At 68.5% G+C, this 96,801-nt stretch carries 90 protein-coding genes, 13 pseudogenes and 3 riboswitches; of the genes and pseudogenes, 44 read left to right on the forward strand and 59 right to left on the reverse strand.

Translation table 11 applies throughout. The features are described 5' to 3' along the window. Positions 1–287 (forward strand): transposase family protein (locus tag T398_RS18295; protein ID WP_496448503.1); only part of this gene is annotated, 287 nt, incomplete at its 5' end. A gap of 310 nt (positions 288–597) precedes the next feature. On the opposite strand, the gene T398_RS18300 is transcribed toward T398_RS18295, so the two are convergent. Continuing rightward, on the reverse strand, positions 598–1,158 hold the full coding sequence (locus tag T398_RS18300; protein WP_496448626.1) for an SMI1/KNR4 family protein: 561 nt from the start codon (positions 1,156–1,158) through the stop codon (positions 598–600). 205 nt (positions 1,159–1,363) lie between these two features. On the opposite strand from T398_RS18300, the gene T398_RS18305 reads away from it, so the two are divergent. After that, positions 1,364–1,930 carry an NUDIX hydrolase gene (locus tag T398_RS18305; RefSeq protein WP_496448505.1) on the forward strand — a complete coding sequence of 189 codons (567 nt, stop codon included), beginning with the start codon at positions 1,364–1,366 and terminating at the stop codon, positions 1,928–1,930. 3 nt (positions 1,931–1,933) lie between these two features. Here T398_RS18305 and T398_RS18310 read toward each other — a convergent pair whose 3' ends face one another. Next, a complete protein-coding gene (locus tag T398_RS18310) occupies positions 1,934–3,355 on the reverse strand; it encodes a helix-turn-helix domain-containing protein (protein WP_496448507.1) in 1,422 nt (473 codons plus the stop codon). 147 nt (positions 3,356–3,502) lie between these two features. Here T398_RS18310 and T398_RS18315 point away from each other — a divergent pair, with 147 nt between their 5' ends. Next, a complete protein-coding gene (locus T398_RS18315; protein WP_496448508.1) occupies positions 3,503–3,847 on the forward strand; it encodes a hypothetical protein in 345 nt (114 codons plus the stop codon). A gap of 404 nt (positions 3,848–4,251) precedes the next feature. On the opposite strand, the pseudogene T398_RS18320 reads toward T398_RS18315, so the two are convergent. From T398_RS18320 to T398_RS18360, 9 genes and pseudogenes are all read right to left on the reverse strand, one after another. Beyond that, positions 4,252–4,416 (reverse strand): annotated as a pseudogene (locus T398_RS18320) (replication initiator); the annotation flags it as partial. Positions 4,417–4,904: 488 nt separating this feature from the next. Next, positions 4,905–5,609: an aspartyl/asparaginyl beta-hydroxylase domain-containing protein gene (locus T398_RS18325; protein ID WP_496448510.1), complete on the reverse strand. Its 705-nt coding sequence runs from the start codon at positions 5,607–5,609 to the stop codon at positions 4,905–4,907. 25 nt (positions 5,610–5,634) lie between these two features. Continuing rightward, a complete protein-coding gene (locus tag T398_RS18330) occupies positions 5,635–6,912 on the reverse strand; it encodes an ATP-grasp domain-containing protein (RefSeq protein ID WP_496448512.1) in 1,278 nt (425 codons plus the stop codon). Then, the gene (locus T398_RS18335; protein WP_496448513.1) at positions 6,909–8,180 is read right to left on the reverse strand and encodes an ATP-grasp domain-containing protein; all 1,272 of its coding nucleotides are present in this window, start codon (positions 8,178–8,180) and stop codon (positions 6,909–6,911) included. Before T398_RS18335 ends, T398_RS18330 begins: the two co-directional genes overlap by 4 nt. Before the next feature lie 47 nt (positions 8,181–8,227). Further along, positions 8,228–9,001, reverse strand: coding sequence for an SDR family NAD(P)-dependent oxidoreductase (locus T398_RS18340; protein WP_496448515.1), 774 nt, complete (start codon positions 8,999–9,001; stop codon positions 8,228–8,230). A gap of 41 nt (positions 9,002–9,042) precedes the next feature. Continuing rightward, positions 9,043–9,798 carry an SDR family oxidoreductase gene (locus tag T398_RS18345; RefSeq protein WP_496448517.1) on the reverse strand — a complete coding sequence of 252 codons (756 nt, stop codon included), beginning with the start codon at positions 9,796–9,798 and terminating at the stop codon, positions 9,043–9,045. Further along, on the reverse strand, positions 9,791–12,067 hold the full coding sequence (locus T398_RS18350; RefSeq protein WP_496448519.1) for a thioester reductase domain-containing protein: 2,277 nt from the start codon (positions 12,065–12,067) through the stop codon (positions 9,791–9,793). Before T398_RS18350 ends, T398_RS18345 begins: the two co-directional genes overlap by 8 nt. Before the next feature lie 74 nt (positions 12,068–12,141). After that, positions 12,142–12,522, reverse strand: a complete 381-nt coding sequence (locus T398_RS18355; protein ID WP_496448520.1) for a 2OG-Fe(II) oxygenase — start codon at positions 12,520–12,522, stop codon at positions 12,142–12,144. 106 nt (positions 12,523–12,628) lie between these two features. Further along, on the reverse strand, positions 12,629–12,955 hold the full coding sequence (locus tag T398_RS18360; protein WP_496448522.1) for a hypothetical protein: 327 nt from the start codon (positions 12,953–12,955) through the stop codon (positions 12,629–12,631). 530 nt (positions 12,956–13,485) lie between these two features. Here T398_RS18360 and T398_RS18365 point away from each other — a divergent pair. The 3 genes and pseudogenes from T398_RS18365 to T398_RS18375 all read left to right on the forward strand — a co-directional run. Next, positions 13,486–14,433, forward strand: a complete 948-nt coding sequence (locus T398_RS18365) for a GNAT family N-acetyltransferase (RefSeq protein WP_496448523.1) — start codon at positions 13,486–13,488, stop codon at positions 14,431–14,433. A 65-nt stretch (positions 14,434–14,498) separates the two neighbouring features. Beyond that, on the forward strand, positions 14,499–15,680 hold the full coding sequence (locus T398_RS18370) for an MFS transporter (RefSeq protein ID WP_496448525.1): 1,182 nt from the start codon (positions 14,499–14,501) through the stop codon (positions 15,678–15,680). A 46-nt stretch (positions 15,681–15,726) separates the two neighbouring features. Then, positions 15,727–15,960: pseudogene (locus T398_RS18375) on the forward strand (hypothetical protein); the annotation flags it as partial. A gap of 881 nt (positions 15,961–16,841) precedes the next feature. Here the strand turns inward: T398_RS18375 and T398_RS18380 are convergent. Further along, positions 16,842–17,099: a hypothetical protein gene (locus T398_RS18380; protein WP_496448527.1), complete on the reverse strand. Its 258-nt coding sequence runs from the start codon at positions 17,097–17,099 to the stop codon at positions 16,842–16,844. Positions 17,100–17,816: 717 nt separating this feature from the next. Between T398_RS18380 and T398_RS18385 the strand changes: the two genes are divergently transcribed. Beyond that, on the forward strand, positions 17,817–18,023 hold the full coding sequence (locus T398_RS18385; protein ID WP_496448529.1) for a hypothetical protein: 207 nt from the start codon (positions 17,817–17,819) through the stop codon (positions 18,021–18,023). Between the two features lie 47 nt (positions 18,024–18,070). Here T398_RS18385 and T398_RS18390 read toward each other — a convergent pair whose 3' ends face one another. Next, positions 18,071–18,547: a peroxiredoxin family protein gene (locus T398_RS18390; protein WP_496448530.1), complete on the reverse strand. Its 477-nt coding sequence runs from the start codon at positions 18,545–18,547 to the stop codon at positions 18,071–18,073. 112 nt (positions 18,548–18,659) lie between these two features. Here T398_RS18390 and T398_RS18395 point away from each other — a divergent pair, with 112 nt between their 5' ends. Beyond that, positions 18,660–19,298, forward strand: coding sequence for a TetR/AcrR family transcriptional regulator (locus T398_RS18395; RefSeq protein WP_496448531.1), 639 nt, complete (start codon positions 18,660–18,662; stop codon positions 19,296–19,298). Between the two features lie 89 nt (positions 19,299–19,387). Here T398_RS18395 and T398_RS18400 read toward each other — a convergent pair whose 3' ends face one another. The 4 genes from T398_RS18400 to T398_RS18415 form a co-directional block, all read right to left on the reverse strand. Continuing rightward, positions 19,388–20,401, reverse strand: coding sequence for a phosphatidylinositol-specific phospholipase C domain-containing protein (locus T398_RS18400; protein ID WP_496448627.1), 1,014 nt, complete (start codon positions 20,399–20,401; stop codon positions 19,388–19,390). A gap of 182 nt (positions 20,402–20,583) precedes the next feature. Next, the gene (locus T398_RS18405; protein ID WP_496448533.1) at positions 20,584–21,708 is read right to left on the reverse strand and encodes a hypothetical protein; all 1,125 of its coding nucleotides are present in this window, start codon (positions 21,706–21,708) and stop codon (positions 20,584–20,586) included. Next, positions 21,705–22,232 (reverse strand): SigE family RNA polymerase sigma factor, encoded by a 528-nt coding sequence (locus T398_RS18410; protein WP_496448535.1) that lies wholly within the window; start codon positions 22,230–22,232, stop codon positions 21,705–21,707. Before T398_RS18410 ends, T398_RS18405 begins: the two co-directional genes overlap by 4 nt. A gap of 106 nt (positions 22,233–22,338) precedes the next feature. Continuing rightward, positions 22,339–23,127 carry a TetR/AcrR family transcriptional regulator gene (locus tag T398_RS18415; RefSeq protein WP_496448537.1) on the reverse strand — a complete coding sequence of 263 codons (789 nt, stop codon included), beginning with the start codon at positions 23,125–23,127 and terminating at the stop codon, positions 22,339–22,341. Positions 23,128–23,301: 174 nt separating this feature from the next. Here T398_RS18415 and T398_RS18420 point away from each other — a divergent pair. From T398_RS18420 to T398_RS18440, 5 genes and pseudogenes are all read left to right on the forward strand, one after another. Continuing rightward, positions 23,302–23,764 (forward strand): annotated as a pseudogene (locus T398_RS18420) (P-loop NTPase family protein); the annotation flags it as partial. Then, complete coding sequence (locus tag T398_RS18425) at positions 23,761–24,210, forward strand: ABC transporter permease (RefSeq protein WP_496448539.1); 450 nt, start codon at positions 23,761–23,763, stop codon at positions 24,208–24,210. The pseudogene T398_RS18420 and the gene T398_RS18425, both read left to right, overlap by 4 nt. Next, positions 24,207–24,455, forward strand: coding sequence for a hypothetical protein (locus T398_RS18430; protein WP_496448540.1), 249 nt, complete (start codon positions 24,207–24,209; stop codon positions 24,453–24,455). The genes T398_RS18425 and T398_RS18430 overlap by 4 nt, the downstream gene beginning before the upstream one ends. Positions 24,456–24,709: 254 nt before the next feature. Further along, on the forward strand, positions 24,710–25,006 hold the full coding sequence (locus T398_RS18435; RefSeq protein ID WP_496448541.1) for a DUF1540 domain-containing protein: 297 nt from the start codon (positions 24,710–24,712) through the stop codon (positions 25,004–25,006). Positions 25,007–25,210: 204 nt separating this feature from the next. Then, positions 25,211–26,116: a DUF2470 domain-containing protein gene (locus T398_RS18440; protein ID WP_496448543.1), complete on the forward strand. Its 906-nt coding sequence runs from the start codon at positions 25,211–25,213 to the stop codon at positions 26,114–26,116. A gap of 95 nt (positions 26,117–26,211) precedes the next feature. Here T398_RS18440 and T398_RS18445 read toward each other — a convergent pair whose 3' ends face one another. Then, positions 26,212–26,922, reverse strand: coding sequence for a DUF2470 domain-containing protein (locus T398_RS18445; RefSeq protein ID WP_496448545.1), 711 nt, complete (start codon positions 26,920–26,922; stop codon positions 26,212–26,214). Between the two features lie 48 nt (positions 26,923–26,970). On the opposite strand from T398_RS18445, the gene rpsD reads away from it, so the two are divergent. Beyond that, entirely contained in the window at positions 26,971–27,579 is a 609-nt protein-coding gene (gene rpsD, locus T398_RS18450) for a 30S ribosomal protein S4 (RefSeq protein WP_496448547.1), read from the forward strand. 64 nt (positions 27,580–27,643) lie between these two features. On the opposite strand, the gene T398_RS18455 is transcribed toward rpsD, so the two are convergent. Next, positions 27,644–27,922 carry a hypothetical protein gene (locus T398_RS18455; RefSeq protein ID WP_496448628.1) on the reverse strand — a complete coding sequence of 93 codons (279 nt, stop codon included), beginning with the start codon at positions 27,920–27,922 and terminating at the stop codon, positions 27,644–27,646. 656 nt (positions 27,923–28,578) lie between these two features. On the opposite strand from T398_RS18455, the gene T398_RS18460 reads away from it, so the two are divergent. Further along, positions 28,579–29,271, forward strand: a complete 693-nt coding sequence (locus T398_RS18460; protein ID WP_496448630.1) for a DUF2975 domain-containing protein — start codon at positions 28,579–28,581, stop codon at positions 29,269–29,271. Positions 29,272–29,322: 51 nt separating this feature from the next. On the opposite strand, the pseudogene T398_RS18465 reads toward T398_RS18460, so the two are convergent. Beyond that, positions 29,323–29,559, reverse strand: a pseudogene (locus tag T398_RS18465) (hypothetical protein); the annotation flags it as partial. A 188-nt stretch (positions 29,560–29,747) separates the two neighbouring features. Between T398_RS18465 and gadC the strand changes: the two are divergent. Together gadC and T398_RS18475 are read left to right on the forward strand one after the other, a co-directional pair. After that, positions 29,748–31,292, forward strand: a complete 1,545-nt coding sequence (gene gadC / locus T398_RS18470) for a glutamine/gamma-aminobutyrate antiporter GadC (RefSeq protein ID WP_496448549.1) — start codon at positions 29,748–29,750, stop codon at positions 31,290–31,292. 315 nt (positions 31,293–31,607) lie between these two features. Then, entirely contained in the window at positions 31,608–32,663 is a 1,056-nt protein-coding gene (locus tag T398_RS18475; RefSeq protein ID WP_496448551.1) for a S1 family peptidase, read from the forward strand. Here the strand turns inward: T398_RS18475 and T398_RS18480 are convergent. Next, positions 32,657–33,406, reverse strand: a complete 750-nt coding sequence (locus tag T398_RS18480; protein WP_496448552.1) for a pentapeptide repeat-containing protein — start codon at positions 33,404–33,406, stop codon at positions 32,657–32,659. The two genes, T398_RS18475 and T398_RS18480, sit on opposite strands and share 7 nt — an antisense overlap. Before the next feature lie 103 nt (positions 33,407–33,509). On the opposite strand from T398_RS18480, the gene T398_RS18485 reads away from it, so the two are divergent. After that, complete coding sequence (locus T398_RS18485; RefSeq protein ID WP_496448632.1) at positions 33,510–33,707, forward strand: hypothetical protein; 198 nt, start codon at positions 33,510–33,512, stop codon at positions 33,705–33,707. 61 nt (positions 33,708–33,768) lie between these two features. Here T398_RS18485 and T398_RS18490 read toward each other — a convergent pair whose 3' ends face one another. After that, complete coding sequence (locus T398_RS18490) at positions 33,769–34,110, reverse strand: hypothetical protein (protein WP_496448554.1); 342 nt, start codon at positions 34,108–34,110, stop codon at positions 33,769–33,771. Between the two features lie 307 nt (positions 34,111–34,417). On the opposite strand from T398_RS18490, the gene T398_RS18495 reads away from it, so the two are divergent. Together T398_RS18495 and T398_RS18500 are read left to right on the forward strand one after the other, a co-directional pair. Further along, on the forward strand, positions 34,418–35,227 hold the full coding sequence (locus tag T398_RS18495; RefSeq protein WP_496448555.1) for a helix-turn-helix domain-containing protein: 810 nt from the start codon (positions 34,418–34,420) through the stop codon (positions 35,225–35,227). Beyond that, positions 35,224–35,406, forward strand: a complete 183-nt coding sequence (locus T398_RS18500) for a DUF397 domain-containing protein (protein ID WP_496448633.1) — start codon at positions 35,224–35,226, stop codon at positions 35,404–35,406. Before T398_RS18495 ends, T398_RS18500 begins: the two co-directional genes overlap by 4 nt. Positions 35,407–35,495: 89 nt before the next feature. On the opposite strand, the gene T398_RS18505 is transcribed toward T398_RS18500, so the two are convergent. The 12 genes and pseudogenes from T398_RS18505 to T398_RS18560 form a co-directional block, all read right to left on the reverse strand. Next, positions 35,496–36,014 (reverse strand): hypothetical protein, encoded by a 519-nt coding sequence (locus T398_RS18505; protein WP_496448556.1) that lies wholly within the window; start codon positions 36,012–36,014, stop codon positions 35,496–35,498. 1 nt (position 36,015) lies between these two features. Next, on the reverse strand, positions 36,016–37,683 hold the full coding sequence (locus tag T398_RS18510; protein WP_496448558.1) for an alpha/beta hydrolase: 1,668 nt from the start codon (positions 37,681–37,683) through the stop codon (positions 36,016–36,018). A gap of 175 nt (positions 37,684–37,858) precedes the next feature. After that, a complete protein-coding gene (locus T398_RS18515; RefSeq protein WP_496448635.1) occupies positions 37,859–38,629 on the reverse strand; it encodes a MerR family transcriptional regulator in 771 nt (256 codons plus the stop codon). 26 nt (positions 38,630–38,655) lie between these two features. Further along, the gene (locus T398_RS18520; protein ID WP_496448559.1) at positions 38,656–39,417 is read right to left on the reverse strand and encodes an ABC transporter permease; all 762 of its coding nucleotides are present in this window, start codon (positions 39,415–39,417) and stop codon (positions 38,656–38,658) included. Further along, positions 39,414–40,256 (reverse strand): ABC transporter ATP-binding protein, encoded by an 843-nt coding sequence (locus T398_RS18525; RefSeq protein WP_496448560.1) that lies wholly within the window; start codon positions 40,254–40,256, stop codon positions 39,414–39,416. Before T398_RS18525 ends, T398_RS18520 begins: the two co-directional genes overlap by 4 nt. A 101-nt stretch (positions 40,257–40,357) precedes the next feature. Then, complete coding sequence (locus T398_RS18530; RefSeq protein WP_496448562.1) at positions 40,358–40,879, reverse strand: hypothetical protein; 522 nt, start codon at positions 40,877–40,879, stop codon at positions 40,358–40,360. Positions 40,880–40,893: 14 nt separating this feature from the next. Then, a pseudogene (locus T398_RS18535) lies at positions 40,894–41,343 on the reverse strand (alpha/beta hydrolase); the annotation flags it as partial. 55 nt (positions 41,344–41,398) lie between these two features. Next, a complete protein-coding gene (locus T398_RS18540) occupies positions 41,399–41,713 on the reverse strand; it encodes a hypothetical protein (RefSeq protein WP_496448637.1) in 315 nt (104 codons plus the stop codon). 93 nt (positions 41,714–41,806) lie between these two features. Further along, entirely contained in the window at positions 41,807–42,880 is a 1,074-nt protein-coding gene (locus tag T398_RS18545; protein WP_496448638.1) for a ribonucleotide-diphosphate reductase subunit beta, read from the reverse strand. Continuing rightward, entirely contained in the window at positions 42,877–45,312 is a 2,436-nt protein-coding gene (locus tag T398_RS18550) for a ribonucleoside-diphosphate reductase subunit alpha (protein WP_496448563.1), read from the reverse strand. The genes T398_RS18545 and T398_RS18550 overlap by 4 nt, the downstream gene beginning before the upstream one ends. Positions 45,313–45,440: 128 nt before the next feature. Continuing rightward, positions 45,441–45,659: riboswitch (cobalamin riboswitch) on the reverse strand. 49 nt (positions 45,660–45,708) lie between these two features. Then, positions 45,709–46,503, reverse strand: coding sequence for an alpha/beta fold hydrolase (locus T398_RS18555; protein ID WP_496448640.1), 795 nt, complete (start codon positions 46,501–46,503; stop codon positions 45,709–45,711). A gap of 56 nt (positions 46,504–46,559) precedes the next feature. Next, positions 46,560–47,366: an inositol monophosphatase family protein gene (locus tag T398_RS18560; protein WP_496448564.1), complete on the reverse strand. Its 807-nt coding sequence runs from the start codon at positions 47,364–47,366 to the stop codon at positions 46,560–46,562. Positions 47,367–47,512: 146 nt separating this feature from the next. Between T398_RS18560 and T398_RS18565 the strand changes: the two genes are divergently transcribed. Next, the gene (locus T398_RS18565; RefSeq protein WP_496448566.1) at positions 47,513–48,400 is read left to right on the forward strand and encodes a polysaccharide deacetylase family protein; all 888 of its coding nucleotides are present in this window, start codon (positions 47,513–47,515) and stop codon (positions 48,398–48,400) included. A gap of 92 nt (positions 48,401–48,492) precedes the next feature. Here T398_RS18565 and T398_RS18570 read toward each other — a convergent pair whose 3' ends face one another. Together T398_RS18570 and T398_RS18575 are read right to left on the reverse strand one after the other, a co-directional pair. Beyond that, positions 48,493–48,921, reverse strand: coding sequence for a GNAT family N-acetyltransferase (locus T398_RS18570; RefSeq protein WP_496448567.1), 429 nt, complete (start codon positions 48,919–48,921; stop codon positions 48,493–48,495). A 38-nt stretch (positions 48,922–48,959) separates the two neighbouring features. After that, positions 48,960–50,135 carry a serine hydrolase domain-containing protein gene (locus T398_RS18575; RefSeq protein ID WP_496448569.1) on the reverse strand — a complete coding sequence of 392 codons (1,176 nt, stop codon included), beginning with the start codon at positions 50,133–50,135 and terminating at the stop codon, positions 48,960–48,962. A gap of 108 nt (positions 50,136–50,243) precedes the next feature. Here T398_RS18575 and T398_RS18580 point away from each other — a divergent pair, with 108 nt between their 5' ends. The 5 genes from T398_RS18580 (at position 50,244) to T398_RS18600 (ending at position 53,392) form a co-directional block, all read left to right on the forward strand. After that, positions 50,244–50,738, forward strand: coding sequence for a hypothetical protein (locus tag T398_RS18580; protein ID WP_496448570.1), 495 nt, complete (start codon positions 50,244–50,246; stop codon positions 50,736–50,738). Between the two features lie 37 nt (positions 50,739–50,775). Beyond that, positions 50,776–51,243, forward strand: a complete 468-nt coding sequence (locus T398_RS18585) for a hypothetical protein (protein WP_496448571.1) — start codon at positions 50,776–50,778, stop codon at positions 51,241–51,243. Positions 51,244–51,651: 408 nt separating this feature from the next. Beyond that, positions 51,652–51,837, forward strand: a complete 186-nt coding sequence (locus T398_RS18590; protein WP_496448572.1) for a CGNR zinc finger domain-containing protein — start codon at positions 51,652–51,654, stop codon at positions 51,835–51,837. Between the two features lie 2 nt (positions 51,838–51,839). After that, entirely contained in the window at positions 51,840–52,424 is a 585-nt protein-coding gene (locus T398_RS18595) for an RNA polymerase sigma factor (RefSeq protein ID WP_496448574.1), read from the forward strand. Further along, positions 52,421–53,392: a CU044_5270 family protein gene (locus T398_RS18600; RefSeq protein ID WP_496448576.1), complete on the forward strand. Its 972-nt coding sequence runs from the start codon at positions 52,421–52,423 to the stop codon at positions 53,390–53,392. Before T398_RS18595 ends, T398_RS18600 begins: the two co-directional genes overlap by 4 nt. 63 nt (positions 53,393–53,455) lie before the next feature. Here T398_RS18600 and T398_RS18605 read toward each other — a convergent pair whose 3' ends face one another. Continuing rightward, positions 53,456–53,848 (reverse strand): SCO5389 family protein, encoded by a 393-nt coding sequence (locus tag T398_RS18605; protein WP_496448578.1) that lies wholly within the window; start codon positions 53,846–53,848, stop codon positions 53,456–53,458. Positions 53,849–54,042: 194 nt separating this feature from the next. Then, positions 54,043–54,164: riboswitch (cobalamin riboswitch) on the forward strand. Positions 54,165–54,262: 98 nt separating this feature from the next. Between T398_RS18605 and T398_RS18610 the strand changes: the two genes are divergently transcribed. From T398_RS18610 to T398_RS18635, 6 genes and pseudogenes are all read left to right on the forward strand, one after another. Next, positions 54,263–54,754, forward strand: coding sequence for an SCO2322-related protein (locus T398_RS18610; RefSeq protein ID WP_496448580.1), 492 nt, complete (start codon positions 54,263–54,265; stop codon positions 54,752–54,754). 89 nt (positions 54,755–54,843) lie between these two features. Next, a riboswitch (cobalamin riboswitch) is annotated at positions 54,844–54,981 on the forward strand. A gap of 134 nt (positions 54,982–55,115) precedes the next feature. Next, positions 55,116–56,552 (forward strand): prenyltransferase/squalene oxidase repeat-containing protein, encoded by a 1,437-nt coding sequence (locus tag T398_RS18615; RefSeq protein WP_496448582.1) that lies wholly within the window; start codon positions 55,116–55,118, stop codon positions 56,550–56,552. Beyond that, complete coding sequence (locus T398_RS18620; RefSeq protein WP_496448584.1) at positions 56,549–57,427, forward strand: SCO2322-related protein; 879 nt, start codon at positions 56,549–56,551, stop codon at positions 57,425–57,427. Before T398_RS18615 ends, T398_RS18620 begins: the two co-directional genes overlap by 4 nt. A gap of 82 nt (positions 57,428–57,509) precedes the next feature. Continuing rightward, positions 57,510–58,658, forward strand: a complete 1,149-nt coding sequence (locus T398_RS18625; protein ID WP_496448641.1) for an energy-coupling factor transporter transmembrane protein EcfT — start codon at positions 57,510–57,512, stop codon at positions 58,656–58,658. Next, positions 58,655–60,301 (forward strand): ABC transporter ATP-binding protein, encoded by a 1,647-nt coding sequence (locus T398_RS18630; protein WP_496448585.1) that lies wholly within the window; start codon positions 58,655–58,657, stop codon positions 60,299–60,301. The genes T398_RS18625 and T398_RS18630 overlap by 4 nt, the downstream gene beginning before the upstream one ends. A 218-nt stretch (positions 60,302–60,519) precedes the next feature. After that, positions 60,520–60,858: pseudogene (locus T398_RS18635) on the forward strand (ECF transporter S component); the annotation flags it as partial. Positions 60,859–61,113: 255 nt separating this feature from the next. Here T398_RS18635 and T398_RS18640 read toward each other — a convergent pair. Genes T398_RS18640 through T398_RS18650 form a run of 3 tightly spaced genes read right to left on the reverse strand, consistent with a single transcriptional unit; the run spans position 61,114 to position 64,897 of the window. Continuing rightward, on the reverse strand, positions 61,114–63,561 hold the full coding sequence (locus tag T398_RS18640) for an FtsX-like permease family protein (protein ID WP_496448587.1): 2,448 nt from the start codon (positions 63,559–63,561) through the stop codon (positions 61,114–61,116). Beyond that, on the reverse strand, positions 63,558–64,280 hold the full coding sequence (locus T398_RS18645) for an ABC transporter ATP-binding protein (protein ID WP_496448589.1): 723 nt from the start codon (positions 64,278–64,280) through the stop codon (positions 63,558–63,560). The genes T398_RS18640 and T398_RS18645 overlap by 4 nt, the downstream gene beginning before the upstream one ends. Further along, a complete protein-coding gene (locus tag T398_RS18650) occupies positions 64,277–64,897 on the reverse strand; it encodes a PadR family transcriptional regulator (protein WP_496448590.1) in 621 nt (206 codons plus the stop codon). Before T398_RS18650 ends, T398_RS18645 begins: the two co-directional genes overlap by 4 nt. Before the next feature lie 179 nt (positions 64,898–65,076). Between T398_RS18650 and T398_RS18655 the strand changes: the two genes are divergently transcribed. Next, positions 65,077–65,484, forward strand: a complete 408-nt coding sequence (locus T398_RS18655) for a RidA family protein (RefSeq protein ID WP_496448591.1) — start codon at positions 65,077–65,079, stop codon at positions 65,482–65,484. Here T398_RS18655 and T398_RS18660 read toward each other — a convergent pair whose 3' ends face one another. After that, a complete protein-coding gene (locus tag T398_RS18660) occupies positions 65,485–65,877 on the reverse strand; it encodes a winged helix-turn-helix transcriptional regulator (protein ID WP_496448592.1) in 393 nt (130 codons plus the stop codon). Between the two features lie 363 nt (positions 65,878–66,240). Between T398_RS18660 and T398_RS18665 the strand changes: the two genes are divergently transcribed. Then, positions 66,241–67,074 carry an alpha/beta fold hydrolase gene (locus tag T398_RS18665; protein WP_496448593.1) on the forward strand — a complete coding sequence of 278 codons (834 nt, stop codon included), beginning with the start codon at positions 66,241–66,243 and terminating at the stop codon, positions 67,072–67,074. 257 nt (positions 67,075–67,331) lie between these two features. Here T398_RS18665 and T398_RS18670 read toward each other — a convergent pair. The 3 genes and pseudogenes from T398_RS18670 to T398_RS18680 all read right to left on the reverse strand — a co-directional run. Next, positions 67,332–67,517: pseudogene (locus tag T398_RS18670) on the reverse strand (YciI family protein); the annotation flags it as partial. A 211-nt stretch (positions 67,518–67,728) separates the two neighbouring features. After that, positions 67,729–68,475: pseudogene (locus T398_RS18675) on the reverse strand (alpha/beta hydrolase); the annotation flags it as partial. A gap of 23 nt (positions 68,476–68,498) precedes the next feature. Continuing rightward, positions 68,499–71,312, reverse strand: coding sequence for a penicillin acylase family protein (locus tag T398_RS18680; RefSeq protein ID WP_496448594.1), 2,814 nt, complete (start codon positions 71,310–71,312; stop codon positions 68,499–68,501). A gap of 106 nt (positions 71,313–71,418) precedes the next feature. Here T398_RS18680 and T398_RS18685 point away from each other — a divergent pair. Beyond that, a pseudogene (locus T398_RS18685) lies at positions 71,419–72,081 on the forward strand (hypothetical protein); the annotation flags it as partial. Between the two features lie 57 nt (positions 72,082–72,138). Here the strand turns inward: T398_RS18685 and T398_RS18690 are convergent. Both T398_RS18690 and T398_RS18695 read right to left on the reverse strand, forming a co-directional pair. Then, positions 72,139–72,549: pseudogene (locus T398_RS18690) on the reverse strand (3-carboxy-cis,cis-muconate cycloisomerase); the annotation flags it as partial. A gap of 115 nt (positions 72,550–72,664) precedes the next feature. Beyond that, positions 72,665–74,671 (reverse strand): ABC transporter ATP-binding protein, encoded by a 2,007-nt coding sequence (locus tag T398_RS18695; RefSeq protein WP_496448596.1) that lies wholly within the window; start codon positions 74,669–74,671, stop codon positions 72,665–72,667. Positions 74,672–74,847: 176 nt separating this feature from the next. On the opposite strand from T398_RS18695, the gene T398_RS18700 reads away from it, so the two are divergent. Further along, positions 74,848–75,351, forward strand: coding sequence for a helix-turn-helix domain-containing protein (locus T398_RS18700; protein ID WP_496448598.1), 504 nt, complete (start codon positions 74,848–74,850; stop codon positions 75,349–75,351). Here T398_RS18700 and T398_RS18705 read toward each other — a convergent pair. The 3 genes and pseudogenes from T398_RS18705 to T398_RS18715 all read right to left on the reverse strand — a co-directional run bounded on the left by T398_RS18705 (position 75,273) and on the right by T398_RS18715 (position 78,084). Further along, positions 75,273–77,021, reverse strand: a complete 1,749-nt coding sequence (locus tag T398_RS18705) for a galactose-binding domain-containing protein (RefSeq protein WP_496448600.1) — start codon at positions 77,019–77,021, stop codon at positions 75,273–75,275. The two genes, T398_RS18700 and T398_RS18705, sit on opposite strands and share 79 nt — an antisense overlap. 188 nt (positions 77,022–77,209) lie before the next feature. Further along, positions 77,210–77,488, reverse strand: a pseudogene (locus tag T398_RS18710) (AMP-binding protein); the annotation flags it as partial. A 386-nt stretch (positions 77,489–77,874) separates the two neighbouring features. Then, positions 77,875–78,084 carry an MbtH family protein gene (locus T398_RS18715; protein ID WP_496448602.1) on the reverse strand — a complete coding sequence of 70 codons (210 nt, stop codon included), beginning with the start codon at positions 78,082–78,084 and terminating at the stop codon, positions 77,875–77,877. Between the two features lie 391 nt (positions 78,085–78,475). On the opposite strand from T398_RS18715, the gene T398_RS18720 reads away from it, so the two are divergent. Beyond that, positions 78,476–79,717, forward strand: coding sequence for a phosphodiester glycosidase family protein (locus tag T398_RS18720; RefSeq protein ID WP_496448604.1), 1,242 nt, complete (start codon positions 78,476–78,478; stop codon positions 79,715–79,717). Positions 79,718–79,966: 249 nt separating this feature from the next. Here T398_RS18720 and T398_RS18725 read toward each other — a convergent pair whose 3' ends face one another. After that, entirely contained in the window at positions 79,967–81,499 is a 1,533-nt protein-coding gene (locus T398_RS18725) for a DUF6297 family protein (protein WP_496448606.1), read from the reverse strand. Continuing rightward, positions 81,496–82,131: an ABC transporter ATP-binding protein gene (locus T398_RS18730; protein ID WP_496448608.1), complete on the reverse strand. Its 636-nt coding sequence runs from the start codon at positions 82,129–82,131 to the stop codon at positions 81,496–81,498. The genes T398_RS18725 and T398_RS18730 overlap by 4 nt, the downstream gene beginning before the upstream one ends. A 239-nt stretch (positions 82,132–82,370) precedes the next feature. Here T398_RS18730 and T398_RS18735 point away from each other — a divergent pair, with 239 nt between their 5' ends. Further along, positions 82,371–84,512, forward strand: a complete 2,142-nt coding sequence (locus T398_RS18735) for a cellulase family glycosylhydrolase (protein ID WP_496448610.1) — start codon at positions 82,371–82,373, stop codon at positions 84,510–84,512. An 86-nt stretch (positions 84,513–84,598) separates the two neighbouring features. Here the strand turns inward: T398_RS18735 and T398_RS18740 are convergent, their stop codons facing one another. From T398_RS18740 to T398_RS18765, 6 genes are all read right to left on the reverse strand, one after another. Beyond that, positions 84,599–85,549, reverse strand: a complete 951-nt coding sequence (locus T398_RS18740; RefSeq protein ID WP_496448611.1) for an alpha/beta fold hydrolase — start codon at positions 85,547–85,549, stop codon at positions 84,599–84,601. A gap of 123 nt (positions 85,550–85,672) precedes the next feature. Further along, a complete protein-coding gene (locus T398_RS18745) occupies positions 85,673–86,518 on the reverse strand; it encodes a helix-turn-helix domain-containing protein (RefSeq protein WP_496448613.1) in 846 nt (281 codons plus the stop codon). 42 nt (positions 86,519–86,560) lie between these two features. Continuing rightward, positions 86,561–87,709 carry a cytochrome P450 family protein gene (locus T398_RS18750; protein WP_496448615.1) on the reverse strand — a complete coding sequence of 383 codons (1,149 nt, stop codon included), beginning with the start codon at positions 87,707–87,709 and terminating at the stop codon, positions 86,561–86,563. A 160-nt stretch (positions 87,710–87,869) separates the two neighbouring features. Then, the gene (locus T398_RS18755; RefSeq protein WP_496448617.1) at positions 87,870–88,301 is read right to left on the reverse strand and encodes an RNHCP domain-containing protein; all 432 of its coding nucleotides are present in this window, start codon (positions 88,299–88,301) and stop codon (positions 87,870–87,872) included. Between the two features lie 20 nt (positions 88,302–88,321). Then, entirely contained in the window at positions 88,322–88,705 is a 384-nt protein-coding gene (locus tag T398_RS18760) for an RNHCP domain-containing protein (RefSeq protein ID WP_496448618.1), read from the reverse strand. Positions 88,706–89,060: 355 nt separating this feature from the next. After that, positions 89,061–89,819 carry a DeoR/GlpR family DNA-binding transcription regulator gene (locus T398_RS18765; RefSeq protein WP_496448619.1) on the reverse strand — a complete coding sequence of 253 codons (759 nt, stop codon included), beginning with the start codon at positions 89,817–89,819 and terminating at the stop codon, positions 89,061–89,063. A 60-nt stretch (positions 89,820–89,879) separates the two neighbouring features. Here T398_RS18765 and T398_RS18770 point away from each other — a divergent pair, with 60 nt between their 5' ends. Continuing rightward, on the forward strand, positions 89,880–91,130 hold the full coding sequence (locus T398_RS18770) for an MFS transporter (RefSeq protein WP_496448620.1): 1,251 nt from the start codon (positions 89,880–89,882) through the stop codon (positions 91,128–91,130). Positions 91,131–91,276: 146 nt separating this feature from the next. Beyond that, positions 91,277–91,852, forward strand: a complete 576-nt coding sequence (locus T398_RS18775) for an ArsI/CadI family heavy metal resistance metalloenzyme (protein ID WP_496448621.1) — start codon at positions 91,277–91,279, stop codon at positions 91,850–91,852. Positions 91,853–91,941: 89 nt separating this feature from the next. Here the strand turns inward: T398_RS18775 and T398_RS18780 are convergent, their stop codons facing one another. Continuing rightward, on the reverse strand, positions 91,942–92,487 hold the full coding sequence (locus T398_RS18780) for a GNAT family N-acetyltransferase (RefSeq protein WP_496448643.1): 546 nt from the start codon (positions 92,485–92,487) through the stop codon (positions 91,942–91,944). 244 nt (positions 92,488–92,731) lie between these two features. Between T398_RS18780 and T398_RS18785 the strand changes: the two genes are divergently transcribed. Then, a complete protein-coding gene (locus T398_RS18785) occupies positions 92,732–94,114 on the forward strand; it encodes an autotransporter outer membrane beta-barrel domain-containing protein (RefSeq protein ID WP_496448622.1) in 1,383 nt (460 codons plus the stop codon). Between the two features lie 449 nt (positions 94,115–94,563). Here the strand turns inward: T398_RS18785 and T398_RS18790 are convergent. Further along, positions 94,564–94,782: pseudogene (locus tag T398_RS18790) on the reverse strand (hypothetical protein); the annotation flags it as partial. Between the two features lie 460 nt (positions 94,783–95,242). On the opposite strand from T398_RS18790, the pseudogene T398_RS18795 reads away from it, so the two are divergent. The 3 genes and pseudogenes from T398_RS18795 to T398_RS18805 form a co-directional block, all read left to right on the forward strand. After that, positions 95,243–95,368 (forward strand): annotated as a pseudogene (locus T398_RS18795) (helix-turn-helix domain-containing protein); the annotation flags it as partial. A gap of 108 nt (positions 95,369–95,476) precedes the next feature. Continuing rightward, positions 95,477–96,376, forward strand: coding sequence for an NsdA family TPR-like regulatory protein (locus T398_RS18800; protein ID WP_496448645.1), 900 nt, complete (start codon positions 95,477–95,479; stop codon positions 96,374–96,376). Between the two features lie 93 nt (positions 96,377–96,469). Further along, a complete protein-coding gene (locus tag T398_RS18805) occupies positions 96,470–96,652 on the forward strand; it encodes a hypothetical protein (RefSeq protein ID WP_496448624.1) in 183 nt (60 codons plus the stop codon). Positions 96,653–96,801: the final 149 nt, after the last annotated feature.

Here is a 96,801-nt window from a genome sequence, read left to right on the forward strand (position 1 = left end):
CCTGGACCGGCGACGACCTGCGCGTGCTCGGCGACCTCGGCTACGAAGGCGAAGCGACCATGATCACGGTCGCGTTCAAGAAGCCCAAGAACGGTGCCTGCACCGACGTCCAGCAGCAGTTCAACCGCGCCCACAACGGCATCCGCGCCATCGCCGAACGTGGAAACTCCCTGCTCAAGACCACCTTCAAAGCGCTGCGCAACGTCAGCCTCTGCCCATGGAACATCGGAAAGATCACCGCAGCCGCTCTGGTCCTCCTGCACATTGACCACGCCCGCACCACGTGATCACACACCGCCACGACCTGTTACGCGGAAAGGCTCAGTGGACAAGCACGAGCGATGGCGGGCCGCGTCCCCAGGTCAAGGGCCATGAAACAGCAGCTCAGGGGGCCGTGTTGGTTGCCTGGAGGTCAAGGAGTCGCCGGGGCACACGCGGGGCGCAAGACAGCGTCAAACCGGCAACCAGCCGTCAATGACGTGAGCCCAGGAGCGAGCGTGAGCAGCGCGTCGACCAGGCTGCCGCAGGTCGCGGGCGAGACGGTTTAAGTTCCGCTTCAACGTCTGACCGACTCGCTGTTCCGTCGCGGACTGGCGATCAGTCGTAGACGTCGTACTCGGATTCGTCGACCAGGCCCGTCACGAAGGTCTCGAAGTCGGGGGCGAGGACCGTGATCTGGTAGTTCCACTCTTGGTCGACGTGTACGACGGCGGGCTCACCAGGCGAGCGGTAGTCGAGGGCGACCATGTCGTGACCCGCCGACGGGCAGTCGGCGATGTAGATGCCGATGTCGGGGTAGCCCCATTCCGCTACCCAGAACGTGCTGCCGAAATCGCCGCAAAGGCTGAACCGAGCAGTTCGGCCGATCGCCGCCAGCGTGTACACGCCGACGCGGTCCTCAGCCCAGGAGGTTCGGCTCGGTGCAGGGTGGGCGTCCCGGGCGAACGAGCCGCCGTTGTGCCGACGGGCCAGGTCGACGTACGCCGTGGGTAGCTCGTACCCAAGCTGCGCTTCCACCACCCGCAGAATCTCGTCGGTGAGCGAGTTCTCGAGCGGGCCGGATCCGTCGAAGACAGTTGCGGGATCGAGCACGGGTCGACGGTAGTCGGTTGGCGTCAGTTCGAGGAGCGCCGGTAGCCCTGCTGCTGTCGACAGCAACGATGACAGCAACAGGGCCAGGCGGGGAGGGCCAAGGACGGAAAGTGGTGGATCAGTACCCGACGTCAGAGACGTGCGCGGACGCGCATGGACGGAGCGCCCAGGACTTACAAGCGAGGGGTCGGGCGGCTTGGCAGAACCGGGATGGTGCGGCCAGTAGGTGCCGCCTGCCGCGCAGGGTGTGGGGTTCGGTGCGGATACTGGCGTGGTGGAGAAGCAGGCGACGGAGTTGACCCGGTGGACCATCCACGGCGAGCGGGTCGTGGATGACACCCGGCGGGCGCGGTTGAGTATCGCCGAGGTCGAGTTGCCGGATGGAGCTCGCTTCGAGCAGTACGTGATCCGGGCTCCCCGGTCGGCCATGGTCGCCGTGCTCGATGATCGGGAGCGCCTGTTGTTGATGCGGCGGCATCGGTTCGTGTTCGACCGGTGGGTGTGGGAGCTGCCCGGCGGCTATGTTGACGACGACGAGCACCCGGCGCAATGCGCGGTGCGGGAGGTTGAGGAGGAGACCGGCTGGCGGCCCCAGGCGGTCGAGCCGTTGCTGTCCTTCCAGCCCTGGGTCGGGACCGCCGACGCCGAGAACCTGCTGTTCCTGGCCCAGCGGGCCGAGTACATCGGTGCGCCCGTGGACGTGAACGAGGCGGAGCAGGTCGCGTGGATTCCGCTCGACGAGGCGTACGAGCTGGTGTCCCAGGGTGAGATCGTCGGTGCCGGCACGGTGATCGCGGTGCTGGAGCTGGTCGCGCGTAAGGCCCGGGGGGAACTGTGATGGTCAGCGTCGCGGGCCGAGGGCGGCGTTGACGCGGCCGGTGAAGTGCCGGACGGCGGGTAGTCGCCGGTGCGGGGCGAGTGGGGTTTGCAGGTCGCGGAGGTAGCGGACGGCTCTGGCGGAGCGGAGTTGGGTGGTCAGGGTCAGGGCTTGCGCGCCGATGGCGCAGGCTCGTTCGGGTTGCCCCTGGTGGGCGTGGATGTTGGCGAGTAGGGCGAGGTTGAAGGCTTTGCCGCGTACGAAGCGATCGTTCATGCGTAGGGATCGGGCGGCGAAGCGTTCGGCGTGGGTGTTGCGGCCGAGGGCGTGAAAGCAGTGGCCGAACTTGGCGGACAGGTATGCCTCGTCGAAGTAGCTGAGCCATTGCGGGTCGGTGCTGCGGTCGGCTCGGTCGAGGGCTTGTTCTGCCTTGTGCAGGGCGGTGGCGCAGGCTCGTTCGTCGTTGGCTTTGGCCAGGGCGTGGGCTTGCATGACGTGGGCTTCGGCGGTCAGGGCGGGAAGTCCGGCGCGGTGGGCGGTCTGGCCGGCGGCGCGGGCGAGGTCGAGGCCGGCGGTGGTGTGGCCGAGGTAGGTGGCCTGGTGGCTCATCGCGGCGAGGATCTCCGCGCCGAGGCCGTCGTCTGCGGCGGCGTGGGCGAAGTCCAGGGCGAGGGTGAGGTACCGCTGGGCGATGCCGTGTTGGGCGGTGTCGTACGCCTGCCAGCCGGCGAGTTGGGCCAGTTCGGCGGCAGCGCTGAGTAGTTGTTGGCCAGTGGGGTGGTCGAAGCGGCCGTCGGTGAGTAGTGGGGTCACCTCCTGGTGGAGGTAGCGGGCGACAGTGTCGCGGGCATGTCCGCCGCCGTACTGGTTGTCCAACTGGCGGTATGTGCCGGTCATGGCGCGGATGGTGTCGATCTCCGGTTGACCGACCGCGTTGCGCCCGGGCTGGGTGATCGGAGCCGGGTCGGGTGCGGTGAACCAGCGCAGTGCGGGCAGGGTGTAGCCGGCGGAGTGGAAGGCCACCTGCCGGAGTACATCTCGACGGTTCACGTCACCTCGCCAAAGCTCTGCGGCACTGCGTACGTCGTCTTGCCAGGTCCGGTTGGCCGGCGGTTCGCTGGGCCGATCGGGGGTGAGCCGGCCGGGGACGGCCGGCGATGTGGCCTGTCGGGGTGCCAGCCCCATGTGGATTCGCGCATGGTTGGGCATCCGGCAGCCGTCGGCGATCCGCTCCAGGACGTCGATTGAGGTGACCTTGCGGCCGGCCATGATCCGACTGACGTAGCCCTGTTCCAGCCCGACGGCGGCCCCGATCTGGCTCTGACTCGCCCCGGTGAGACTGGCGATCAAACGGAACAGCGCGCCGATGTCGCGGGCGGCCAAGGCGGCCAGCACCTCGCCGTGCGACCACGCATCCTCCGGTATTCGCAGTGGATCGAGCAGCACGGCAGCTCCCAGCGTCGCGTTCCGACTACTCAAGGTGTTACGACCGAAAGCCTAGAGCGGCGATTCGTGCTGGTCGAGCCGTCCCATGTCACCGTGACATGACCGCTGGCCATGGAGCGGTCCGTCGCCGGGCGGGATGGTCGGCGCATGTTCTTCGATGTCGACAATCCGCCCGTTGAGCCGCCCGCAGAGTGCCGGCGCCGCTTGCTGTGGCGACTGGCCCGCGCCCTCTGGGAGGCCCATCGGCCAGACAGCGCCGGCTTCTGCGTGGTCGCCGGCTGCTGGCATGAGAACCAACGCAATCCCTGCCGGCTGGCCCAACTCGCCCAGGAGGGGATGCGAACCGCCTGTGGTGAAGCAACCCCCGCCTCGCCGCCCTGGATCGCCGTTACCCGCCAGCGTCTGGCGGCTGGGGACATCGACCCCGTGGACGCCGTCGCCGAACTCCTCTGGCGCCACCGCCACCGCCACATCCCCAGGGCGGGGCGGTGACCGGTGGGAGTCATCTTCACCTCGACGGCCTTTCGAGAGTACGCCCAGGCACAGGTGGCCTACGCGGATATCCTGCTGATCAAGCACTCCGAATCGGCTCTGAGCCTGTGCCGGTGCGGCCGACTCCACCCCTGCGACGACCGCCAGCACTGGCTACGCATGCGCGCCCACTTCGGGCGGTTTATCGCCAACGAGCAGTACAGCAGCGAAGTACAGCAACCCAGCCCACCGAACCCGACCCGAAGCGACCCCAGCAGGCCAGACGACCTTGCATGACACCCGATCCGGCCGGCCCGCCGAGAGTTCGGGACGAAGAGGTCGTCGGTTCGAATCCGGCCACCCCGACCAGGTTAGAGGGCACATCCGATCGACGGATGTGCCCTCTAATGCTTTGTACAGCCGGCGAAGGCCAGCGTGCCGACGGTGACCGCGCCGACGGTGTCGTTGCTGCCGGAGGTGCCGGCGTGCTCGGTGCGGCGGTAGGCGACGCGGATGTCGCGGAGCAGGCCGAAGGTGACCGAGTAGCGGCGGGCCTTGGTAAGGAAGTGGCCGCCGTAGCCGGGCGCGTGCCCGTCGCTCCGCTGGCGCTCCGACTTCGGTCACGCAGGATGCCCGGTGGCTGGCGCGGAGGTGGGTAGCCCGGTGGGCCGCCGCATGACGACAGGTAGTTGCCCAGTGGGGTTGGTGGGCCGGCAGCCGGCCGGGCCGCGCGGCGAGCACCGCGCGGCGTGAGGGAGTGCACGCCGGCCGCGTCGGCGAGCTGACGGCGGTCGCGGGGTTGCGGTTACTGCGCCTCGTTCCTAGCCCTAACTCGTTCGTCTGCAATCTCGACGGTTTGTTGTTGCCACTCCAGATCAGGGCTCCTGGCAGCTACCCTGACCGGACTCACACCGGCAAGCAACGAACGAGCTTCAGGCGTGCCCCGGCTCCCGCCAGGGCACGCCTCGCCAAAGGTCGACTGACGAGAAGCGGCGGGAGAGCGCTCGCACCGGGGTCAACCCAGATGCGTTGTTCGACGACCCGGCATCAGCGCTGGAGCGGTGGCCCGACCGATCGGTCAGGCAGCGTGCATGACGTCGTATCGGGACGCCTCGACGAACTGGGGTGCCCACTTCCGCTTCTGCCGGAGCATGTAGCGGTTGAGGCGGCGGGCGAAAAATCCGAGCGGACGGTGGAAGTCGATGATGACGATGACGCGATCCTGGGCGCTCTCGTTAATCACCTCGTGCTCGTGGTTGACGTCCAGCACCACACCCTCGCCTTCGCGCCAGGTGTAGTACACGTCCTCCAGCCGGATACGCGGTGGCTTGTCAGTGGGCACACGGATCGCAAGGTGGTATCGGAGCACGCCCGCGTACGGATCGCGGTGCGGCGGCAGCGGGACCCCCGGCTCGAGGATGGAGATGAAGGCGTTGACGACGGTCGGCGTAGACTCGGCGAACGTCAGGAGTGTGGGGCACTCGGTACGGGCGAGTTCGTTCGACTGCCCGAACATGTACGCGTAGTAGAGCTTCCAGTCTTGCGATACCTGGGCGGCCCGAACCGGATCGAAGGTGCCGTACCGGGGAATCTCCCGGCTGGCGAGCAGTTTCTCGACCTCGGCCTTGAGCTCGGAGAACTTGTCCTCAAGCGCGCGGACCTCGGGAAAGTACTGGTTCTGTGACAAGATTCGCGGCCGTTTCGCTCCGCCGGCGGCCCGCAGGAACATCCAGTTTGTGGCGGCCCGGATCCTCGGGTGGTTGACGCTGACCGAACCTTTCATCGTCGCTACCTCTCTGGTGGTGGGATCACAGGTCGTCGGGGACGGGGCGCAGGCCGTCTCGACCGGCCTGCCAGTACGTGAGGACGCCGTCGGCCCGCTCGATCCCGAACCGCAGGTGGGCCAGGCAGCGGTCGATGACGATGAGCATCGAGCGGTAGTCGGGAGCATGACCACGCAGCAGATCCATGAAGAAGGTCATCACTCCAGGGGTCAGGGTCACGCCCGGTGCGACCCGGTCGGCGTAGCCGACGATCCCGGACTCCTGCCGGACCCGCGCCGCTCCGGTGATGTCGCGCAGTGCCCCGCCACTTATCGGAGGGAGGTTCGAGTACTGGAAGTGAACGCCGTCGATCTCCGGCGCGGTGATCGGTGCGATCGGCATGCCGCAGCTCGCGGCCAGGCCGAGGGTGAGCAGGTCCAGCCCGGTCGCGCGCTGATAAAGGTCACCGAGGAACCCGCCGATCCGGCCGTTAACCTCGATGATTTTCGGTCCGTCTGGCGTCAGCTTCAGCTCGGTGTGGGTGATGCCTCGCTGTACGCCGAGTGCACGCACCGCCGCGGACGCCACGCGGGAGACCTCGGCGATCTCTTCCTCCGGCAGGTGGGCCGGTAGGAACTGGCCCTGTTCACGGAACGGGGACAGCAGCGGGAACTTCCCTGTGACGCCGAGCGTGACCGGTTCTCCGTCGACGACGAGGGACTCCACGGACACGTAATCACCGAAGTCCCCGGAGCTCCTGCCGGACAGGAACTCCTCGAACACGAAGGGTCGCTCTATGCTCGGCTGCACCGCATCAGGCAACTCGGGTGTACCCACGAGATAGGTATCGCTGCTGCTCTGGCTCCGTTTCGGTTTGACAACGACCGGGCCGGGCCGATCAGCCAGGATCGCCGATGCCTCCTCGCGGCTGGTCACCAGAGCCGACCACATCCTTTCGACCCCGTGTTCGGCCAGCCGTTGCCTCTGCACCCATTTGTCGGTCAACGCCCGGACGACGTCCCGGTCGTGATACGGCAGTCCCAGGCATTCGGCCAGGATGGCCGTGGTGGGGATCATCGCCTCGCTGAAGGTGAGGATGGCGGTCGGACTGTGAGCGCGCAGCCGGGAAATCGCCTCGGCCGGCCGGTTGACGTCGCACAGCAGCACCGGGCCGAACTCGGCGTACTCCTGCCGCTCCGCCGGATCCATCGAACTCGTCCAGGTGACGAAGACCGGGGTGCACCCGCATGCGGTGCAGGCTCTGGCGATGTCCGCTGGCCGGATCGCGGAGGCCGGGACGACGGCGACGACCACAAGGTTCATCGCGCATCCACCTCGGCCCGTAGCCGGTAGACCTGGTCTTTGAGCTGCTCGATGCGCCGATAGTCCCGATCGATGTCGCGAATGGTGGGCGCACCCATGAAGATTCGCATGGTACTCGAGTAGAGGTCGACGGTGGGCCGGATCCGTCCGCCGGGTTCGATCTTGACGTCGAACCGATAGACGCTGTCGAGGGCCGCGATCTCCGTGACGACCCGCTCGTCGATACGGTCGACGACGCCGTCGAGCGTCGTGGAGGTGGTGCAACAGACCGCCTCATACCTTTTGTCATAGTGGCGCCCGGCGTAGGAATCGAGGAAGTCTCGGGGTCGCAGCACCTCGAGGGCCGACAACGTGGCCTGGTTGGCACCGGCGCAGCGATCGTGGAAGCCGGGGTGCATGTTGCCGGCGATCCGGCAGCCGACCTCGACCAGCGCCGGGCCTTCCGGAGTCACGATGACCTCGGCGTGCGTCGGGCCGAAGCGGACGCCCAGTACCTCCAGTGCACGGTCCACATAAGCCGTCAATTCGGGTACGGGCGCCTCGTCGGGATCGAGGAGACGTTCCCGGTCATAGATGTTGCGGCCAGACGGCAGCAGTCGCTTGCGGTACTCCCAGACGCCGCAGACATAGCGCTGTCCTTCGTGCGTGACCATGTCCACCACGTATTCGGTGCCCGGCAGAAACGACTGGACCAGCACGTGCGGGTTGGCTTCGCCGTAGATGGTCTCCGAACCGAGGACCGCCTCTACCGCAGCCTGCATCTGCGCCTCGGTGGTACAGATGAACACGCTATCGCCGGCCGCGGAACGCCGGGGCTTCACCACCACCGGAAGGCCCCGCCCCCGCCGCAGCCAGTCGACGACGTCGTGAACGTCGCCGCTGCTGATCTGTTCGGCGCAGTGCAACCCGGCGTCCCGCAAAGCCTCGATCATCTCGTACTTGTCCCGGCGCGCCTCGGAGCGGCCGGGGTCGTTCAGCGGCAGCCCCAGTTCCCGGGAGAGCGCGTCGGCCAGCAGCACCCCCGGTTCCTGACCGGCCAGTACTCGCACGGGTGCGTACGCCTGCAACTGCTCCACCGTCTTGGTCAGGTCCTCGTGAACGATCAGGGCCGCGTACCCGCTCAGGTCCGGTTCGGGCATCGACGACATGAACTCGCTCGTGCTTTGGACATGCACGACGTCCGCTCCGAGCGCGGTGAACTCTGGCAACATGTACTTGCCCGAGGTGTAGGCGTCGACCAGGACGACTACCGGCCTGGGATGTGACATCGGACCCTCCAGTCCACGAACGTTCGGCTGACGGCAGCAGCTCCGGATCAGGTTGACGAGAAGCCGCCGTCGAGGAAGATCGTCTGACCGGTCAGAAAGGCGCAGGCGTCACTCGCCAGGAAGACGGCGATGCCCGTGAAGTCGGCCAGCTCACCGTTGCGGCCGATCATGGTGCGTCGGGCCATCGCTTCGACTCGTGCCGGATCCTGGAAGACCGGCTCGGTAAGCGGGGTGTGCACGAAGCCCGGCGCGATGGCGTTGACGCGGACCCCTCGCGCTGACCATGCCTCAGCCTGGGATCGAGTGAGTGCGGCGACGGCCGCTTTGGAGACTCCGTAAGCACCGCTGTTGCCGAAGGCGCGGACAGTCTGCTGGGAGGCGACGTGGATGATGCGGCCCCAACCCTTGGCGGCCATCGTCGGTCCGAAACGCTGCCCGAGCAAGAACGGCGCCTCGACGTTGACTGCCATGGTGCGGTCCCAGTCGTTCTCGGACAGCTCGTCCAGGTGCGGCCTGAGGTTTATGCCGGCGGAGTGGACGAGGATGTCCGGAGAGCCGTGCCGCGCGAGGATCTCGTCGGCGACACGATGGGTACCGGCGCGGTCGCCGAGGTCCCCGCTAAGCCAGTCGGCCGAGCCACCGGCGTTCCGCAGCTGCTCGGTGACCTCCCGCAGCTGCTCGGGCCGGCGAGCCACCACCAGTACGTCCGCACCGGCCCGGCAGAGCGCATCCGCGATCGCCCGGCCGATGCCCGAACTGCCGCCGGTGATGACGGCCCGCCGTCCCTTCAGCGAGAACAGGTGCTCGATTGCGGAATCCATCAAAGAAACTCTTTCGCTCGGCTCACGATGTCGTTCCGTACTCATACACGCTGGCGGGTAGGGCGAAGGCGGACATCGTCGAGGTGGACGTGGATGGGGCGATCGATCACGAAGCCGACCGTCTCCGCTACGTCCTCGGGCGTCAGCAGAGGCCCGTTCTCCCGGATGATCCCCTCGAACCAGGCCATGTCATACCCAGCTGCCTCCTGGAAGCCGGACTGCACGAAACCCGGTTCGACCAGAGTCACCCGGACGTTGTACGCGCAGACCTCCTGGCGGAGCGCCTCGACGAGCGAGTGCACGGCGAACTTCGACGATCCGTAGACCGGATTGCTCGCGGAGACCTGACGGCCGACCGTGGAGCCGATGACGACGATGTCGCGTACCTGACGGCCGCCGTCTCGCTCGGCCTGTGCCACGAAGTACCGACCCGCGGCGCGCAGCTGGCGTAGCACCGCGAGATAGTTGACCTTGAGTAGGTCTTCCCACCGGCTGGGGTCGGAACCCAACACGGTGCCCGGTAGACCGTTGCCGGCCGACACCACGAAGATGCTCGCCGGTTCCCACTGCTCGGCGCTGTCCAGCAACTGCCGAGGATGTGCCGGGTCGGTGACGTCACCCCTCACCGGACGGACCTCGCCGGGCTGCCGAGACATCTCAGTCGCGAGCTGCTCCAGGTGCTTGCTGTTGCGTCCGGCCGCCACCACCCGCAGGCCGCGCTGAGCGAAATGCGCGGCAATCGCTCGTCCGATGCCCGACGATGCGCCGGTAACGACCGCTACTCGTCGCTCAGTCACGCCCCGCCCCCGCCTGCTTCACCACAGGTATCTCTCCCTCGTCGATAAGCCCGGTCACGTACCCGTACAGCCAGTCAGGAGTCGGCGGCGGGAACGTCACGCCGAGCCGCGACAGCGTGTGCAGTGTCCGAGAGTGCTCGTACCGGACGTTGCGTTCCGGGCGCTGGGCCCAGAAGTACGCCAAGGCGGTCTGCTCGTCGCCATCCACCACATGTCGGCCGAACAGTGCTGCGAAGGTCGGCGACGGGTCTTCGTGCAGCTCGCACCCGCCCGCCCGCATGGCTTCGAACAGGTCCTGGTAGGACACGGGGTGCGGGCTTTCGACGTGGAAGGTTCCACCGTCGATCCCGACGTTGCGGGAAATCGCCAGAATTCCTTCAGCCACCACGTCCACCGGGCTGAACGTGAGCGTCTCCCCGTCGAGGCTCGGCACCCGTCCGAGGTACGCACAGCCACGAAGCAGCTGGACCAGGCGACTGGAGCCGGCGTTGCGCTGGAACCGGCCCGTACGGGAATGTCCACTCACGTTCCCAGAACGGTAGATAAACCCCCGGCCGCCACGTGCCACGAAGTCGTGGACAACTCGTTCCGCCTCGTACTTGCTGCGTTCGTAGTCGTTGAGGAACTTTTGACCGACGTCGAGGCTGTCCTCGGAGAATACGACCGGTGGGCCCTCCGGCCCCCTCCCGCTGACCGCCAGCGTAGAGACGTGATGCAGATCCTTGGCCCGGCCGGTCGTGGCGAACTGAACCATCGCATGCACCGCTGCGGTGTTCTGCCTGGTGAATGACTCACGGTCACCGAAGAGGCGGGTGTCAGCGGCGAGGTGGTAGACAGCCTCGGTCTCCCGAGCGAGCGCGTCGTACGTCCGCTCGTCGAGGCCCAGGCCCGGATCGGCGAGGTCGGCGGTGTGCACGACCAGCCGGCCGGCATACCGGTCCAGGCTTTCCCCCGGCAGGTGCCAGGCATACGCCTCGCGTAGCCGTTCGGTGCCCGAGGCGCCAGCGTGGGCACGGACCAGGCAGTGCACTCGGCTGGTGGTTCGGGTCAGCAGCAGGTGGAGCAGGTACACGCCGATGAACCCGGTGGCCCCGGTGAGTAGGACAGAGCCGTAGCGGCGCGTGGAGTGGGACGCTACCGAAGTCAGCTCGCGGAGCTCGGTGGGCACCTGCAGGAGCACACCCGTGCTGGAACCATGCTCCATGACAAGTTGTGCCGGGCCCGCGATGATCCCGCAGGTGCTCAGCAGATGCGTCCGGGTCGCCCGGCAAATTGCCCGTACCTGCTCCGGATCGTGTCGGCCGGCGGTGAACGACAGGTCGGCGATGAGCTGACCCTCGTGGACCCGGGCGCTCAGCTTAAGCGGATAGATTCGGTCGTTGTCCGCACCGCGTACCGGCCCCACGGCATACGGGGAGACGGTAGGGCGTAACTCACCCGAGGAGGGCAACGCGAGAGATCCGAGGTAGTTGTAACAGATCTCCGCCCGGCGAGGCTCTTCATGGAGACCGTACGCGATGCCGAGATGAGGTACGTCCCTCAGCGCCGCGGAGGTGGCCTCGACGGTCGCCGCGACATCGCCGGCTGCCACCCGCAGCCGGACCGGGTAGGTGGAGGTGAACCAACCCACCACGCGGGAGACGTCGACGGACTCGTCGAACGTCGTGCGGCCGTGGCTCTCCACGTCGACGACCAGGTCGTCCAGACCGTACACCTCGCGGTACGCCTGAGCGAACGCGGCGAGCAGCGCCTCGTTAGGACTGGTGGAGATCGCCAACGCAGCCGTCTCCCGCCGAGAGAACCCGAACCACACCGCCTGCGCGTGTGCTTCGAGGTTGTCCTCGCGAGACCGGGCCGGAGGCAGAGGCAAGTCGCCCAGACCAGCCCAGTGGTCGAGGTCCGCCCGCATCTGCCCGGCATGCTCGCGGAGATGCGCCGCCCATGCCCCGAAGTCGGAGGGCTGGTGTGGACGGGCCGGTTGCCGGCCGAGTCGCCGTTCTTCGTAACAGCGGCTGAGATCGTCCACTATGATGCGCCAGGAGACGGCGTCGACGGCGAGCACAGCTAGCATCGCCACGACGATCGCGGCCGTCCGATCAAGATGGATACCGACCAGATGCCCTTGACCGATGCCTTCGCCGCGCAGACGCCGACGGAGCTGGGACACCTTGTAGTCCAGCTCCGCGTAGGACAAGCGTTGTGCGCCGGCGACGACGGCGGGGCGGTCCGGGTCGGATTGTGCGTGCGCACGAATCAGCGCCGGGAACATTGCCGTAGTCCTTTGGGAGGGTTGAGTCAGGCGGCTGAGGATGACCGGCGGCCAGAGGCCGCCGGTGGAAGACATCAGCTCCAGTAGACGAGCGGCTCGTCCCTGCCCTTGGACGCGATGAACGCGGCGGCACCCACCCGGTGTTCACCGTGCCCGGGAGTCACGGCATGGAGCATTCGGGGGCTGAAGATGATCAGGTCACCGGCAGCCGGGTGAATCTCGTGAACCGGCGGCTCGACCGTCGCGGGGTCGAGGCCCTCCACATCGAGAATAATTTCCTTCTCCTCCGGAGTGGGCTCCCGGAGCCACAGCTGCAGATTGCCGCCCTCTTCAGGAACCTGCAGGTAAATGTTGGCCACCAACTGGTTGAGCACGCCTTGGATCTCCGGAGCGTCGGTCTCCTGGTCAATGGCATCGTTGTGCGGGTAAAACTCCGACGTGCTCGGCTGGAACACCCCGGAAAGCGCCGACGAAGCAGGCCCGCTTGCGCAGTCGCAGCAGGTTGGCACCAGAGGGCCACAGTTCCTGCAGTTCCAGCCGAATGCGGTCGACCGGGGAAAGCTAGGGGTGAAACATCTGCCGGACGTCGGCAATAGCCGGGAGTGCGGCGTCGTGATATTTCTTGGTCAGCTCCGCATCCCATTTGGTGTCGATGTGTGGCACGTAGACACGCCCGACACTACTGGTGTGCTGTTTGTGGTAATGCCCAAGAGATGGGTGATTGATTGCCTTCTGAGCGACCGTGGCGGCGACAGCGGTAGGGTAGTAGCCGCGTACGTGGATCGCGCCGATCTGGCGCTCCGCAAGCTGTTGCAGCGTTTCGGTGGTCAGTTCGGAAGCAATGACGTTGGTGAAGGTGCGCACTACCGGTGTGGTGGCAGCAGTCATGTAAGATCCATCCTCGCATGAAAATGTGGAAATCCGGCTGCCGCAACACAGCCGAATAATCGGTCACTGATCGGCGAGGCCCCCGTGAGGCTCACACTTCCGGGCTTAGCACGGCTTCGAGGTGCTGCCCGGACGACATGAACGTACCCAGCACACCAACGCCCGTCAACGCCTTTGCCATCAAATGTTGGGTGACCCACTGCCTACTGGCGAGTAGCTTACGTTCATGAAGGACTGCGGCTAGGTTGAAGCGGAGCTGCCCCCCAAACATCCCGGCGATCGATTACAGTTTGGCGCGCGACAAGCTGACGGTCCATTCGCAGTTTTTTTGCCACCATCAATATATGCACGTCACGGGGGCTCGACCAATGCAGACACCATGGAAACACGTTTCGCTACCTGCCGGGGTGCACGTGGCGCTCCGAGCCGCGGACCTTCCTCGGCGCGCATGGGATGACCTGGCCGGGCCGTCGGACATCTTCTTGACCTGTCGCTGGCTGGATGTTGTCGAGGCGACTGCCGGTGTCCCCATGGCGTATCTGTGGACCGGGCCTGCAGACCGACCGGTGGCCGCGTTGGCCACGGCCCTCGCCACGGATGCGGTGCCCTGGGCGCTTGGCCGGCCCGACGCCGTGCTGCGCAACAGTGCCGCAGCGGGGCTGGCTGGGGCGGCTGACCTGCTAGCCGGACTGGGCCATGACCCGACGAAAAGGCTTATGCCCACGCTGCTGGCAGGTGGCCGACAAGTCGGCGGCACGCGGGTACTGACCGGCTCGGATACCACCGCCGCCGACCTCGAATCGCTGGTCACCGCAGCGGAGGCACTCGGACGCGAGGGCGGGGCAGCTACCGTCTGCTTTCTCTACCTGGACGAACAGGAGTACTCGCTCACGCGGTTACTCGCCGAGCGCGGCTACACACGGTTCACCTCCGGCCACTACAGCTCGCTGTCGGTGCCGCAGGACGGCTACTCCGGCTACCTCGCCTCCCTGCCTCGCAAACAGCGGGTGTCGATCGGTGCGGAGCGACGGCGCGTCGAAGAGGCGGGAGCGAAGTTCACCGTAGAGTCGCTGGACAATGGCGACCTGCCCCGGTTCGCCGAACTCGAATCAGCCCTGCTCGCCAAGTACGACATCGACTTGCGGCCCGACCAGCTACTACCGTTGCTGTGCCAAGTACGTGACTGCTTCGGCCCTGACGCCTTCGCGATGGTCGCCCGGGCGGAAGGCGACATCCGCGCCTTCGCACTGATCCTGCGTCACGGCGACACCTGGTACGCCCGGCAAACCGGATACGACTACGCCTACCAGCGGCGCACCGGAGCCCCACTCTACTTCGAGCTGCTCTACTACCGTCTCATTGAGGAGGCCGCAGTGGCTGCCGTCAAGAAAATCTACTACGGACTGGGCAGTGCGGACACCAAGCGGTCCCGCGGCTGCGTAGCAAGCGAGCAGCACGCTCACCTGTTGTTCCTGTGACCAGCCGTCGAGCCGATAGCACGGCACCGCGACCCCCGGTCCTCCCGCGTGGCCCCGGTGCGGTCATGGTGGGATCTGCCGGCTTCGTTAACGCCCTCGGTATGGGGTTTTTCTATCCGTTCAGCTTGCTGTTTTACACCTCGGTGTCCAAACAATCGCTAACAGCCGTGGGTGGCGTGCTGACCCTTACCGCGCTAGTGGTGTTGCCCGCTTTGCACCTGGTGGGCAAGCTAGTGGACCGGATCGGACCCCGCCCGGTCCTCGTCGCATCGGCGGTCCTGAGAGGACTTTGCTTCGTCGGGTTCGTAGCGGTGCCGGGCCTAATCCCACTAGCAGTCATCAGCCTGTTGCTCGCGCTGGCCACCCGGGCAGACAACGTGGCGGCCCCTCTGCTGGCGTACCGGCTGGCACCTGAAGGTGAGACGAGTCAATGGCTGGCCTTGTCCCGGGTGGTCTTCAACGCGGGAATGGGACTGGGTGCGCTGATCGCGAGTGTGTTTATCGTGGACTCGGCCCAGGGGTTCATCGCCCTCGGGCTGATCTACGCGACGTGCTTGGCGGTTACCGCGGGGCTCTACTTCATGACCCGCAAGGTGCCGGACATCGGGCCGGCGTCGTCCGACCCGGGGCTCGCCCGGCCCAAGGGCCCCTGGCGAAACCGTGCGTTCATGCGGGTGGCAACCGCTAACGCGCTGTTACTCGCGGCGGCCTTGGCCGTGGAATCCGGCATGCCGGTGTTCATTCTCCGAAATCTCAGCCTGCCATCATGGATGGTCGGTGTGCTTTTCGCCACGAATACCGCGCTGCTCGCGGTGCTGCAGCTTCCGCTGAGCCGGAACCTCGACCGATATCGACCCGGAACCGTGCTCGCCGTTGGCGGAATGGCGTACGTCGGTCTCTACGCCGCTCTGCTGGTGGTTGCCGACGTGCCACAGTCGCTCCAGGTTGCCTTACTCGTCATCGGCATGATTGGATATACGATCGGTGAACTCGCCGTCTCCCAAGCCGCGCTGGTCATGCTCACCAGCCTGCCTCCGGAGACCGAAAAGGGTTCGTACCTGGCCTTCAACCAACTCTTCGTGGGCTCCGCTACGGCGCTGTCGCCTCTGCTGGTCACTTCCCTGCTCAGCCGGGCACCGGCCGCGCTGTGGTGGGTCCTGACCGGGTTGAGCGTCGTCGCCATGATGCTGATGCTGTCCATACCGCGGGAGCGGAACGAAAGTGTGCCTTCTGATCAGGGAGAATAGGGCTTGTCGAAGGTCCCACAGTCCCGTCACGGAAGGCACTTGCAGGGTGCAGGCTTCCGCAACGCGTCCGAAGGTCATCGTGACCGGGCATGGGCGGGGGCGTGGTCGGTCATCCCGGTGCCAAGCTGCTCGCTGATCTCGCCGATGCCACCGGGGCCAGCACGCTGAGGTCCGCGGTGGCCTGCCGCGACCGGCGGTTGCCGGCCAGTTGATCGACGGTCTAGTCCTGGAGATCGGCGCGACCACCGTTACCTGTCACTCCGAGGAGGAAGCGGCGAGTTCCAGTCACGGGTCCCTGTCTGCCAGGCTGAGATGAGGCAGCCTCCCCGGTCGAGCTGGGCTTGCCGGGAGACAGGAAGAGGATCATCGTGACACTATCCAACACCCCCGGTGAGTAGGGCGGACGGCCGAAGCGGCGAACGTTCACCGCGGAGTACAAACTACGCCGGCCGTTCCCGCGCCACGCACTACCGGCGCCGGCTACCACCCGTGGTGTCGCGTCCGCTGCGGCCGAAGACACCCCACCGTCGGCCTTGTCGACCGCTGAGCGCCGCGCGGTGCTGGAGGGGTCCCGTGAAATCCCGCCACAGATAGCCCCGACAGGCCACCGCACGGGATAGCCCACACAACGACACGCCCCGCCCGGCTCTCGGCCAAGCGGGGCGTTGTCTCAAGCACGAACCCCCGTCCAACTAGGCCACGGCCAGAACCCCGGGCTCTCGTCAGACGAAGGCGCAGCTTGGTCGGCACCGGCGGCACCGAATCGACCGGCCTATCGGGGTAGGCGCCGGGCACGTGTCTCAGGTCGTTCGTCCTGCGCACGCCGCTGCCTGTACGAATGGTAATGCTCTCGCCGAAGTCGCCTAACTATCCGACTCAGCACAGTAAGAACGAGCATCAATATCAGTAAGGGGAGAAAATCAGTTATCCGATCCATTTTACTCCATTCCACTGGCGCAAATGAAGCGAGTTGCTTTCTTCATGTCACCCCCTCGCCCGCGACCCTACCGAGGGTAGGTTGTCGCCGCGGTTCCCGCCACCATCGGTGCGCCGTTTGCGTGGCTGGCCACGGTGGGGGCGTGCTCGCCGGCCACTGTCAATGGCACCGGGATGCCTCCGTTTACCCCCGAAAACCCCCGCGAAGGGTCGACTACCCGCCGTTCACCTGCGGACCACACGGTGGTGAAGGAACGCAGTCACCAGGAACAGCACCGCGCCGACGCTGAGCCAGGGCGTCCACAACGCCAGCCGCCAGTGCACCACCGACCAGTCGAAACCAGGGCTGGGACGCAGGGCTCCGATTTTCAGCAGCACGTCCTGCACCCCCGCCAGTACCGCTCGCAGCGCGAGCACACACCCGCCGGCCCACAACACCGTACGCACCGACCAACCCGGCAGCCGCCCTCCCCATCCGGTCACCGCCGCCAAACACCCCGCCCCGCCCACCCAGTGCCCAGAACAGATGGGCCGCGGCGAAGAGCACGCACCACACCGCACCACGCCACCCATACCGCAGCTCCCGCCGCTCTCACGGCACCGCCTGCCCGAGAGAGTAAGGACGCGCCCGCACCTCCCGCTCGAGCGCCCGGTCCGCCATCTTGTGCACCCGCCTTTCCGGCGACCGGCCCTCGTTGGAGTCACCGTGTTGTCCGCTTGAACCGTAGAAGGCATGACATTGACGGACCCCCATATCACTGGGTCGTGTCTCGAATTACCTGAACTGCGGAGAAGCTCCAGTCAGCTGGACCAACCAACTGTGGTCCAGCCGATCACAAATGTCGTCCAACAGACGATAGGTGACGGTCGGAGTGACCGGCACCGTCGGCGTATCATCTCGCGAGGGCGAGGGCCTCCACACATGCGGAAAGCGCCAGGACCAGTGGCGCCGCAGCACCCCTGCGGATTACACCCGTAATCATGGACGCAACTATTCCACACCTGACCAACGCCACAGCGGGCTGCCACTGTCCAGTTCAGATAGCCTCGAAATCGTGACCTTGTGCCGCATCGTCCGCCACTGACCAGCACCACGCTTCGAGGTACGGCGTGGCCCCAAGGAATTAACCACGACAAGCCCGGTTCAAGTTCGGGTAGACCGGGTAGAGCAGCCGCCAGCCGACGTCGAGGGAGACGACCATGGCGAGTCCGATACCGGAGTTGGACACGGAGGACCTGCGACAGATGGCGGTACGAGGTGGCATCGAGGGCGCGGTCGACATGGACCGGGAGGAACTGCTGGACTCCCTGATCGCCCGCCCCGGCGAGGGGGCCTGGCAGGAGGACCCCAAGCCGGCGGCGGTCAACCCCAACACCTACCGCTACGAGGCTCCCGACGAACAGTAGGCTCCGCTCGATCCGGGTGTGCCGGCAGCTGAGGTGCCGGTGGGCGGTCAGCTGTGTTCGTTGATGTAGCGGACCAGGCCGGCGACGTCGTCGGGGACCAGGCGACCGATCGCTCCGCTCGAGTAGACGGCCGTCACCACGGTGCCGTCGGGCGCGAGGACAAACCCCGTCGACTGCAGGTGGTGCGGTTCGTCATTGACGTAGGCACCCGTCGCCTCGGCCACCGTGGCGATGTCGGCGCTGTGCCCGACGGGGAAGCTGAGCCGACGACTCGCCACGAGTTGGCGGGAGGTTTCCTCGTCGTCGGAGGAGAACGCGACGACACGTACGCCGAGTGCGGTGAGAGTGTCGCTGGCCCGCTGGAACGCCGCGAGCTGCGTGTTGCAGTACGGGCACCATGATCCACGGTAGATCAGCACGACACCGAACTGGCCGGCGAGGTCGTCGGGCAGGTTGAGCGTGCCACCACCGACCGCGGGGACCTGAAGGTTCGGAAAGCGTTGTCCGTTATTGAGACGAGCCACGTCGTTCTCCTTGTCGCGCCGGCGCTCCCAGGCGCCCGATACTGGACTGACTGGTCCAAAGTAGGAGGCAAAAACTGGACCAGCAAGTCCAATTTCTTGCTAAGCTTGTGCCATGCCCAGCGCGCAGCACGTCCCCAAGCTGACCGCCCGGGGGGCGGCGACCAGGACCCGCATCGTGGCGGCCACCGCCAACCTCGTACGCGAGCACGGGGCGGCGGGCACGAGCCTCGACGATGTGATGGCGGCCAGCAGGACCAGTAAGTCGCAGCTGTACCACTACTTCGCGAACAAGGAAGATCTACTCCGAGCGGTCGCATGGCAGCAGACCGACCGGATCGTGGAGGCGCAGCGCCCCGAGCTGGACCAGCTGGACTCCTTGGCCGGCCTGCGCCGCTGGCGCGACAAGTTCGTCGCAGCGCGCGACGAGGCCCAAAATGTGGGTGGCTGCCCGCTCGGTTCGCTGGCCAGCGAACTCGCCGACGGCGATCCAGAGAATCGCGTCGTGTTGCAGAAGTGCTTCACCGTGTGGTCAGCCCCACTGCTCATGGGGCTGACCACGATGCGCGACCAGGGACAGCTGAGGCCCGATGCCGATCCGGACGCACTGGCCGAAGCCATCATGGCTGCCCTACAGGGCGGGCTGCTGTTGAGCAACACCTACCGGTCCAGCCGGCCCCTCGCCCGCGCGCTGGACATGGCGATCGATCACGTGGCCAGCTTCGCCACCGGCCGGGGGGTCACGGTGGGATAGGTTCCGCCCGGTCCCGGCGTGCTGGCGGCGATACCTGCCGCCGGCACGCCGCAGACCAGAGCGAACCAGAGCGTGGGCGGTTACGGAATCTAGCCCTGCTCCCCGCGCGGCACCACCATCGACTGGATCTGCGGTAGCTGGGTCCAGTCACTGGTGATGATGCTGGCGTTGGCGCCGGCCAGGAGCAGCAGGCGGTCCCGGGCCTCGGCTTCGGTGGGGTTGGTGCTGCTGATGGCGGGCGCCACCGAGTGCGCACTGGTCATCACCAGCACGTAGTTGTTCTCCGCGAACCAGGTGGTGTCACGGTTGAACCACCCGGAGGCCCCACTGTCGAAGACGACGAACCAGGGGCGGATGTCGGCGTCGTACTGGTCCCGGGGGTCGCCGCTGGCCGCGCCCCTGGCGGCGGGGAAGATCTGCGCATCCTCGATCTCTCCTGCTGCCGCGAGATCATGAAGGTGCTCCGCGTACTGCTCGTTGGTGGGCGACCAGTCGAACGGATTGTTGTTCTCCACGGTGCCGGGGATGACCTGGAGCAGCACCCGTCCGGCGAGTTCCTCCCGGGTGGGCCAGTTTCCCATCCGGGCCGCCTCGTCGAGGGAGTCGTACCATCCGCCGTCGGGCTTGGCCAGCAGGTCGGCGGGGCGGAAGACCCGATCGCCGAGCCGGCTCCGGACCAGGCTGTCAACCTGATCCACACCCATGCCGAAGGCGGTGGCGAGGCCCAGCTTCGGCTCGATCTTGAGCATCAGGGGACCGCTGTCCGGGTGGGCGTCGAGCCAGACCCGGATGTTGTCCAGACAGTCGCCGAAGTGCTTGTTCCGGCTACCGGCGTAGAGGTCGGCGAGGTTTGACCCGGTCGTACAGTTGTTGTTGTTGCTCAGTGGCTCGTCGTGGCTGACCTTCCACTTCCTGGTGAAGATGTTCGGCCAGATGTCGATCTCGATCAGGCTGGTGCCGGTGTCCAGCGCCTCAGCCAGGTAGTCGAAGGCCCCCTGCTCGTAGGTGTTGTGGATTCCGACAGTGGTTGCGGATGTGAAGGGCATGTCGTTGGCCGGAGCGGCCACGGCTTGCTGGACCGGCACCGCCAGGCCTGCGATCATGATGGCGGCTACGGCCGCTGCGCGACGTGCTAGCACTCATCCTCCTCGATGTCAGGGCCCGCCAAGGCTAACAGAGGATCGATGAACATAAGATTGTTAATAGCCGCCACCCGAGTGCAGTCCAACCGAACTTCAGGGTGAGAGGGAACGACGCGGACTCGGCCGGGCCGTGGATGGAGAGATCAGCGGCCTCCCGGCGAGCCAGGCGAGCTGACAATCGAACCCAGGGGCAGTTGAATGATCTCCCGGAGCCGTCCGTCCGGCGCAACCGTAAAGACCGTCCTCTCCTGCTGGCCGGCCATGGTCCCCTGAACAGCAACCATGATGTTGGATCCGTCCGAGCCGAGCACGGACCAGAACCCGTAGCTGCGGGCGGTGTTGTCCTGGCGATCGGTCACCTGTCCAGCCCGGTTGGCCCGCAGCACAGCCGTGGGTTTGGGTGACTCGCCGGGAAACGTGCCGACAACCAGCGAATAGCCGCCGTCGGCGGCTGGGTATACGGCGGGCCACAGCAACGTCTCACTCGGCTCGACCCATCCGGTAGCGTCGATGACGGTTTCACGTGCGGTTGTCCCGGCGCCGACGGTGACCGTGACCCGGCTGCTCCGCTCCCGATCTGGCCCGAGCAGGTTCGACACGGTCAGGGGCGCTCCGGTTGGCAGCAGCCCGACGACGACGCTGCCGGCCGGCACCGGCGTTGGGGTGCGGGCACCGGTGTCCAGCCGCAACGTCGCGTACGTCGAGTCCGGCCCGTCCCGCTTTTCCTTGAGTAACAGCCGGGATGAGTCCGTCGCCCAGGCCTCCGCCCAAACCCGAGGGTCCTTCGGGCCGGGTTCCGCGATCGTCCAGACGCGGTCACCGGTCAGGTCGCGTACCCGAATACCGCGGCCCACCGGGAAGGCGACCCACCGGCCGTCGGGGGAGAGTGACGTCTGCACTGCGGTGGCCACGTCCGCATCCGATGCGGGCACCAGGTAGTGGGCTCCCGTCTCCGTCATGATCCGGGCTTGGCAGTCCCGGCACGGTGCGTACGCGAGTGTGGCCCTACCGACGGCGGTCGCGGGTAAGGGCTGCACGGCCGGCGAGGGGGCCGACGTGGTGGCACCGGGGAGAGGCACCGGGCTGGGTGAGTCCGGCCGTGTCGCGAGGAACGCACCAGCAACGAGGGCGACCGCGGTAACCGCCGACAGCACCAGGAGGCCGCCTCGTTGCCGGCGTCGTGCGCGGGCGATGGCCCGGTCCGGGTCCGCGTAGCTGCCGGCCTCCTCGGCGAGCTCGGTGTACGTACGGCGAAAGTGCTCGGTCATCGTTGCGCCTCCGGTACGGAGTGCGGTTCGCACAGCGACGAAGACCGCTGTCGAAGTCGAACGAGCGCGTCGTGCGCGTGTCGCTTGACCGTGCCCACCGAACACCGCAGTTGCCGCGCGGTCTCGATCTCCGACAGGTCTTCGTAGAACCGCAGGTACAGCACGGCCCGCTGACGGGGAGGAAGCCGGGCCAGCAGCCGAGCCAACGCGTCCCGTTCGGTCACCCGGCCGGCGAGGTCACCCTCACTCGACCCCTCCGGCGGATGGGCGCTGGGTAGCTCGACCAGGCGTCGCCGTCGGCGCCAGGACCGGAGTTGGTTCAGCATGACCTTTCGGACGTACGCCTCGGGGGAGCCGTCGCGCTCGACCCGCCGCCAGTGCCGCGCGGTCTTGGCCAGGGCCTCCTGCAGCAGATCCTCGGCTCCCTGGTGATCACCGGTTAGCAGGTAGGCGGCACGGGAGAGCGCCTGTCCCCGGGACAGAACGAACTCCCGGAACCCGGCGTACTGATCCTGACCTGCCATCTGAGGCTCCTGCCCACGTCCGCTACCTATAGAACGCCGGTTGACGGTGCGCGGGTTGAGTCGTCGACGTGGGAGCCGGCGCAGGCCGAGGGCTTCCGCCTGTCGCTCAACGCTTGGTGCGGGCGGCGACGTGGACCTCGATGCCCTCGATCAGCTGCCGTAGGCCGAACTTCAGGTTGGGCTCGGTGCTGGTGACCCCGCCGGCGGCCCCCGCCGGAATATCAAAGGCGCCCGCCGGGATGTCGAAGGTGCCGGCCGACCGCAGGGCGCTGAGGGTGGGGAAGCGGTCCGGCCGGGCCACCGCGGCCATCGCCTCCCCGAAGGAGATCAGGTCTTCTTCCCCGGCCGCCCGGGCCAGGTCGGTGGAGATCCGGGCCAGGCCCTGGGTGGCGCCGGTGAGGAAGAGGGCGAGCGACACCATCTCCTCGTACGTCAGGCCGATGTCTTTGATGACGGCGAGCAGCGCCTCGAACCAGGCCAGTTGGTTGGGGCCGACCGGTTGGCTGACCGGGGCCCGCAGCATCCACGGATGGGCCTGGTAGCGGTCCCAGAGCGCCGCGACCCAGGCCTCGACCCGCACCTGCCAGCCGCCGGGCACCGCATCGAGGCCGGGCGGCGCGCCGGAGGCCTCGTCGAACATGGCCTCGACCAGGTGCTTCTTGCTCGGCACGTAGCGGTAGAGGGACATCGGGGTCACCTCGAGCCGCTTGGCGACCTGTTGCATGGAGACGGCGTCGATTCCGTCGGCGTCGGCGATCGCGATCGCGGTCATGACGACCTGGGTGGTGCTCAGCCCGGGCCTCGGCCCGGGGCTGTTGCGCGGACGGTCACCCTCGCGCCAGAGGAACTCGAAGGTGCTTGACCCACCGCCCAGCGGAGTCTGCTCGGTACCCATCGCGCCACCCTTCCGTCGACACCCCACGCTAACCGTGTATAGCGTATAGCTATCAGCATAGCATATATATAGTCACCGCCCGGAAGTCGGTCCCGGCCCTTTGACGGCACTGGCACCGCCACCACCGGGAAGCAGCGACAGGAGAGGTGGGAGGGAAATGGAGCACGAGTACGTTCGCTCACCCAGCCATCGCGCGGGTCCGTCGTCGTCAACGCACGACGTGACACGGCGACGCAATGGAGTGCGGAGCTCCATCGGAATGGTCAGCCAGTTCGTCGCCCTGGACTGGCTGCACAGCGGCCGGGAAAACCTGGTGCTGCTGGGCCGGCTCCAGAAGCTCAGCAAGGCCAACGCCACCCGCCGGACGCAGCAGCTACTGGAGCGGTTCGAGCTGACCGAAGCCGGCGACCGGCCGACCAGCTGAAACAGGGCGTGGGCCGGGACCGGGGTGGCGGTCGTGCTGAGCGGCCCCGAAGACTTCCGCCGGGCCGGCGACCTGCTCGTCGGGCCGGGCCTCACCCCGCGACCCGGAGACCCGAACGATCAGCCCTCACCCGGCGGGCGAGCGACACCCCCGGGCCCCGACCCGATACCCGCCCGCCGCGAGCCCAACGACGAGCTGGGAGCCGCCCGGTGACCATCCAGACCCAGACCGGCGAGGGCGTCGCTCGGCCGGTCACCCGCGCGAAGCTGTACTGGGCGATCAACGACAACCTGATCCTGATCGGCCGACATCTGCGGCACCTGACCCGCAGCCCCGACCAGCTGTTCACCGCGATCATGCTGCCGGCGACCCTGCTGCTGCTGTTCCGTTTCATGTTCGGCGGGGCGATCGATGTCGGGACCACCGCCTACGTCAACTACCTCCTCCCCGGCATTCTGGTCGTCAGCGTCACGATGGTCTCCGTTTCCACCAGCGTGGCCGTCCAGTCCGACACGCAGGAAGGCGTGGTCGACCGGTACCGCACGATCGCCATGGCGGATTCCGCGGTCGTCATCGGTCCCGTCGTCGCCGGGCCTGGGTCGCCGCCGCGCTCGGCCTGGTCGCCACGTCGGCGGAGGGCGCCAGCGGACTCGGCATGATCCTCATGTTCAGCCCCTACGCCGGCAGCGCTTACGTCCAGCCGGACTCACTCCCCGACGGCCTGCGCGCCTTCGTCGAGCACCAACCAGTGACCCTGGTTGTCGACACCGTCCGCGCGCTCCTGCTCGGCCAGCCGGCCGGCAACACCGGTTGGTACGCGGTGATCTGGTGGGTCGGTCGGAGTTCTGCCGACATCCCGCCCAAAATCGCCGAAGTAAAACGCCGAAACAGGGGCTACAACTAGGTTTAGCGAGAAGGCAAAGCAAGACTTGCCTAACCTAGGTAAGGCTTACTTACTCCGCTCAGGCGCCGCGGAGAACGAAACATGATTATTCCTTACCGGGTGAGGTCTACTGCTACAGTGTCGACGTCGGAAAAACCCGCAGTCCGCACGGGATCAACGTTTACGTCTCGCCACTGCGGCAATGCTGACTGACACCTTGTTACGCCGCGCTGGCTCGTTCCGGCCTGCCGGCCCGCACGGCCTTGGAGGCATCAATGAAAACTCTGCTGCAGTCACCCCCGGTCCGCGAATGCGCCGCCACGGCGTGCAGTTTCAACGATGGCGGCTGCCACGCTCCCGCGATCACCGTGGCCTCGGCGGGTGACGCCGCCTCTTGCGCGACGTTCGTGGAGTCCGCCATCTCCGGCGGGGTCGCCGAGGTGACCGGCGCGGTGGGCGCCTGCGCCCGCTCCGAGTGCACCTTCAACACCAACCTCGCCTGTACCGCCGAGTCCATCACCGTCGGCCCCGGCGCCACCGCCAGCGACTGCCTCACCTACCGGCCCGCCTGACCGCCCGGCGCACCGGTCCACCCAAAGCCCTCGGCTGAACAGCCGGGGGCTTTGGCGTGCCGAAGCCACCCGCCGCCAACTCTCGGTGACCTGCCTCACCGGCGACATCGGCAACCAAGCATCGCACTTGGCAAGGTTAGGCTTACCTATTAGAGTCGAGTCCCGAGGCCGAGCTCACTTCACTTCCATGGCCGAGGGGACTACATGTTGTTCCATCCAGGCGACTGGCCAGCGAATCTGACCGGTTCAGCACTTGCCCGCGGGGCGACGTCGGAGACAGCGCTCGCGGGCACCCGCGTCCCGCCGACCGACCACCACGCGGTGGTCGCGCGCTCCGCCCTCTCCACCGCCACGTCCCTGCGGCTGCGTCTCGGCGACGCCGCCATCGACCTGATCGAGTCACACGCCGTACTGCCCGACGGCACGGTGATCCTGGCGGTTGACGCGATGAGCCCGACCGGCGGCCTGCTGGTGGCGGCCCGCGGGCGACGAGGAGAAGTGCAGCTCGACCTCACCCAGCTTGTCCCGGTCGCCGTACGCTCCCGGGTGCGGGCCCGAGTGCGGGTCACCGGCACCGCGCACCGATTCGACCCGGCGAGCCTGGAGTCCTGCGACGCCGACACGGTGATGTCCCTGCTTGACCTGCCCCCCGTCGCGCTCTGGACGGTCGAACCGGCCGAGGTCGCGGTCACCAGCGGCGATGACGAAGCCCTAGTGGGCGCCAGCACCTACCGGGCGACCCGCCCGGATCCCCTCGCCGCGGTCGAAGCCACGCACCTGGATCATCTGATCCGGCACCATCGGGACGCGGTGGACCAGCTCACGACCCTAGTCAACCCGGAATTGACGGAGAAGGCGACGCGAGTCGTGCCGGTTGCGGTTGACGCCGATGGCATGGTGCTCCGCGCCGAGGCACCAGACGGCCACCTCGATGTCCGGCTGCCGTTCGCCCGCCGGGTCACCTCCAGCGCCGACCTCCCGGCGGGGCTGCGGGACCTGCTGGCCAAGACCGCACCGCACCGGTCCGGCGCCTCGCCCCACGGCACGGCCGCCGCGACTGCCGCCCCCTGCGGCCGGTCAGCGGCGGAGTGCGCGATTCCGTCCGTCTGATCGTCAATCGAGCCGGGGCCTTCTGATCGTCAACTCGGCCAGGCCCGCCCGCTTGCTTCCCCACTCAGCAGCTGGCGGGGGACGGAGACTGCCGATCACCAAATCCGGGAACGCCGACCGCAGGCGGCACCTCGCTCCACCAGCGCGGCCATGCGCTCGCGGAGCTCGTCCGGGTGACGCAACGCCGGGGTGAACCCGAGCCGGACGTCGCGGTGGCCGCTCGCCCGCTCCAGCCGGAGCACCAGTCCGTGCCGGTCCAGGCGAAGCGGAACCACCCGCCGTACGGCGTACCGGTGCCGTGGTGCGACCAGACGGCAGAGCGATTCGACCGTACGCGGGTGGTGGCGGTCGAGGTGACAGAGGAGTTCCGCCTCTTCGGCAGCGAGCGGGTCCGGTTCGGCGGCGGCGAAGTCTGCCGGATCCACCGTCGTGGTGGCCCCGTCAACGCTGAGTTCGACGGCGGCGAGGTCGAACTCGACAGTCAGGTCCTCGCTGTCGCCGGTGTCGCCGGGACCGGCCGGGGTGAGCCAACCACTGAACGTGCCCCGACCGCGGACGCGCTCCCGGACCGGCGTCGGGGCCACGTCGGTGATCTCAACGACCGCCGCGACCTCGCGCTGGCGGGTGATGTCGGTGGCTAACCGGCTGTCGACCGGGAGGTCCATCCGGATCCGGCCGCTCGGATCGAGCGTGTGCCGGTTGATCAGGTCGGCTCGGTGCCCGGGTGTCCGCAGCTCCAGCGAGGTGGCCGTAGCCACGATCGTCCGCAGCTGCTGCGCGGAAGCCGCGGGGTAGGTGTTGCTCAACCTGGCACCTCCTATTAGGTTAGGCTTACCTTACTAGAGAGGTGCAGAATGAACCAGTCCCGCCCCAAGGTCAAGCGCTCCCGCGCCCTCGGCATCCCCCTGACCCCGAAGTGCGTGCGCTACTTCGAGCGCCGCCCCTTCCCGCCCGGCCAGCACGGCCGATCCCGCAAGAGCACCAGCGACTACAAGATCCGGCTCCTGGAAAAGCAGCGACTCAAGGCGCAGTACCACGTCAACGAAGGACAGCTACGGCAGGCGTTCACCCGGGCCGCCCGGCTCGAGAGCAAGACCGGCGAGGCCCTCATCGTGGACCTGGAGACCAGGTTGGACGCGCTGGTGCTGCGGTCCGGGCTGGCACGGACGATCTACCAAGCCCGGCAGGAAGTCACCCACCGGCACATCACGGTGAACGGACGCCGGGTGGACCGCCCTTCGGCCCGAGTGCGCCCCGGTGACGTCATCGCCGTCGCGGCCGGCAGCCGCACCAAGGCGCCCTTCGTCGTCGCGGCGGCCGGGGCGCACGCCGGGGAAAAGTCCGCACCCTACCTGGAGGTCAACCTCGCCGACCTGACCGTACGACTGCTCCGGCTACCACTGCGGTCCGAGGTGCCGGTGACCTGCCAGGAGCAACTCGTCGTCGAGTACTACTCACGCTGAGCGTCTTCCGTACCGGTGCATCGCTCCGGACGTCGCCGGCCACCAACGGCATGAAGCGAAAGACCTAGGGGCATTTGACCGACTTCGTCTTAGCTTTTTCCCCATCAGGCAGGAGGATATTGCTCCACATTGTGGTGAAGTCACCACAATCGGTTGTCCATGACGCGCTACCTGACTGGATGCCTCCGGCGTGAACAAGCTCATCGGTCGGCTCACCCCCGTCACCCGCCGCGCCCGTGCTGTACACCCACGTTCCCCCAAGCGCGCGTGGTGAATTGATTGAGGTCTCCAGCCTGAACGGCCCCGACCCAACGACGCGAGAGCACAGTCGGACCTCTTGCACGGTGGTGCATTGCTTGGTGGTGCTGGGTTTGGCCGGTGATGACGGTGCCGACACGGTTCGTGTCGGCACCTTGGAGGGGGCGGTCTCGTCGGTCGCGGCCCCACCTGCCGGCGCCCGGGACGGGGATGCGGATTCGGACGGGGACAGTGAGGGGGACGGCGCGAGTGCGGCGGTGGTCGGCGTGGGTTCGGCGCCGGGGGTCGTAACGCCGGTCGGCGGCGGCGCCACCGGTGCGTCCGGTAGCACGCTAAAAGCGACCGCGGACAGTGTGATCGCCAGGGACACCCCAACGACCAGGTGTTGACGCCGCAGTCGGGTCGGGAGTAATTGGCTGGTGCGCTCACGCCACCCGGCGTGACGCTGGGCCCAGAAGGCGTTGACCGGCTGTCCGTCGCCGTCGCCATCCGGTGGCAGCGAGGGTGTGCGGGCAGCACGCCCTTCCGCAGGAGTGTCGTCGGACTTGGGCGAGTCAGTCATGGGCTCCGATCCCGGGTGCTCGATGATCGCCGGTGGACGACGCGAGACCGATTGTGGGCCGAAGGCAAGATCCGGTCAATTCACGACCGATCGATGCTTTAGGGGGCACCACAGACCGCGCCAAGTAGCTATCGTGACTGGCTCTTGGAGATCTGAGTCGGGGGGTACGCGTGAACGCGATGACGGCGGCGATCGTGCGCCTGCTGACCGGCCTACTCTGCGTAGCCGCTGCGGCCGTGCTGGCGTTCGGCGTGTGGCCGACCGCGCTCGGCCCATCCGGCCTGGAGCTTGGGCGCGGCATGGCCTGGATGCCCGAGCCGCAGCCGGCGCCGTCGGTGGAGGTGCAGCCGGGAGATGGGTTCATCGAACGCTGGGAGGCTTCCGGGTTCGAGCACCTCACGTTGTTTTCCTTTACCCAAACGTCCGACGGCACTCGGGATGCGGCGACCGGGCTACCACCGGTGGAACTGTTCACCCCGTCGATGGGACTCTCGATCATGGCGCCCACCTGGGCCGAACGGGTCGCTTTGGCCGGACCTCGGCTCGCATCGCAGGCACTGATCTTGTGGGTGCTCTGGCTGCTGTGGCGCATCGTGCGAACGGTTCCTCAGGTGTTCACCGCCGCCAACAGCCACCGCATTGTCCATATCGGCCTTATCGTGGCGCTTGGTGGCAGCAGTGTCCAGCTACTCAGCTTCGCCGCTCATCAGGCCGTCGTCGCCCGCTCCGCGGCAGCCGGCATCCTGGACGTCGTCTTCTCGTTCTCCTTCACGCCGCTGACGGTTGGCGCGATCGCGCTTCTACTCGCCGTCGTCTTTCGGCACGGAGTACGGCTACGCGCGGAACTTGATGCGATTGCGGTGACCGGGTAAGCGCCGCGCGCTGGTTGCCGAGCGCGGCGGGCGGGGAGGCGGGGACAACGAGCCCCCGTCGCGTGGGTCACCGGACCGCGCCCGATACCACCTGCGCAGCACGAACGAGCAGAGAAACAGCCCACCCGCGGCGAGCAACAACCAGCCAGACCCGAGCCGACCCACCGAATGAGGCTCATCGACAATCTCACTGACGAGGACGATCAGGCCACTGACTGCGGCGATGCTGGCGAGAAAGGCGGAGAGCACGCCCACGAAGGTGCCGACACCATCCAGCCAGCCACGCATGCCCCACCTCCCGAAACAGCGATGGTACGCCGGTCGCGCATGGGCGGCAGTCCTCGTCCACAAGGCTCATAGCTGGCGGTGCGGCGGTGGACGTACCGCGGCTTCAGCTTTGGCGAAACCTGGGCGTCGAATTACGGGTACCGCATAGGGTGATCCGAGACGGAGCTTGGTTATCGCCGGGGGTCGTGATGGCTTCCTCAGACGTGATGCCATCGGCCAAGAGCCCAGCGAAAATCACTGTCGTTGGGCTGGCGATGCTCAACATCGTCGCGGTGCTCAGCCTGGACGGTCCGCCGACCGAGGCCGAATATGGTCTGAGCGCAGCTTTCTTCTACCTTTTTGCGGCAGTCTTCTTCCTCATTCCGGTCTCGTTGGTCGCCGCCGAACTCACCACCGCGTGGCCCGAGAAGGGCGGCGTGTTCAGGTGGGCCGGAGAGGCGTTCGGACCCCGCTGGGGATTCCTCGCCATATTCCTGCTCATCGCGCAGGTGACAATCTGGTTTCCCCTGGTCCTCACGTTCGCCGCGATCTCGCTGGCATACACCGGCCCGCAGGCCACGGTCGACGAGAAGCTCTCCGGCAACCAGCTCTACGTACTGCTCTCCGTGCTTGCGGTCTACTGGCTTGCGACCGCCATCGCCGCCCGTGGGGTAGCCGCCTTCACCCGCATCGCGAAGTGGGGTGGAATTGTCGGAACGATCATCCCCGCTGCCACCCTCATCACACTCGGCTTCGCCTACCTGATCTCCGGTGGGACGCCGCAGATCCGACTGCACTGGGGTGACGCGATTCCCGACCTGAGCAACCTCAGCAACCTGGCGCTGGCCGCGAGCATTTTTCTCTTCTATTCCGGCATGGAGATGAATGCGGTCCACGTACAAGATGTGAAAAATCCGGATCGAGGCTACCCGCTGGCGATCCTGATCGCAGCACTCGGAACGGCAGCCATTCTCATCCTGGGAACACTCACGATCGCCTTTGTCGTACCAAGAAACCAGACCGGCAGCACCCAGTCCCTACTCATCACATTTATCGACGTGTTCAGTTGGTTTGGCCTGTCCTGGGCGACGCCGATTCTGGCCTGCGCGCTCGCGATCGGCGTCCTAGCCGGCATCGTCACCTGGGTGGCCGGCCCATCGACCGCGCTGCACGCGGTGGCGAAAGCTGGCTACCTTCCCCCTTTCTACCAGGCCACCAACAAGAACGGGATGCCCATCCGGATCATGCTGGTTCAGGCTGCGGCGGTCAGCGCCGTGGCGGTGGTGTTCGTCTTCATGCCGTCGGTGGAGGCGGCCTTCCAGATCCTCAGCCAGCTCGCCGCGCTCCTCTACCTGGTCGTTTACCTGATCATGTTCGCCTCGGCGATCTATCTCCGCTATCGCCAGCCCGACCAACCACGGCCGTACCGGGCGCCGGGCGGACCGGCCGGCATGTGGATCATCGGGGGAGCCGGCTTCGTCGCCTCGGCGCTTGCCCTCGCTTCCAGCCTCGTACCGCCCAGCCAGATCGGCATCGGTAACCCCACCCTCTTCCTCGGCCTGCTGATCGGGCTGGCTGCCCTGATCATCGCAACCCCACTGCTGCTGTACGCGCGTCGAAAGCCGCACTGGCGCGACCCCGCCAGCGAAGTCGCACCGTTTACCGATCAGCCCCGCGACGACCGCCACAGCGGAACTCCCACGCGGAGACAGCACCCCGCCGACACAGAAGCAGCAGCCGACGCCGACGAGTGACCATGTCGCGCAGCAGGTTCCTGAGTCCAGCGCCGCACCGACGAAACACGCGTGACCTGAAAACGGTTCTGAAACGACGCCTCAGTCACGTTCAACGAACGCGATCAACACCGGGAAAGTCACGATCTCCAGGCGCATCGCACTCAAGGTCGTCCGTTGCCAGTCACCGAGATCGGCCCCCACTCGTCCTCAATATCGACATTGCCAAACATCAAAGGTAATGATAAATTAAGTTAACTAATTGTTCAGGCCGAATAATCTTCATGGGCCAAGGCCCATGAGGATAACGGCCGCTGCCCCGCTGGGGAGGTTCAAATGAAATCCACCCTGTCCTCATTCCGTCGGGCTGGTGCCGTCGCCGCAGCCGGCACGCTGGTCGCCAGCGGACTCCTGGGAGCACCCACCCAGGCCGCACCCGCCGAATCCGCCTCCCCCGAAGCCGCCACCAGCCTCGCCGAACGCCTCGGCGACCGCACCGCCGGCGTCTACGCCGACCACAACGGCACCATGATCATCACGGTCACCGACGAAACCACCGCCCGCCAGGTACGCGCCGAAGGCGCCACCCCCAAACTCGTCACCCGCAGCGCCGCCCAACTCCGAGCCGCCACCGCCGAACTAGAACAGTCCGCAAAAATCCCCGGCACCGCCTGGTGGACCGACCCCACCACCAACCAGGTCGTCCTCTCCATCGACAGCACCATCACCGGCGACAAACGCACCCAGGTCCAGAAAGCCGCCGCCCGCACCAATGGCGCCGTCCGCATCGAAGCCCACACCGGCACCCTCAGCACCGACGTCATCGGCGGCGAAGGTGTCTGGAACTACCGGTACCGCTGCAGCCTGGGCTTCAATGTGAAGACCGCCCCCAACAGCTACTACTTCCTCACCGCCGGGCACTGCATCACCGGGACCGAAAGCTGGTACGCGAACTCCAGCAGGACAAACCTGATCGGGCCCGCGCTCCACAAGAGCTTCCCGGGCAACGACTACGGCATCGTCTACTCGCAAAACGGGAAGCAGGATTACGGCCACGTCAAGGTCGGCAACAGTTGGCGGGACATCACCGGCAGCGCCGATGCCTATGTCGGTCAGAACGTCACACGCACCGGCTCCACCACCGGCACGCAGAATGGCGCGGTGGTCGCCATCAACGCCACGGCCAACTACACGGCGGGGCCGGTCTACGGCCTGGTCGTCACCAACGTCTGCTCGGCTGGCGGTGACAGTGGCGGCCCGATCTTCGCCGGCAACACCGCGCTCGCCATCCACTCCGGCAGCCAGGGCGGCGGCTGCCCCAATAGCAACGCCCGCGGCTTCCACCAACCGGTCGGGGAAGCCCTGGCCGCGTACGGCGTCTACGCCTACTGATCAACCGCGGGACGGCGGGCCGCCCGATCTCCTGGCGGCCCGCCGTCCACGCCTGCCACCCGAATTCCGGCCGCCTGGGCGAGCCCGTACGACAGGCTGATCAGATCCTCGTGGTCCACGACGGCGCCGCGCCAGCTGGAGAGGTCGCCGACACCAGCCAGGTTGCAGCCCCGAAACCGGGTGCCCTCCATCGATGCGTGGTGGAACACCGCGCCGGTCAGGTCACAGCCCTGGAAGGTCGCCCCCCGCAGGTCCGCGTTGGTGAAGTCGGCGCCCTGAAGGTTGCAGTCCTCGAACCGCACCGCGTCGAAGGTCGTCATCCGCCAGGCCGACAGGTCCACCCGGCATCCGGCGACGACGACATCCCGCAGCACGCCGTCGGCCCAGGTCACGCCCGTCATCCTGCACCGCGCCAGCCGTACCCGGGACAGCTGTCCACCGTCGGCGCGCAGATTGGCCCAACTGGAATCCGTCACCAGGCAGTCACTCAACGCCACCTGATCCAGCCGACACTCCGCCAGGTCGGCCCCGCGAAACCGGCACTGCCGGAAGGTCACCGACGAGGCGTCCTGACCGGTCAGCCGCACGCTGTAGAGAGCCTGGCACGTCAGCGTCGACTCCGACTCCAACCCGGTGGCCTCCCACCGGTCGACCTCGGCCGGCGGTACGGGGCTACGCGGCTCCCGCCGCTTCCGTGGGTCGGCGGCACGTCGAGGCCCCGAGGATCGGGCAGGCATGCCCACACCCTAAGACCCGCCGGTGACCGTACGGCTGTCGTGTCGTGCACCGCCGCCAGGCGCTGGCACGACTAAACTCGACGCTCGAACAAGCGTGCCAACCCGGGGGGTGCTGGTGTCGAACAATCCCGTGAGCCTGAGCTGGGTCTTCCGGCCGGACCGAGCCGACCAGGGCCGAATCACCGAACATGCCGGTAAGCCAATCCACGCCGTGCGGCGACGAGCCGACGACGCGAGCCGGGTGGAGGTCGTCCTCATGGACGGGGTACGGGTGCAGGCGTACCGACATGAGGTCGTGCTCGCCTGATCAGCGGGGCGCCATGCTCGGCTGACCTGTGCGGAGGTCGCGGGGTCGGTTGCGGGGTGCCTCACTCTCGCGCCGTCCCGGCTGGCCGCCGGAACGGGCCCCACGCGACGAAGCGGTCGAACAGGGCGCGGGGGCTCGGTCCGTCGTGGGGGTTCAGGTGATAGAGGTCGTGCATGGCCTCATACAACAGCCCGGCGAGGTAGATGGAGAGGCTGAGGTGTCGACGTTCGTACTCGGTTTTGAGCAGGAGGCGGGCCTCGGCGCAGGGCCACGGTTGACCACACGCTCGGCAGGCCCACAGGGGGCGGAACGGGGTGTGGGGTGGTCGGTTTCCACTGCGGTGGCGGGGGTGTTCTGGGTGCGGACCGAGTCGGGGCTGGGGTAGCTGGCGCCTGCTCACCATCGACCTCCGTTGGCACGCCACTGCGGGGTGTTCCTCCGGCGACGACTGAACCAGCGGATCTTCACGACTACCTCCTGGACGGCGTTGGACAGGGCCCACCCACGTCCGGTGGGTGCGGGCGGGCCCTGGGCAGGACCCATCCCCACTACGCTCGGCGAAGAACAGGTCCGCATGGGTGACAGTCTCGATAGGACCGCAGTGGTTTCGATACCTGCTCACGCCGTTCGAGCTGATCATGGGCCGTATCGAGCAGCGCTGAGCAGACCTGAGGAGACGCGGAAAAAAACCGAGCAGAAAGTGGGGAGCGATGAGCAGTGTCATGGACTACGTGTTGATGGAGCTTCGCCTGCTACGCCAGACCCTGGGCCTCAGCCAGGAGGAGTTCGGGCGCAGCATCGGCTACTCGGCATCACACGTCAGCTCGGTGGAGACCAGCGGGCGACCACTCACGCCGGACTACGCGGTGGCCCTCGACCGGGCACACGACCCCGCGTTCCGGGAGGGGCAGGACGGCCGCTTCAGCCGGATGCTCCGCCAGCTCGCCAAGGCCGACCCGGACTGGCTGCGCGAGTGGATCCAGTGCGAGCAGGAGGCGACCCTACTCCGCTGGTACGAGCCGGCTTTCGTACCCGGACTGCTACAGACGGAGGCGTATGCACGCGCCATGTTCACAACGGACCTCGTCCAACCTGCCGACATCGAGCAACGAGTGCACTCCCGGCTCGGACGGCAAGCGATTCTCACCGGCGAGAAGCCAACTCAACTCGTGGCGGTCATCGACGTGATGGTGCTCCGCCGGCCGATTGCCGGTCAGCCGGGGGTGCTGGCCGACCAGGTCGCCCACCTGGTGCAGATGGCGGAGCTACCGCACGTGCAGATCCTCGTGGTGCCCGAGGAGGCCGGGATCTACCCTGGACTGCAGGGCGGGTTCATTCTGGCCACCCTAGGGGACGGCTCGATGGTGACCCACCTCGATCACCAGGTGCGCGCGCAGGTGGTAGATGGGGCCGATGACCTTGCTACCCTCCAGCGAACGTGGGAGGTGGTCCGGGGTGAGGCTCTCTCTCGTAGGCAGTCCCTCGACCTGATCAAGAAGGAGGCGCAGACATGGACATGACTGGTGCCCGATGGCACAAATCAACGCGGTCCGGCACCAACGGCGGGTCGTGCGTCGAGGTGGCCGACAACCTGCCCAGCGTCGTGCTCGTGCGCGACACCAAGGACCGGGACGGCGGCACCCTCCAGTTCAACCCGACCGTGTGGCAGACGTTCGTCGACTTCGCCAAGCGACACTGACCAGCACCACGGAAGGCCCGGCTCCCCACGGAGACCGGGCCTTCTTCCTGCGGCTGCACGCGGGCGTACCCGCTGCTCGGCCACAGCCACTACTGCGGGTCAGGCGTCCCGAACTCCCACACGCAAGGCGAGTTAATTCCGACATAGATGTCATGGCGGTCATCGCGATCGTAGACCCTAATCATCAACTGATAGCCGTCGTCGGTCTGGACGGTGTGGCGGTACTCATTAACGATGTGGTCATCAGTGATGATCTTGTACCCCTTTCGCTCCCAGAATGCCGAGAGCGTAGGCAAAACCTCGGCTACCGACCAGGAAGTGGAGGCAGGTGCGACAACCTGAGCTCGTCGTTCCACGAATATCCTGCCTTCTGGACCGCCATCGGTAGGGGCATCGCATGAGAGAGAGTCCAGGCTGAGGTTTCTCTCGGCAGTAACGCCGGAGGGCAATTGCGCGAACGCCTCGTCCCAGAGCATGTCTACTCGTTGGGCGGCTTGTGAACTCGTCTCGGTGAATTGCAAAGCCTTGTCCTTTCCCAGACAGCCAGCCACCGCCATCACGATCCCCACGGCTAAGCCAAACACGGCACCTACTCGGCGACATGCCATGTCACTGCACCTCAAAAGATTGGCCGGTAGCGATCAACGCAATGTTCTTACGCGCAAGGTTGTTCGGATTCCAGTAGGCGGAGTGGGTGGCCGCCTCGTCGTCGGGGTTGCCGGGGTCACTGGCGAAGACCCGTGCCCCGAAGTCGAGCTCACTGGGATCGTTGCCGTGCACCCAGTCGGGCACCCGACCGATGATGTCGTGCTTCGCCGTGGTGGCCCAGACCTGATCGGGGCGCACACCAGTCAGCTCGGAGGCATGGTCGACGCCAACTCCAGGCGAACCGACGAACACCACGGTGTCGGCGTCCAAAAAATCGGGGCCCCGCGCGGCGTGACCGATAACCGTGGAGCCGTAGCTGTGGCCAAGCACAGTGTTATGTGACGGAATTCCGCCGTCATGGGTGGCACGTAGCCCACTCTGGAATCTGTCAAGGACCGGACCACCGCCCTCGGCGTAGGAGTCCAGACCCGCATCAGGAAGAATTTTGTCTGGGGCATCGTAGCCATACCAGTAGACCACGGATGTCTGCTTGCCCGGGGCCTCCAAAGCGGTGTCTGCGGCCATGTCGTCGATGCGCTGCAGGCCGGCCCTGACCTTCGAGAGGTGCTCGCCGGTGCCGGGCACGTAGGTGAGCACGTTGTCGGCGGTATCCGGGTCACCGACCGAGACGATCGCCCGACCGTCACCATCGCTGGAAAACCCGACCAGGTACGCCGCCGGTAGGTCCGGGTCATGCAGCCGGTCGGTAATCGCGTCGACGCCCCGCAGCCTGCCGGCCAGCTCATCACGCTGAGAGGCAAGCTTCATCATTTCCATTTCCATGTCGGTCTTCGGGTCCATCGGATCCGGATATACCTCCCAGATCCGCCCCTGGTCAAACATGCTATCCAGGTACCGCATCCGAGCCTCGGTCGCGCCGAGATCCTGCCGAAGCGGCCCGGTCACGCGCTCCAACACCGTACGGTTGGCCACGTCCCGATCCGAGACCGGAACACCATCCAGCTGCCCGACCAGGTCCGGGAACTCCCGCAACACCTGCTCCTGCTGCAACGGAGTCAACGACTCCCACCACGCATTAATCTCCGCCGGACTCCGCCCCGCCTGCGCCTCCAACACCCCACGAGAAACCCCACCAAGCCGACCAACCCCAAAACCCACCCGCGGCGACGGCACATTAACCGCAATGGCATTAGCAGTCGCATCATCCTGCGCCCGCGCATACCCCACCACACTCGGCAAATACTGAAGCACCGACTCGACAGCCCGACTGGAACGATCCAAACCGCCAGCCATATCCGCCGACGGCGGCGGCGCCGTCGCCCCAGTCACCATGTCCACCTGATAACCAGCCGCCCGCGCCGACGCGACAATCTCCTCCGCCTGCCGCCGCAACCCCACCATCGCGTACGCATGATGCTCCAACACATCCGCGACCCGCCTCGCCGGGTTGTACGCGTTACTCACCTCAGCCCGCAACGTCTCACCCCTGCCCACCGCAGCCGCCGAAGCCCGACCATCCGGCCACACATGAACAAGATCCCGACTACCACGAATCAACTGCTCCGCAGCATCATCAACCCCCCGCGCAAGCCGACCCCACACCCGCGCCGACTCATGCCACGGACCCGGCCGAAAACCGAGCACATCCCCCAACGTCAAATCACTCACCGCGGTAACAACCCCATCCGCCGCAACCCAGCAAAACCACGAACCCCGGATGCGTCAGCACCTCCCCCTCGTGCGACCCCGCACAATACCGGAGGAGCACCACCATGAATGTGACAGCTACCGGGACAACCGATCACCCAGAGCGACCGTGCCGAAGGTGCGCACGCACCCGGGCTCAGGGCCGACGCTTCTCCACCCGAGTCCACCCGGTCCAGCCACGCTCGGCGAGCAGTTCCCCCAGCCGGGCAACGACCGGGTGGACGTCGTAGGAGAACGAGTCCAACAGCCGCCAAAACCCCCTGTCCGGCATGACCTCGTCCTGCCAGTCCAGGTCCCCGCTCGCCGCCGCCTCCTCGTACAGGTCGCTCATCAGGTCGGCGATCTCGCGCAGCAGATCGTCGTTCTCCGACTCCTCCGCGAGCCGGCCGATTAGCTGGTAGAAGCGGAGGATCGCCGGGTCAGCGAGCTGGGCAACCTTGTCGGCGATGATCGCCGGGATCGTCTCCGGATAACGCGCCGCCACGAGAATCCACGCGTCCCGCTCCGCCTCGACAAGGACCGTCGGCGCTCCGATGGCCCGGAGGCGACCCAGGTAGTCGGCCACCTCCGCGGGGACCGCCAGCGACTCGACGGAGCCGAGCCGGGCGACCCGCCGCCGGTGCTCCTGAAGGGTGCGGATCCGTGCCCGCAACTCCCGGTCGATCTCGACCCTCGCGGCGGCGAACGTCTCGGAATCGGCCTCCAACAGCTCCCGGACCCGGGCCAGCGGAACCCCGGCCTCGGCAAGGGTCCGGATCCGGATCAGGCGCAGCACCGCGGCGGCGTCGTAGCTCCGGTAGCCGGACGCGTCGCGTTCCGGCTCCGGCAGGAGCCCGATCTGGTGATAGTGCCGCACGGCGCGGATGGAAGCCCCGGCGTAGGAGGCCAGGCGACCGATGGTCAGCATCGCTACCTCCACGCCGGTGGCCAACGTCATCTGACCTTGCGATGGTAGACGGCCCTGGCTACGACGTACGCGACCGCGAACAGGCCGACGCACCAGGCGAGGGCGACCCACAGGTCGGCGCCGACCTGCTGCTGCGCCAACAGACCGCGGACCGTGTCGATGATGGAGGTGACCGGCTGGTTCTCGGCGAAGGCGCGTACCGGGCCGGGCATGCTCTCCGTGGGCACGAACGCCGAACTGATGAACGGCAGGAAGATGAGCGGATAGGAGAAGGCGCTCGCCCCCTCCACGGACGTCGCGGCCAGCCCGGGGATAACGGCCAGCCAGGTCAGAGCCAGGGTGAACAACAGCATGATCCCCGCGACCGCCAACCAGGCCAGCACGCCCGCCCCGGAGCGGAACCCCATCGCGAGGGCGACCAGCACCACCACCACGAGCGAGATCAGGTTGGCGACCAGCGAGGTCAGCACGTGCGCCCACAGTACGGCCGAGCGCGCGATCGGCATGGACTGGAAACGTTCGAAGATGCCGCCCTTCATGTCCAGGAAGAGCCGGTACGCGGTGTAGGAGACGCCGGAGGCCACGGTGATGAGCAGGATGCCGGGGAGCAGGTAGTTCACGTAGTTATCCGACCCGGCGTCAACCGCACCGCCGAAGACGTAGACGAAGAGCAGCATCAGGACGATCGGCGTGATCGCGGTCGTGATGATGGTATCCAGGCTGCGAGCGATGTGGCGCAGGGAACGCTGGGTCAGGGCGGTGGTGTCGCTGAGGAAGTTGCCGGTCATCGGGGGTCCTTAGCTGCTCGTACCGGTGCGGTGGAGGCGGTCGGCACGGCGGGGTCCCCGCCGCCGACGATGGCTAGGAAGATGTCCTCCAGGGACGGCTGCTTCTCGACGTACTCCACGGTCGCGGGCGGGAACAGCCGCCGCAGTTCGGCGAGCGTGCCGTTGGCGATGATCCGCCCCTCGTGCAGGACCGCAATCCGGTCCGCAAGCTGCTCGGCCTCGTCCAGATACTGGGTGGTGAGCAGCACCGTCGTACCCTGGCCGGCGAGTTCCCGGACGGCCTGCCACACCTCCAGCCGCGCCTGCGGGTCCAGCCCGGTCGTCGGCTCATCGAGGAAAATCACCGGCGGTTTCCCCACCAGACTCATCGCGAGGTCGAGGCGACGACGCATCCCACCCGAGTACGTCGCCACCCGGCGGTTCGCCGCGTCGGTGAGGGCGAAGCGGGCCAGCAGGTCATCCGCGACCCGACCCGGCTCCCGCTGCTGCCGCAACCGGGCGACCAGCACCAGATTCTCCCGCCCGCTGAGAACCTCGTCGACCGCGGCGAACTGCCCGGTCAGGCTGATCGACGCACGCACCTTTCCCGCCTGCGCGCCCACGTCGAAGCCGTTCACGGTGGCTGCACCGGCATCCGAGCGCAACAGCGTGGACAGGATCCGTACCACCGTGGTCTTGCCCGCCCCGTTGGAGCCGAGCAGCGCGAAGACACTGCCCGGCGCGACGTCGAAGTCGACGCCGCGTAGCACCTGCAGCTCCTGGAAGGACTTGTGCAGGCCGCGTACCTGGATCGCCGGCTCCCGGATCTGCCCCGGCGTCCGCTGAAGATCTATCGACATGACCCCAGCGTGCAACGTTGACCCAGCGTCAAGGTCAAGCCCGAGTCTGCGCGCTGTTGGCCAGGCAGGGACTGCGAAGCTGCCAGCCCAGCCAGCAGCCACTACTGCGGACCAGGCGTCCCAAACTCCCACACACAAGGCGAACTGGCCGCAAGATAGACATCATAGCGATCACCTCGGTCATGGGTTTGCAGAAAGACCCGATAGCCATCGGCAGCCTGCACATGGTATCGATGCAGATCGTCAAAACGCTTATTGTCAGTAATAACCTCGTAGCCCTTCTGCTCCCAGAACATGGAAAGGATCGGCAAGGACTGGGTCACCGACCAGTCACCCGAGGCCGGGGCCAGGATCTGAAATTCCCGTTCCACGAACGTCCGACCATCGGGGCCACCGTCGGTAGGAGCATCACACGGAACAGCATCCAGCGTGGAATCCCCTTCAGTCGTAGCCTCGGCGGGCAACTGGGCTAACGCCTCCCGCAAAAGCTCGTCGACTCGTTGCACTGCTTGTACTCGCGTCTCGGTGGGCTGCACAGCCCTCTCCTCTCCCAGACAACCAGCTATCGCCGCCATGATCACCATTGCTTTAAGCAGCACTACAGCTACTCGCCGATAGGTCATGTCAACGCACCTGTTCAGGCCGGTCGACGGGGACTGTCCGTGGCGATCCGCGCGATATTGTCACGCGCGATGTTGTCCTGGTCCCAGTAGGCGGAGTGGGCGGCCGCCTCGTCGTCCGCGTCGCCGGGGTCGCTGGCGAAGACTCGCGCCCCGAAACCGGGCTCACTGGGGTCGTTGCCGTGCACGACATCCCAGTCGGGCACCCGACGGATGATGTCGTGTTCCGCTGTGGTGGCCCAGACCTGGTCGGGGCGCACGCCGGTTAGTTCGGAGGCGTGGTTGACGTCAACGCCGGGCGAACCGACGAACACCACGGCATCAGCGTGGAAGCCAGGGCCCCGGGCGGCGTGACCGATAAGCGTGGAGCCGTAGCTGTGACCAAGCACAGTGTTATGCGATGGAATGCCCCCATCGTGAGTGGCACGCAGCCCGGCCTGGAACGTGTCGAGAACCACACCCGCGCCGACTCATGCCACGGACCCGGCCGAAAACCGAGCACATCCCCCAACGTCAGATCACTCACCGCGGTAACACCCCCATCCGCCGCAACCCATCAGCATTGGCCTCATCCGCAGCGAGATAACCCTGCGCCGACGCACTCAGATCCGCGCCGAACCCATCCAACTCCTCCACCAGCCGACGCAACTCCGCCAGCCACGCCTCCTCCGCCGCCTTCGCCGCAACCGCCGCAGCCGAACCCGACTGCGGCGGCGGCGCCAACCCCGCACCGGCCGCCGGCACCGCCTCCCGCAACGTCCCGGCCGCCGCCACCACCTTCGCCCCAATGCTCTGTAGGGCTTCCACATCAACCGCGAACCCCGGATGCATCAGCACCTCCCCCTCGTGCGACCCCGCACAATACCGGAGGAGCACCACCACGAATGTGACAGTCGCCGGGACAGCCGATCACCTAGAGCAACTATTCGTTCAGAAGTCGTCGTCGAAGGTGACGCTCCCGCTGACCCCCATCTGGTACGCCGACACCCGCCGCTCGAAGAAGTTCGACAACTCCTGTACGTCCTGCAACTCCATGAAGGCGAACGGGTTCGCGCTGCCGTACATCGGGGCGATTCCCAGCGTGACCAGCCGCCGGTCCGCGACGTGCTGGAGGTACTCCCGCATGTCGGCCAGGGACAGCCCGGACACCCCCTGTTCGAGCAGGTCCTCGGCGAACTGGACCTCGCAGTCGACCGCCTCCACCATCATCTCCCTGACCTGCTGCTCTAGGTCGGCATCGAAGAGGTCCGGTTCCTCGGCGCGGACGGTGTCCACCACGTCGAAGGCGAAGGCCATGTGCATGGACTCGTCGCGGAACACCCAGTTGGTGCCGGACGCGAGGCCGTTGAGCAGGCCCCGGGAGCGGAGGAAGTAGACGTAGGCGAAGGCGCCGTAGAAGAACAGGCCCTCGATGCAGGCGGCGAAGCAGATCAGGTTGAGCAGGAACGCCCGGCGGTCCGCCTGGGTCCGCAGCTCCCGCAGCTCGAAAATGGAGTCGATCCACCGGAAGCAGAACTCGGCCTTGCGGGCGATCGAGGGGATGTTCTCCACCGCCGCGAACGCCGCGAAGCGCTCCTTCTCCTCCGGCACGTAGGTGTCGAGCAGGTTCAGGTAGAACTGGACGTGTACCGCCTCCTCGAAGAGCTGCCGGGACAGGTAGAGCCGGCCCTCCGGGGAGTTGACGTGCTGGTAGAGGTTGAGCACCAGGTTGTTGGCGACGATCGTGTCGCCGGTGGCGAAGAACGCGACCAGCCGGGACACCAGGTGCCGCTCGGCCGGGGAGAGTTTCGCCAGGTCGGCGAGGTCGGAGTGCAGGTCCACCTCCTCGACTGTCCAGGTGTTCTTGATCGCCTCCTTGAACCGGTCGAAGAAGTGCGGGTACCGCATCGGGCGCAGGGTCAGGTCCATCCCGGGGTCGAGCAGCAACTGCCGCTCGCCGACGGTCTCGGCGGTCGCGGTACGGGTCTGGGCGGTCGCGGTACGGGTCTGGGCGTCGGTGGTCATTGGCATGCCTCGCAGCTTTCGGGGTTTTCCAGGGAGCAGGCCAGCGCCTCGGCGTCGGCCCCGGCGGAGCTCGACGGGGTCGGGGTGACGGCGACGGTGGCCTGCTGGATCCGCGTCGCGGGACGGGACCGCAGGTAGTAGGTGGTCTTCAACCCGGACTTCCAGGCGTACAGGTACATCGAGGAGAGCTTGCCGATCGTCGGCGCGGCCAGGAACAGGTTCAGCGACTGCGACTGGTCGATGTACGGGGCGCGGGCCGCGGCCAGGTCGATCAATGCCCGCTGCGGCAGCTCCCACGCCGTCCGGAACAGCTCCCGCACCTCGGCGGGGAGCTCGGCGAGGCCCTGCACCGACCCCTCCGCGCGCTTGATCTCGTCCCGGATCGGGGCCGTCCACAGCCCGCGCGCCTTCAGCTCACCGACCAGGTAGGTGTTGACCTGAAGGAACTCGCCGGACATGGTCTCGCGCTTGAACAGGTTGGACACCTGCGGCTCGATGCACTCGTAGCAGCCGGCGATCGAGGCGATCGTCGCCGTCGGGGCGATCGCCACCAGCAGCGAGTTCCGCAGACCGTGCCCCGCGACCCGTGCCTTCAGCTCGGCCCAGCGCTTCGGCTGCGCCGGCTCGGCCCCCCACAGCTCCGGGTGCAGCTCGCCCCTGGCGGCGCGGGTCTGCGCGTACGCGGGATGCGGGCCGAACCGCTCGGCGAGCCCGGCGGAGGTCTCCAACGCGGTCAGGAAGATCTCCTCCTGCACCCGGGTGGAGAGCTCCCGCGCCTCGGCCGAGTCGAACGGCAGCCGGAGCGTGAAGAAGGCGTCCTGCAGGCCCATCAGCCCGAGCCCGACCGGCCGCCAACGCGGGTTGGAGGCCGCCGCCTGCTCGGCCGGGTAGTAGTTGATGTCGATCACGCGGTCGAGGAAGACCACCGCGGTACGGACGGTGGCCCGCAGCTTCGCCCAGTCCACCCCGTCGGTGGTGACGTGGGCGCCCAGGTTGACCGAGCCCAGGTTGCACACCGCCGTCTCGGCGTCGTTGTTGACCTCAAGGATCTCGGTGCAGAGGTTCGACAGGTGAATCGTGTTGCCGGGCTCCCCGGTCTGGTTGGAGAGCGCGTTCGCGCGGTCCTTGAAGGTCATCCACCCGTTGCCGGTCTGCGCCAGGGTGCGCATCATCCGCCCGTACAGGTCCCGCGCCTTGACCGTACGGACCGCCTTCTTCTCCGCGACCCGGTAGGCGGCGTCGAACTCCGCGCCGTACAGGTCGGGCAGCTCCGGGGCGTCGGACGGGTCAACCAGCGACCAGTCCCCGTCCGCCTCGACCCGGCGCATGAACTCGTCCGGGAGCCAGTTGGCCAGGTTCAGGTTGTGCGTACGCCGGGCGTCCTCGCCCGTGTTGTCCCGCAACTCCAGGAACTCCTCGATGTCGGGGTGCCACGGCTCCAGGTAGACGCAGGCCGCACCCTTACGCCGGCCGCCCTGGTTGACCGCGGCGACGCCGGCGTCGAGGGTCTTCAGGAACGGCACGATGCCGTTCGACCGGCCGTTCGTTCCCCGGATCAGCGCGCCCCGGCCCCGGACCCGCGACCAGGCGATGCCGATGCCGCCGGAGAACTTCGACAGCTTCGCGACCTGGTGGTACCGCTGGTAGATGGAGTCCAGCTCGTCGCGGGGCGAGTCGACCAGGAAACACGAGGACATCTGGGTGTGCCGGGTGCCGGAGTTGAACAACGTGGGCGAGCTGGGCAGGTACGCCAGCGACGACATCAGCCGGTAGAACCCGATCGCCTCGGCCGGGGTCTGGGACAGCCCGCAGGCCACCCGCAGCAGCCAGTACTGCGGGGTCTCCACCACCAGCCGCGACTGCGGGTGCCGCAGCAGGTAGCGGTCCGCGACGGTACGCAGCCCGAAGTACTCGAACCGCAGGTCGCCGGCCGGGTCCACCGCGTCGTCCAGCTTGCGGGCGTTGCGGGACACGAAGGCGGCGGTGTCGTCGCTGATCAGCCCGAGGCCGTGGGCGTACCGGATGGACTGGCTGAAGCTCGCGACCTGCTGCCCCCGGACCTCCTTGTCCACGTACGCGGCCAGCAGTCGCGCCGCCAGCTTCGAATACTGCGGCTCCTCGCCGATCAGCTCCGCCGCCGTCTGGATCGACAGCCGGTCCAGCTCGGCCGTGGTCGCCCCGTCGTACAGGCCGCTGATCGTCTTGGTCGCCACCCGCAGCGGGTCCACCTCGTTCAGGTCGCCGACCCACCGCTCCACCGCGCGGACAATCTTGTTGACGTCCACCGGCTCGGTGTCGCCGTTGCGCTTGCGGACCTCCATCACCTGCCGCCGCTGCTGCTCCGCACCGGCCGGACCGTTCGTGGTGCCGTCCCGCGTCGCCGTCGTCTCCCCGGCCGAGCCGTTCGTGGCGCGTTCCCGCGTTGTCGTCATCTCCCCCTCCTCCGCCGACGAGGTCGACGAACACACGGGGGGACGCCACGATCATTCGCCCGGTGGGGTAACCACGCCGGACGGCTGCGGGCGTCGGCCGTCCCGCGCGGCCGCCGACCGCCGCACGCGTCGCGTGCGGCGCGCTGGCAGGTCTTCGGACTCGCGGGCACGCCCGGGGGACCCGGGTCGCCTACTGGCCGTCGCTTCCCAGGCTTCGATCAGCCCAGTGCGTGATGACGGCGGTCGTTCCCACTCACCGCTGCGGGGCAGTCCCGGATTTTCACCGGGTTCCCTCTTGCCTCGGCCACTCCCCGGGGGAGCGCCGAACCAGCTGCGGGAGACACCATATATGCCGCCCCCACCCGACATGCAACACCAGATGTCGTGCCGGGCGTGTCAGCGGCTGAGGAACTGCCGCAGGGCGCGAATCCAGGCGTCCCGGTCTTCGAGGTGGACGTCGTGCCCGGCGTCGGCAACGACGACCTGCTCGACGTCCGGACGCAGGGACACCATGCGCCGCACCTCGGCGGCGGGGATGATCCCGTGCTCGCCCAGCACCAGCAGGGTGGGTGCCGTGACCTGCTGCCACTCGTCCCAGCAGGCCCGGGCCGCGACGGCCGCGATGGCGTCCCGCATCACCGCCGGCTCGAACCGTGGCCAGAGCCCGTCCGGGCGCCGGTCCAGGTCCCGCAGCCAGGCCTGGGCCACCGGGGTGTCGCCCAGAAACTCGCCGGCCTGGCGAACATCGGCGAACGGCACCGGCCACGAGGCGAAGAAGGCACCCAGCTCGGCCGGGTAGTCCCCCCGCTCCTCGCGGCCCCCGACCCCGCCCTCCAGCAGCACCAGCCGGCGCACCAGCTCGGGATGCCTTGCGGCGAACAACAGCGCCGTGTGCCCACCCATAGACTGACCCACGACCGTCACCGGTGCACCACCGGCGAGTTCCGCGACGACGACGGCCACATCGTCAACGTAGGCCTGGCGAGAAAGGTCCTCCGGCCGCCGGGTCGAATGACCGTGACCGCGCTGATCCACCATGATCACTCGGTGCTCCGGCAGCGCCTCCGCCGTGGGCACCAGCTCCGCCGCGCTGCCGGCCAGCCCGTGCAACAGCACGACCACATCGTCGCCCGAGCCACCCACGAGGCAGGACAGTGCCACCCCGTCCCGACTGATCGTCACCCGCTGCACGTAGGAGTCCTCCTCGCCCTCGCGACTGTCCAACAGCCGGGCGACCCTACCCTTGCTCAGCTCTGCCGCGCCCGCTGGTTTTCGATGGACGCCAGCAGGGCGCTGTGCGTCTGCTCGTCGGCAGCCACGACAAGACCGCCCAGCCCGGTGTGCGGCGGCCGTCCGTCGATCCCGGAGACCACGCAACCCGCCGCCTCGCAGAGGGCGATCCCGGCCGCGAAGTGCACGCTGTCCCGCAACTGGTTGCCGTCGGTGACGTAGCCGGCGCGGCGGCCGGCGGCGACCCACGTCACCGCCAGGGTGCTGGCGACCACGCGCGGGTGGAACCGTGCGACGAAACTCGTGTCGGTGAGCATCCGCGCGACTTGGAAGTCGCCCCCGTTGGGAAACGGCGGATAGAGGTTGAGGTCCACCAGCTTCGAGTCAGCCGACGGGATGAGCCGCTCGTCCGTACCGCCCTGGCGGACGTAGGCGGCGGTGCCGTCGGTCCAGAACACCTCGTCGCTGAACGGGTCTGCGGCGGCGGCGACGGTGGGCTGCGTATCGCTCCGCAGCGCCACGTTGACCGCGACCAGCATGGTGCGCGCGGCGAAGTTCAACGTCCCGCACAACGGGTCGACCAGCCACATCCGCCCGCTGTCGCCGGTGCCCGTGCGCCCGCTCTCCTCCCCGACCAGGGCGTCATCGGGACGCGCCGCGCGCAGGGTGTCCAGGATGGCCTTCTCTGCCGCGAGGTCCGCTGTGGTGGCGAAGTCGTCCCCGCCCTTCGAAAACTGGGTCAGCGGGGATCCGTAGTGGGAGCGAACGACCGTCGCCCCCGCCTCCGCCGCCTCGATCGCCAACGCCTGATCTGTGATCGACATACCAGACACCATAGTTCGCCACTTCCACCGACCACCCGCTCAGCGTGGCATGCCGCCAAAGCCCCTGCCAGCTGCCGAAAACCCGTGAAGAATCGAGCTCATCCTCGGCTGCCATCACCGAGGCGGGACGAAAAAGGACATACGGGATGCCGAAGGAAGTTCTGTGCGCGTTTGGCGTCGACGTGGACGCAGTCGCGGGCTGGTTGGGATCGTACGGCGGCGAAAAATCGCCCGTCGACATTTCCCGTGGCATTTTCGCTGGGGAAGTCGGCACGCCACGCCTTCTAAATCTGTTTGAAAAATACAATATTCCGAGCACCTGGTTCGTGCCTGGGCACTCCATCGAGACGTTTCCCAACCAGTTCCGGCAGATCGTGGATGCCGGTCACGAAATAGGCCTACACGGGTACAGCCATGAAAACCCGCTCGCGATGAGTCAAACGCAGGAGGCCGCCGTCCTGGACCGGTGCATAGACCTGATCGAGTCGGTAGCCGAACATCCCAGGGGCTACGCCGCGCCGTGGTGGGAGTTCTCTCCGGTCACGCACAAGCTGCTACTTGAGCGGGGCATCCGCTACGACCACTCGCTGATGCGCAACGACTTCACCGTCCACCGGGTTTGCGTGGGTGAAACCTGGACCAAAGTCGACTACTCCGCGAAGGCCGAGGACTGGATGAAGCCATTGGTCCACGGCGAGGAGACCGATCTCATCGAAATTCCGGCGAACTGGTATCTCGATGACGTGCCACCGATGATGTTCATCAAGGCCAGCCCGAACAGCCACGGTTACGTCAGCCCGCGACAGCTCGAGGAGATGTGGCGCGACCAGTTCGACTGGGTCTATCGGGAGCTGGACTACGGCGTATTCCCCCTTACCATCCATCCAGATGTGTCGGGACGACCGCAGGTGCTTCTGATGCTCGAACGAATTATCGAGCACATCAACCAGCATGCGGGCATCAGGTGGACCACCTTCGACGACATCGCCACCGATTTCGCACTTCGCCACCCACGCACCGGAGGCAGCGAATAAGCACGCGACGCCCTGCGCCCGAAACGTTCGCCAGGAGGCGCTACCACACGCCCGCTTACGGTGTGCGTCTTCAGGACCTGACACCCATCTCGCTAATCGAGCTGCATCCACCGGTCCGGCCGCCGGAGCGGACCGAAGCCCACCTTGGCGTAGACGCCGTGCGCGTCATCCGTGTCCAGCAGAATCTTGTGGATGCCGAGGTCCGTGAGATGGTCGCGGACCTGGCCCGCGAGCCAGGTGCCCAGTCCACGACCGCGCTCGGCCCGGTCGACATACACGTCGCAGACCCAGGCGAAGGTGGCCCGGTCGGTGACCACCCGGGCCACCGCCACCTGGTGTCCGTCCCCGGGGCGATAGACACCGAAGCCGATGGAGTTCGCAAAGGCACGCACCACCGTCGCCCGGGCCCATCCACGGGCCCAGTACGTGTCAGTGGCAAGCCAATGGTGCACCAGGTCGAGGTCGAGACGCTCGCGTTCGGTGCTGACCAGGTAGCCGTCGTGGTGCGTTCGGGTGAACACCCCACGACAGTTCCCGCGACCGTATCCGGGAAACCCGTTCAGACCGGCTGGTGGGAGAGCACCGACTGGAGGGCCTCGATCAGGGCCACCGTCCGCGGGTCCGGGGCCATCGTGACGCGCAGCCCGTTCGTCACGTATCCGAAGGCGATCCCACTGGCCGGGTCGGCGTAGCCGAGCGAGCCGCCGTGCCCGGGGAAGCCGAAGGCGGTCGACGACCACCAGGGCTGCTCCGGCAGGGGCAGGCCGAAGCCGAGCGCCGGCCGGGTCGGCACCCGCAGCACCTGGTCGACGCCGTTGGCCTGTTCCCGGGTGGCGGCGGCGAGGGTGGCCGGATCGAGGATCCGGACACCGTCAACCGCACCGATCAGGCCCGCGTAGAAGCGGGCCAGGGACGAGGCGGTGCAGATGCCGTTCACCGCGGGGATCTCCGCCGCCCAGGTGCGGGGGTCGGCGAGGTCGAGCGGCGGGTCGGTCACCATCGTCGACCTGACCGCCAGCGAGGTGGGGTCGGTGAACGCGGCCAGCGCCTCCCGTAGCGCCGCCGGCATCGCCTCGGGGGAGGCGGGCGGGGGGACCGGCTGCTCGGTGATCCGGGCGACCCGGTGCGCCTCGGCGGCCGGTAGGCCGATCCAGAAGTCCAGGCCGAGTGGGGTGGCGATCTCATCGGCGAAGTATCGGCCGAGGCTGCGACCGGAGACGCGACGTACCACCTCGCCGACCAGCCAGCCGTAGGTGAGGCTGTGGTAGCCGTGCGCCGTTCCCGGCGGCCAGGCGGGTGCCTGGGCGGCCAGCGCGACGACGATCGGTTCCCCGGTGAGCGCCGCCGTCAGCGGGACCGGACGGTCGAGCACCGGCAGCCCCGCCTGGTGGGACAGGAGCCAGCGAACCGGGATGTCGCCCTTGCCGGCGGCGGCGAACTCCGGCCAGTACGCGGCCACGGGGGCGCCCAGGTCGAGCTGACCGCGCTGGGCCAGCAGGTGCACGCACGCCGCGGACGCGCTCTTGGTCGCCGAGTAGACCAGTTGGAGGGTGTCCTCCCGCCAGGCGTGGTCGGTGGCAGGATCGGCGACCCCGCCCCAGAGCCGGACCACCTCCCGGCCGTGCCGGTAGACGCTGAGGGCAGCGCCGATCTCGGAGCGTGCGTCGAAGTTCGCCTGGAACGCCGTCTGGACCGGCTCGTATCCCGGCGCGACGGTGCCATGTGCCACGGGCATGGATTCCCCTTCGGAGTGCCGGCTCCGGATGCCAGCCACCCGAAGCAACGCCGTCAAGGTATCCTTACCGCATACGTCAGGCAACCCTGACGGGCATATGCTGATTGGATGACGGAGGAGATGGTTCCGGGGCATGCCGAGCTCGTCGGATTCCGGCTGCCGGACGGGGCGCTGCAGACCACTGGGGCGCTGCAGACCGATGCCGCAGCGCCGGCTGACGCCGTCGGCTACCGGGCCGGATGCAGCTGCGGCTGGGCCGGCAGCCGGGACTACCCGGCCGCCGATGAGGGGCGCTGGATGGCCACCTCCGAGTGGGGCGGGCACATCCGACCCCTCCTGGCCGCCACTCCACCCGGCTGGCTGCTCAACCGCTCCGACACGCTGCGGGACGGCGTCGCCGAACTGACCACCACCTGGCCACTACAGGCGCTCGGCATCCTCGCCCAGGTGGAACGCTGGCAACGGCCCCTCATCGAACAGGCCGTGACCCAGGCGCGGGCGACCGGACTCTCCTGGGCCGAGATCGGCAACGCGCTCGGCATCAGCCGCCAGTCCGCGCACGAGCGCTTCCGCAGGATCGCCCCACCGAAACCCTCCAGCTAGCCGGCATCTCCACTACTACTGAAGTAGTGTTGAGGTCATGTCGATGCCGTTAGAGTCGGTTCCGTTCTCGGAGCTGCTGCGCCAACCGACGGAAACCGCCGAGCGGCTGTCCCGCGCTCGCGCGGTGCGACTACGGCGCCGGGACGCCACCGACCTGGTGCTCATGTCGGCGGAACGGGCGGTAGCTGAAGGTGAGGTGGTCGACCTGACCGCTCGGCTGCTGGCCAGCCTGGCACGCCAGGAACCCGACCTGGTCCGAGAGACGCTGCCCACTGTGTTGCCATGGGTGCGGTTCCTGCCTCCTGGAGAGGCCGAGCAGATGGCCGGTGAATTTGTCACCACGGCAGAAGCCGCTGCGGCGGTGGGCAACACCACGGCGTTGTCACAGCTACTCGCCGAGTGGCGGCACACGGCCGAAGTCCACGCCGACCCCGACCTTCACCGAATCCTCGCCACCCCGAGTTCCGACGACTTCGGGCCGGTCGATCTCCCGGACAGCGAGTGAACGCCAAACGCGGCGATCGGGTCGCACCACCTCCACGTCCCGGCGCCTACACCCTACGTTTCGCTACAGCTGACGCAGCAAAGGGCTGGGAAGAACTCTGTCGCCAGGCAGCCGCCAACACCCGGGCCGCGTTCGACAAACTTGAATCAAACCCCTGCCCCTCCCCACCGACCAGCCGCCAGCACCCCCTCAAGGGATCCCTCGCCACCTGTAAGCACAACGGGAAGACGCTGCCGCAGTGGCAATACGAGGTCACCGCGGGGGGGCCGCGTCTGGTACGTGGTTGACCACGACACCCGCACCTGCTGGCTCAGACACGCCGGCACCGGACACCCCAAGGCCACCGACTAACGCATAGGACGCCCTGATCCTGGAGTCGGCTGGTGTGGCCGGCTGCCGGTCCGGCCCATGCTGAACTGGCCGGACGAGTCGACACCGACAGTCGCCTGGCGCTGCGTGCGCTACTTCGTCAAGGAACATCCGCGCCAGGCGTGGTGCAAGCCGTCCTGCGGCAACCGCGCTCACGTGTCCCGGCACTACGAGAAGTATGTCCGCGACCGGTGGGAACTTTGGGCTGCCTGCGGACAGGTGTAGATGTGACAGCTGAGATGCGGGTCCGGATCCGGGCCGGAGACACCGACGCGTTCGGTGAGCTATTCGATGAGCATGCCGAAGCGGTTCGTCGACACGCGTTGTGGAGTGAGGGCAATCCGACGCACGCCGAGGACGTGGTCTCGCTGACCTTTCTTGAGGCGTGGCGGGTCCGCGAGTCCCTGTGCCCGGAGGGAGAGGGCCTGCGGCCGTGGTTGCTCGGCATCGCCACCAATGTGCTGCGCAACCGGCGGCGGACCGCGCGCCGGCACCGGCAGGCGTTGCGGCGGCTGCCATCCGGTGACTCGGTCCCGGACTTCGCCGACGAGGTGGTCGGCCGAATGCACGACGCCGACCAGGTTGCCACAGCCCTGGCTGCGCTGCGGACACTCCGCCGAGCAGACCGGGAGGTCTTCCTGCTCTGCGTCTGGTCGCAACTGGACTATTCAGCTGCCGCCGAGGCCCTGGGCGTACCTATTGGAACCGTGCGCTCGCGGCTGTCCCGGGCTCGGACCCGGCTGCGAGCACTGACCCACCAAGAGCTGGTGCGTACCCGAATGATCCCCGTCGAGCAGGGAGAGTACCGATGAGCGAGCCCACCGCTCCCCGTGTGCCGGCCATGCCGGCGACGCGCCGGCAGACACTGCGGCGGCACCTGATAAACGAGATCGAACGGCCGGTCCAGCGGTCACGGCGGAGGTTGTTGCTGGCGCCGGCAGCGGGTGTGCTGGCGGTCGCGGTCGGGGTTGCCGCCCAGCCGTGGCAGCTGGACCACCCGCCGTTGACCGTGGCGGTCCAGCAGGGGAGTCACAGCGGCGCGACCCTGCTCCTGAATGAGATGGCTGCAACGGCCGCCTGCAAGCGGGGCCCATCGGCTGGCGAGGGCGAGTACGTCTACGTCAAGAGTCGGGGGGCGTACGCCGAGTTGGGCAATGGTCCGGCCCAGCTGCAACCGATACACGAGCGGGAGATCTGGATCCCACGGTACGAACGAGGTGACGGACTGCTTCGCGAGCCACTCGTCAACTTGCCGATCATCGGCGTGATTCCGGAACGGACGACGCTCACGAACATGACGCCGAACGCGACGGCTGTCGATCTACCCACTGATCCCGATGAACTGCTGGCGAAGCTCTACCGGGAGCGGGATGAGCGGGGCCAGGGAAGCAGCCGCGATGGCGCGGCGTTCACCGCGATCGGTGACATTCTGCACGAGTCGTTGGTGCCGCCGCGGACGAGCGCCGCGCTCTATCTGGCTGCGGCGAAGATTCCGGGGGTTGAGGTGGTCCGTGGGGTCACCGACGCAGCCGGCCGACCGGGGATAGCCGTCGCGCGCACCGAAAGAAGCCGACGAGACGAGTGGATTTTCGATAGACACACGTATGATTATCTCGGCCAACGCAGCTACCTCGTGGCGGACACCGCCGACGGACCAGCCGGGACGGTGTTCAGCACGACCGCAGTGCTGCAGCGGGCCGTGGTGCCGAAGCTCGGAGAGCGCCCGGCGCCACAGCCGACACCGGTATGCGGCTGGGAGCAGGAGCGCGGCGGCGGCTGATCGGGGGTGCCCGGCGGGCCGGCGGAGGTGGATCACCCCGCCGGCCACCGAGCGCTAGCCGGATCAACAGTTGCGCAGCTCGGGAGACTGGTTGAGCAGCTGACCGCGGACGGAGATGAAGCGGCGGTAGGTTTCCGAGTCGACCGCGGAGTGCCGGAACGCCGCGACCCGGTGACAGTTCTGGAAGGCCAGCTTGACGCCGAAGTGGCGTTCAAGGCTGGACCGGATGGCGTCGCTGGCCAGCGCGCGCAGGAGCTGACCCCGCTCCTCCTCGGTCGGCGGCGGGACGACGTTGTCGGCGAACTCGGCGTCGGAGGACGCCAGCTCCGCCGCCACCCGGCTGACGGTCTGCCAGGCGTACGGCAGCGAGTCGCGGACGCAGGAGACGAAGGCGTCGTCGGCAACGGGGCCCGACTCGGCGGCCCGCAACAGGTCCGGTGGCACGGTGAGAGACATGATCCTCCTCAGTTGATAATGATCGCGGTTTTCATTACTGTTGCGTGCTGAGCACACCACGCAACGTCCACCGCGTCAATGACGCCACGTGGTGTGGCTCCGTCGGATTCACCCGATGCGCGGTCCTCAGGACATGCGCCCACCTCAGGGCCGTTTGACAGCGCCGCTCGCAGCAGCCCAGACTGTCGCGACAACTCAACCAACGCGTGCGTGCGGGGGAAGTCCGGTCAAAATCCGGCGCTGGCCCGCAACGGTAGGCCGTCGAGGTTCATCTGCGACGGCAAGCCCGAATACCCGCCACGCTCGCGCACCCCTACCCACCCGTCGTGGCCCACGGGTCGGAGGCCCCGACCCGACGCTGACCAACAGCGCTCGGCTGGGTTCTGACGACCGCAGGGCGGAAAGGCACTCCTGATGGTCGTGTCCCACCTTCGATCCACACTCCGCACCCGCGCCGCCGGCCTGTTGGCCGCCGCCGTCGCCGGGATCGCCCTGACCGCTGTCGAGCCCGCCCCCCAAGCCGCGCGAGCCGACGCCTGTGCCGGCACCTCGGGCGTCACCGTGGTGATCGACTTCACCGCTTTCGGCGGCGAGGTCGAGGTCGCCTGCGCCCCCGGCGACCCGGACACCGGGCTGACCGCCATCCAGGACGCCGGCTTCGCCGTCGAGGGCACCGCCCGCTGGGGTCTTGCCTTCGTCTGCCGACTCGGCGGCCTGCCCACCCCGGACGTCGAGCCCTGCATCGACACCCCGCAGGCCAGCGGGTACTGGTCGTACTGGCACGCGTCCAGCGGCGGTGACTGGGAGTACAGCGACAAGGGCGTGCTCAACTACGACCCGGCCCCGGGCAGCGTCGAGGGTTGGTCCTACGGTGCCAGCGAGCCGCCGAGCATCCCCGCCCCCTGATTCACCCGCGCCGCTGGTGTGACCAGTGGCGCACCCCGGGTGCCCGGAACTGTCCTGGCGTCGTCACACGCCCTAGCGGTACGGTGACGGGCACCCGGTACACACTGGGCACAACTGCATAAGTCCCGCGTGGGGGGAAGCCGGTGCGATGCCGGCGCTGACCCGCAGCCGTGAGCGAGAGAACCCTTTCGCGAGCCGGAATGCCCCGCCCGGGACGAGCGGCTTCCACTGTCGAGGTCTACAGGGTGAAGTCCGGTCCGCCGAGGTCTGTCCACCCCGCTCACCGCAGTACGCGGAGCGGGGTTTTCGTATCCCGGGTGCTTGCCGGAGCTCACCGACTGCTCTAGAAAGGCACCCCCTCATGGCCCTGTCCCGGCGCCTCGCCACCGGTCTCGGCGCGGCCGCGGCAACCACCCTCGCCGCGGTAGCCGCCGCCCCACTGACCGTGGTGGCGGCCCCCGACCCGGACCACGCCGCCGCAGCCCGCGCAGCGGCGTCCTGGCTCGCCGACGAATTCACCGATGGCGTCCTGCCCGGCCCGATCAACCCGGAGGACTGGGGGCTGACCATCGACGGTCTCCTCGCGCTCGCCGCCACCGGGGTCGACCCGTCGACCCGGCAGGCGGCGACCGCCCAGGTCGCGGCGAACGTGCGCGCCTACAACAGCTACGACCACTGGGGCATCGAGGGCTTCACCGACGGCGGGGCGACCGCGAAGCTGCTCTACGCCGCCTCCGCCTCCAGCGCCGACCCCACCGACTTCGGCGGCTACGACCTGCGGGCCGAGACCCTGTCGCTGATCGCCGGAGCGGACATCGACCACCAGCGGGGACGGATCACCAGCGCTACCACCCCACAGACCGGCGCAGACCCCAGTAACACCTTCGACCAGTCCTTCGCCGTGCTGGGCCTGACCCGCAGCGGCGGCGTACCGCAGGACGCGGTGGACTTCCTCATCCGGCAGCAGTGCGCGGCGGGCGGCTTCCGCCTCTACCCGGACACGGCCGACGGGCCCTCGCCGTCCTGCGACGACCAACCCGACGCCACCCTCGACGTCGACTCGACCGCGATGGCCGTGCAGGCGCTGCTGAGCGCCGCCGAGGACGGTGCCACAAGCGCCGCCGACGCGGCCGCCGCCGGCGCGGACTGGCTGGTGTCCCAGCAGCACACCGACGGGTCGTTCGGCGGCTCCGGGCCGACCACCGGAAAGAATTCCAACAGCACCGGCCTGGCCGGGCAGGCCCTCGCCGCCGCCGGACGCGACCCGGCAGCCACCGAGGCGGCGGTGGCGCTGGCCGCGCTCCAGCTGACCGCGGCGAGCGGCGGGGCGGCCGCCGCGGAGGCGGGCGCCATCGCCTACAACGCCGACGGGCTCGCCGCCGCCGTCGCGGACGGGCTCGGCGACAACAGCCGGGACCAGTGGCGTCGGGCCACCGCCCAGGCGCTGCTCGGGCTCGCCCAGGTGCCGCTGGGTCGGATCGGCCTCGACCCGCCGCCGACCGGGCAGCCCACCCCGACCGGCACCGCCTCGCCCACCGGATCGCCGACCGGCACCGGATCGCCGACGCCGACCGCCACCGCCAGCCCGACACCGAGCGCCACCGGGACCGCCCCGCCGGAGCCGCCCGCCGCGTCACCGACCGGCAGCGCTCCGGTGACTCCCACACCGACCACCTCCAGCCCCGGTGGTGGGCTGCCGACCACCGGCGCGGCGATCACCAGCTACGTGCTGCTCGCGGTACTGCTGCTCGGTGGCGGCGTCGGGCTGCTCATCCTCGGCCGTCGGCGGGCGAATTGAGCCGCAGGACGCTCCGCGGCTCAGTGGCCGTCGCCCTGGTCGCCGCCGGCTCGGTGATCGGGCCGGGGAGCCCGGCGGTAGCCGCCGGGCTCCCCGGCTACTGCCCGGACGCCTCCGGCGTCACCGTCGTGGTCGACTTCAACGAGCTCGGGGGCGGAACGGTTGTCCGCTGCGCCCCGGGCAGCCAGGCCACCGGGCTGGCCGCACTGAAGGGCGCCGGCTTCCCGATCACCGGCACGCTGCGCTGGGGCGAGGGATTCATCTGCCGGATCGAGGGCAAACCGTCGGCGGACGCGGAGAAGTGCGTCGACACGCCGCCGGCCAGCGCCTACTGGTCGTACTGGCACGCCCCGAACGGTGGCAGCTGGACCTACAGCGACAAGGGGGTGCTGAACCGTACGCCCCCGGCGGGCAGCTTCGAGGGCTGGTCGTTCTCCCTCAACCGCGACCCCAACGACGCGCCCCGCCCCGGGGTCACCCCGCGCCGCCCCGCACCGCCGCCCGCCTCGCCACCGCCGGCAGCACCGCCGACGAGCGACGTACCGGTGGCACCGCCACCGGCGGGCGGAGACGTAGCGCCGCCGCCCGCCGACGGCGGTCAGCCCGGGGCAACCGGCGAGCCGACCACCGTTGATCCGTCGACTTCGGCCACCGCCGCGCCGTCCGCCAGCGCGGCAGGCCACCCGTACCCGGAGACTGCCACCGCCTCGACGCAGCCGGGCTCCGCCGACGAGCCCGTGCGGACCGACGCCGTTGCCCGCGAGGAGGGGGGCGTACCGCTGGGCACGCTGGCCGGGGTGCTGCTGCTGGCCGCCCTCACCGCCGGGGGCCTGGTCGCCGCCCGACGACGACGGGTCGCCGACCCGGATGACTGACGCCACGGCGGACCGCCACGCGACCGCCAATCGCCGGATGACTGACGCCACGGCGGACCGCCACGCGACCGCCAATCGCCGGATGACTGACGCCGCGGTGGACAGCCCCGCGACCGCCGATCGGTGGTCGGCCCGCTGGTCCGCCTGGCGACTGCCGCGCGGGCTGCACCCGGGCGCCTGGTGGCTCTGGGCGCTCGGGCTGGCGACCGCGGCCAGCCACACCACCAACCCGCTGGGGCTCACCCTGCTGGTCGCGGTCGCCGCGCTGGTGGTCGTAGCGCGACGCGGGCACGCCCCCTGGGCGCTGGCGTTCCGCATGTACGTCTGGCTCGGCGTGGTGATCGTCGCGATGCGGGTGGTGTTCCGGATCGTCTTCGGTGGCGGGCAGGGCGAGCACGTGCTGGTCCGGTTGCCGGAGATCCCGCTGCCGGAGTGGGCGGCGGGTATCCGCCTGCTCGGGCCGGTCGCCGCCGAGCAGGTCCTCGGCGGGTTCTACGACGGGCTCCGGTTGGCGACGATGCTGATCTGCCTGGGGGCGGCGAACGCCCTCGCCAACCCGAAGCGGCTCCTCAAGGCCGTACCGGGAGCGTTGTACGCGGTGGGCACGGCGGTGGTGGTCGCCCTGTCGGTCGCCCCGCAGCTGGTGGAGAGTGTGCTGCGGGTCCGGCGGGCCCGCCGGCTGCGGGGTGCCTCCGGGCGGGGGATGCGGGCGTTTCGGGGCATCGCGCTGCCGGTGTTGGCCGACGCGTTGGACCGGTCGCTGGCCCTCGCCGCGGCGATGGACTCGCGCGGCTACGGCCGGACCGCGGCGGTACCCGCCGGGCAGCGGGCGGTCACCGGCACGCTGGTCCTCGGCGGCCTGCTCGGCGTCTGCGCCGGCACCTACGGGCTGCTCGACACCGCCGGGCCCGGCTACCTGGGGCTGCCGCTGCTCCTCGCCGGGCTGGTCGCCGCCGTGGGCGGCATGCTGCTGGCCGGCCGCCGGGTCCGCCGCAGCCGCTACCGGCCGGACCGCTGGCGGCTGGCCGAGCTACTCGTCGCCGGTTGCGGAATCGCCGCGGCCGGCCTGACCGTGCTGGCCGGCACGGCCGCCCCGGAGCTGCTCTACCCCCCGGTCAGCCCGCTCACCTGGCCCGAGCTGACCCCCCTGCTGCTGCTCGCCGTCGCCGTCGCGGCCGTACCGGCCTGGCTCGCGCCGCCGCCGACACCAGTCCCGAAAGATCACGCATGATCACATTTGACCGGGTGACCGTCCGCTACACCGAGGACGGACCGCCGCCGCTGCGGGGCGTGACGCTGACCGTCGAGGAGGGCGAGCTGTGCCTGGTCGCCGGGCGTACCGGGGCCGGCAAGTCGACCCTACTGCGGGCGATCAACGGGCTGGTGCCGCACTTCACCGGCGGCACCCTGCACGGTTCGGTCACCGTGGACGGCCGGGACACCCGCCGGCACCCGCCCCGCGACCTCGCCGACGTCGTCGGCGCGGTCGGCCAGGACCCGCTCTCCGGGTTCGTCACCGACACCGTCGAGGAGGAACTCGCGTACGGCATGGAGCAGCTCTCGCTGCCACCGGCGGTGATGCGCAAGCGGGTGGAGGAGACGCTGGACCTCCTCGGCATCGTCGGGCTGCGTGACCGGCCACTGCGGACCCTCTCCGGTGGGCAACAGCAACGGGTCGCCATCGGCGCTGTCCTCACCAGCCACCCCCGCGTCCTGGTGCTCGACGAGCCCACCTCCGCGCTGGACCCCACGGCCGCCGAGGAGGTCCTCGCCGCGGTCACCCGGCTGGTCCACGATCTCGGCGTCACCGTGGTGCTGGCCGAACACCGACTCGAACGGGTGATGCAGTACGCCGACCGCCTGCTCTACCTGCCCGGCGACGGGCGCGTGGTCAACGGGCCACCGGCGACGGTGCTGGCCGGCGTGGAGCTGGCCCCACCCCTGGTCGAGCTGGGCCGGCTGGCCGGCTGGGACCCGCTGCCGCTGTCGGTGCGCGACGCCCGCCGCCGCGCCGCCGAGTTGCGTGGGCGGCTCCCCGAAGAGGCGCCGCTCGCGCCGGATCCCGCCCCGGCGCCGACGACGGCGCTGAGCGCGCGGAAAATCGTCGTCCGGTATCCGGGCACTGTCGCCGTGGCCGGCGTTGACCTCGACCTCCAGGTTGGCCAGGTCGTCGCCTTGATGGGCCGCAACGGCTCCGGGAAGTCCAGCCTGCTCTGGGCCGTGCAGGGCAGCGGCCCCCGGCAGGGTGGTGCGGTGACCGTGACCGGCGCGGCGGGGGCCGGCGCGGCGGGGGCGGTCGACCCCAAGAGCCTGCCGGCGCACCAGGCTCGCCGGCAGGTCGGGCTGGTGCCGCAGACCCCGGGCGACCTGCTCTACCTGGAGACGGTCGACGGCGAGTGCCACCAGGCCGACCAGGAGACCGAGGCGGCGGCGGGCACCTGTCGCGCCCTGCTGGACCAGCTCACCCCCGGCCTGCCCGGTGACCGACACCCGCGGGACCTCTCCGAGGGGCAGCGGCTGGCGCTCGCACTCGCGGTGCAGCTCACCGCCGCGCCGCCGGTGGTGCTGCTGGACGAACCGACCCGCGGCCTGGACTACCTCGCCAAGCGGCAGTTCGTCTCGCTGGTGCGCGGGCTGGCCGCCGCCGGGCGCAGCGTGGTGGTGGCGACGCACGATGTGGAGCTGGTCGCGGCGCTGGCCGACCGGGTGATCGTGCTGGCCGACGGTGAGATCGTGGCCGACGGCAGCACCGCGGAGGTCATGCTCGCCTCGCCCGCGTTCGCCCCGCAGGTCGCCAAGGTACTGGCCCCGGCAGCGTGGCTGACGGTGGATCAGGTCGCTGCCGCGCTGGTCGCCCAGCGGGAGCCGGCGTGAGTGTCCTGCGGGTCGCTCCGCGCTCCGCCGTGGTGCTGGTGCTCGCGTCGGTCGCCGCGCTGGCCACCTTCACCTGGCCGCTCTTCGTCCCGGTGCAGCCGGAGAGCACCGCCCGTGCCGGGGAGGCGCCGCTGGTCTTCGTCGTCATGTTGCCGGTGCTGGTGGCGCTGGTGCTGGCGGAACTCACCTCCGGTGGGATCGACAGCAAGGCCCTGGCGATGCTCGGGGTGCTCGCCGCGGTCAACGCCGCGCTGCGCCCGCTCGGTGCCGGTACCGCCGGGATCGAGACGGTGTTCTTCCTGCTCGTCCTCGCCGGCCGGGTCTTCGGACCGGGGTTCGGCTTCCTGCTCGGCTCCACGTCGCTGTTCGCCTCCGCGTTGCTCACCGCCGGCGTCGGCCCCTGGCTGCCGTTCCAGATGCTCGCCGCCTCCTGGGTGGGGCTCGGCGCCGGCCTGCTTCCCCGCCGGCCCCGCGGTCGCGCCGAGGTAGCTCTGCTGGCCGGGTACGGCGCGGTCGCCGCCTACGGCTACGGGCTGCTGATGAACCTCTGGTTCTGGCCGTTCAGCGCCGGCGCGGAAACCCAGCTCTCCTACGTGGCCGGTGCGCCGGTCCTGGAGAACCTGCACCGCTTCGTCATCTTCACCGGGGTGACCTCCACCTTCGGCTGGGACACCGGACGGGCGATCACCACCGCTGTGATGATCGCCCTCGCCGGCCCGGCGGTGCTCGCCGCGCTGCGCCGCGCCGCCCGCAAGGCCGCCTTCGGTGCTCCGGTGACCTTCGCCGCACCCGAGCCGGGGATGCCGGCGTCGCTACCGACCTCGCTCCTGCCCGCGCAGGCGGGGAAGCCCGCCGCGGGCCAACCCGCGGGCCGCGACGATCGCCAGCACGGGTGGGACCAGCACGACCGCCAGCAGGGCGAGCCAGGGTACGTGCCAGCGCAGCTCGACGTGGAAGCCGACGTAGGCCGCCGCCGGCCCGATGCCGGAGACCAGGCCGAGCAGGGGTCCGGCGCCGACGATGAACCCGGCCTGGGCCGCGGCGATGCGCCGTCGGGTACGCCCGGTGGCGCCGACCGCCGCCATGGTGGCTAGGTCGGGACGGAGTTCGGTTGCCGCCAGGCCGACCGCCACGGTGCTGGCGACCAGGGTGACCAGGACGCTTACCGCGGCCAGCAGGTAGTACACGGTGGTGCTGTCCCCGGTGTCCCGGTCTGGCTCGACGGCCGCGACGGTGGCCGGCGAACGGGACTTACCGGCGGCGAGCTGCGCCTGCAGCAGCACCGCGTTCGCCTGGCCCAGCTCCGCGTTGTCGGGTGTGCGGGTTGGGTCGATGACCACCTGCCGGGGCTGGACGTCCAGCCCGAGGCGCTGCGCGGTCACGGGTGAGACCACCATGCCGGGCAGCTTGACGAAGTAGTCCTGCTGGGCGGCCACGACGGCCGGCAGCGAGGTGGCCGCCGCCGAGCTGGGCTCCGGCCCGCCGGGCAACAGGGTCACGTGACCGCTCGCGGCCAGGGCGTCGTTGAAGACCACCGCCTCTCCCCGGTCCAGGGCAGCCACTTCGGCGGTGGTGGCGGCCCGACCGGTGACCAGCCGCACGACCTCCGCCCCGCCGACGGCGATGTCGCGCTGCTCGTGGGCGCCAAAGACGGTGGGATCGGTGGTGCTGTCGGAGAGGTCCCGGAACACGGTGGGATAGAAGTTATCGGCTGTCCGCAGTGGCACGACGGCGCGGGCCGGCAGGGGCGCGGCCAGCCGCGCCAACCCGGCTGGCCCCAGCAGGTCGGCGAGCTCCGCTGGCACCAGGACCTGGCCGGGCCGCGCCGCCAACTGGCTGGGGGTGGCGACAGCACGGGCCCCGCCGGCCAGAGCCAGCGCGACGCTACCGGCGACGGCGGCGAGCACCGCGGCCATCGCCGCGGCGGTGCGGAGCCGATGCCGTACGGCGTGGCGCAGCGCCAACCGGGCCGGCATGGGCAGTACCCGGGCCAGGGGCGCGCTCGCCCGTACCAGTGCGGGCGTGCACATGACGACACCGAGCAGCAGGGCGACGCCGCCAGCGGCGAGCACGGCCGGTTGCCCCTCCGGGTTGCCGGAGACCAGCAACGCGACCGTGGCGACCGCGATCAGCCCCACGCCGACCACCAGCGCGACCCGGTCCAGCCGGGACTGGTCCCGCTGGCCGCCCAGGGCGCCGCGCAGGGGCCGCCCCCGGAGGGCGCGCGCCGGTAACACCGCCGCCAGGACCGCCAGGAGCAGGGTGACCCCGGCGACCCCCGCCACCTGACCGGCGGGGATCGACACCTCAGTCAACGGGTGGTCGGCGATGCGTTCGATGAGCGGGCCGGCCAGGGCGAAGGTCGCCAGGCCCAGGAGCGCACCGGCGGTCGCGGCGATGGCGCCGAGCAGCATCCCACCGGCGACGACCACCTTGCGGACCTGCGCGGCGGTGGCACCGGCGGCTGCCACCAACGCCAGCTCCCGACGTTGCCGGGCGGCGCCGACGGTGAATGCCGCGCCGACCAGAAGCACCACCTGGGTGCCGGCGAAGCTGACCACGAGCACCGTCGCCGCTGCCTCGATCCGCCGCTCCGCGGCGCTCGGGGCACCCCGTTCCTGATAGGAGCCATTGTGTTGCGGCGCCCACCCGCTGCCCGGCGGCACCTGCACCATCAGCTTGCCGCCCGCCGCGGAGAGCGGCGCGTCGTGCGACACGAGCAGCCCGGCGGCGCGCAACGACCGGCTCCAGTCGATCACCCCCACCACGGTGAGCTCCCGCTGCGGCATCCCGGCGGTCAGCCGGCTGCCCAACTCCAGCCCCAGCTCGTCGGCCATCGCCCGGGTCACCGCCACCTCGGCCGGCCCGTCGGGGGCCCGCCCGGACCGGAGCACATACCGGCCCTGGTTCAGCGGGTGCTCCGGGTCGGTCGCCTCGTAGTCCGACGCGCGCAGGTCCTCCGGGCCGCGGACCACCGTGCGGGCCTGTGTCAACCCGAGGGTGCGGCTGCCCGACGGCAGGGTGGCCACGATCGGGCTGTCGGCGTCAACGATCAGATCGGCCTGGCCCATCGTGAAGGTGGCGTTCTGCGCCGAGGTGCCGCTGAGGTTGCTCCAACTCACCAGCAGGACAGTGCCGGCGTACGCGGGGACGAAGAGCATCAGCAGGATCAGCGCGCTGCGGGCCCGATGGCGCAGCGCGGAGCGCCGGGTGATGCGCAGCGCGACCCGCCACGAACCGAACCGGCCGGCGGCGCTCACGACGGCTCCGCCAGCAGCCGCCGGGCATCGCCGCGCTCCGGGGTGGCGTCTACCAGTCGCCCGTCTCGGAGGAAGACCGTGCGGTCCGCCCAGCCGGCGTACCGCGCCTCGTGGGTGACCAGCACACCGGCCGCCCCGGCGTCGATCCGCGCCCGCAGGACCTGCAACACCGCGAGGCTGGTCTGCGAGTCGAGGGCACCGGTCGGCTCGTCCGCCAGCACCAACCGGCGCTCGCCGACCAGGGCGCGGGCGATCGCCACCCGCTGCTGCTGCCCACCGGAGAGCTGATCGGGAAACCGGTCGGCAACGTCGGGCAGGCCCACTTCCTCCAGGGCGGTGCCAGCCGCCGCGCGGGCCGCCCGCGCACTGCTGCCGCCGAGCTCCAACGGCAGGGCGACGTTCTCCGCCGCGGTCAGGTCGGTCACCAGGTTGAAGTCCTGGAACACATAGCCGATCCGGTCGCGGCGCAGGTGGGCCACCGCCGTCGGGTCGAGGCCGCCGATCCTGACCCCCGCCACCTCCACCGACCCGGAGGTGGGCACCTCCAGACCACCGGCGATGGAGAGCAGGGTGGACTTCCCCGAACCGGACGGCCCCATCACCGCGACCAGTTCACCGGCCCGGACGGTCAGGCTGACCCCGGCCAACGCCCGTACCGAGATATCGCCGGCCCGGTAGACCCGTTCCACCTCGGCCAGCCGCAACACCATGTCGCTCACCGCCGGGCCCGCCCCGACTCCGCGGTCTCGGCAGCCTCGGCCGGGAGCGACGTCGACGTGGGCGCGGAAGCGGAGGCGGAGGTGGGCCGGGGGTACCGCCACCGCAGCGCCGTCGCCTCCACATGGTCCAGCCACCGGAGCTCGCCCTCCAGGGCGAAGATCAAGTGATCGAGGAAGAGCGACCAGGTGAGGTCGACGTCCTCGTTGGCCTGTCGGCGCAGGTCGGTGTAGTCCCGCAGCTGCCGCATCGACTCGGTGCGCTGTTGCTGCACCACGATCGTGATGTCCACACTCGGATCCCGCGCGGCCATCGCGAACTTGATCGCCAGCTCGTTGCGGGGGCGCTCTGTCTCGGTGACCGGGGTGAGGTACCAGTCGGCGAGTGCCGCCCGCCCCGGCCCGGTGAGCACGTACAGCTCTCGCCCCTCGGCGTCCGTGCCCTCGGTGGCGACGAGGCCGTCCCGGACCAGGCGGTCCAGGGTGGTGTAGATCTGGCCGACGTTCACCGCCCAGCTGCCACCGGTACGTGTGTCCAGCTCCGTTCGGAGCTGGTACCCGTATTTCGGACCGTCCACGAAGAGGGCCAGCAGCCCCCACCGCACCGCGTTTCGCTGCATGACCGGGAACTTACCAGGTAACTAATTACTTAGTGACTACCCTCCTGGAGCTGGACGCGGCTGGGCCTAGCTGGTTACCGAAAGGTTCTTGGGGTTCGGAAAAGTGCCTCCTTCCCTGCATACGATCGGTTTCCTATGGTGTTCTAGTAACTGAAAGAGAGCGAAAGGAGGCGGTCATCATGGCCGTAACCCTGGTCAACCCGAGTGGACTTCCCGTGGTCGACGTGTACCGGCAGGTGTCGGTGGCGACCGGTTCCAAGCTGATTCACGTCGCTGGGCAGGTCGCCTGGGACGCGGACGGAAATACGATCGGCGAAGGCGACCTGGCCGCCCAGGTCGAGCAGTGCTACCTCAACGTCGGCACCGCACTGGCTGGCGTCGGGGCGTCCTTCGCCGATGTGGTGAAGTTGACCGTGCATGTCGTCGACTGGACCCCGGACCGGATGCCGGAGCTGCTCGAGGGCATCGGGCGGGCGTCAGCCAAGCTGGGCACCACACCCATAGCTCCGGCCTCACTGTTCGGGGCCGCGGCGTTGGACGCTCCCGAACACCTGGTCGAGGTTGAGGCGACCGCCGTCCTCGACTGATCACACCGGCGAGGTGTCGAACCGACGCCGCGACGACTCGATGTGGCTGAAGTAGCGCTGAGTCCAGCCACACATGCCGTCGACGACGCTACGCAGTGCCTTCCCCGCCCCGGTAAGGGTGTACTCGACCCGGGGCGGGATGGTGGGATACACGGTGCGCTCGACCAGGCCGTTGCGTTCCAGCATCCGCAGGTTCTGGGTGAGCATCTTGTGGCTGATGCCGCCAACCTCGTCGCGTAGTTCCCCGAAGCGCATGGTGCGTTGCCCGAGGAACTCGATGATCAGGAACGCCCACTTGTTGGCCACGTCGGAGAAGATCTCTCGTGCCAGCGAGTCGGCCCGCGCCAGATCGGCGTCTGGCAGCAGTTCGCTCGCCTCGTGTCGGTTACCCATCTGAACACTCTCTATCAGATCCTCAGTAACCACAAGAGAGTAATGATCAAACGGGGCCAGGAGTTGTCGACGCAGGCGCCCCGGCTGCGATGACGACGACATGACCACGGCGTGGATGCCGCGGCTACGGCAGAGCCGGTCGGCGGCGATCAACACGTACCCGTGGATCGCCTCGTCGGTCGACGGCGGCGAGGCGGATCAACCTCAAGCCCTCGCCAGCAGGCGGAACTCCCGGCGATTTGGTCGTATGACGAGGGTCACCGCGGGTAATTCAGCAACGACTAGCGTCGAGAACGTTCGTTCTCTACGCTAGTAACCAACGCGAAACGAGAACGACCGTTCTCCTGAACTGAGAGGTCTACCGTGCCGTACATCACTGTGGGAACCGAGAACAGCACCAGCATCGACGTGTACTACGAGGACCACGGTCAGGGGCAGCCGGTGGTACTCATCCACGGCTACCCGCTGGACGGGCACTCGTGGGAGAAGCAGTCCGCGGCCCTGCTCAAGGCCGGCTACCGGGTGATCACCTACGACCGGCGGGGGTTCGGGCAGTCCAGCCAGCCCACCGTCGGCTACGACTACGACACCTTCGCCGCCGATTTGAACACCGTCCTGGAGACCCTCGACCTCACCGACGTGGTGCTGGTCGGCTTCAGCATGGGCAGCGGTGAGGTCGCCCGCTACCTCGGCCGCTACGGCTCCGCCCGCGTCGCCAAGGCCGGGTTCCTGGCCTCACTGCAACCGTTCCTGCTGCAGACCGACGACAACCCCACCGGGGTGCCGCAGGAGGTCTTCGACGGCATCCTCACCGCGGTCACCGCGGACCGCTACGCCTACTTCACCGACTTCTACCGCAACTTCTACAACACCGACGACACCCTCGGCACCCGCCTGTCCGAAGAAGCCCTGCGCAACAGCTGGAACATCGCCACCGGCGCGTCCTGGTACGCCTCCAGCGCCGCCGTGCCCACCTGGATCACCGACTTCCGCGCCGACATCCCCAAGATCGACGTACCCAGCCTGATCCTGCACGGCACCGCCGACAACATCCTGCCCATCGACGCCACCGCCCGCGAACTCCGCAAGCAGCTACCCAACGCCGACTACGTCGAGATCGACGGCGCACCCCACGGCCTGCTCTGGACCCACGCCGACGACGTCAACCAGGCCCTACTGACCTTCCTCGCCAAGTAACCCCACCGACACCCCTGCCCGCTCCCCGGACCGCCGTGACAAAGGAACAACCCGCATGAACCCCGAAACCACCCTCACCCCCGCAGCCGAGACCGGCTCCGGCCGTCGCCCCGGTGGGCCGCGCTGCTAAGCGATCAGACCGCAACGAAGGCTTCGTCACTACCGCATCATCGCCCACGACCGCCGAGGCCACGGCCGCTCTTCCCGAAACCTGGGAGGGCAACGACGAAGACCAATCCTGGCTCCTGCGCTCCCAGCGCGCCATCGGGCGACAGCGCCTGGGCGTCAACGAGTTCGCCCGTCTCTTCCAGCCGCGCCCCGAACTCCTGCATGAACCGCATGTGCGCGTCGACCTCGTCCGGTGTCCACTGTTCCATCGGCGCCCAGTCCACGGCGGGCGCCGGGCCACCCCGGTAGTGCTTGAGCAGCAGGTACTTGGCCATCAACTTCTCCTGACGAGGCGACATCTCCGGCGGTAGCTCCACGCGGGAGCGTGCAGGACGCCACGCCCCCGCGCGGACACTACTGCTGACTGATCGATCAGGTTTGCTGCCGCACGGAAGAGGTGGCGACTTCTTGCCAGCTGGCCGACCGAGGGCTCAGGCTGCCGCGCACCGGGGGCGGGCAACGTCAGGTCGACGAGGTAGCGGTCCATCCGGCGTCCATATCGCGCACGGCGGCGGCCAGGTCCGACCAGCGCGGACCGGCAAGCAGCCCGAGGGCCACGGCGGTGACGTCGAAGGCGGTACGCGGCGCGTACTCGCCCCGATCCGCCCGGGCCAGCACCTCGGCCCAGACCGCCCGCACGTCCCGACCGTGCAGCACACACCCGGTTGACCTGTCGCACCAGGAGACGAACTCGTCGAACGAGTCCTGCAACGTGGCTGCCTGAGTCCGAACGAAGGCTGGTAGCCCGAGGCTGTGGTCGAAGACGCCCTCCAGCACCACGGCTCGCACCCGGTGCGGGTACCGCTCGGCGTACTGCTGGCCCGGCAGCGTGCCGTAGGAGCTGCCGTGGAAGGAGATCTGCCGCTCGCCCAGTGCACGCCGCAGCGCCTCCAGGTCGCGCACCGTACTGAGCGTGTCGGCGTGGTCGAAGACCGGAGTGGTCGGCCGGCACCGCTCCCAGAGCGCCTGGTTGTAGGCCACCATGGCATCGAAGTCGGCCTGGCTGGTCAGTGGGACCGACGGCTTTCGCAACGTCGGATCCGGGGTACAGACCGCTTCGGCGCTGCGGGCCACCGTCCGCGGGTCGAAGCTGACCAGGTCGAACCGGTCGAGCAACTCTTCGCTGAACCGGTCTCCCTTACGCATCCGCTCCACTCCGGAGTCCCCCGGGCCGCCTGGCCCGAACACCAGCGTGCCCACCCGTTGCTCCGGCTCCCGTGCGGGCCGGCCCGCGCTCCACCCAGGCCGGTAGGCCGCTACGGCTCCAGGGTGAGCGTCCGGGCCGCCTCGGCCTCGATCGTGGCGCGCTCCCAACGCATCGGCAGGGTCTCCCCGGTGCGCCACAGCTCCAGCTGGTCGTCGTAGTTGCGGTGGAAGGCGTGCCCGGAGTTGCCGGTCAGCTGGATCCACCGGGAGGCGTCCAGGTCTGCCAGGTCAACGATCATCCGCATGGACGGGACGGCACTGACCTCGTACCCGTCGGCGGCGTCCCAGCCGGTGGCGTTGACGATCCCGCTGCCGCCGGAGACGCCGACCGGGTCCGCGTTGAAAAGCCACTCGACGATCCCCACACCCGAGGTACCGAAGGACTGGTTCCGCACGGTCAACGTGTGCATCCGGCCCCAGCGCCAGTCGGCCGGCTCGTCGCCCTGCTCGCGGGAGAGTTCACTCGCCGCCGCTTCGGCCGCCGCGCGCAGCAGGTCGTCCCGGCCCTCGACGGCCTCGGTCTCCGGCCGGTCCCACCACGGCGAGTCCGGTTGGCGGAGCAGACCCCGCACCACCTCGTACGACTGGTCGTTGCCATCGAGCCGGTGGTCCGCGGGCAGTTCGTCGAAGGTCGCCAGGAGCAGGTGTCGCCAGACCGCGTTGTAGTACGCCGCCGCGGCGGAGCGGCGCCCGTCCCCGGTGCCCGGCTCCCCTTCCGCCGGCTGCTGGTAGTCCCACTCCGTCCACAGCTCGGTGGCGGACCGGACCAGATCCGAGGCATCGGCGGCAACAGCCGCCTGGACCGCCGGGACGAGCGTCGACGCGAAACCGTTGCGGTTGTCGAACTGCATAGCCTGTACGTCCGCGACGGTGATCGCCCCGGCCTCCCGGGCGGAGCTGATCAACTCGTGGATGCGCTGGCTGCGGTAGCCGTAGTGCCAGTCGGTGGTGAGCAGGTGCGGGTACGCGGGGCCGATAACGGCCTCGTTGGCGGTGACCAGGTAGCCGGTGGGCGGGTTGAGGACACTCGGCAACTCCGCGAAGGGAAGGAAACTCTGCCAGTCGTACGCCGAGTCCCACCCGGGTGCCATCCATCGCCCGTCTCCCGTGCCCCGCACCGGGATCCGGCCGGGAGCCTGGTAGCCGATGTTGCCGTCGGTGTCGGCGTAGACGAGGTTCTGCGCGGGCACCTCGAACAGCGCCGCCGCGGCGCGGAAGTCGGTCCAGTTCGCGGCGGTGTTCAACTTGAAGATGGCGTCGGCGGTCCGGCCCGGCGCAAGCGCGGTCCAGCTCAGTGCGATGGCGTAGCCGTCGCGCTGCGCGTCGTCGGCGGGCGCCGGCTCGTCGGGGCGCAGCTGCGGGGTGGCGGCGACCGACGCCGGCGAACCCGCCGGGTCGACCGGCGGGGCAAGACCGATCTCGCGTAGTTCGGCCGAGGCGTCGGAGAGCAGGGGGCCGTGCCCGGAGGCCCGTACGGTGATCGACACATCCTCGCCGCCGGCGACCTTGATGGTTTCGGTGCGGGTCGTCAACGGCTGCCACCCTCCGTCGACCTGCACCCGGTCGCCGTCCACCCGCTCCAGGTAGAGGTCGGTGACGTCGGGGCTCAGGTTGGTGAAGCCCCACGCGATCCGAGCGTTGTGCCCGATGACCACACCCGGTGTGCCGGAGAAGCTGAAGCCGGAGACGTTGATGTCGCACGCGCAGTGCAGACCGATCTGGTACCAGATGCCGGGCATGCTGGGGCCGAGGTGCGGGTCGTTGGCGAGGATCGGCTTGCCGGTGTCGGTCAGGTCGCCGGCGACAACCCACGAGTTGGAGCCGATGCCCCGACCGGTGCCCAACATGGTCGGCAGCCGGGAGAGCCCGCCGGCCAGCGCGGTAGCCAGCCCGGCGGCAGCCGTGCCAGCGGTGGGGTCAGTCGGCTCCGCGGCAGCGGTTGGTCGGGCAGTGGCTGGTTCGACCGGGTCCCCGGGGAGCACGCCCCCGCCCGTTCCGGCAGTCTCGGTCCCGGCGGGAGCCGAGCGGTCCGCCGGGTCCGGGGAGGCCGGGTCCGGGGAGGCCGGGTCCGGGGAGGCCGGGTCCGGGGAGGCCGGGTCCGGGGAGGCCGGGTCGGCTTCCTGGTCGAAGGCGCCGTCCACGATGCCGCCCGTGGTGACGATCGGCTCGTGCCGGTCGAAGGGGTACCCCGGATACAGCTCCTCGACCTGCTGGCGGGTCAGGCCCGCAGCCAGAAGTGCCGCCCGGGCGAGCTCGTCTCTCATGTTGCCACGCAGGTCCCACGCCATCGCCTTCAGCCAGGCGATGCTGTCCACCGGGTGCCACGCCTCGATCTCATAGCCCGAGTTCTGCAGGCCGAGTACGGCGTACTCCAGACTCGCCCGGCCCCCGTCATTCTCGTCGAGCCAGGCGTTCACCCCGTCGGCGTACACCTGCAGGTAGCGCTTGGTTTCCGCCCCGAGGAGATCCCACTCCTGCTCGGCGACCCGACGCCACCCCATCGTCCGGAGGTAGACGTCGGTCTCCACCTGGCTCTCGCCGAAGAGCTCGGCGAGCCGGCCCGCGGTGAGATGGCGGCGGAAGTCCATCTCCCAGAACCGATCCTGCGCGTGGAGGTAGCCCTGCGCACGAAACAGGTCCTCGGCGGTCTCCGCGTACACCTGCGGAATGCCGTGCTCGTCGCGGTGCACGGTGACCGGGGCGGTGAGGCCGGGCAGCCGAAGCGCGCCATCATGCTGCGGGAACGCTCGACGCACCGTCCACACGGCGGCGAGAGTGAGCACGAGGGCAAGCGCGGTGAGGACCGCCACGGTCCAGATCGCGATCTTACGTATCCGGGGCGAAAGAACACGTGCAGGATTCACATCGAAAATCCTAGAGGTTCGATGGGCCATTAGGTGATCTTGAAGCTCGGGTAACGTATGCCCGGCAGCGGCAGCCATTGACGCGAACGAGTAGCGGGAGAGGCTGATGAAACCGACAATCGCCCTTCTCCCCAGCGCACTGCTCGGACCCGCCGTCTGGCAGCCGGTGCGGGAACAACTCCGCGCCGCCGGCCGGGACGCCATCGTCGCTGGCGAGCAGGGAGCAAGCGGAACCTCGGTGGACGCCGTCCTGCGGTGGTACCTGGAGAGCCTGCCCACCGGCAACGACTACGTGCTCGTGCCGCACAGCAACGCTGGCCTGTACGTGCCGGCCCTCACCGCGCGGCGCTCGGTGACCGGGCTCGTCTTCGTGGACGCGATCCTCCCGCCCCGGCAGGGAACCGTCCCGGTGGCACCTCCGGGCCTACCGGAACTGCTGCACGCCCTCGCCCGGCCGGACGGCGTACTGCCGGTCTGGACCTCCTGGTGGCCGCCGGAGGAGATCGCCTCCCTCTTCCCGTCCGAGCGGGTCAGAACGGAGGTGTCCGCGCAGCAACAGCGCTTCCCGCTCGCCTACTTCGCGCAGCAGGTAGCCATCGCCCCCGGCTGGTCCGACCGTCCCGCCGGCTATCTCGCCTTCGGCGACACGTACGAACCGGAACGGGTCACGGCGGAGGGTTGGGGCTGGCGCTCGTCCCGGATCGACGGCGGACACCTGCACATGCTGCACGCGCCGGGCCGGGTCGCCACCGCGATCGACCGGTTGCTGCTGGAGGTTGGAGCGACCCACCATCGGCAGGTCACGATGCTCGCGCGCCAGCGCGGCGGTGGCGTCGATGGCCCGACCGAGCAGCTCCTCGATCACATCGAGTGAAGCCTTGATCTGCAGAATGGTGGCGCTGTCGGTGATGTCCTGCGTCGTCGCACCCCAGTGGCACCAGTTTCCACCCTCGCCGGCCAGCTCCTGGAGCTGATGCACCAGCGGCAGAACGGGATAGCCGATGGCGACCGTCTCCTGGGCGAGCTTGTCCATGTCGATGTTCTCGATCCGGCAGGCGTCGAATATCGCCGCCGCGGCGTCCCGCGGAATCACCCCGATCGTGCCCTGCACCCGGGACAGCGCGGCTTCCACCTCCAGGTAGCGGCGGGTGCGGCCCTCGTCCGACCAGATCGCCCGCACCCGGGGCTCACCGAAGATGTCCCGGAATACCAGGCTGTCGATCGCGCTCGTAGGCATTGTTTCCTCTGTCCCTCAGCCCGCCACCTGATTACCTACAGTTGTCCGAATCTAACAGCAGGTCACGCCGGTCGAAGGTGGTCGAACGTTTCCACGACCAGGCCCATCGACGGCGTCACGGCGTGCTCTTCCCGGCGGCAGCGGTCTGCCTCGGTAGCGACACGGGGGTGTCGTAGCCGGCGGCTTGCAGGGTGAACAACTCGGCGTACCGACCGCCGGCCGCGAGCAGGTCGTCGTGGGTACCGGCTTCGACGAGCCGGCCGTGGTGCAGGACGTAGATGCGGTCCGCGTGGCGGACGTTGGCGAGCCGGTGGGTGATGAGAACGGTGATTCCGTGGCCCTGCCGGTCGCGGATCGCCTGAAACAGGGCGTCCTCCGCGCGCGGGTCGAGCGCCGAGGAGGGCTCGTCCATGATGAGCAGGTCGGCGTCCCGCAGGAAGCCCCGGGCCGCCGTGATGCGTTGCCACTGCCCACCGGAGAGGTCCTGACCGCCGGCGAAGGTCCGGTCGAGCAGGGTCTCGTAGCCGTGCGGCAGCTCATTGATCATGTTGTGGGCGACGGCACGGCTGGCGGCGGCCTCGATCCGGTCGGACTGCGGGGTGGTGGTGAGGTCGCCGATGGCGATGTTCGTGGCGGCGGTGAACGGCCACTTGTGGTATTCCTGCGTCACCACCGCGATCCGGGCCCGAAGCGCGTCGGTGTCCCAGTCGTCGGTGGGCCGTCCGTTGTAGCGGATGGTCCCGCCGGTGGGCGTCCGCAGGGTGGCGATCATCGTGGCGAGGGTGGACTTGCCGGAGCCGTTCTCCCCCACGAACGCCACCGTCTGCCCCGCCGCGATGCTCAGGCTGACCTGGTCAACGGCGGCGGCGTCCCGGTCGGGGTAGCGCAGGCTGACCGCGTCCACCGCGACCGCCCGCAACCGCTGCGGCACCGAGCGGTCAGCGTCGCCGGTACGCGGCTCGGGCAGGTAGTCGGCGGCGCGGGTCATGAAGCCGGTGTAGTCGCGGAAGTGCTGGCCCTCGGTGTAGGCACGGTCCATCTGGAAGGTGACCACCGCCAGGGATCGCTGTGCGGACTGCACGGCGATGACGCCGGTGGCCGCGGCGGCGAGGGGAATGTGCCCTTCGACCAGCAGGAAGCCGAGCAGCACGTAGACCACGGTGGTGGCGATCCCACCGATCATCGCACCGACGGTGGTGGTCGTGGTGACCCGACGGGCCAGGGCGAGCTGGATCCCGGTCTCGACCCCCATCACCCGGTCGTACTGGTCGAGCAGGAAGGACCGCAGCCCGTAGCTGCGCAACTCGGGGGCGGAGTCACGTTCGGCCATCAACCGGTGCAGCAGCCACAACCGCCGCCGCCGCACCGACCCCGCCGCGTACGTCTGATAGCGCAGGTGCCCGGCGCGCAGCGACGCCCACCCGTTCGGCACCGTGGCCACCAGCAGCGCGACCAGTAGCAGCGGGTGGATCACCACGACGGCGACCGCGACGGCGAGCACACCGGTGAGGCCGGCGAGCAGGTTCATCGACGCCTGCACCAGGCCGGTCGTGGAGTCCGCGCCCCGGGAGGCCCGCTCCATGTCGTCGGCGAAGGCGTCCGCGTCGAACGCCTCCAGCCGGACGGCCGTGGTCACCTCGAACAGGCCCCGCTCCACCTCCCGGTCCACCTTCGGGCTCAGGCCGTTCTGGGCGTACCCCATCGCGGTGGCCATGCCGGCGCGCAGCGCGGTCACCGCCGCCAGGGCGACCAGGGCGGGCAGCGCGGCGATAACCTTGTCGGCGGTCGGTCCGCCGGCGAACAACTCCACCAGCACCCGCTGCGCGGCGAGGAGCCCGAAGGCGGCCAGCACCCCGGCACCCACCGTGGTCGCCGCCACGACCGAGGTGCGGAGCCGATCGGCCCGCCAGCTGACGGCCAGCGCCGCGCCCACCAGTCGGGGCAGTTCGGAGAAGACCGCCAAGAGACCGGCCTGCGCCCGCGCTCGCACCCCGGTCTCCCACCACATCTGGCGCAACTCCGGTAACGCCGAGTCCCGCACCCCCTCGGCATCGGGGCGCGGGTCTCGCTGGGTCGGCTTCGGCTGATCGGACGGGGGGTCGGGCGGGCTGGTTGTCGACATGCCGGAAACGTAGGACTGGCCGGGGGAACACGCCCGCAGCACCGCGCGCCGACAATGTCGGTAGCCGCGACACCGATTCCGACATCACCCGAACGCGTCGGCGGCGGCGGGCGGAAGTGTCACCACCGACAGCTACGGTGTTCGCTCATCGTGACCGCGACCCGGGGGTGGCAGCGATGCGCGACACCGACGACACCAGGACCGCCCGCCGCGCCCTCGGCCGTCGCCTCGCCGAGCTACGCCGGGCCGCCGGGCAGACCCAGCACAGCCTCGCTCGGCTCGTCCAGTACGGACGCAGCTCCGTGGCGAACACCGAAACCGGCCGCCAGCATCCGGAACGGCCCTTCTGGGCCCGCTGCGACGAGGTGCTGCGCACCGGCGGGGTGCTCACCGCCGAATATGACCGCATCGCGCACCGGGAGCACCGCCACCGCGCGGTCCCGGCGCGCGGTGGCGGCGCCGCCCCGACCAGCGGCCCCCCAGCCACGTGGTGGGAGGCCGTGGACGACGCCGAAGGCTGCTCACCGGCCGCTCTGGTGGACCGGCTCTGTCTCCTGCGCCACGATGTGGACCGCGCGATCGTCGCGCTGACCTGGCTCGGCTACCACCCCACCGCGACGATCAGCCACTCCGGGTCGCCCGCGGAGATGAACGAGGACTGGTCCGCGACATCGTCGTAGGGGAAGCCGTAGGAGAGGCCGTCGATGGACTGCTCGTGCCAGAACTTCGCGTAGTAGTTCGCCGGTGCCTGCTGGTAGAAGAGGTTCGGGTCCTCCCACTGCGACCGGGGCAGGTGGGCGACGTGCCGGTTCAGCGCGGCACAACCGTCCGGGTTGCTCGCCAGCGGTCCGGAGCACCCGAAGATCTGGGCGGTGGTGGCGGGGATCCCGACCGACGACGCGTACCCGCTCAGGTAGTCGGCGTACTGCCCGCCCGAGCGGAACTGGGGCGTGTTGCCGGGGGACGGCACGCGATACGGCGCCTCGATCGTGGCGAGGTGCTTGAACTCGGCCGGCATCGCGTCGGAGAACCGCTGAAACGTCGTGTCGCGGCCCTCGGCGAAGATCGCCTCGGTCTCCCCGACCGCGTTGTCGTATCCGCCACCGGCGCGCAGCCGCATCGCCAGCGGGAGCCCGAACGCGTCCACCCGGGTGGTGTTGCCGTTGAAGCGGTCCGCGGCGACGGTGAACTCGACAAAGTCCCGATACTGGCTGGTCGGTGAGCCGAGGTAGAAGTACATCCGGCCGGCCGAGTTCGCCGGCATGTCGAGGTACTGCTGTTCGGCGATGGAGCGGGTCTGGCCGCCGAAGCTCCAATACACCTGGCTGTCGGGGTAGCGTCCGTTGGTGCGGTTCAGGATCTTGACCGTGAGGACGTTCTGGGCGGGCGGGATCGTGCTGGTGTCACCCCAGAAGTCGTCGTCCGGCGGTGGTTCCGACTCCGCCGTCCGCACGACGAACTCCCAGAGCGAGTAGCCGTACGGGGTGTTGCGGGCGGTACCGTACATCCGCACGTACCGTCCCGTGCCGGAGACATCGAGCGTCTGCACACCACCGGCGCCGGTCGTGGTGGCGTAGCGGGTGGTCCACGGTCCGGCCGGGCTGTCGGCGGTCTGCAGCTCGAACGCCCGCCCGGAGGCCGCCTCCCAGGACAGGACGACCTGGCAGATGGTGTGGACCGCACCGAGGTCGACCCGAAGCCACTGTGGGTCGGCGAAGGCACTCGACCAGCGGGTGGCGGCGTTGCCGTCCACGGCCGCCGTGGCCGGGGTGGTGGCGGTCTCGACCGAGGAGGCCGTCACGTCCCGACCGAGTGCGGCATTACCCGTGCAGGTGGAGCCGCTGGTGCCGTAGACCTCGAACTCCCACAGGGAGTAGCCCCACGCGGTGCCCCGGTCGGTGCCGTAGAGCCGGATGTAACGCCCGGTGCCGCTGACCGTGAGGTTCTGGGTGCCGCCTGTCGCGGCGGCCGTCTGATAGATCGCCTGCCAGGGGCCGGCGGGGTTTGCCGAAACCTGGATCTGGAAGGCACTCCCGTAGGCGGCCTCCCACCGCAGGGTTACCTGACTGATCGTGGCGGTGCCGCCCAGGTCAACCTGGAGCCACTGCGGATCGCTGAACTCGCTCGACCAGCGGGTGTCCGGGTCGCCGTCGGTGGCGGCGGCGGCCGGCGTGTCGTCGAGTTCGACTGAGGAGGCGGAGGTCGGCTTTCCCTGGGAGAGCAGGGCGGCCGCGGCCTGGGCCCGCTCGGCGGGAAGCGTCAGGACGGTGGCGAGCAGGATGAGCGGGACCACGAACGCCAGCACGCGGCGGTAACGCGGACGGTGGGAGATCAGGCGAGCTGTCGGCATGACGGGCTCCCGGAATGGTGGCGGTAACATGAGAGAGCGCTCTCAGCGTATCGACAGACTCGAATTAGTCAAGCGATCTGAGCTGCGCGGTCAGCAGGCAAGGAGCACCATCGCCACCCCGCCGCGTGCAGCGCGAGCGCCACGCCCCCGAGCGCGAGTCCACCGCAGACAGCGGTGACCCCGGCGGTCAGGGCCGTCCGGTCGACCTTGCCGTTGTCGTTGAGCGGCAGGGCGGTCATCGGTGCCAGGGCCGCGGGAAGCATGTACTCCGACAGCCGGTCGGGGACGGACCGATCAGCAGTCAGGCCGGGCCGGCCGTGGTATCCGCGCACCACACCGGAACCGCCGATGTGGAGCTGTCCCACCACGCCCACCGGCACCGGCTGGTACGCCTCGTCGAACAGGTAGATCCGGGTGTTGGCGATCGGTGAACCGAGGTCCACCGCGGCCGGGGCCGGCCGCGGTGGGGCCGGGCGACCGCGTGCCACGGCCAGGCCGATCGCGGCGGCGGCTGGTGTCGCAACACCGAAAGACAGCTACAGAACAGTGGAACGGAGGACTAAAATTTCGCCGGCCCCGCGTCGAGCGGCGCTCATGGAACCGGAGACAAAAAGAAGCTACGAGCAAATATCCAAGACCTGTCAACCAACCGACAAGCCTGACCTGAGCCGCCTAACGGCTAGCCGACAACTGCCGAACAGTCCGTTTATTCGGGACAATGCAAAACCATCTCCCGGCCCTGCCACTTGGGAGTATCCGCCGGCGAAGAAAGTGAACCGCGGGCCGAAGAAAATGGCCGCGGGCGCCCCCGGTTGCCCGGTGCGCCCGCGGCGGTAGCCCCGTGCGGCGCGGGTCAACCCTGGGCCTTCAGCCACTCCCGTAGCCCGCGCGGGCGCAGGTCGGTCCAGACCTCGTCGATGTACGCCAGACAGCTGGCGCGATCGCCGCTGAAGCCCACCCTGCGCCATCCGGCCGGAAGCTCCGACCCGTCCGGCCAGATCGAGTACTGCTCTTCGTCGTTCATCACGACGTCGTAGGGGCGCGGATCCTCGGATTCCTCCATCGACACTCTCCACGGGAGACAGCCACAGGTTAACCGGAGACTATACCGTCCAATTCCGCTGGCCCGGGTTGACCGATCGTCGCCTATTCGGTCATCCGATCGCCCACGGAAATCAGACCGAGATGCGAACGCCATCCATTAAGCGGCAAGACTCGGATAAGCAACCATACACCCGATTCAGGTAATTCCAGAAATTTCACAGTCGGTAGGCATTTGTCAGGCCACGTGCGTGGGGCCGCAACGACCCTTCTGAACCCGCCCATCTGCCGCTAACCCACCATTTGCTTACCTTTCGCACCCTTGCCCTTGCAATTTTCCCGAAGCCGTACAGCATGTAGGGATGACAGCCGATAGAAACAGCTTTAAATACCCAGGCCGCGGTGCGGCCACTGTGGCCACAGCCCTGCTGGGAGCGGCCCTGCTTGGGCTCACCGCCACCCCCACGCCGGTTTCGGCGAACGAGGCCACCCTGCCCCTCGGCGACGCCGACCTGGCGGAAAGCCGCAGCAGCGAGACGCTCGCCAAGGGCGTCACGCTGACCCGGATCGTCCGTGGCACCGAGCCGGCACCGATCGACCAGATCGGCGACACCCCCCGAGGCCCGTGGGTGGTCAATGTGCTGACGATCGACCCCAAGCAGAGCCGGGGGCACCTCGCCGCCACCTACGGAACCGACTTGGCCGGAGTCGAAAAGACCACCGACCTCGTCCGCGAGGCTGACGCGCTGGCCGGAGTCAACGCCTCCTTCTTCACCTTCACCGCCAGCGCCGAGTATCCCGGCGACCCTGTCGGCCTGGGGGTATACGGCGGGCGGCTGCTCAGCGAGCCCACCGGTGACGAGGCGGAGGCAGATCTGGTCCTCGACGCCAAGAACCACAAGATGATCATGGGCCAGCTGCAGTGGACCGGCAGCATCAGCAACACCCGGACCAAGACCAGCCTTCCGCTGGAGTACATCAACCACCCCCCGGTTGTCCCGGACGCCTGCACCGAGCTTCCAGACCCGACCCAGTGCGCCGACTCCGGCGACACGGTGCGATTCACGCCGGAGTTCGCCGCCAGCACGCCGTCCGGGCCGGGCGTCGAGGTCGTCCTCGACCGCAAGGGCTGCGTGGTCCGGACCACGACCACGCGCGGCACGACCCTCGACCCGGACCAGACCTCCCTCCAGGCGACCGGGCGGGAGACGGCGGATCTGCTCGCCGTGGCGCAGGGCTGCGTGAAGCACTCCAGTTCCCTGCAGGACGAGGCCGGCAAGAAGGTTCAGCTGCGCCCCGGGACGTTCGCGGTGAACGGCCGCTACCGGCTGATGGAGGACGGGCAGGTCGTCGCGCCCACCGACTCGGACGGCTTCTTCGCGCGCCACCCGCGCACCATCGCCGGAACCACCCTCGACGGCAAAATCATGCTCGTAACCGTCGATGGCCGACAGACCACCAGCGTGGGCACCACCATGACCGAGACCGCCACGGTCGCCGCCGCGCTCGGCATGCACAACGCGGTCAACCTGGACGGTGGCGGATCAACCACGATGTCTGTCGAGGGCAATTTGGTCAATCAGCCCAGCGGTAGCGAGGAGCGCCCGGTCGGCGACGCACTCGTCTACATCGACCGCAAGTTCAGCCACCGCTGACCCGTCCCGCTCTCCCTGAGCCCGGCGGGCACCCCGGCACGGAGTCCGGCTGATCGGATCAGAAGTAATACCGACTCAGCCGGACTCCCTCCGCTCCAGCCCGCCCCAGTCGGGCACCAGCCGATCGGGTTGCCTGCCGGCGAGACAGCGGCGACCGCCAGCACGACCGGCACGGTCAGAGTGAACCCGCGCGGTCAGCGCGACCGGCACGGTCAGAGTGAACCCGCGCGGTCAGCGCGACCGGCACGGTCAGAGTGAACCGGTGGCGCGGTCGGACAGCCGCACCAGCAGGGCGCACCCCAGCACCGAACTGACCGCCTGCGCGAGCAGCCACGGCCAACCGAGCACCGCCGGCGCCGGCAGCAGCACCAGGCCGATCGAGACCGGCAGGGTCAGCACAGCGAGAACGTCAACCCCGTTGAGCAGCCAGAGCAGCATTCCGGCCGGAAAAGCCCCGAGCGGCGTATCGATCAGGATGGTGCCGATCGAGGCGGCACTCGCCTTCGCCCGCCAGAAGGCACCCGCCGCCACGGCCGGTCCCGCCAGCAGACCGAGCGCCCACCACGGCCCGGTGACCGCCCCGAGGACCTGCAACACGCCCAGGGCGATCGCGAGCCAGCCACCGGCGATGACGGCGGGGACCACGAGTCGCGCGGCGGTCACCCGGCGACCCGTGAGACCGAGCAGCCGCAGCAGCGCCGGGTTCGCGGCGTCACTGTGCGTGGACTCCCCGGTGAAGCCGGCGACATTCAACGCGCCGATCAGGACCACGCCGAGCAGGAGCCAGGCCGGACCCTCGGCAAGGTAGACCGGGACGGCCACCGCGGCAACCGGCCACCAGAGCCGCGGTGCCTTCCGGCGCAGAATGATCAGATCCTGGGCGATGAGCGGAGAGAGCCGGCGGGTCGACAGCAGCCGTGTCGTCCGGACCCGGGTCCGGCTACGCCAGAACCGACGGGCACTCAGCTCGGCCAGGTAGGAGGGTTCAACCGCGTAAACGACATCGGCGTACGCGCCCGCGTTGATCGACGCCTCGGCGATCGGTGCGGCGGGCCAGTTCTCCAGCCCCCGCCAGGTCAACCCGACCAGGAACAGCCCCGTGACCAGGGCGGCGACACCGCCGGCGAGCACCACCACGGGTGATATCGGCACGGCGGGCAGGCCGTGCCCGCCGGTGGCGCTCAGCGCGGCGGCCACGACGAGGCTGCCCGCGCCGATCGCGACGCCGCCGCCGTCCGCGAAGCGGGCCGCGGCGGGCCGGGGCTGGCCGGCGATGGCGAGCAACGCCACGAAGACGGCGGCAGCCGCGCCGGTGGCGGCGCCGGCCCACAGCGCCAGGAGCTCGGTCGGGCGGGCGGATATGCGCCCGGTCACCGCGATCCCGATGGCAGCGCCGACGACGAGCGCGGCGATGGTGGTGAGGGCGAGTGCCGGCGTGAGCAGGGTACGCCGGGGGATCGGCGCGAGCAGCAGCCAGGTGGCGTCGCTGCGGCTGACCGAGAGCGGGCCGAGCTGGCGGAGCACGACGAAGAAGGCGGCGAGGGCAGCCACCGCTCCGACGAACGGGGTCACCGCCGGGGCACCGAGCGACTCCGGTGGCCAGATCACCCGCGCCACCGGCTGCCCGACCAGCGCGGCGGCCATCAGCAACGTGAGGGTCACGACGTAGACGGTGCTGATGTCGACGCGGCCCTCGGCGGCGATCCGGCGGCGGCGCACCCAGCGGCGGGCATCAACCGTGGCCGGGGCCGCTGGCCGGACCGGGGCCGCGACCGGGGTCACTCCGCCTCCGGACGGATGAGTACGACCTCGCCGGCACCGACGCCGACCCGGAACCCGTCGTCGTGGCTGGCCATGACGAGCGTGCCGCCGGCCGCCACGTACGAGCGCAGGTGGGCGGCGACCGCACCCTTGATCCGGGTGTCGAGGCGTTGCTCGGGCTCGTCCAGGACGAGAAGCCGGCTGGGCCGCACGAGGGTCGCGGCGAGCAGGAAGCGCTGCCGCTGCCCGGAGGAGAGGGTGCTGGGCAGGCTGTCGGAGAGCCCGGCCAGGCCGAGGGTGACGCAGAGCTCGGCGATGTGTCCGTCGTCGGGGTCCCCGCCGTTGACCACTCGGACCAGGTCGAGATGTTCCCGCACGGTCAGGCCCTGGTACCAGCTCGGCGACTCCACTGTGGTGGCGACCTGACGCCAGAAGTCCGCCCCGCGGCCCGGAGCCGTCGCGAAGACGGAGATCTCACCGGCGGTTGGCTCCTGTAGGCCGGTGACGCATCGCAGCAGAGTGGACTTTCCGGCCCCGTTCTCGCCGACCAGTGCGACGGCGCCGCCCTCGGGGATCTGAAGGTCGATGTGGTCCAGAACCAGCGTCGAGCCGTACCGGACCGTCACCTGCCGAACGTCAACCACCGTGGTCATCGGCGCATTCTCACCGTCGTGCCTCCGCCCCCCGTCGCGCGAGTTCGCGCGCTTCGCCCGGACATCATGGCACAGTCCGGCGACCGGAACAGATCAGCGTTGATGACGGCCAGACCCGCACGACACACGCCTGAAACAACTTTTCATCAGCCCTTCTCGATGTCGAAGCGGCATGGTTACATCGGTATGTGCCGTTGCTTGGAGCGCTCCCAAGGGCACCCGAGACAAGGAGGTAAGGCATGAGACGCCTGTTCCAGGCGCTGACCGTACTCGCGGTCGCTGCCACCGCCGCGCTGGTCGCCGCAGCGCCGGCCCAAGCCGCAACGATCTGCGAGCAGTACGGCACCACCACCATCCAGGACAAGTACATCGTCCAGAACAACCGCTGGGGCAGCGCCGCCGAGCAGTGCATCGACACCACCAACAGCGGCTTCCGGATCACCTCCCAGCAGGGGTCAACCTCCACCTCCGGGCCGCCGCTGTCCTTCCCGTCGGTGGTGCTCGGCTGTCACTACCAGAACTGCTCACCCGGGACCAACCTGCCAGCGCAGCTCAGCCAGGTCAGCAACGTCCCGTCCACGATCAGTTACGGGTACGCGGGCGGCACCTACAACGCTACGTACGACATCTGGATGGACCCGACCCCGAAGACTGACGGGGTGAGCCAGATGGAGATCATGATCTGGTTCCACCGACAGGGCTCGATCCAACCGATTGGCGGTCCGGTCGGCAACGCCTCGGTAGGGGGTCGTAACTGGGAGGTCTGGCAGGGGAACAACGGCGGCAACGACGTCGTCTCCTACCTCGCACCGGCGACCATCAACAGCTGGTCGTTCAACGTCAAGGACTTCATCGACGACGTCGTCGCGCGGACCCAGGTCACCAACGACTGGTACCTGACCAGCCTGCAGGCGGGCTTCGAACCGTGGAACGGCGGCGTCGGGCTGGCCGTCAACAACTTCTCCGCCGACGTGAACATCGGAACGAGCCCCCCGCCCCCACCGCCGCCGGGTGACGGCGGCACGATCGTCGGCCAGGCCAGCGGACGATGCCTGGACATCCTGGACCTCGGCACCGCGGACAGCACCCCGATCCAGCTCTGGGACTGCACCGCGAACTGGAACCAACTGTGGAACCGCACCGGCAACACCTTCGTCAACCCACAGACCGGCAAGTGCCTCGACGTCTCCGGCGGGTCCACCGCCAACGGCGCCCGCGTGCAGCTCTACACCTGCAACGGCACCGGAGCCCAAAGCTGGCAGGTCAACGGCGACGGCACCGTCACCAACCCGCAGTCCGGCAAGTGCCTTGACGCGGTGGAGCAGGGCACCGGTAACGGCACCCGGATCCAGATCTGGGACTGCTTCGGCGGTGGCGGCACCCAGCCCAACCAGGTCTGGACCGTCGGCGGCGGCAGCACGCCCCCGCCCCCGGGCGACGACCAGACCCCGTTGGCGATCAACGGCCAGCTGTACGTCTGTGGGGTGAACCTGTGCAACCAGTACAACCAGCCGATCCAGCTGCGCGGCATGAGCACCCACGGCCTGCAGTGGTTCAACAACTGCTACAACGACGCCTCGCTCGACGTGCTTGCCGACGAGTGGCGGGCTGACCTGTTCCGGATCGCCATGTATGTGCAGGAGGGCGGCTACGAGACCAACCCGCCGTGGTTCACCAACCGGGTCAACGAGCTCGTGGACGAGGCCGAGGAGCGCGGCCTCTACGCGATGATCGACTTTCACACGCTGACGCCGGGCGACCCGATGTACAACCTCGATCGGGCGAAAACCTTCTTCGCCGCCGTCGCTTCTCGCAACGCCGACAAGAAGAACGTCATCTACGAGATCGCCAACGAGCCCAACGGGGTCGGCTGGGGCACCATCAAGAGCTACGCCGAGCAGGTCATCCCGGTGATCCGGGCCAACGATCCGGACGCCGTGATCATCGTCGGCACCCGAGGCTGGTCGTCCCTCGGCGTCTCCGAGGGCGCCAACGCCGACGAGGTCATCAACAATCCGGTCAACGCCAGCAACATCATGTACGCGTTCCACTTCTACGCCGCGTCCCACCAGGACTTCTACCGCGCCGAGGTGCAGCGTGCGGCGGCGACACTCCCGCTGTTCGTCACCGAGTTCGGCACCGTCGACTACACCGGTGACGGTGGGGTCGACGTGGGCAGTACCAACGCCTGGATCAACCTGCTCGACCAGCTGAAGATCGGCTACGCAAACTGGACCTACTCCGACGCCAACGAGGGCAGCGGAGCGTTCCACCCCGGGACCTGCAACAGCGGCAACTTCTCCGGGACAGCGAACCTGACCGCCTCCGGCAATCTCCTTCGCAGCCGGATCAGCACCCCGGACAACTTCCCGACGAGCTGACCTCGGCCGGGCTCCGGTTGACTCGTGGCCGACGGCGGGAGGTTTTCCCCAGCCTCCCCGCCGCCGGCCACGGCCACCGCCGCTGGCTACCCGCGCGTGGTCCGATCCGGGCTGGCTCCTCCTGAGCCATGGCCGCGGTTGGCCCGGACCGGGGGGCGGGGCGCGGCCAGCGTGGGCGTCAGCGCGGCGGCGACCTCTTCGGCGAACTCCTCGTGGACGAAGAGCTTGCCGCGTCGCACTTCGTGCAGGCGAACGTCGCCCCGGAACCCGGACATCATCGCGCGGGTCCAGGCCACCGGGAAGTAGGGGTCGTCGGCACCCCAGACCAGCTGGACGGGAACGGTGATACGGGAGTGCAGGCCAGCTAGAGCGCCGAAAGCCGAGAAGTCGAAGTTCCGGGGGAACTGGCCGAAGGCCCAACGCAGATCAGCGCTCTCCTTGAGGGGCCGCAGAAAGAACGCCGCGAAGTCTCCGTCCAGCAGGTTTCGGTCCTGGAAGGCGTCGCCGAGAACGAACCGGTTTCGCCTCAGCAGCCTATTGTTCGACGCTACCGTCAGCAGACGCTCAAATCCGGGTAAGTGACGGGTGGCGAATAGCAGCGAGAGCCGCCAGTGAGCCCCCTGCGGCTGCTCGGTGTCGATCAGCCCCCAGGAGCGGACGCGAGGGTCTCCCGCCAGGGCACATCGCGCGATGAGTCCACCGCTGTCATGGCCGACCACCGCCACGTCATCCAGGGCAAGGGTGTCCACGACGCGCCGTACCGCCGCGGCGTGCGCGGCGACATCGATGCGAGCGGTCCGGTCGAAGCGGCTGTCACCTGCCCCAACAAGGTCAATAATGTGACATCGAAGGTGCGGCACGAAAAAGGGTAGAAGACTGCGGAACGTTGCCCCGCTGACCGGCCATCCGTGCACGAACAGCACGTCTGGCCCTTCCCCGACACTGCGGACCGCAACCTGACCTTGCTCCACCTCAATGAAGCGGTCCGGCCGGGCGCGGAAGAGATTGGCGGCCTGCGCGACGGTAAAATCAGGCATCGATTCACTCCTGTCGACATCACGTGGCATGGCGGAGCCACCGGAGGAGAGCACGCACCGGCACTCTCGCCGGCAGTACGCTCTGCATGGCTCGACAGTGCCAGCCCAATAACACCCTGTCGATTACCTGTAAGGTAGCGAGCCCTTTTCGACACGCCGGTTCCGCAGTTCTCGCGCGGTCTCCTCGTCGGCGGGATAGAACGACTCGATCGACAGCTCGGAGAGGGTTACGTCCAATGGCGTACCGAAGGTTGCCACCGTGGTGAAGAGATTGAGCACTCGGCCGTCTCGGCGCAGCCGCACCGGCACCACGATGTCGTTGACCATCGGGTCGCCGACGTGGGCTTCACCGCCGGGGTAGCCACGCAGCTCCTCCTCAAGGTTCGCAAGATCCGGGTCGCCACTGAACTCCACCTGCCGGCTCAGCCGATGCAGCAGGTGCCACCGCCATTCACCAAAGTTCACGATGTGTGGAGCCAGCCCGTCCGGATGCAGACTCGCCCGGAGGACATTCGCCGGCGGTACGAGCAGCTGGGGTGCCACCAAGTCGGTGAGCACCGACAGGCTCTCGTTGGCCGCTACCAGGTTCCAGCCCCGGTCGACGACGACAGCAGGGTACGGTTCGTGCCCGTCGAGCACCTGTCGAATAGCGGCGCGGATGGCGGTCATGGACGGAGCGTCCAGCGCGTTCTCCGAATAGACCGGTGCGAACCCCGCGGCCAACAAAAGCCGGTTCCGCTCCCGCAACGCCAGGTCCAGCCGATCCGCCAGCTGCAACACCATCTCCCGGCTCGGCGACGAGCGGCCGGTCTCCAGGAAGCTGAGGTGTCGGGTGGAGATGTCGGCCCGGATGGAGAGCTCCAGCTGGCTGAGTCGGCGCCGGCGGCGCCAGTCCCGCAGCATCACCCCAACGGCCGGTCTCGTCACGGTCATCCCAGCATCGTCCGTCGCCGACGTCTCGCTGTCCATTACCTGCGAGGTAGGGCCGGCACCGAGCCAGCCCGCGCCCGACTACCAGGCAACCAGGAGTTCGGCGGGGCCGTGCGTGCGGAACGACGGCCGCCACCGGACCGGCGCCCCGGGTACGGCGAGTGCCAGACTTGGCAGCCGCCGGGCCAGTACGGTGATCGCCTCCTCGGCCTCGACCCGGGCCAGGCCCGCACCGAGGCAGAAGTGGGGGCCGTTGCCGAAGGCGAGCCGCGCGGGGTTTGCGTCCGCCCCCCGGGTGGCGGCGACGATGCTCAGCAGCACCGTGTCGCCGGCCGGAATCGTGGCGCCCCCGATGGTCATCTCCTCGGTGGGGAAGCGACGGATGGCGGCGGGTGCGGGCGGTTCGAGGCGCAGCGTCTCCTCGATCGCCTCGGAAGCCCGCACCCCACGGAGGCTGCCATCGTCAAGTAGGCGCAGCACGGTCGAGGCGATCAGGTTGGCGGTGTTCTCGTACCCGGCGAACAGGATCAGGAAGGCCAGTGAGGTCAGTTCGTCCCGGGTTAGCCGGTCCCCCTCCTGCTCGGTGGCGACCAAGGCGCTGAGCAGGTCGTCGCCGGGTCGCTGTTGTTTCGCCTCGATCAGGTTGACGACGTAGCCGTGCAGTTCGACGACCGCCTGCCGGATGGCGTCCCGGTCCGGCGGGTAGCTGGTGAGCATCGTGTCGGTCCAGGCCCGCAAGTCGGCACGCCCAGCTTCCGGTACGCCCAGCAGGTCGGCGATGACCTGGACAGAGAGCGGCGTGCAGTAGCCGGTGACCAGGTCGACGGGGCTGCCCGTGGCGACCACCGTATCCGCGAGCTCTTCGGCGGTTCGTTGGATCCGGGGACGCAGTGCGGCGACCCGCTGTGGGCTGAAGGCCGGGCCGACCAGGCGGCGCAGCCGGGTGTGATCGGGGGCGTCCAGGTTAAGCAGGTTAGCGTCGAGGGCCGGCGGCAGCGCGAATCCGGACCAGCCGCCCCGGCTGTGCTTTCGGTTGAGGGCCAGGCGGGGGTCGGCCAGCGCCCGGGAGACCAGTTCCGGGCTGGTGACCAGCCAGGCCAGGGAGGAGTCCGGCAGCAGCACCTGATGCACGTCGCCGGCCTTTCGAAGCTGGTCGTACTCCGGCCCGATTCGCGCGCCGGAACGGGGAATCGGGGCCAGCTCCGCCCGCGTCGGTTGGTCTTGGGACATCACGCCAGAGTAGCGGCGATCCGCCGACAGTCCGAAGTGGCAGAAGGTCGGCCGGCGAGTCGACGTGGCGGTGGGCAGCTCGGCGAGCCGAACTGGTCAGGATCAGCTCGCCGAGCCCACGCCGCCGACCGACCTCAACGGCCGGGTGACGATCGGTCGATCACGGTACGAGAAACATGCGCCGGGCGATGCCGGGATCCCGTAACGGCTTGATCGCCAACCGTACGAGGATCAGTGCGTTGTCGTCGCCGGCGATCCGATTGGCGCTGAGCTCACCGCAGGAGCGGCACTGGTGAATGATCATCCATTCGCCGTCGGGCCGCACCGACATGCTCAACGCTTCCATCCGACCGTGGCAGTTCGCGGCTCGGTCGCCGGGGATTCGCCGGTCCACGTGCAGACTGTCCAGGCAGTTCGGGCAGTGATTGCGGTGCGTGGTGCCGGGTGCCTCGACCGACACGTCCAGCCGACAGCCCACGCATCGGAAGTCGTTCGCCCGATGCCCACCCGGACGGTGCAGCACATCCTTGTGCCGCTGTGGCCGCCGGTTGGCTCGCGCCCGCTCGTGCGGGCTTCTGCTACGCCTTGGCATCGTCGATACCTCCAATCGATTCAGAGGTCGCCGAAGGTTTCGAGCGGAAACGGGGGCTGCGCCAGTGGGCGCACGGCAATCCGCATCAAAATGAGCTGGTTGTCGTCGGCACAGATGGCGTTGGAGGTCAGCTCATCGCAGCGTACGCAGCGGTGGATGACCATCCAGTCGCCAGTGCGGAGCACGGCGATGGCGATCGGCGACATCCGGCCCTGACAGTCACTGGGACCGCCCTCGACATGATCGGAAACGTGCTGGGAGTGTAGGCAGGACGGGCAGTGATTGCGCCGGACGCCGTCCCCGGCGGCGGCGGACACGGTGAGGCCGCACCGAATGCAGGAGAACGTACCGATCTTCAGGATGTTCTGCGGCGTACGCGAGAGAGTCTTCTTGGTGTTGGACACCCGGGGTGCTCCTTGCTGAGATGTCGGAAATGACAGCAAGAGCAGGCCGAGCAAGCCTCGCCTCGACCCGTCGTGGCATACGCACGCCGGGCATGGGTGGCGGAGTCAGGCACCGGAAGATAACGTCCGGTCACGTACCGCTCGGAAGGAGCGGCATCGGGAAGCGGACTACTGAACGGTGCAGCGAGGCGCACTCGGCGCGGGCTGGATCATAAAATCTCTCTCCCAGGGCAGCGGCCCAGAGCAGGGTACGGAACCTCCGTCAGGGTAGGCAGCCCACACCGCCGCTGTCACCCGGATTATCGAGCACCAGCCCATCCCCACGAGCTGGGCCCGCAGGAGAGCGGCTCACGGATCACACCTGGCGTACGGCGACGCCGAGGGCCTTCAGGGCGTCCACCTCCTCGTCGGGGGCGTCGTCGGTGGTCACGACGGCGTGCAGCGCAGTGGCGGGAGCGACCAGGGCGAGGGCGGTACGGGAGAGTTTGGCCGCCTCGGCTACCACGATGACGCGGTGGGCCGATGCAATCGCGGCGCGCTTGATCGCGGCGTCAGCCAGGTCGTACGCGGTCAGCCCGTTCGCGGCGGTCAGGCCGCAGCAGCCGATGACCGCGGTGTCGAAGCGCAGCGCGGCGAGGGACGCCTCCGCCAGGGGGCCGGTCAGCGCCAGCTCGCCGGGGCGGGGCTCCCCACCAGGCAGGAGCAGCCTCAGTTGGGGTGCGCCGACGAGGGCGTTGGTCGCGTGCAGGGACAGCGGCATGACGGTCAGGCGGCGACGCGCCAGTGCGCGGGCCACCGCAAGGCAGGTGGTGCCAGCGTCGATGACGATCGCCTCGCCGTCCGCGATCATCTCGGCTACCGCCGCGGCGATTCGTTGTTTGACCTCCGCACCCTCGCTCGCCCGAAGCGCGAACGGGGGCTCGTCGCCGCGCAGCAGCACGCTTCTGGCCCCACCCCGGTAGCGCTCAAGCAGGCCCTGCTCGGCCAGGAGCTCCAGGTCTCGGCGGACGGTCATCTCCGAGGTGCCGGTTCGCTCCGCCAGCTCCGCGACGCTGAGCCGCCCGGCGCGGCGTACGGCATCGGTGATCTGTCGGTGTCGGTCCACGCTCGCCATCCCCCCATTGAACACCAGTTGCGTTCAAATTTCGAGGTTAGAACAAAAAACATGTTTGCTATGTTCGCTTGCATGTTTGAATCGCTCCGGGCGGCTCGGCTGGCCACCTTCGCCTACTTCACCCTCAACGGCTTCATCCTGGGGATCTGGGTCGTCCACATCCCTGTCATCGAGCACCGGGCCGCCATCAGCCACGCCACACTCGGCTGGCTCCTGCTCCTCCTCGGTGCCGGCGCCTTCGTCGGGATGCAGGTCGTGGGACCCCTCACCGACCGCTTCGGCGCGCGTCGGGTCGTCCCGCTGAGCGCGGCCCTGTGCAGCGCGACGCTGATCCCGCCCGCCTTCGCGGGGAACGCCGGGACACTGGGCCTGGCCCTACTGGTGCTGGGCATCGGCAACGGCTGCCTGGACGTCAGCATGAACGCCCACGCGGTGCAGGTCGAGGCTGGATACAAGCGCCCGATCATGTCCGCGTTCCATGCCATGTTCTCCGTCGGCGGCGTCCTCGCCGCACTGGCCGGCGCGCGGACCCTCAGCTGGGGCTGGGGCCCCACAACCACGCTGACCACGGTCAGCCTCCTCGGCCTGGCAGCCACCGCGGCCGCCGCGCCCGCATTGCTGTCGTCGCCGGCGAACACCGGCGCGCGGACCCCAGCCCGCACCACCAGGAGCCGCCGGACCAAAGCTCCGCTGCGCATCTGGGCGCTCGCCGGGCTCGCACTGATCCTGATGCTCACCGAAGGCGTCGCCAACGACTGGAGCACGTTGTCCATGCGCGACGCGTTCGACACACCCGCCGCCACCGCCGCGCTCGCCTACGGAGCCTTCACCGCCGCCATGACGATTGGACGCTTCCTCACCGACACCATCGTCGCCCGTTTCGGCCCGGTGGCCATCGTCCGGTACGGCTGCGCGCTGGCCGCGCTCGCCCTCACCACCATCGCGCTCGCGCCGTCGATCCCACTCGCTCTCGCCGGGTGGACGCTGCTCGGAATCGGTCTCTCCGGCGCCGTCCCGCAGCTCTTCAGCGCGGCCGGTCACACCGACCCGGATGCTGCCGGCACCAACGTCTCCCGCGTCGCGGGCCTCGGCTACCTCGGCATGCTTGGCGGACCCGCCGTCATCGGGCCGCTCACCCAGCTGATGCCCCTGAACTACACGTTCGTCCTGCCCGCGATCCTCTGCCTGGTCGCCGCGCTCGTGGCCCACGTCCTTCACCCCCAGGAGGAGGAGACCCGGCTCGACGTCGAGGCTCCGCAGCCGGCCACCGCCCGATCAACAGCAAACGGGCCCGGGGCGCAGCGGAGCTGAAGAGCTGTTTAGATAACTCTCTAGGTTGACAGTCTTCAAATCAGGGAGCAGACTGGAGTTTGCTTCGAGAAACATCGAGACAGCGAAGCCGGCGTCGCTCCATCCACGCCGACAACCAGATGATCGAACCCAGCAGGAGGAAAACCATGTCCCGGGTACAGCTCGCGCTCCGCGTCTCCGACCTCGAAGGCTCGATCGCCTTCTACTCGAAGCTGTTCGACACCGAGCCGGCCAAGCGCCGCCCCGGGTACGCCAACTTCGCCGTGGCGAACCCGCCACTGAAGCTCGTGCTCCTGGAAGGCGAGCCGGACCAGCGCACCGCGCTGGACCACCTGGGGGTCGAGGTGCCCAGCGCCGACGAGGTGAACGCCGCGACCACGCGCCTCGCCGAGTCTGGCCTGACCACCTCGGAGGAGAAGGACACCGAGTGCTGCTATGCGCTGCAGGACAAGGTCTGGGTACACGGCCCCGGCAAGGAGCCGTGGGAGGTCTACACCGTCAAGGCCGACTCCGACCAACTCCAGAAGGCGACCGAGACCGAGTGCTGCACCCCGACCGGGACGAAGGCGACCGAAGACGAGTGCTGCACGTCGACCGCAGTGACGGCGACCGAAGACGAGTGCTGCACGTCGACCGCAGTGACGGCGACCGACAGCGCGTGCTGCACGCCAACCGCGGCGAAGGAAACGGCGGGCAGTGGCAGTCAGGCGAGCTGCTGCTGACTGCCAGCGCACATCCCGGCAGTGACCGCCGGCGCCTCGCTCAATGGGCGCGCCGGCGGTCACTGCCGGGATGAGTTGGGGCCGGTGACTCAGTGAGTCGACTGCCGCATGATCCAGGTGGGTAGGGGCTCCTCGAAGGTGCTCACCACCTCCCAGCCCGCACGCCGGTACATCTCGACGTTGTCGCGGTTGCTGGTTTCCAGGATCGCCGGAAGGCCCGCTGCGGCGGCGTGCCGCAGCCCCATCGCCATGACCGCGTGGCCCCACCGACGACCCATACTTTCGGGATGGGTGCCCAGGACACTGAGGTACCAGAAAGGTTCTGTCGGCAGCGCCGCGTCCATCGCCTTATGGAAGGCATCGAAGCGGCTCAGCGCGTCGGCGGGGAGGTGAGTGGCGAGAACGCCGTCCAACTCCTCGTCCCCCGTCCCAGGTGCCTGCCAGATCGCGACCGACGCTCCGCGCTCGATCGTCCAGATCGTTTGCTGATGCACCTGCTTGTCAAAAAGGTACCCGAAGAAGACGGTGGCGTACTCAGGGTAGGTCGCATCGTCGGGGAAATAGCATCGCAGAAGGGGGTCCTTCTCGAAGGCGGTGACAAGTGAGCTGACGACGCGCTCACGGTCTCCCGGCATGGCAACGGTGATCTCAGGTGCTGTCACGGGATGCAAAACTACCGCAGCTCAACGCGACTACCCGGTACGTGTAAGCAGTCTCGCATCTCGTTTGGGGGCTTTTATTAGCATATCCACCCCTTAAGTACCCTATGACGGATTTTACTCGTGTTGGTTGCCAGCTACCTGGTAGCCCGAGGAGCGCCACACCGCACCGCCCTGGGGTGGCTCCTCGTCCGTAAACGGGGAAGGACACCGGAGCGCGATGAACCATCAGCACCGCCAACACGAACCGAGCGGGCCACGTCAACGCCGCCCAAAGCCACGATGGTGGGCGCTCGGACTAGCCGGGGTGACGGCCCTCACCACCGTCGGGGTTGCCGCCGCCCCCGCGGACGCTGCCCGACCCTTCCCGACCAGCGCCGAGGACCGCCGCGGCAAGACCGCGGACCATCCCGGGACGCCGGAGACACCCGCCACCGGTGGCCATCGCGACAAATCCGACGAGCAGGGCAAGGGCAAGAAGGAACCCAAGGGCACTCCCGTCCCCTGCGACACGGACAAGTTGATCGCCGCGATCACCCTCGCCAACGCCCGCGGCGGCGCCACCCTCAACCTCGCCAAGGGCTGCACCTACCTGCTCACCGCCGACCTCGACGGCGCCGGCCTGCCCACCATCACCACTCCCATCACCCTCAACGGCAACAAACACACCACCATCGAACGCGCCGCCGCCGCCGACCAGTTCCGCATCCTCACCGTCAACGTCGGCGGCGACCTCGCCCTCAACAACCTCAAACTCACCGGCGGACACACCATCGGCGACGGCGGCGCAATCCTCGTCAACCCCGGCGGCAGACTCACCGCCAACGACAGCGCCATCACCCGAAACATCGCCGACGGTAGCGGCGGGGGAATCGCCAACAACGGCACCACCCACATAAACCACTCGTCCGTTGATGACAATAGTGCTGCCACTTTCGGTGGAGGGGTCATCAGCTTTGGCGTACTCAAGATCCGCAAGACTCACGTACGCGCCAACACCGCTTTCATCGGGGCTGGGGTCTTCGGTGCGGGCGAAGTCCAGATCGACAGCAGTACCATCAACGCCAATCACGCTTCATCCGGCGCCGGCGGCCTTGTCATGTTTATCGGAATCGGCACCGTGACGGATACCAACCTCACGAACAACACCGCGATAGAGGTCGGCGGCATCCTCGTGAACGTCGACACACAACTCACCCTCACATCTGCCACCATTGCCGAGAATGTCGCCACCGCAAGCCTCGTTGGCGGGCTGGGCATAAACCCGGGCTCCTCCGTTGTGGTCGAGAACAGCAACATCGAAAACAATACAGCCGCCACCGACGCTGGCGGCATATACAACACCGGCTCGCTGGTGTTGCGGCGAACAAAGGTCACCGGAAACCAGGCAGGCAACGAGGGCGGCGGCATATACAACACGTTCGGCGGTGCCGTCCGTCTCTTCGACACGAAGGTGGTCAAGAATATCGCCACCACCGACGGCGGGGGCATCTTCAACGTACTCAATGGAACGGTCGAGTTGAACACCGCCACCGGCACCGTCGTGGTCAAGAATCGGCCGAACAACTGCTCCGGCGACGACGTACCTGGTTGCGCCGGTTAGCAATCGGTGCGGTTCGCGAGGGAGGCTGCCGGGCCGACGGACGGCGGCCTCCCGGTGCGCGGGCCAGGGCGGAAGAACCGGCCCGGCACCGGCCGGACGGGTGACCGTCGACACGCGGAGCCCATAAAGCAAGATCCCCACCGACGTTTCCGCTGGTGGGGACCGCAATAGCCCGGCGAAAGGCTATGTGGCCAGGGACGGGGTCGAACCGTCGACCTTCCCATTGTCAGATGCCCGAAACGGGGTGCCGGCATGTGCCCTACGCAGCTCAGAGGCACTGTCGCTCATGCCGGCACACCCCGTCAATCGCTGCTACTGCGGCCATCTGGTGCGGCCACATCCGAGGCAAGATGATCGCCTCGGAGATCAATGAGGCAATCCAGGTACCCCTGCCACCGAGCAGCCCTAGCAACTATGCACATCTCCTGCACCCGTCGACCCTCACCCTCCTCCATGTCGCGGCCCATTACGTCGATGGCGTTGCGGCAGCGCCGAACCTCGTCCCGAAGGCGCTGATTCTCCTGTCGGAGCCCCTGATTCTCCTGCTGATACAGACGCTCGCGCTTACTGGTCATAGCCCGCTGGTGGGCGGCCGTAGCGGCGTTCGCCACGCGGGCGACCAGTGGCTTGGCGGGCTGGCGACGGTGGGGGTGGGAGGGGTAGTTCATGCGCTGTCGATGCCTCCGGGGTGAGTTCCGGGTCGGGAGCGAGCTAGTCGAACACACGTACGAATCGATGGGAAGGATATTCCGCCGCGTGTCGACAGCTCTGTCGATATGAAATGCGTGCGACGGATGGCCGGAACCTATGCGGCGCCAACCCCCACCACCTCAATGTGATCACTGGGCGACTAATGGTAATAGCGGATCCATAATCGACAAGTAAAGAAAGCTAATGGCATTTGCGCCTTTTGCGACTAATGGAATGTCCGACACGGACAGGCTGAGACGAAATCAGCCAGGTCAAGGAGTGCGGGTGTACGGGAATTCGGTACGGCGCGACGCGCCAGGAACGCCCACACGGACAGGTGACAGCGCGACCGGCCGGCAGGGAGTACCGTCGATGACGGCAGGGCGCCGGTTGTAGCGGTCGGCGCCCGCCACCCCAGACCGCTACCTGGGAGAACCGATGCCGGCCGTCGTTGACCCTTGTTTCGGAGCTGAGCTACGCCAGTTGCGTACACTCGCGGGAGTCAGCCTCCGCCAGCTTGCTGCCCTCGCCCTGTCCAGTCGAGGGCATCTGCACGACATCGAGGCTGGCCGCCGACAGCCCAACCTTGATCTCGCTGAACGGTTGGACCTCGCCCTTAACAGCGGCGACAGACTCACCGGCTTGATCCGCGCAGCGCCGCTGTCCGACGAGTTGGCTGACCACCTGACCTACGTCCAAAACCGCCCTCGCCGGGTTGAGCCGGCCGCCCTTGACGCCCTCACCGACATGCTCGCCGCACACCGCCGCCTCGAAGACAGCGTTGGCGCAGCCGCAGTGCTCCCAGCGGTACGCATTCAGCTGAACTTCGTTACCGACTTGACCATCGAAGCGCGTAGCTTGCGGGCCCGTCTCACAGATTTGGCCGCTCAATGGGCCCAATTTGGGGGTTGGCTCAACGCCGCTTCTGGAAATCCGCGTGTGGCTGGTCGCTGGTATTCCGCTGCCTTGGAGTGGGGCACCGAGGCCGGAAACTCCGACATGATCGCCACGGTGTTGAGTATGCGTGGACATCTCGCGTGGCAACACCGCCGACCAGGACCTTTGATTGGGTTGTCGGCTGCGGCGCTGCGACAGCCAGCCAGCCCGGGTGTACGGGCGCTCGCCGCTCAGCAGGAGGCCCGAGGGCATGCCCTGATCGGAGCAGCATCCACCGCGATCGGGCTACTCGATCAGGCTGTTGACCTCGCCATGCAAGCGACCGAAGCCCCCGAGCGGGAGCCGTCATGGATCTATTTTCACTCCCTGGACTACCTGAGAATGCAGCGCGGCCTGACCTATCGGCTACTCGGTGACAACGCCCGGGCAGTCGAACACCTTCGCATCGGTCTGCGCGGACTGCCGCCGTCCACGAAGTGCGCGGCGTGGACCGTCCCTTATAGGTTGGAGCTGGCGGCGACACTGGCCGAACTCGGCGACGTCAGTGCCGCGCTGGAGGCGTACGACCGCGTGCAGGTCATCGCTGAGGCGACCGGAACGGGGCACTTGGCAAGGCGCGTAGATTCTGCCGTCCGCAGCCTGTCCGCAGGAAACTTGCGGACGCACAGCACCTAGTCGTAATCACCCCCTCACGGAAAGCTCTCGAAGTGGGGATGGTCACCACTGGGAAGAACAGGCCGCCTCGACCCGATCGAGGGGAGCACGCGCATGATCCGGCTTTTCCGTCGACTTCGCCGCCGCCGGCCCGCACGGCTGGACGCAGTCGGCCCCGCCACCCGGTACGCGGCGCGGGCCGGCGCCTACTCCCCGCTGCACAATCAGCCGACGGTGATCTTCGACCGCCGGCCGTTGATGACCCCGCTCGCCCAGCAGCGGGCCAACCAGCGGTGATGGGCACCCACGCCCGGCCCCGCCCGGCCAGCCTGTCGACGGTGCAGCTACGCAACCGGATGATCCTGTCCGCCCGGCGGATCATCATCGAACACTGGCCGCGGGTGGACCGGTGCCCGATCTGCGCATCCGCCTGGCCATGCCTACCC

This window comes from Salinispora goodfellowii (genome assembly GCF_059570675.1).

Coding starts and splice junctions, on each gene's coding strand:
- T398_RS18575 (WP_496448569.1), bottom strand. CDS start 50,135: ATGCCCGTGGCACATGGCACCGTCGCGCCGGGATACGAGCCGGTCCAG.
- T398_RS18460 (WP_496448630.1), top strand. CDS start 28,579: ATGACGGCGGCGATCGTGCGCCTGCTGACCGGCCTACTCTGCGTAGCC.
- T398_RS18580 (WP_496448570.1), top strand. CDS start 50,244: ATGACGGAGGAGATGGTTCCGGGGCATGCCGAGCTCGTCGGATTCCGG.
- T398_RS18360 (WP_496448522.1), bottom strand. CDS start 12,955: ATGACTGCTGCCACCACACCGGTAGTGCGCACCTTCACCAACGTCATT.
- T398_RS18780 (WP_496448643.1), bottom strand. CDS start 92,487: ATGCCGGGAGACCGTGAGCGCGTCGTCAGCTCACTTGTCACCGCCTTC.
- gadC (WP_496448549.1), top strand. CDS start 29,748: ATGGCTTCCTCAGACGTGATGCCATCGGCCAAGAGCCCAGCGAAAATC.
- T398_RS18700 (WP_496448598.1), top strand. CDS start 74,848: ATGCGCGACACCGACGACACCAGGACCGCCCGCCGCGCCCTCGGCCGT.
- T398_RS18770 (WP_496448620.1), top strand. CDS start 89,880: ATGTTCGCTTGCATGTTTGAATCGCTCCGGGCGGCTCGGCTGGCCACC.
- rpsD (WP_496448547.1), top strand. CDS start 26,971: ATGAACCAGTCCCGCCCCAAGGTCAAGCGCTCCCGCGCCCTCGGCATC.
- T398_RS18385 (WP_496448529.1), top strand. CDS start 17,817: ATGGCGAGTCCGATACCGGAGTTGGACACGGAGGACCTGCGACAGATG.
- T398_RS18735 (WP_496448610.1), top strand. CDS start 82,371: ATGAGACGCCTGTTCCAGGCGCTGACCGTACTCGCGGTCGCTGCCACC.
- T398_RS18530 (WP_496448562.1), bottom strand. CDS start 40,879: ATGACCTATCGGCGAGTAGCTGTAGTGCTGCTTAAAGCAATGGTGATC.
- T398_RS18350 (WP_496448519.1), bottom strand. CDS start 12,067: ATGTTCCCGGCGCTGATTCGTGCGCACGCACAATCCGACCCGGACCGC.
- T398_RS18785 (WP_496448622.1), top strand. CDS start 92,732: ATGAACCATCAGCACCGCCAACACGAACCGAGCGGGCCACGTCAACGC.
- T398_RS18340 (WP_496448515.1), bottom strand. CDS start 9,001: ATGGATTCCGCAATCGAGCACCTGTTCTCGCTGAAGGGACGGCGGGCC.
- T398_RS18515 (WP_496448635.1), bottom strand. CDS start 38,629: ATGCTGACCATCGGTCGCCTGGCCTCCTACGCCGGGGCTTCCATCCGC.
- T398_RS18525 (WP_496448560.1), bottom strand. CDS start 40,256: ATGTCGATAGATCTTCAGCGGACGCCGGGGCAGATCCGGGAGCCGGCG.
- T398_RS18655 (WP_496448591.1), top strand. CDS start 65,077: ATGGCCGTAACCCTGGTCAACCCGAGTGGACTTCCCGTGGTCGACGTG.
- T398_RS18660 (WP_496448592.1), bottom strand. CDS start 65,877: ATGGGTAACCGACACGAGGCGAGCGAACTGCTGCCAGACGCCGATCTG.
- T398_RS18745 (WP_496448613.1), bottom strand. CDS start 86,518: ATGGACAGCGAGACGTCGGCGACGGACGATGCTGGGATGACCGTGACG.
- T398_RS18335 (WP_496448513.1), bottom strand. CDS start 8,180: ATGTCACATCCCAGGCCGGTAGTCGTCCTGGTCGACGCCTACACCTCG.
- T398_RS18705 (WP_496448600.1), bottom strand. CDS start 77,021: ATGCCGACAGCTCGCCTGATCTCCCACCGTCCGCGTTACCGCCGCGTG.
- T398_RS18630 (WP_496448585.1), top strand. CDS start 58,655: ATGATCACATTTGACCGGGTGACCGTCCGCTACACCGAGGACGGACCG.
- T398_RS18500 (WP_496448633.1), top strand. CDS start 35,224: ATGACTGGTGCCCGATGGCACAAATCAACGCGGTCCGGCACCAACGGC.
- T398_RS18505 (WP_496448556.1), bottom strand. CDS start 36,014: ATGGCATGTCGCCGAGTAGGTGCCGTGTTTGGCTTAGCCGTGGGGATC.
- T398_RS18590 (WP_496448572.1), top strand. CDS start 51,652: ATGCTGAACTGGCCGGACGAGTCGACACCGACAGTCGCCTGGCGCTGC.
- T398_RS18415 (WP_496448537.1), bottom strand. CDS start 23,127: ATGGGTACCGAGCAGACTCCGCTGGGCGGTGGGTCAAGCACCTTCGAG.
- T398_RS18315 (WP_496448508.1), top strand. CDS start 3,503: ATGTTCTTCGATGTCGACAATCCGCCCGTTGAGCCGCCCGCAGAGTGC.
- T398_RS18715 (WP_496448602.1), bottom strand. CDS start 78,084: ATGGAGGAATCCGAGGATCCGCGCCCCTACGACGTCGTGATGAACGAC.
- T398_RS18520 (WP_496448559.1), bottom strand. CDS start 39,417: ATGACCGGCAACTTCCTCAGCGACACCACCGCCCTGACCCAGCGTTCC.
- T398_RS18750 (WP_496448615.1), bottom strand. CDS start 87,709: ATGTCCCAAGACCAACCGACGCGGGCGGAGCTGGCCCCGATTCCCCGT.
- T398_RS18370 (WP_496448525.1), top strand. CDS start 14,499: ATGGTGGGATCTGCCGGCTTCGTTAACGCCCTCGGTATGGGGTTTTTC.
- T398_RS18600 (WP_496448576.1), top strand. CDS start 52,421: ATGAGCGAGCCCACCGCTCCCCGTGTGCCGGCCATGCCGGCGACGCGC.
- T398_RS18775 (WP_496448621.1), top strand. CDS start 91,277: ATGTCCCGGGTACAGCTCGCGCTCCGCGTCTCCGACCTCGAAGGCTCG.
- T398_RS18585 (WP_496448571.1), top strand. CDS start 50,776: ATGTCGATGCCGTTAGAGTCGGTTCCGTTCTCGGAGCTGCTGCGCCAA.
- T398_RS18765 (WP_496448619.1), bottom strand. CDS start 89,819: ATGGCGAGCGTGGACCGACACCGACAGATCACCGATGCCGTACGCCGC.
- T398_RS18475 (WP_496448551.1), top strand. CDS start 31,608: ATGAAATCCACCCTGTCCTCATTCCGTCGGGCTGGTGCCGTCGCCGCA.
- T398_RS18435 (WP_496448541.1), top strand. CDS start 24,710: ATGAAAACTCTGCTGCAGTCACCCCCGGTCCGCGAATGCGCCGCCACG.
- T398_RS18695 (WP_496448596.1), bottom strand. CDS start 74,671: ATGTCGACAACCAGCCCGCCCGACCCCCCGTCCGATCAGCCGAAGCCG.
- T398_RS18395 (WP_496448531.1), top strand. CDS start 18,660: ATGCCCAGCGCGCAGCACGTCCCCAAGCTGACCGCCCGGGGGGCGGCG.
- T398_RS18490 (WP_496448554.1), bottom strand. CDS start 34,110: ATGGTGAGCAGGCGCCAGCTACCCCAGCCCCGACTCGGTCCGCACCCA.
- T398_RS18755 (WP_496448617.1), bottom strand. CDS start 88,301: ATGCCAAGGCGTAGCAGAAGCCCGCACGAGCGGGCGCGAGCCAACCGG.
- T398_RS18605 (WP_496448578.1), bottom strand. CDS start 53,848: ATGTCTCTCACCGTGCCACCGGACCTGTTGCGGGCCGCCGAGTCGGGC.
- T398_RS18325 (WP_496448510.1), bottom strand. CDS start 5,609: ATGAAAGGTTCGGTCAGCGTCAACCACCCGAGGATCCGGGCCGCCACA.
- T398_RS18610 (WP_496448580.1), top strand. CDS start 54,263: ATGGTCGTGTCCCACCTTCGATCCACACTCCGCACCCGCGCCGCCGGC.
- T398_RS18495 (WP_496448555.1), top strand. CDS start 34,418: ATGAGCAGTGTCATGGACTACGTGTTGATGGAGCTTCGCCTGCTACGC.
- T398_RS18405 (WP_496448533.1), bottom strand. CDS start 21,708: ATGACCGAGCACTTTCGCCGTACGTACACCGAGCTCGCCGAGGAGGCC.
- T398_RS18650 (WP_496448590.1), bottom strand. CDS start 64,897: ATGCAGCGAAACGCGGTGCGGTGGGGGCTGCTGGCCCTCTTCGTGGAC.
- T398_RS18560 (WP_496448564.1), bottom strand. CDS start 47,366: ATGTCGATCACAGATCAGGCGTTGGCGATCGAGGCGGCGGAGGCGGGG.
- T398_RS18740 (WP_496448611.1), bottom strand. CDS start 85,549: ATGCCTGATTTTACCGTCGCGCAGGCCGCCAATCTCTTCCGCGCCCGG.
- T398_RS18625 (WP_496448641.1), top strand. CDS start 57,510: ATGACTGACGCCGCGGTGGACAGCCCCGCGACCGCCGATCGGTGGTCG.
- T398_RS18615 (WP_496448582.1), top strand. CDS start 55,116: ATGGCCCTGTCCCGGCGCCTCGCCACCGGTCTCGGCGCGGCCGCGGCA.
- T398_RS18730 (WP_496448608.1), bottom strand. CDS start 82,131: ATGACCACGGTGGTTGACGTTCGGCAGGTGACGGTCCGGTACGGCTCG.
- T398_RS18805 (WP_496448624.1), top strand. CDS start 96,470: ATGATCCGGCTTTTCCGTCGACTTCGCCGCCGCCGGCCCGCACGGCTG.
- T398_RS18330 (WP_496448512.1), bottom strand. CDS start 6,912: ATGAACCTTGTGGTCGTCGCCGTCGTCCCGGCCTCCGCGATCCGGCCA.
- T398_RS18565 (WP_496448566.1), top strand. CDS start 47,513: ATGCCGAAGGAAGTTCTGTGCGCGTTTGGCGTCGACGTGGACGCAGTC.
- T398_RS18430 (WP_496448540.1), top strand. CDS start 24,207: ATGATCCTCATGTTCAGCCCCTACGCCGGCAGCGCTTACGTCCAGCCG.
- T398_RS18550 (WP_496448563.1), bottom strand. CDS start 45,312: ATGACGACAACGCGGGAACGCGCCACGAACGGCTCGGCCGGGGAGACG.
- T398_RS18410 (WP_496448535.1), bottom strand. CDS start 22,232: ATGGCAGGTCAGGATCAGTACGCCGGGTTCCGGGAGTTCGTTCTGTCC.
- T398_RS18365 (WP_496448523.1), top strand. CDS start 13,486: ATGGCGTATCTGTGGACCGGGCCTGCAGACCGACCGGTGGCCGCGTTG.
- T398_RS18545 (WP_496448638.1), bottom strand. CDS start 42,880: ATGACCACCGACGCCCAGACCCGTACCGCGACCGCCCAGACCCGTACC.
- T398_RS18440 (WP_496448543.1), top strand. CDS start 25,211: ATGTTGTTCCATCCAGGCGACTGGCCAGCGAATCTGACCGGTTCAGCA.
- T398_RS18400 (WP_496448627.1), bottom strand. CDS start 20,401: ATGATCGCAGGCCTGGCGGTGCCGGTCCAGCAAGCCGTGGCCGCTCCG.